Source organism: Hyalangium gracile, assembly GCF_020103725.1.
GTDB classification, from domain to species: Bacteria; Myxococcota; Myxococcia; order Myxococcales; family Myxococcaceae; genus Hyalangium; species Hyalangium gracile.
The window spans coordinates 171,794-287,136 of record NZ_JAHXBG010000003.1; the positions used below are offsets into that span (position 1 = coordinate 171,794).

90 protein-coding genes (2 of these 90 running past the window's edge) are annotated in these 115,343 nt (G+C 70.5%); 48 read left to right on the top strand and 42 right to left on the bottom strand.

Annotated features, from left to right (window positions below):
* The 4 genes in view from gatA to KY572_RS07430 are tightly spaced (at most 16 nt apart) and all read right to left on the bottom strand, a layout consistent with a single transcriptional unit that may run on beyond the window.
* Positions 1 to 1,057, bottom strand: the 5' portion of a protein-coding gene (gatA, locus tag KY572_RS07415; RefSeq protein WP_224241717.1) for an Asp-tRNA(Asn)/Glu-tRNA(Gln) amidotransferase subunit GatA. It extends 404 nt beyond the left edge of the window; only the first 1,057 of its 1,461 coding nucleotides appear in the window; the start codon lies at positions 1,055 to 1,057; the stop codon falls past the left edge of the window.
* Positions 1,058 to 1,061: 4 nt separating this feature from the next.
* Positions 1,062 to 1,349: an Asp-tRNA(Asn)/Glu-tRNA(Gln) amidotransferase subunit GatC gene (gene gatC / locus KY572_RS07420; RefSeq protein WP_224241719.1), complete on the bottom strand. Its 288-nt coding sequence runs from the start codon at positions 1,347 to 1,349 to the stop codon at positions 1,062 to 1,064.
* A gap of 16 nt (positions 1,350 to 1,365) precedes the next feature.
* Entirely contained in the window at positions 1,366 to 1,692 is a 327-nt protein-coding gene (locus KY572_RS07425) for a TFIIB-type zinc ribbon-containing protein (protein ID WP_224241721.1), read from the bottom strand.
* A gap of 11 nt (positions 1,693 to 1,703) precedes the next feature.
* A complete protein-coding gene (locus KY572_RS07430) occupies positions 1,704 to 3,197 on the bottom strand; it encodes a zinc-ribbon domain-containing protein (protein WP_224241722.1) in 1,494 nt (497 codons plus the stop codon).
* A 175-nt stretch (positions 3,198 to 3,372) separates the two neighbouring features.
* Here KY572_RS07430 and KY572_RS07435 point away from each other — a divergent pair, with 175 nt between their 5' ends.
* The 3 genes from KY572_RS07435 to KY572_RS07445 all read left to right on the top strand — a co-directional run bounded on the left by KY572_RS07435 (position 3,373) and on the right by KY572_RS07445 (position 8,222).
* Positions 3,373 to 6,528 (top strand): FtsK/SpoIIIE family DNA translocase, encoded by a 3,156-nt coding sequence (locus KY572_RS07435; protein WP_224241725.1) that lies wholly within the window; start codon positions 3,373 to 3,375, stop codon positions 6,526 to 6,528.
* A 104-nt stretch (positions 6,529 to 6,632) separates the two neighbouring features.
* Complete coding sequence (locus tag KY572_RS07440; protein WP_224241727.1) at positions 6,633 to 6,914, top strand: antibiotic biosynthesis monooxygenase family protein; 282 nt, start codon at positions 6,633 to 6,635, stop codon at positions 6,912 to 6,914.
* Between the two features lie 48 nt (positions 6,915 to 6,962).
* The gene (locus tag KY572_RS07445) at positions 6,963 to 8,222 is read left to right on the top strand and encodes a THUMP domain-containing class I SAM-dependent RNA methyltransferase (protein WP_224241728.1); all 1,260 of its coding nucleotides are present in this window, start codon (positions 6,963 to 6,965) and stop codon (positions 8,220 to 8,222) included.
* Here the strand turns inward: KY572_RS07445 and plsY are convergent.
* Positions 8,139 to 8,717 carry a glycerol-3-phosphate 1-O-acyltransferase PlsY gene (plsY, locus tag KY572_RS07450; protein WP_224241730.1) on the bottom strand — a complete coding sequence of 193 codons (579 nt, stop codon included), beginning with the start codon at positions 8,715 to 8,717 and terminating at the stop codon, positions 8,139 to 8,141. The genes KY572_RS07445 and plsY overlap by 84 nt on opposite strands.
* A 7-nt stretch (positions 8,718 to 8,724) precedes the next feature.
* Positions 8,725 to 9,156, bottom strand: coding sequence for a DUF2752 domain-containing protein (locus KY572_RS07455; RefSeq protein WP_224241732.1), 432 nt, complete (start codon positions 9,154 to 9,156; stop codon positions 8,725 to 8,727).
* Between the two features lie 114 nt (positions 9,157 to 9,270).
* Between KY572_RS07455 and KY572_RS07460 the strand changes: the two genes are divergently transcribed.
* The 3 genes from KY572_RS07460 to KY572_RS07470 all read left to right on the top strand — a co-directional run bounded on the left by KY572_RS07460 (position 9,271) and on the right by KY572_RS07470 (position 11,075).
* On the top strand, positions 9,271 to 9,834 hold the full coding sequence (locus tag KY572_RS07460; protein WP_224241733.1) for a DUF4920 domain-containing protein: 564 nt from the start codon (positions 9,271 to 9,273) through the stop codon (positions 9,832 to 9,834).
* A 3-nt stretch (positions 9,835 to 9,837) separates the two neighbouring features.
* Positions 9,838 to 10,434 (top strand): hypothetical protein, encoded by a 597-nt coding sequence (locus KY572_RS07465; protein ID WP_224241735.1) that lies wholly within the window; start codon positions 9,838 to 9,840, stop codon positions 10,432 to 10,434.
* A 251-nt stretch (positions 10,435 to 10,685) separates the two neighbouring features.
* Entirely contained in the window at positions 10,686 to 11,075 is a 390-nt protein-coding gene (locus KY572_RS07470; protein WP_224241737.1) for a hypothetical protein, read from the top strand.
* Between the two features lie 141 nt (positions 11,076 to 11,216).
* Here KY572_RS07470 and KY572_RS07475 read toward each other — a convergent pair whose 3' ends face one another.
* From KY572_RS07475 to KY572_RS07490, 4 genes are all read right to left on the bottom strand, one after another.
* Positions 11,217 to 12,125 carry a hypothetical protein gene (locus KY572_RS07475; protein WP_224241739.1) on the bottom strand — a complete coding sequence of 303 codons (909 nt, stop codon included), beginning with the start codon at positions 12,123 to 12,125 and terminating at the stop codon, positions 11,217 to 11,219.
* Between the two features lie 110 nt (positions 12,126 to 12,235).
* Entirely contained in the window at positions 12,236 to 13,807 is a 1,572-nt protein-coding gene (locus tag KY572_RS07480; RefSeq protein WP_224241741.1) for a radical SAM protein, read from the bottom strand.
* A 102-nt stretch (positions 13,808 to 13,909) separates the two neighbouring features.
* A complete protein-coding gene (locus KY572_RS07485; protein WP_224241743.1) occupies positions 13,910 to 14,671 on the bottom strand; it encodes a hypothetical protein in 762 nt (253 codons plus the stop codon).
* A gap of 24 nt (positions 14,672 to 14,695) precedes the next feature.
* Complete coding sequence (locus tag KY572_RS07490) at positions 14,696 to 17,959, bottom strand: TonB-dependent receptor (protein WP_224241745.1); 3,264 nt, start codon at positions 17,957 to 17,959, stop codon at positions 14,696 to 14,698.
* A 234-nt stretch (positions 17,960 to 18,193) separates the two neighbouring features.
* Here KY572_RS07490 and KY572_RS07495 point away from each other — a divergent pair, with 234 nt between their 5' ends.
* The 6 genes from KY572_RS07495 (at position 18,194) to KY572_RS07520 (ending at position 23,176) form a co-directional block, all read left to right on the top strand.
* Positions 18,194 to 18,922 (top strand): energy transducer TonB, encoded by a 729-nt coding sequence (locus KY572_RS07495; protein ID WP_224241748.1) that lies wholly within the window; start codon positions 18,194 to 18,196, stop codon positions 18,920 to 18,922.
* A gap of 74 nt (positions 18,923 to 18,996) precedes the next feature.
* Complete coding sequence (locus KY572_RS07500) at positions 18,997 to 19,692, top strand: MotA/TolQ/ExbB proton channel family protein (RefSeq protein ID WP_224241750.1); 696 nt, start codon at positions 18,997 to 18,999, stop codon at positions 19,690 to 19,692.
* A gap of 126 nt (positions 19,693 to 19,818) precedes the next feature.
* Positions 19,819 to 20,232: an ExbD/TolR family protein gene (locus KY572_RS07505; RefSeq protein WP_224241751.1), complete on the top strand. Its 414-nt coding sequence runs from the start codon at positions 19,819 to 19,821 to the stop codon at positions 20,230 to 20,232.
* Between the two features lie 2 nt (positions 20,233 to 20,234).
* Positions 20,235 to 20,735 carry a biopolymer transporter ExbD gene (locus KY572_RS07510; protein WP_224241753.1) on the top strand — a complete coding sequence of 167 codons (501 nt, stop codon included), beginning with the start codon at positions 20,235 to 20,237 and terminating at the stop codon, positions 20,733 to 20,735.
* A 44-nt stretch (positions 20,736 to 20,779) separates the two neighbouring features.
* Positions 20,780 to 21,400, top strand: a complete 621-nt coding sequence (locus KY572_RS07515) for a DUF2378 family protein (RefSeq protein ID WP_224241755.1) — start codon at positions 20,780 to 20,782, stop codon at positions 21,398 to 21,400.
* Between the two features lie 150 nt (positions 21,401 to 21,550).
* Complete coding sequence (locus KY572_RS07520) at positions 21,551 to 23,176, top strand: YifB family Mg chelatase-like AAA ATPase (protein ID WP_224241756.1); 1,626 nt, start codon at positions 21,551 to 21,553, stop codon at positions 23,174 to 23,176.
* Positions 23,177 to 23,189: 13 nt separating this feature from the next.
* Here KY572_RS07520 and KY572_RS07525 read toward each other — a convergent pair whose 3' ends face one another.
* The gene (locus tag KY572_RS07525; protein WP_407659913.1) at positions 23,190 to 24,482 is read right to left on the bottom strand and encodes an NAD(P)/FAD-dependent oxidoreductase; all 1,293 of its coding nucleotides are present in this window, start codon (positions 24,480 to 24,482) and stop codon (positions 23,190 to 23,192) included.
* Positions 24,483 to 24,702: 220 nt separating this feature from the next.
* Here KY572_RS07525 and KY572_RS07530 point away from each other — a divergent pair, with 220 nt between their 5' ends.
* From KY572_RS07530 to recA, 3 genes are all read left to right on the top strand, one after another.
* Positions 24,703 to 25,506: a lysophospholipid acyltransferase family protein gene (locus tag KY572_RS07530; protein WP_224241760.1), complete on the top strand. Its 804-nt coding sequence runs from the start codon at positions 24,703 to 24,705 to the stop codon at positions 25,504 to 25,506.
* Positions 25,507 to 25,634: 128 nt separating this feature from the next.
* Complete coding sequence (locus KY572_RS07535) at positions 25,635 to 26,552, top strand: hypothetical protein (RefSeq protein ID WP_224241762.1); 918 nt, start codon at positions 25,635 to 25,637, stop codon at positions 26,550 to 26,552.
* 205 nt (positions 26,553 to 26,757) lie between these two features.
* Entirely contained in the window at positions 26,758 to 27,792 is a 1,035-nt protein-coding gene (gene recA / locus KY572_RS07540) for a recombinase RecA (protein WP_224241764.1), read from the top strand.
* On the opposite strand, the gene KY572_RS07545 is transcribed toward recA, so the two are convergent.
* The 4 genes from KY572_RS07545 to pssA all read right to left on the bottom strand — a co-directional run bounded on the left by KY572_RS07545 (position 27,789) and on the right by pssA (position 32,079).
* Positions 27,789 to 28,292 carry a DUF1285 domain-containing protein gene (locus tag KY572_RS07545; RefSeq protein WP_224241765.1) on the bottom strand — a complete coding sequence of 168 codons (504 nt, stop codon included), beginning with the start codon at positions 28,290 to 28,292 and terminating at the stop codon, positions 27,789 to 27,791. The two genes, recA and KY572_RS07545, sit on opposite strands and share 4 nt — an antisense overlap.
* 54 nt (positions 28,293 to 28,346) lie before the next feature.
* Entirely contained in the window at positions 28,347 to 29,864 is a 1,518-nt protein-coding gene (locus KY572_RS07550) for a hypothetical protein (RefSeq protein WP_224241767.1), read from the bottom strand.
* Positions 29,861 to 31,126: a CinA family nicotinamide mononucleotide deamidase-related protein gene (locus KY572_RS07555; RefSeq protein ID WP_224241769.1), complete on the bottom strand. Its 1,266-nt coding sequence runs from the start codon at positions 31,124 to 31,126 to the stop codon at positions 29,861 to 29,863. The genes KY572_RS07550 and KY572_RS07555 overlap by 4 nt, the downstream gene beginning before the upstream one ends.
* Positions 31,127 to 31,233: 107 nt before the next feature.
* Positions 31,234 to 32,079 carry a CDP-diacylglycerol--serine O-phosphatidyltransferase gene (gene pssA / locus KY572_RS07560; RefSeq protein WP_224241771.1) on the bottom strand — a complete coding sequence of 282 codons (846 nt, stop codon included), beginning with the start codon at positions 32,077 to 32,079 and terminating at the stop codon, positions 31,234 to 31,236.
* Positions 32,080 to 32,169: 90 nt separating this feature from the next.
* Here pssA and KY572_RS07565 point away from each other — a divergent pair, with 90 nt between their 5' ends.
* Positions 32,170 to 33,306: an alpha/beta fold hydrolase gene (locus tag KY572_RS07565; RefSeq protein WP_224241773.1), complete on the top strand. Its 1,137-nt coding sequence runs from the start codon at positions 32,170 to 32,172 to the stop codon at positions 33,304 to 33,306.
* Between the two features lie 24 nt (positions 33,307 to 33,330).
* Here KY572_RS07565 and KY572_RS47065 read toward each other — a convergent pair whose 3' ends face one another.
* A complete protein-coding gene (locus KY572_RS47065) occupies positions 33,331 to 34,797 on the bottom strand; it encodes a DUF1565 domain-containing protein (RefSeq protein WP_263451470.1) in 1,467 nt (488 codons plus the stop codon).
* A gap of 316 nt (positions 34,798 to 35,113) precedes the next feature.
* Here KY572_RS47065 and KY572_RS07575 point away from each other — a divergent pair, with 316 nt between their 5' ends.
* Positions 35,114 to 35,383, top strand: coding sequence for an HU family DNA-binding protein (locus tag KY572_RS07575; protein WP_224241774.1), 270 nt, complete (start codon positions 35,114 to 35,116; stop codon positions 35,381 to 35,383).
* Positions 35,384 to 35,431: 48 nt separating this feature from the next.
* Here KY572_RS07575 and KY572_RS07580 read toward each other — a convergent pair whose 3' ends face one another.
* Positions 35,432 to 36,469 carry a M23 family metallopeptidase gene (locus KY572_RS07580; RefSeq protein ID WP_224241775.1) on the bottom strand — a complete coding sequence of 346 codons (1,038 nt, stop codon included), beginning with the start codon at positions 36,467 to 36,469 and terminating at the stop codon, positions 35,432 to 35,434.
* Positions 36,470 to 36,501: 32 nt separating this feature from the next.
* Positions 36,502 to 37,527 (bottom strand): low-specificity L-threonine aldolase, encoded by a 1,026-nt coding sequence (ltaE, locus tag KY572_RS07585; RefSeq protein WP_224241776.1) that lies wholly within the window; start codon positions 37,525 to 37,527, stop codon positions 36,502 to 36,504.
* 54 nt (positions 37,528 to 37,581) lie between these two features.
* Here ltaE and nth point away from each other — a divergent pair, with 54 nt between their 5' ends.
* On the top strand, positions 37,582 to 38,295 hold the full coding sequence (gene nth, locus KY572_RS07590) for an endonuclease III (RefSeq protein ID WP_224241777.1): 714 nt from the start codon (positions 37,582 to 37,584) through the stop codon (positions 38,293 to 38,295).
* Here nth and def read toward each other — a convergent pair.
* Together def and KY572_RS07600 are read right to left on the bottom strand one after the other, a co-directional pair.
* Complete coding sequence (gene def, locus KY572_RS07595; protein ID WP_224241778.1) at positions 38,258 to 38,782, bottom strand: peptide deformylase; 525 nt, start codon at positions 38,780 to 38,782, stop codon at positions 38,258 to 38,260. The genes nth and def overlap by 38 nt on opposite strands.
* Positions 38,783 to 38,838: 56 nt before the next feature.
* A complete protein-coding gene (locus KY572_RS07600; RefSeq protein WP_224241779.1) occupies positions 38,839 to 39,300 on the bottom strand; it encodes an inorganic diphosphatase in 462 nt (153 codons plus the stop codon).
* 111 nt (positions 39,301 to 39,411) lie between these two features.
* Between KY572_RS07600 and KY572_RS07605 the strand changes: the two genes are divergently transcribed.
* The gene (locus KY572_RS07605) at positions 39,412 to 41,028 is read left to right on the top strand and encodes a methyl-accepting chemotaxis protein (RefSeq protein WP_224241780.1); all 1,617 of its coding nucleotides are present in this window, start codon (positions 39,412 to 39,414) and stop codon (positions 41,026 to 41,028) included.
* A 23-nt stretch (positions 41,029 to 41,051) separates the two neighbouring features.
* Here KY572_RS07605 and KY572_RS47070 read toward each other — a convergent pair whose 3' ends face one another.
* Both KY572_RS47070 and priA read right to left on the bottom strand, forming a co-directional pair.
* A complete protein-coding gene (locus tag KY572_RS47070) occupies positions 41,052 to 46,772 on the bottom strand; it encodes a hypothetical protein (RefSeq protein ID WP_263451471.1) in 5,721 nt (1,906 codons plus the stop codon).
* Between the two features lie 15 nt (positions 46,773 to 46,787).
* Positions 46,788 to 49,070, bottom strand: a complete 2,283-nt coding sequence (gene priA, locus KY572_RS07615) for a replication restart helicase PriA (RefSeq protein ID WP_224242127.1) — start codon at positions 49,068 to 49,070, stop codon at positions 46,788 to 46,790.
* A 328-nt stretch (positions 49,071 to 49,398) separates the two neighbouring features.
* On the opposite strand from priA, the gene soxR reads away from it, so the two are divergent.
* The 11 genes from soxR (at position 49,399) to KY572_RS07670 (ending at position 64,984) form a co-directional block, all read left to right on the top strand.
* Complete coding sequence (gene soxR, locus KY572_RS07620) at positions 49,399 to 49,851, top strand: redox-sensitive transcriptional activator SoxR (protein ID WP_224241782.1); 453 nt, start codon at positions 49,399 to 49,401, stop codon at positions 49,849 to 49,851.
* A gap of 62 nt (positions 49,852 to 49,913) precedes the next feature.
* Positions 49,914 to 50,651 (top strand): TVP38/TMEM64 family protein, encoded by a 738-nt coding sequence (locus tag KY572_RS07625; protein ID WP_224241784.1) that lies wholly within the window; start codon positions 49,914 to 49,916, stop codon positions 50,649 to 50,651.
* On the top strand, positions 50,648 to 52,162 hold the full coding sequence (locus KY572_RS07630; RefSeq protein WP_224241786.1) for a mercuric reductase: 1,515 nt from the start codon (positions 50,648 to 50,650) through the stop codon (positions 52,160 to 52,162). Before KY572_RS07625 ends, KY572_RS07630 begins: the two co-directional genes overlap by 4 nt.
* A gap of 3 nt (positions 52,163 to 52,165) precedes the next feature.
* Positions 52,166 to 52,822, top strand: a complete 657-nt coding sequence (locus tag KY572_RS07635; RefSeq protein WP_224241788.1) for a TIGR04282 family arsenosugar biosynthesis glycosyltransferase — start codon at positions 52,166 to 52,168, stop codon at positions 52,820 to 52,822.
* Positions 52,819 to 53,502 (top strand): TIGR04283 family arsenosugar biosynthesis glycosyltransferase, encoded by a 684-nt coding sequence (locus KY572_RS07640; RefSeq protein WP_224241789.1) that lies wholly within the window; start codon positions 52,819 to 52,821, stop codon positions 53,500 to 53,502. Before KY572_RS07635 ends, KY572_RS07640 begins: the two co-directional genes overlap by 4 nt.
* Positions 53,503 to 54,290: 788 nt before the next feature.
* A complete protein-coding gene (locus KY572_RS07645) occupies positions 54,291 to 54,938 on the top strand; it encodes an SDR family NAD(P)-dependent oxidoreductase (protein ID WP_317987825.1) in 648 nt (215 codons plus the stop codon).
* Between the two features lie 64 nt (positions 54,939 to 55,002).
* Entirely contained in the window at positions 55,003 to 55,389 is a 387-nt protein-coding gene (locus KY572_RS07650) for a hypothetical protein (RefSeq protein WP_224241791.1), read from the top strand.
* Between the two features lie 96 nt (positions 55,390 to 55,485).
* The gene (locus KY572_RS07655; RefSeq protein WP_224241793.1) at positions 55,486 to 57,336 is read left to right on the top strand and encodes a sigma 54-interacting transcriptional regulator; all 1,851 of its coding nucleotides are present in this window, start codon (positions 55,486 to 55,488) and stop codon (positions 57,334 to 57,336) included.
* Positions 57,333 to 61,214 carry an nSTAND1 domain-containing NTPase gene (locus KY572_RS07660; protein WP_407659906.1) on the top strand — a complete coding sequence of 1,294 codons (3,882 nt, stop codon included), beginning with the start codon at positions 57,333 to 57,335 and terminating at the stop codon, positions 61,212 to 61,214. Before KY572_RS07655 ends, KY572_RS07660 begins: the two co-directional genes overlap by 4 nt.
* A gap of 207 nt (positions 61,215 to 61,421) precedes the next feature.
* Positions 61,422 to 62,873: an ADYC domain-containing protein gene (locus KY572_RS07665; RefSeq protein ID WP_224241795.1), complete on the top strand. Its 1,452-nt coding sequence runs from the start codon at positions 61,422 to 61,424 to the stop codon at positions 62,871 to 62,873.
* A 173-nt stretch (positions 62,874 to 63,046) separates the two neighbouring features.
* On the top strand, positions 63,047 to 64,984 hold the full coding sequence (locus tag KY572_RS07670) for a hypothetical protein (RefSeq protein WP_224241797.1): 1,938 nt from the start codon (positions 63,047 to 63,049) through the stop codon (positions 64,982 to 64,984).
* A 44-nt stretch (positions 64,985 to 65,028) separates the two neighbouring features.
* On the opposite strand, the gene KY572_RS07675 is transcribed toward KY572_RS07670, so the two are convergent.
* On the bottom strand, positions 65,029 to 66,327 hold the full coding sequence (locus KY572_RS07675) for a hypothetical protein (protein WP_224241799.1): 1,299 nt from the start codon (positions 66,325 to 66,327) through the stop codon (positions 65,029 to 65,031).
* Positions 66,328 to 66,588: 261 nt separating this feature from the next.
* Between KY572_RS07675 and agmC the strand changes: the two genes are divergently transcribed.
* Entirely contained in the window at positions 66,589 to 68,592 is a 2,004-nt protein-coding gene (agmC, locus tag KY572_RS07680) for an adventurous gliding motility protein AgmC (protein WP_224241800.1), read from the top strand.
* 104 nt (positions 68,593 to 68,696) lie between these two features.
* Here agmC and KY572_RS07685 read toward each other — a convergent pair whose 3' ends face one another.
* From KY572_RS07685 to galU, 4 genes are all read right to left on the bottom strand, one after another.
* Positions 68,697 to 71,189, bottom strand: a complete 2,493-nt coding sequence (locus KY572_RS07685) for an HD domain-containing protein (RefSeq protein WP_224241803.1) — start codon at positions 71,187 to 71,189, stop codon at positions 68,697 to 68,699.
* Positions 71,190 to 71,229: 40 nt separating this feature from the next.
* Positions 71,230 to 71,952 carry a lysozyme gene (locus tag KY572_RS07690; protein WP_224241805.1) on the bottom strand — a complete coding sequence of 241 codons (723 nt, stop codon included), beginning with the start codon at positions 71,950 to 71,952 and terminating at the stop codon, positions 71,230 to 71,232.
* Between the two features lie 205 nt (positions 71,953 to 72,157).
* Positions 72,158 to 72,916, bottom strand: coding sequence for a hypothetical protein (locus KY572_RS07695; protein WP_224241807.1), 759 nt, complete (start codon positions 72,914 to 72,916; stop codon positions 72,158 to 72,160).
* Positions 72,913 to 73,815: a UTP--glucose-1-phosphate uridylyltransferase GalU gene (gene galU / locus KY572_RS07700; protein WP_224241810.1), complete on the bottom strand. Its 903-nt coding sequence runs from the start codon at positions 73,813 to 73,815 to the stop codon at positions 72,913 to 72,915. The genes KY572_RS07695 and galU overlap by 4 nt, the downstream gene beginning before the upstream one ends.
* A gap of 60 nt (positions 73,816 to 73,875) precedes the next feature.
* Here galU and KY572_RS07705 point away from each other — a divergent pair, with 60 nt between their 5' ends.
* On the top strand, positions 73,876 to 74,724 hold the full coding sequence (locus KY572_RS07705) for a PorV/PorQ family protein (protein ID WP_224241811.1): 849 nt from the start codon (positions 73,876 to 73,878) through the stop codon (positions 74,722 to 74,724).
* A 10-nt stretch (positions 74,725 to 74,734) separates the two neighbouring features.
* Here KY572_RS07705 and KY572_RS07710 read toward each other — a convergent pair whose 3' ends face one another.
* On the bottom strand, positions 74,735 to 79,390 hold the full coding sequence (locus tag KY572_RS07710; protein WP_407659907.1) for a hypothetical protein: 4,656 nt from the start codon (positions 79,388 to 79,390) through the stop codon (positions 74,735 to 74,737).
* 21 nt (positions 79,391 to 79,411) lie between these two features.
* Here KY572_RS07710 and KY572_RS07715 point away from each other — a divergent pair, with 21 nt between their 5' ends.
* Entirely contained in the window at positions 79,412 to 80,425 is a 1,014-nt protein-coding gene (locus KY572_RS07715) for a glycosyltransferase (protein WP_224241815.1), read from the top strand.
* Here the strand turns inward: KY572_RS07715 and KY572_RS07720 are convergent.
* Positions 80,376 to 81,350, bottom strand: coding sequence for an RluA family pseudouridine synthase (locus KY572_RS07720; protein ID WP_224241817.1), 975 nt, complete (start codon positions 81,348 to 81,350; stop codon positions 80,376 to 80,378). The two genes, KY572_RS07715 and KY572_RS07720, sit on opposite strands and share 50 nt — an antisense overlap.
* Positions 81,351 to 81,425: 75 nt before the next feature.
* Here KY572_RS07720 and KY572_RS07725 point away from each other — a divergent pair, with 75 nt between their 5' ends.
* Positions 81,426 to 82,946, top strand: a complete 1,521-nt coding sequence (locus KY572_RS07725) for a peptidase M3 (RefSeq protein WP_224241819.1) — start codon at positions 81,426 to 81,428, stop codon at positions 82,944 to 82,946.
* 14 nt (positions 82,947 to 82,960) lie between these two features.
* Here KY572_RS07725 and KY572_RS07730 read toward each other — a convergent pair whose 3' ends face one another.
* From KY572_RS07730 to KY572_RS07740, 3 genes are all read right to left on the bottom strand, one after another.
* Positions 82,961 to 83,302 carry a hypothetical protein gene (locus KY572_RS07730; protein ID WP_224241821.1) on the bottom strand — a complete coding sequence of 114 codons (342 nt, stop codon included), beginning with the start codon at positions 83,300 to 83,302 and terminating at the stop codon, positions 82,961 to 82,963.
* A gap of 149 nt (positions 83,303 to 83,451) precedes the next feature.
* On the bottom strand, positions 83,452 to 83,982 hold the full coding sequence (locus KY572_RS07735; protein WP_224241823.1) for a hypothetical protein: 531 nt from the start codon (positions 83,980 to 83,982) through the stop codon (positions 83,452 to 83,454).
* A 164-nt stretch (positions 83,983 to 84,146) separates the two neighbouring features.
* A complete protein-coding gene (locus KY572_RS07740; RefSeq protein WP_224241825.1) occupies positions 84,147 to 85,169 on the bottom strand; it encodes a hypothetical protein in 1,023 nt (340 codons plus the stop codon).
* A gap of 101 nt (positions 85,170 to 85,270) precedes the next feature.
* Here KY572_RS07740 and KY572_RS07745 point away from each other — a divergent pair, with 101 nt between their 5' ends.
* The gene (locus KY572_RS07745) at positions 85,271 to 86,107 is read left to right on the top strand and encodes a DUF2058 family protein (protein ID WP_224241827.1); all 837 of its coding nucleotides are present in this window, start codon (positions 85,271 to 85,273) and stop codon (positions 86,105 to 86,107) included.
* 753 nt (positions 86,108 to 86,860) lie between these two features.
* Here KY572_RS07745 and KY572_RS07750 read toward each other — a convergent pair.
* Positions 86,861 to 88,042: an acyl-CoA dehydrogenase family protein gene (locus KY572_RS07750; protein WP_224241829.1), complete on the bottom strand. Its 1,182-nt coding sequence runs from the start codon at positions 88,040 to 88,042 to the stop codon at positions 86,861 to 86,863.
* 99 nt (positions 88,043 to 88,141) lie between these two features.
* Between KY572_RS07750 and KY572_RS07755 the strand changes: the two genes are divergently transcribed.
* The 3 genes from KY572_RS07755 to KY572_RS07765 all read left to right on the top strand — a co-directional run bounded on the left by KY572_RS07755 (position 88,142) and on the right by KY572_RS07765 (position 91,504).
* A complete protein-coding gene (locus KY572_RS07755; protein WP_224241831.1) occupies positions 88,142 to 88,906 on the top strand; it encodes an SDR family NAD(P)-dependent oxidoreductase in 765 nt (254 codons plus the stop codon).
* Between the two features lie 121 nt (positions 88,907 to 89,027).
* Complete coding sequence (locus KY572_RS07760) at positions 89,028 to 90,800, top strand: outer membrane protein assembly factor BamB family protein (protein WP_224241833.1); 1,773 nt, start codon at positions 89,028 to 89,030, stop codon at positions 90,798 to 90,800.
* Between the two features lie 110 nt (positions 90,801 to 90,910).
* Positions 90,911 to 91,504, top strand: coding sequence for a beta-sandwich domain-containing protein (locus KY572_RS07765; protein WP_224241835.1), 594 nt, complete (start codon positions 90,911 to 90,913; stop codon positions 91,502 to 91,504).
* Between the two features lie 22 nt (positions 91,505 to 91,526).
* Here the strand turns inward: KY572_RS07765 and KY572_RS07770 are convergent, their stop codons facing one another.
* Entirely contained in the window at positions 91,527 to 93,359 is a 1,833-nt protein-coding gene (locus tag KY572_RS07770) for a methyl-accepting chemotaxis protein (protein ID WP_224241836.1), read from the bottom strand.
* 274 nt (positions 93,360 to 93,633) lie between these two features.
* Here KY572_RS07770 and KY572_RS07775 point away from each other — a divergent pair, with 274 nt between their 5' ends.
* Entirely contained in the window at positions 93,634 to 96,972 is a 3,339-nt protein-coding gene (locus KY572_RS07775; RefSeq protein WP_224241839.1) for a hypothetical protein, read from the top strand.
* 272 nt (positions 96,973 to 97,244) lie between these two features.
* Here the strand turns inward: KY572_RS07775 and KY572_RS07780 are convergent, their stop codons facing one another.
* Positions 97,245 to 97,760: a hypothetical protein gene (locus tag KY572_RS07780; protein ID WP_224241841.1), complete on the bottom strand. Its 516-nt coding sequence runs from the start codon at positions 97,758 to 97,760 to the stop codon at positions 97,245 to 97,247.
* A gap of 973 nt (positions 97,761 to 98,733) precedes the next feature.
* Positions 98,734 to 99,519 carry an alpha/beta fold hydrolase gene (locus KY572_RS07785; protein WP_224241842.1) on the bottom strand — a complete coding sequence of 262 codons (786 nt, stop codon included), beginning with the start codon at positions 99,517 to 99,519 and terminating at the stop codon, positions 98,734 to 98,736.
* Positions 99,520 to 99,675: 156 nt separating this feature from the next.
* Between KY572_RS07785 and KY572_RS07790 the strand changes: the two genes are divergently transcribed.
* Positions 99,676 to 100,167, top strand: coding sequence for a helix-turn-helix transcriptional regulator (locus KY572_RS07790; protein WP_224241845.1), 492 nt, complete (start codon positions 99,676 to 99,678; stop codon positions 100,165 to 100,167).
* A 9-nt stretch (positions 100,168 to 100,176) separates the two neighbouring features.
* On the opposite strand, the gene KY572_RS07795 is transcribed toward KY572_RS07790, so the two are convergent.
* Positions 100,177 to 101,271 carry a cyclase family protein gene (locus KY572_RS07795; protein WP_224241847.1) on the bottom strand — a complete coding sequence of 365 codons (1,095 nt, stop codon included), beginning with the start codon at positions 101,269 to 101,271 and terminating at the stop codon, positions 100,177 to 100,179.
* 141 nt (positions 101,272 to 101,412) lie between these two features.
* Here KY572_RS07795 and KY572_RS07800 point away from each other — a divergent pair, with 141 nt between their 5' ends.
* Positions 101,413 to 103,488, top strand: coding sequence for a S46 family peptidase (locus KY572_RS07800; RefSeq protein ID WP_224241848.1), 2,076 nt, complete (start codon positions 101,413 to 101,415; stop codon positions 103,486 to 103,488).
* Positions 103,489 to 103,580: 92 nt separating this feature from the next.
* On the top strand, positions 103,581 to 104,255 hold the full coding sequence (lepB, locus tag KY572_RS07805) for a signal peptidase I (protein WP_224241849.1): 675 nt from the start codon (positions 103,581 to 103,583) through the stop codon (positions 104,253 to 104,255).
* Positions 104,256 to 104,257: 2 nt separating this feature from the next.
* Here lepB and KY572_RS07810 read toward each other — a convergent pair whose 3' ends face one another.
* Positions 104,258 to 105,343 (bottom strand): CPBP family intramembrane glutamic endopeptidase, encoded by a 1,086-nt coding sequence (locus KY572_RS07810; protein ID WP_224241850.1) that lies wholly within the window; start codon positions 105,341 to 105,343, stop codon positions 104,258 to 104,260.
* 244 nt (positions 105,344 to 105,587) lie between these two features.
* Between KY572_RS07810 and KY572_RS07815 the strand changes: the two genes are divergently transcribed.
* The 3 genes from KY572_RS07815 (at position 105,588) to KY572_RS07825 (ending at position 107,927) form a co-directional block, all read left to right on the top strand.
* Entirely contained in the window at positions 105,588 to 107,081 is a 1,494-nt protein-coding gene (locus KY572_RS07815; protein WP_224241851.1) for a LysM peptidoglycan-binding domain-containing protein, read from the top strand.
* Between the two features lie 79 nt (positions 107,082 to 107,160).
* Complete coding sequence (locus KY572_RS07820; RefSeq protein WP_224241852.1) at positions 107,161 to 107,487, top strand: tellurite resistance TerB family protein; 327 nt, start codon at positions 107,161 to 107,163, stop codon at positions 107,485 to 107,487.
* Between the two features lie 41 nt (positions 107,488 to 107,528).
* Positions 107,529 to 107,927 carry a helix-turn-helix transcriptional regulator gene (locus tag KY572_RS07825; protein ID WP_224241853.1) on the top strand — a complete coding sequence of 133 codons (399 nt, stop codon included), beginning with the start codon at positions 107,529 to 107,531 and terminating at the stop codon, positions 107,925 to 107,927.
* Here the strand turns inward: KY572_RS07825 and KY572_RS07830 are convergent.
* The gene (locus KY572_RS07830) at positions 107,869 to 108,636 is read right to left on the bottom strand and encodes a PP2C family protein-serine/threonine phosphatase (protein ID WP_224241854.1); all 768 of its coding nucleotides are present in this window, start codon (positions 108,634 to 108,636) and stop codon (positions 107,869 to 107,871) included. The genes KY572_RS07825 and KY572_RS07830 overlap by 59 nt on opposite strands.
* Positions 108,637 to 108,894: 258 nt before the next feature.
* Here KY572_RS07830 and KY572_RS07835 point away from each other — a divergent pair, with 258 nt between their 5' ends.
* Both KY572_RS07835 and KY572_RS07840 read left to right on the top strand, forming a co-directional pair.
* Positions 108,895 to 110,082 carry a hypothetical protein gene (locus KY572_RS07835; protein WP_224241855.1) on the top strand — a complete coding sequence of 396 codons (1,188 nt, stop codon included), beginning with the start codon at positions 108,895 to 108,897 and terminating at the stop codon, positions 110,080 to 110,082.
* On the top strand, positions 110,082 to 111,716 hold the full coding sequence (locus tag KY572_RS07840; protein WP_224241857.1) for a hypothetical protein: 1,635 nt from the start codon (positions 110,082 to 110,084) through the stop codon (positions 111,714 to 111,716). Before KY572_RS07835 ends, KY572_RS07840 begins: the two co-directional genes overlap by 1 nt.
* Positions 111,717 to 111,732: 16 nt before the next feature.
* Here the strand turns inward: KY572_RS07840 and KY572_RS07845 are convergent, their stop codons facing one another.
* Positions 111,733 to 113,013, bottom strand: coding sequence for a choice-of-anchor X domain-containing protein (locus KY572_RS07845; RefSeq protein ID WP_224241860.1), 1,281 nt, complete (start codon positions 113,011 to 113,013; stop codon positions 111,733 to 111,735).
* 9 nt (positions 113,014 to 113,022) lie between these two features.
* A complete protein-coding gene (locus KY572_RS07850) occupies positions 113,023 to 113,907 on the bottom strand; it encodes a hypothetical protein (RefSeq protein ID WP_224241862.1) in 885 nt (294 codons plus the stop codon).
* Positions 113,908 to 114,149: 242 nt separating this feature from the next.
* Between KY572_RS07850 and KY572_RS07855 the strand changes: the two genes are divergently transcribed.
* Positions 114,150 to 114,608, top strand: a complete 459-nt coding sequence (locus KY572_RS07855; protein WP_224241864.1) for an SRPBCC family protein — start codon at positions 114,150 to 114,152, stop codon at positions 114,606 to 114,608.
* 124 nt (positions 114,609 to 114,732) lie between these two features.
* Here KY572_RS07855 and KY572_RS07860 read toward each other — a convergent pair whose 3' ends face one another.
* Positions 114,733 to 115,343: the 3' portion of an aminotransferase class I/II-fold pyridoxal phosphate-dependent enzyme gene (locus KY572_RS07860; protein ID WP_224241866.1), read on the bottom strand. It continues 511 nt past the right edge of the window; the window shows 611 of its 1,122 coding nt (coding positions 512–1,122); the start codon falls outside the window, past its right edge; it ends in the stop codon at positions 114,733 to 114,735.

Here is a 115,343-nt window from a genome sequence, read left to right on the forward strand (position 1 = left end):
CGCCGAAGCCGCGGTCCCGCGTCTGGCCGTACATCTCCTTCAGGCCCCGGGCGTCCTTGGCGCGCTGGCCGTAGCGCACGCCGTCGTAGCGGGCCAGGTTGCTGGAGGCCTCCGCCGGCGCCAGCAGGTAGTAGGTGGCCAGGGCGTACTTCGTGTGCGGCAGCGACACGTCCACCAGCGTCGCGCCCAGGCGCTCGTAGGCCTTCATGGCCTCGCGCACCGTGGCCTCCACCTCCGGGTCCATGCCCTCGATGAAGTACTCGCGCGGCACGCCCAGCTTCAGGCCTCGCACGCCGCCCTCGAGATCCTCCCGGTAGTCCGGCGCCTCGACAGCGGCGGAGGTGGAGTCGAGCGGATCGTGCCGGGCGATGAGCTGGAGCAGCGCCGCCGTGTCCGCCACCGTGCGCGTCAGCGGCCCCACCTGGTCCAGGGACGAGGCGTAGGAGATGACGCCGTAGCGCGACACCCGGCCGTAGGTGGGCTTGAGCCCCACCAGGTTGGTGAACGCCGCCGGCTGGCGGATGGAGCCGCCCGTGTCCGTGCCCAGCGCGCCGAACACCTCTCGCGCCGCTACCGCCGCGGAGGAGCCTCCCGAGGAGCCGCCCGGCGTCCGGTCCAGCGCCCACGGGTTGTGCGTGGGACCGAAGGCGCTGCCCTCGTTGGACGAGCCCATGGCGAACTCGTCCATGTTCAGCTTGCCCAGAATGGGCATCCCCGCCTGCTTGAGCAGGCTCACCACCGTCGCGTCATAGGGCGGGATGAAGCCCTGGAGGATCCTCGAGGCGCAGGTCGTCTCCACGCCCTCGGTGAGGAAGATGTCCTTGAGCCCGATGGGCACTCCGTCCAGCGGGCTGGCCGGGTTGCCGGCCTTGCGGCGCGCGTCGCTCGCCTCGGCGGCGGCCAGCGCGCCCTTCTCGTCCAGGCGCAGGAAGGCCTTCACCTTCCCGTCCACCTGGGCAGTGCGAGCCAGGCTGGCCCGCGTCGCCTCCACGGAGGAGACCTCTCGCGCGGCCAGCTTCGCCGCCAGCTCCAGCATCGACAGCTCGGTCAGCTCCATGGCGTCACTCGATGATCTTGGGAACCGCGAAGCTGGTGCCGATCTTCGACGGGGCGTTGGCCAGCCCCTTCTCCGGCGGCAGCGAGGGCCGCGTCACGTCCTCGCGCAGCAGCGAGGACGCGAGCGTGGCATGCGAGGTGGGCTCCACGCCGCTCACGTCGAGCTCCTGGAGCTGGGCCACCGCGTCGAGCACCGCGGAGAGCTGCGTGGCGTAGCGCTGCTCCTCCTCGGGCGTCAGCGACAGCCGGGCCAGGGTGGCCACATGACGGACCTGCTCGGTCGTGAGCTTCATCCGGAGCCCTCCGTGCCTACTTGCGCTTGAACAGGTTGAGGACGGCGCCCATCACCTTGCCGCCGCCCTCGGGGCCCTGCGAGACGATCTGGTCCAGCTCGCCCGCGTCCAGCCACACGCCGTGGCAGTTGAAGCAGGTGTCGAGCTCCACCTTGCCCCTGGTCAGCGTCTGCAGGTCCATGCCGCACTTGGGGCACTTCATGTGGTGCAGCTGCTTGAGCTCCTCGCGACGCTGGGCGGCCATCTCCTCGGCCTGCTGGAGGGCGAGCTTGCGCTTCTTCTCGATCTCCTCGCGGGCGAAGTACTCCTCCTCGGTGGACGACGGCTTGTCGAAATCGGCCATGTGGGTCTCCTTCACTCCTTCAAACGCTGGATGGCGCTACGAGCTACCGCTGCCTCGGGTCCGTTCGGCAGGATCTCAAGGTACCGCTCGTAATAGCGGATTGCCTCCGCCTTCTTTCCCTGGGAGCGGTAGGTCTCCGCAAGCCCTATGATGGCTTCCCCGTAATTAGGACTGATCTTGAGTGCCTGTTTGAACTCGGCCTCGGCCTGCCGCGGGCTCCCCGTGTCCAGAAGTGCCAGTCCCCGCCCCGTGTAGGGCTCCGGACGGTCCGGCTCGAGCTCCGCCGCCTCCGCATAGGCGTCCAGGGCGTTTTCGGGGCGGTCCCGCTCCCGGAGGCGGTCTCCCTGGGCCATGAAGTAGTCGAAGTCCCGGACCGGAGCCGGCCGTTTCCCCCCGGGTGCACCGCCGTCCGTGCCTACACCGGCGTCCGCCAGGGTCCCGGCATCCGCGTCTACCCCTGCATCAGGGGCCGTTCCGGCGTCCAGCGCCGTTCCGGCATCCAGGTCGGGGCCCGCATCTCCTACAGCGCCTCCGTCCCCGCCGTCCGGCACCTCCGTTGCGAGTGCACCCCCGTCCTCCGGGGGAGTGTCCGTGCCCCCGGCATCGGCCCGCAGCTGGGCCTCGGCGGCGGCCTGTGCGGCCAGGAGCTGTGCCTGGCGCTCCTTCTCCCGCCGCTCCGCTTCGAGCCGGGCCGCCTCCGCGCGCCGGGCCTCCTCCTCGGGCCGAGGCATCACCACGAGGTAGTAGTACCCGCCTGCCCCCAGTCCGAGCAGCAGCAGGAGGACCATCAGGACGGTGGGCCACCGGCTCCCCCTGGGCGGTGGAGGTGGAGGCTCCGATGGAGGCGTGGGGCGCTGAGGGGAGGCAGGCGGCGTACCCGGAGGGCCCCCCGGCGGAGGCGCCGCGCCGGGAAGCAACCCGAGATTGACCTGGGCCTGCAGCACCGCGGCCTTCTGCGCCTCGTCCACCAGTTGGAAGAAGGTCGCCAGCTCCGCGATGTCTCCCAGCCGCTTCCAGGTGTCCCCCGTGACAGAGATCTCGTCATCGCGCACGACCTTGCGCTCGACGATCCACTTCTGGAGCGTGGTCAGGTCCTTGAGGGTGAAGACGTTGCCGCTGGCCTGACGGACCCGCCACTCGCGCCCGCCTGGTGCCCCCGTGGCGGGCGGCAGAGCGGGAGCCGGAGCAGGCGGAGAAGCAGGCGCGGGAGGTTCCGGCGGTGGCGCGGCGGTGGCCACCGGCGGCGGCATGTCGATGGGCGGCGACAGCGAGCGCAGCCCCGGCGGGGGTGAGGCCGGTGGAGTGGCCGGGGGCTCGGCTCCCGGGACCATCAAGGGTGTCTGCGGCACCTGGCTCTTGTTCACCGGCACCGTGACGACCAGGGCCTTCTTCTTCACCACGAAGACGTGGTGGCACTGAGTGCACTGGACGGTGACTCCGGTCTCCGAGATCCGGGAGTCGTCAAGCTCGTATTGCGTCTTGCAGCGCTCGCAGCGAACGTCCATGAACCCCGCCTACCCTCATCAGTCTGATCACCATACTGGCTCCACACCGGTAGGACCTCAAATTGACGCCTTCGCTCACTCGGCGGAGTGGTCGGAAAATTGACCGGACCCCCTCCCTCCCTACACTCGCCCGGGCAGTCGCTACAGCCTGCTACGGGGATCAAGAGGAACGGTCATGACGGCCAGGAAGGCGAGGGCGGAGAAGACGGTCCTGTCACGGCAGGACATCGCCACGCGCCGCAAGGCGCTGGCGGAGAAGAAGCTACAGACGGGTGGCACCGGACGGAGGGCCCTGGTGGGGGTCTTCATCCTGGCCGCCTCTCTCATCTCCCTGCTGTCGGTGGCCACCTTCGACGCACGGGATCGAGTCGGGCCCGGGTTCCGCAACAGCGTGGGGCCCATGGGCCACCTCATCGCCGAGTCCCTGCGCGGACTCATTGGCGTGTGTGCCTACCTCATTCCCACCTGCGGGCTCTATGCGGCCGTGATCATCTTCGTGGGCAACCGCGATCGCCGCCGCCTGCCGCAGATCGTCGCGCTGATGCTGCTGACGCTGAGTGCGGCCGTGCTTGCACAGCTCGTGTTCGGCGGCGATCCCGGCTGGGCCCACCAGCCCGGAGGCGCCCTGGGCGCGGGGCTCGCGGGGCTGCTCCAGGGCATGTTCTCCACGGTGGGGACCGTCATCCTCGTGACGGCGGTGTCCATCGCCGCGCTCATCGTCGGCACCCAGTACACGTTCCTCAAGCTGTGCTCGATGGCATGGGCCGCCTTGTCCGTGCTCGGCCACCGGCTGCAGGAGTCCGCCGTCGCCTTCTGGGAGGCCCAGAAGGAGGCGTACAAGCAGCGCCAGGAGCGGCTCGAGCAGGAGAAGCAGGAGGAGGCCGCCTTCCTCGCCCAGCTCGAGGCGGATGAGGAGGAGCTGGAGGAGGCCGAGCGCGACGCCGCGGAGGCCGAGGCCGCCGAGGCGGAGGCCATGGCCGAGGAGGCCGTGCGACTGGCTCGGGAGCAGGAGAAGGAGCAGCTCCAGGCCGCGAAGCTGGCCGCGAAGCTGGCCAAGGAGACCGCGCGCGAGACCCGCCTCAAGGAGAAGGAGAAGCCGGCTCTGCCCGCTCCCGCGGCGGTGTCCTCTCCCGCCCTGCCCGCCACCACCCTGGCCGAGAAGCGCCCGGCTCCGGGAGCCGATCCCGCCTGGGCCTCCTTCCTCGCGCCGACGCCCGCCGTGCCTGCCGCCGCCGCCACCGCGAACCCGGAGGTGCCGTCCGAGGCTCCGCGCAAGCGCGAGCGCAAGACGCCGAACATCGTCACCGCGCCGGCCGCGCCCAACTCCGTGCCGCCCGTGCCCGCTGCCTCGCTCGCCGCTCCGGTGGCCGCGGAGCCCGCGCCCGCCGCTGCTCCGAGCATGCCTCCGGCTCCGGCCGTGGCCGCGGCGGCTCCTGCTACTCACGCCGCGGGACCGTCCGCCATGGTCCCCGCGCCTCCCTCCGCGCTGGCGCGCATGCCGCTCATCGTGGAGCCCAAGGCGCCGCCCAAGCCCACCGCTCCGAAGAAGAACACCGAGCAGTTCGAGTTCGTCGGAGGCCGCAAGAGCTTCTCGCTGCCGCCGCTGGACGTGCTCGAGTGCGACAAGAAGGAGCGCTCCGAGCTGGACAAGGACGCCTTCCTCGTCACCGCCGAGAAGCTGCGCGCCAAGCTGGCCGACTTCGGCATCGTGGGCGAGGTGGTGGAGATCCGCCCCGGCCCCGTCGTCACCATGTACGAGTTCCTCCCGGGCCCCGGCATCAAGGTGAGCAAGATCGCCGCGCTCCAGGATGACCTGGCCATGGCGATGGAGGCCATGCGCGTGCGCATCGTCGCCCCCATCCCCGGCAAGGGCGTGGTCGGCATCGAGGTGCCCAACAAGGACCGCGAGACGGTCTTCCTCAAGGAGATCGCCGAGCAGGACGCCTTCCAGAAGGGCGCCAGCCGCCTCACCATGTGCGTGGGCAAGGACATCGAGGGCATGCCGTACGTGCTCGACCTGGCCAAGGCGCCGCACCTGCTCATCGCCGGCACCACCGGCTCGGGTAAGTCGGTGGCGGTCAACTCGATGATCATGAGCATCCTCCTGAAGTCCACGCCGGAGGAGGTCCGCTTCATCATGGTGGACCCGAAGATGCTCGAGCTGTCCGTCTACGAGGGCATCCCCCACCTGCTGCTGCCGGTGGTGACCGACCCGAAGAAGGCCGCGCTCGCGCTGCGCTGGGCCGTGGAGGAGATGGAGCGCCGCTACCAGATGCTCTCCGAGGCTGGCGTGCGCAACATCGCCGGCTTCAACAAGCTGGTGGAGAGCTCCGCCACCGAGGTGAAGGCCACCGTCGAGAAGCCCGCCGCGGAGAAGAAGTCCGGCAAGGCCAAGAAGGTGCTCGTGGTGGACGTGGCCCAGGACGAGGCCACGCCCGCTGCCGCTACCGCCTCCTCCAACGACGGTCCCGGCGTCGCCGCGCCGAAGGACGACATGGAGGACATGCGCGAGGCCGTGGAGTCCGAGCCCGAGCCCACCGAGGTGAAGGCCGAGGCCGCCGACGCCGACGCCGAGGAGTCCGAGGCACAGGAGGCCGAGGGCGACGAGGAGGCTGTCGCCGCCGAGGCCGCCGAGCCGGAGAAGAAGGAGCTCAAGAAGCTGCCCTACATCGTGGTCATCATCGACGAGCTGGCGGACCTGATGATGGTCGCCAGCCGCGAGGTGGAGACGTACGTGGCGCGCCTGGCCCAGATGGCCCGCGCCGCCGGCATCCACCTGATGGTCGCCACGCAGCGTCCCTCCACGGACGTCGTCACCGGCGTCATCAAGGCCAACTTCCCCACGCGCATCAGCTTCATGCTGCGCTCGAAGCCGGACTCGATGACGATCCTCGGGACGGTGGGCGCCGAGGCCCTGCTCGGCATGGGCGACATGCTCATCATGCCGCCCACGAGCGCCCACCTGCAGCGCGTGCACGGCGCGTTCGTCTCCGAGACGGAGATCAAGCGCGCGGTGGACCACCTCAAGGCCCAGGGCAAGCCCGTCTTCGACGAGTCCATCCTCAAGCCGCGCGACGAGGAGGTGGAGGGCGGCGGCGAGGACGACGAGCTGTCCGACGAGCTGTACGACCAGGCCCTGGCCACCGTGAGCGAGATGCGCGCGGTGTCCATCTCCATGCTCCAGCGCAAGATGCGCATCGGCTACAACCGCGCCGCCCGCATGATCGAGCGCATGGAGCGCGACGGCGTGGTGGGCCCGGCCGACGGCGCCAAGCCTCGCGAGGTGCTCATCCGCGCGGTAGGCGACATGCCGGGCGCTGGAGCGATGTAGTCGCCGGGCCGGCGGGCTTCCCACTGCCGCCGCCCGGTCTCATCTTCACCTTCGGGCGTCCCGGACAGGTCGATTCCGGGGCGCCCTTCTCATTTCGAGGCGTCATGATCGTCGCCATCTCGCGCTTCCGCCCCCCCACCGAGCAGGCGGAGCAGCTGGTTGCCCGCTTCCAGGACCGCTCGCGGCTCGTGGACCGCCACGAGGGCTTCCTTGGCCTGGAAGTGCTGCGCTCCTTCGAGCGCCAGCCGGAGTTCCTGCTGGTGACGCGCTGGAGGGACCGGGACGCCCTGCGCGCCTACCTCCAGTCCCCGGACTTCCAGGTGGCCAAGGCAGCCAGCGTCGCGGATGACTCCACCTTCGCGATGTATGAGGTGGTGGGCCAATGAGCCTCTTCGTCGTTCCCAAGCGCTTCCAGGTCCATTAAGGGCGGAACCATGGCTGAACGCATCTCGCTCTTTGCCACCACCGCTCGCGGCACCGAGGACCTCCTGGCCGAGGAGCTCAAGGAGCTCGGCACCAAGCGCATCCGCCAGGACCGGGGCGGCGTGCGCTTCATGGCCACGCTCGATGAGGCCCTCCGGGTGTGCCTGTGGTCTCGCATCGCCATGCGCGTGCTCTACCCGCTCGGCGAGTTCGAGGCCCATGGCGCCGAGGGCCTCTACGAGGCCGCCGCCAGCGTGCCGTGGGAGGAGCACCTCACGCCGGACCACACCTTCGCGGTGGAGGCGACGCTGCGCGACAGCGAGCACAGCCACTCGGGCTTCGTGGCCCTCAAGGTGAAGGACGCCCTCGTGGACCGGATGCGCGGCACCCTGGGCGCCCGTCCGGACGTGAACACGCGCAACCCGGACGTGAGCGTGGTGGCCCACCTGGCGCGCGAGAAGCTCTCACTCTCGCTGGACCTGTGCGGCGAGCCCCTGCACCGCCGTGGCTACCGCGTGCGCCCGACTCCCGCGCCCCTGAAGGAGACACTGGCCGCCGCCCTGCTCCGTGCCGCTCGCTACACGGGCGAGGAGGCGCTCGTGGACCCGATGTGCGGCTCCGGCACGCTGCTCATCGAGGGAGGCCTCATCGCCCGCCGCCGGGCTCCGGGCATCGCCCGCTCCTTCGCGGTGGAGCGCTGGCCGCACCTGGGCGAGCGCGCCAAGGAGCTGCTCGCGGACCTGCGCGCGGATGCCCGCCGGCATGAGCGCAAGGTGCTCGTGCCGCTGCGCGGCTTCGACAAGGACGCGGAGGCGATGGAGGCCGCTCGCCGGAACGTGAGCGCGGCCAGGCTCTCGGAGGAGATCCAGATCGCCGAGGGCGATGCCACCAGGCCCTTCCCCATCCCCGAGGGCGGAGGACTGCTCATCACCAACCCTCCCTATGGCGAGCGCATCGGCACGGGCGGCCAGAAGGGGATGAAGGCCTTCTACTTCAAGCTTGGGGAGAATCTGCAGGAGCTGGACGGGTGGCGTGTCTACGTGCTCGCCGGCAACCCGGGCTTCGAGAGCGCCTTCCACGCCCGTCCCTCCAGCCGCCGCGACGTGTGGAACGGCCCCATCCCCTGCACCCTGCTGGGCTACCGCTTCGGTGCGCCTCCGTTGGCCTCGGCCACGAAGGGGGCGGGCTCAGAGGCGTCGCTCGGTGCGGCGCAGCAGGCGCGAGATGTTGCTCCGGTGCGTCCAGAGCATGAAGGCGAAGAGGAGCCCTGAGAGGACGGCGTACTCCAGCGCTCGGGCGGTGAAGGCCGCGGTGCCCACCGCCACCACGCCCGCCATCAACGAGCCGAGCGAGCTCACACGCGTCGCCACCAGCACGACGCCATAGACGGCAGCGCCGGCGAGCGCGGCCTGCGGCACCAGGACGAGGAGCACCCCGAGCGCGGTGGCCACGCCCTTGCCCCCACGGAACTTCAGCCACACCGGGAAGCAGTGCCCCAGGAACGCGGCCAGCCCCACGGCCACGTGCACCCGAGGACTGTCCGGAATCATCCGCAGCGCCAGCACCACGGGCAGGGCGCCCTTGAGCGCGTCCAGCACCAGCACCAGCACTCCGAGCTTCTTGCCCGCCACCCGTGCCACGTTGGTGGCGCCGATGTTGCCGCTGCCCTCGGCCCTGACGTCCACCCCGCGCGCCCAGCGCGTCACCAGCACCCCGAAGGGGATGGAGCCCGCCAGGTAGCCAAGCAGGACGAGGGCCGCGACCACGGAGGCCTCACAGGAGCAGTTCGGGGAAGCGCGTCTTCACGATGACATAGGCGTAGTTGACGGCGACGAGGACCGTCAGGCCGATGCGTACCCAGCGCCACTCGCGCGGCGTCAGCTCGAGCTGGGGGATGGGCATCGCGAAGACCATGTGCAGCACCGCCACCACCGTCAGGAAGGCGAAGAGCAGCGCGGCCACGGTGCCCAGCGGGTTGGCGTCCCAGGCGCCCACGATGTTGAAGTGGGATACCCGATCGGCCACCCGGGTCAGCCCGCAGCCGAGGCAGGGCCAGCCCGTCGTCTCTCGCAGCATGCAGCCCCAGAAGGGGATGATCCTCGCCACGGGGATGTACCGGGCGATGAGCAGCCCGACGAGCCCCGTGAGGCCGAGGTAGTCCACGAGGCCAGGTTTGCGATTGGGTGCGGGAAGGTGGAACTTCACGGGAGCCAGCCTAACGCATGCATGTGCGTGTGCGTGAGTGGACGAGTGGACGAGTGGACTGTAGGTGTCGCCGCCTTGCCCGCGCAAAGACTTTTGCGCTATGCGCCAGAGGCTATGAAGACGATCCGCTCTGCCCTGCTGACCCTGGTCGCCGTTCCCCTGGTGGCGCTCGCTGGCGAGTCCACCCCTCCCGCCAAGACGCAGCCTGCCCAGGCCGCGGAGAAGAAGTCCGAGGCGGACTGCCACCACCCTCCCCAGCCGCAGGCCGCGGCGCCGCAGGGCGGCTGGACGCTGACGCGCGGTGAGGCGCTCAAGGGAGCCCCCGCCGTGAAGCTCGCGGACCTGCTGGCCAAGCCACAGCCGCACGCCGGCAAGACGGTCCAGCTCGAGGGCCAGGTACGCAAGGCCTGCGAGCGCAAGGGCTGCTGGATGGAGCTGGCCACCGCCAAGGACGCCAAGGGCCCTGGCGTGCGCGTGACGTTCAAGGACTACGGCTTCTTCGTGCCGCTGGACTCGGCCGGCTCGATGGCGCGGGTGGAGGGCGTGGTGCAGGTGGCCGAGCTGAGCGATGACCGCGCCAAGCACTACGAGAGCGAGGGCGCCATCGTTCCCCGCGGCGCCGATGGCAAGCCGCGCGAGGTGCAGCTCGTGGCCACCGGCGTGGAGCTGCGCCGCTAGGCAATGCCGCGCAGCTACAGCATGAGAGGCGTGCAGGGCGCGGCCGATCGGGCCGTGCAGCACGCCCGCACCTGGATGCTGGAGACAGCGCCCGGCTCGCGCATTCATGACGTGCAGCTGGACCCGCGCTTCCAGCACCGGGGCGTGGACCTGCTGTGGGAGCTGCCCACGGGCGAGGTCCGCGGCATCGAAGTCAAGGGCGACCGGCAGACGCACCGGCGCTACTGGTTCGAGCTGGTGTCCAACGTGGAGAAGGACACCCCGGGCTGCTTCCTCTACAGCGGCGCGGACCTGATGGTGTACGTGTTCCTCTCGCGCTCCGAGCTGCACGTCCTGCCGCTGAAGGACGTGCGCGAGTGGTTCCTGCCGCGCGCGAAGGCCTACGCCCTCAAGCACACATCCACGAAGACGGGCGCCATCCGCTACACCACGGTGGGAGCGGTGGTGCCCTGCCACGACGTGCTCGACGCGGTGCCGAGCGTCCTCTGGGTGCCGCTCAAGCGCGCTGCCAGCAAGGACGCGGAGGCAGAGGAGACGTCCTCCAGCTCAGAGCCTTCCAACGCCTCCTCTCTGACGCCCACGGGGACCGACTCCGAGTAACCCTTCCTGGCGAGAATCAACTCTCGACAGGAAGGGCGTGCCTACCGAACCGTTGGTGCGAGAGATTCCCATCCCCGGAGTACGCAAGGCTTCCTCTGCCCGGGCCTGTCGCCCACGTGCAGGTGCATTTCGCTTAAGCGAAAGCGAGCCATTCGCATCAGGGATATGTCGCTCCCACTTTTGAAGTCGGGGATGGGCAGGCACCCGGCACAGCACTCAGCCGACCGCCCAATATAAGTGAGGACGAAGCAATGGACCGAACGCAAATAGTGACCAACTTCAACGCACTGTACCTTGGAGACTCACTGCTCCAACAAGTGGAGTTGAAGATTGGTGACGCTGAGTGCCGACTGAAGTTCAACTCGGGCAAGGTGCTTGAAGCTGAAGGCGCTAGCATCTTTGAACCGAAGGAGATGTTCGCTCCAGCAGTACTCCGGCTTCAGGGGATACGCTCGATCACATGCGAAGGTGGTCGATACCAGCTCAACTCCACCGTCGTGGACTTTGGGGCAGTCATCAGCAAAGAGCACGAGTATATCGACTTCTACTTCGAGCTCAGCGGAGGAACGAATCCAGATGCCTTCCTTGTGAAATTGAAGTTTGAGGCCATGTCCTTCGACTTCGGCCCTGAACAAGGATGATCGCGACTTGTCCCTCTTTGCGAGCGATGGGCGCGCCGATAAGAGCTCCTAACAAAATTCCGGCTTGGGGTGGCTCACCCTTTGGAGAACCTACCCAGCCCATATTTTGTTAGGGGCCTTAATCAAAGATGCCACATCTCGTCAGCGGCGGTGCCGGTGCCCCGGGTGCATGTGGTCATGCATCTGGTTGAGGCGGGCCATGTCCGGCGCCAGCTCCTGCAGCGACGCGCGGTCTCCCGTGGCCTTGTAGACGTGCTCCAGCCGGGCGCAGAGATCGATCGCCAGGTGGATGTCTCCGTCCTTCTCCGCCTGCATCATCATCGGGCGGGCGCGCGTGACGACCTGCGGCCAGGCCCCCAGGTGGATCAACCCGTCCACGGCGAGCAGGCGCGACAGCGAGCTGCGCGTCGTATCGGCGCACACCGTCTCCAGGTCCGTCAGGGCCGCATCCCGCTCGCCCTTGGAGGAGCGGACGATGGCGGTGGCGATGCCCTTGCGGTCCGGCAGGAGGAACTCCTCGAACTCGGCGAACGCGTCCGCCTGCGGGACGTGCCCAGCCTTGGCGAGCGCCTCGGCCATCGAGTCGAACATCTCGGCCACCTTCTCGTCGAAGCCGCCCAGCGCGCGCTCGACGAAGGCCAGCAGGGGCTGCCCCTTGTCATCCATGGGCATGCGCTGACGGATGGACTTCATGCGCTCGAAGGCGGCGTCCACCGCGGCGTCCTTCTTGCCCTGAAGCAGGGACGCCAGCGAGCTCATCAGCTGGGCCAGGGCCTCGGAGAACTCGTGCGGCGCGAGGCGCTCGGGCACCCAGCGGCGCCACAGCTCCTCGGCGGCGGCCCAGGGGAAGGGCTTGAACGGGCCGGTGCCCTTCCACTTCTTCCCCCACTCCAGGCCGATGTCCTGAGGCCAGGAGGACTCGGCGAGCTTCTTGAAGTCCGCCTCGGCCACCGGGACGCCGTAGTGCCCCAGGGTGCCGATGATGGCATCCGTCGAATAGCCCTCGAGTCCCTTGCTCTGCCACGCCTTGTCCACGCGCTCCGTGCTCACCGGTTCTCCTCGTTCGTCGCGCCAGTCCAAGGCGCCAGCGGCCTTCTAGCAGAGCGCGACGGAGCACGGCGCAAGACGTTCACCGTCCCGGCGCCCATGTGTGCACCCTCTTACGAGGGGCGGGCCGTGGAGGCGCGGGAGGCGGCCTCCGCAAGGGCAGGCGCCACCGCCGGCACGGTGGGCCAGACGGTGGGGTTGCGCCGGCCGTCCTCGACCCGCCGGGCCAGGTAGGGCACGCAGCCCCGAGCCTCGAAGGCCTTCTTGAAGGCCGCGAAGCTGGCGCCCGCCTTCCACGCATCCATCGTGGCCAGGCCGGCCTCCGGGCCACACTGGGCGAGCATGTACTCCACCCACGCCCACCGAGCGGAGGTGGGCCGCACCTCGGCGCGCCCCTTGAGCCCGCGCCGCAGCCGCTCCAGCTTCGCCTCCACCTCGCGGATGCCCGCGAAGGGCGCCCCGTCCAGTGGCGTGTTGCGCTTGGCCGCGAACGGAGCCACGCCCAGCGCCACGGGGATGATGCGCGACAGCTCCGTGGTGAAGCGGATGAGCTCGTCGATGTCGGCGTCCTCCTCGTACGGCAGGCCGACGACGTTGTAGACCTTGAGCTGCTTCATCCCCGCCGTGCGAGCGAAGTTCGCCGCCCGGACGATCTGCTCCTCCGAGTGCTTGCGGTCCACCAGGTCCCTCATGCGCTGCGAGGCGCCATCCGCGGCCACCGTGAGGTTCGTCGCGCCCCCCCGGCGCAGGGTGTCCACCAGCTCCTGGGTGAGCCGGTCCGCGCGCAGCGAGGACACCCCTACCTCCCGGCCGGCATCCACCAGGGTCCGGAGCAGCTCGACGATGCGCGGGTGGTCCGTCACCGCGGCCCCCACCAGCCCCACGCGCCGGGCATTCTCGGGGATGAGCGACAGCACCCGCTCGGGAGGCACCGTCCGCATACCACCGTTGGTGGTGCGCCGCATGACGCAGTAGTGGCAGCCGCGAGAGCACCCACGCTCCGGCTCGATGAGGAACATGGAGCGCAGCTCCGTGTTCGGCGTGATGATCTGCGAGCGAGCAGGCAGGCGCGCGTCCTGCGCCTTGGCCACGAAGTAGCGAGCCCCTCCCCGCCCGGGCACCCGGAAGCCGGGCGTGCGCGCCAGGAACGCCAGCAGTTCCTCCCGCTCCATGGCGGCGGCGGCGTCCACCAGGGTGTGGATGAGCTCCTCCGCCTCGCCCTGGACGAGCACGTCCACGAAGGGCTCCAGCGGATCCGGGTTGGAGAAGGTCAGCGGCCCACCGGCCACGATGAGCGGATGGCGCTCGCTCCGCTCCTCCCTCAGCAGCGGAAGGCCGGCCAGGTCCAGCATCGTGAAGAAGCCGGTCAGCTCCAGCTCATAGGCCACGGAGAAGGCCAGCATGGGGAAGCCCGAGACTGGAGCCTCGGACTCATAGGTGAACAGCTGCGTCCGGGTACGGCGGTACGCCTCGACGTCATCGGGAAGGAAGACGCGCTCGGCGGAGGCGCCCGGGTGGAGGTGGAGCTCCCGGTAGATGGTCTGGTAGCCGAGCGAGCTCATCCCCACGTGGTAGGGGCTCGGGTAGCAGAGGGCCACTCGGTAGGGCGCCTCCTTGTAGAGCGTGCCCTCCTCCTGCGCGATTCGCGCGCGTACACCTTCGATGAGTGAGTAACGGCCCTCCATGCGCCTCCAACGCGAGTCCAATCCTCTCTAAACACCGCGGCCCCGGGCAGCCACTCCCAGGGGGGAGGGCACCGGGGCCGCGGAGACTGCTCTCAGGTGCGACTATTCCTGGTCGTCCTTGAAGGACGGGATCGCCTTCTCGGGGATGCAGGAGCCCATGTACAGGGGCTCGCCAGTCACCTGGTCACGCGAGGTGTTGACGCGGAAGCCCATGTCGCAGGTGACGGCGAAGTCCGGGTTGATGCCCGAGCCCTCGCCACACCGGTCGGACTGCTTCGGAGCGTCGGCGTTGCAGCCGCGAGCCGGCCACATGGCGCGAACGTTGAACTTCGCCGTGCAACCATCGCGGGTGTAGGTCAGGTCCGCGCTGAGCTGGGTGCCCGGCGCGGATGGAGCGGCGAACACCTTCACGTTGTCGAACTGGTACGTGATGGCCGTCGCAGCCTCGCTGGCGTTCGCCGCGGCATTCACCGTGGCCGCGGAGAACTCCCGAGCGCCGCAGAAGTCCTGCGGATCCGGCTCCTCGTCCAGCTTGCCCACCGCCGTCTGCATGTACGGGTCGCCCGGATCACGCGAGGCGCGGGAGTACAGGCCCTGCGGACGCAGGGTCAGCACCGCCGAGTTCTCCTTCTCCGGGTCCGTGAACTTGAAGACGCCCAGGTTCTCGCCCTTGAGGGCGTTGATCTTGGTCTCGCAGCCCGGGGCGATGACTTCGCCTTCCTTCAGGTCGTACTTCACCACCCAGTTGTACGAGCTGGCATCCTGAACGATGCAGCCTGCATCCGGCTGGTCGAAGTTGCAGCCCGTCAGCAGCGCACCGGAGCCCACCATGGCCACGGCGACAGAAACGATGTTCTTGATCATGATTCTCTGGATTCCTGTCGTTGCCTAGAAGGTGTACCGGATGCCGAAGCGGAACTGCCGCGGCGCCTGGTACTGGTTCGGCTGCTTGAAGTTCGGGTTGATCTGATCCTCGGACAGGTAGTTCGGATTGGCGGCATCCGCCTCCTTGTCACCCGTGTTCAGGACCACCTGGCCCGGCAGGTCGCTCGGCTTGCCACCCTCGAGCGGGTAGATGGACTCGAACGTGTAGGACTCGTCCACGCGGGTCGCCGTCTGGAAGTTGAACAGGTTGAACACGTCCAGGGTAAACGACACCACCTGATCCTTGCCGATGCGGTAGTTCACGCCGATGTTGGAGTCGATCGTGTTGACCCACGGCGTGCGGCCGCCAGAGCCACGCTGGAGGACGAACGCCTCGTCCTGGCCGTAGTCCGGGTGCGCGCCGTAGTAGTTGATCGGCGTGCCGGAGTTGCCGCGGTAGGACATACCGATGCTGGTCGACAGCGCGTTGGTGATGTTGACCTCCTTGGCGCCGAACAGCTTGACCGAGTGCGTGCGGTCGAAGGGCAGCAGACCGCTGCGGTTGGGCAGCAGCTCGATCAGGTCGAAGTCCGAGAGGATGTTCGGGTCGAGCTGGTTGGTCTCCGGACGGAACAGACCGGGGTAGTTACCGTACAGGCGCGACCAGGTGTAGTTGGCCTGGGCCAGCCAGCCGTCGGAGAAGGTGCGGTTCAGGTACAGGGTGACGGCGTCGTAGTTACGCACCGGCTTCGGGAAGTCCTCGGCGAAGCCCTGGTTCGGGTTGCCCAGGAAGTAGGTGTTGCCACCGTCGCGGCTCATGTCCTCGATGACCGCGCCCATGTTGCGGTGCGTGTAGTTGGCGCCGAAGCGGGTGTTGGCCAGCACCTCGTACTCGCCGCCCACCACGTACTCGGCGGAGGACTGCGGCTTGAGGTTCGGGTCCACCGGCTCGCTCTCCACCTTGCCACCGCCGAACAGGCGGCTCGGGTTGGAGCTGTTCTCGCTGCGCTTGGCCAGGTAGGCCACGTCGGCGCAGCCCGTGCGCTGACCCTCGAGCGTGGAAGGATCGCAGCCGTTGGTCCCCTCCTCGTTGTCCGGGGCCACGCGCACCGCGGTGTAGCGGCGCTCGGGCGGGAAGGCGCGGTCCAGCATGTTGAGCGGAACCTGCTCGTAGTACCGGGCGTAGTTGACGAAGAACTTCATGCGGCCGTTGGCCAGCGGGTCCACGATGGCGCCCACGCGCGGCGACAGCTGGTTGCCCAGCACGAGCGCCAGCTGGCCGTCACCGCCGTACATCGCCTGCACGTCGTAGCGCACGCCCGCGTTCACCGTCAGGCGGTTCGCGATGGACCAGCTGTCCTGGAGGAAGCCGCCCACCGTGGTGCTCTTGGAGGTGGAAGCCTGGAAGGGCTGCACCACCGCGGAGTCCGGACCCGTCTGGTAGCCGTAGCGGCGGAAGTCCGTCCAGCCCGCCGTGTCCTCGACGAACTGGGTGTTGGTGCGCGGGTCGATGCGGCCCAGGATGTTGGCCTCCTGGAACGCCACGCCGCCGCTGTAGGACTTGCGCTGGGCGTAGGAGAGGAACTCGGTGTCCACGCCGGCCTTGAGCACGTGGGTGCCCAGGGCGTTGAGCAGGTAGGTCGCCTTGGCGTTGATCTGGTAGCGGTCCAGCTTGCCGTCCGTCAGCAGGCCAGGGCCGCCGACCGAGTAGTTGTTCACCGCGCAGGGCAGCGCCGTGGCGGTGATCGGGTTGCCGTCCTCATCCTCGGAGGGATAGGAGATGGGATCGCACAGCGTGCCCGCCCCCGGCACGTCCTCGAAGTCCGTGATCGAGCGGGTGAAGACGTAGGTCGCGCGGGCCAGACCCGACAGGCCGTCGCCGTCGATGTCGCCCAGCTCGCTGCCGTCGGCCGCCAGCGTGGAGGCCACCTGGTGGAAGTAGCCCGCGTTCACGTCCACGAGGACCTTCTTGTCCGCGAAGGCGCCGGCGTACTTCAGGCCCACCGCGGTGGTGCTGGCCAGCGTCTCGGTGGTGCCGAAGGCGCCAGGACGCGCCACGCGAGCGCCCGGGAGGCCGCCGCTGCGCGGGTCGATGGCCAGCTTGCCGGTGCCGCCCGTGCTGGACGGGGTGCCGGTGATGGACAGCGACACGTTGTGATCCTGGTTGATGAGGTAGGTCAGCTTGCCCATGTACTGGAAGCTGCGCGAGTCAGCGAAGTACTGACGGTCCGCCTCGGGGATGCGGGTCACCTGCGCGCGGCCCTGCGCGTCGCGGATCACCTCGCCGTTGGACGGGTCGATCTGCAGCGCGTTGATCTGGCGGGTGTGGGTGTAGCGGGTGAAGGAGGGAGCGAAGCCGGCGAAGAACCACAGCTTGTCCTGGAGGATGGGACCACCCAGGGTGGCGCCGAGGTCGCCCAGGTTCTTCAGCTCGTTGTTGGCCGAGATGACCGAGCCCTCGTCGATGACGATCTTCCGGTTGCCCTCGAAGGTGCCCGGGGTGAGGTTGGCGAACACGGAGCCGTGGAACTCGTTGGAGCCCGAGCGGGTCACCGCGTTGATCACGCCGCCGGTGGAGCGGCCGAACTCCGGCAGGTAGCCGCCGGTCACGATGTTCACGTCCTGCACGAACTCGATGGAGAGCGGGCTGGCGTTGATGCCGAAGGCCGGGTCGTTGGTGGACAGGCCGTCCACCACGTAGCCGTTCTCAGGAGAGGTCGCGCCGTTGATGGACACGCCGTACTGATCGTTCTGGGCGCCAGGCGCCAGCTCGGCCAGGGACTCGAAGGAGCGGGCCGCGCCGCCCTTGCCGCCGGGGCGGTTCACGGCGATACGGCGGATGAACTCCTGATCCACGTTCACGCCCGTGGTGGTGGAGCCCACGTCGATGGTCGGCGGGGTGCCGGCCACCTCGATGACCTCGGTAAAGGCCTCGGGGAGCAGCTCGACGTTGACGCGGATGGTGCGGTTGAGGCGCAGCTGGATGGCCGAGCGGGCGAACGGCTTGTAGCCCTCGGACTCGAAGCGCAGGGTGTAGTCACCCGGCGGCAGCTGAGGAATACGGTACTGGCCAGACTTGTCAGTCACCACCGTCTGCTCACCCTGCAGGTTGGGCGAGGTCGCGGTGACGACGACGTTCTCTATCGGCGCCTTGTTCGCGGCAGGGTCGGCGTTGACGACCGTACCGATGATGACGCTGCTAGAGCCTTGAGCCATAGCCGCCGACCCGAAAAGCAGGCCTGCGACCAACAAAACTCCGGTTTCCCGGAGCACACGGGTTAACCTCATGCCGAACCCCTCCAAGGTGGGCGGATGCAACCAAAAATGGCCCCGGAAAATATCTGAGGTCAGCAACTTGTCAATAGACGGTTGCTTTTTGGCAACCAGTGGGGCATTGCGCGGTTTCGTCCGTCGGCTCCCGGACGCCCGGCTTGAACGCGGACTGCGTTTCTGTATTGTGGCTCGCCTCCTGATCGGCGCGGCTGAATAGGACGCCCACTGGTGTAGAGGAGTAAATCGCGCATGTTTGACTCTGTCCTTGACCGCGGAGCGGTTCCCAAGGCCCGGTTTGGTACCGGGGCAGTGATCTCCGTGCTCCTGCACGTCGGGCTCCTGGGGCTGGCGCTGTACATCTCCATGCGCCCTCCTCCCATGGAGGAGAAGGAAGTGGAGGTCACCTTCAAGGCGGCCATGGCTCCTCCGCCGCCCCCGCCTCCTCCGCCTCCTCCGCCGGCCAAGCCGAAGACCGAGGCCAAGAAGCCCAAGAAGCCGGATGCGATGATCCCGCCCAAGGAGATCCCGCAGACCAAGCCCCCCGAGAAGGAGCCCGAGCCCGAGCCCGAGCCGTCCGAGTCGGACGTGGAGAGCGACGAGGGTGGCGTCGAGGGCGGCGTGGTCGGTGGCGTGGTGGGCGGAGTGCTCGGCGGCGTGCTTGGTGGTCAGGTGGGCAGCACCGGTACGGACGTGCTCCCGTTCGGCGCGGGAATGACGCGCCCGGAGAAGCTGTCTGGTCCCATTCCTCAGTACACGCGCGAGGCGCTCGAGGCCCACGTCCAGGGTCTGATGATCGTCAAGTGCGTCATCACCATCGAAGGCAAGGTCGAGAAGTGCCGCATCATCAAGCCGCTGCCCCACATGGAACAGGCGGTGCTGGACGCCCTGTACGCGGCACGCTACAAGCCGGTCACCTTCCAAGGCCGGGCGGTCCAGGTCGACTACACCTTCAACATCAAGCTGAGCCTTCCGCGCTAGCAAGCGGGCGGCCCGTCGCCTAGTCGTGAACAGCCGTTACCCCCACGCGCTCTTGGAGGAGCGCTCTCATCGCCATGCACAACCAGTTCTCGCTGATTGAAATCTGGAACGCCACGGGTCTGTTCGCCCGCATGATCATCTTCACCCTGGCTGCCATGTCGGTCGCCTCGCTGGTCGTCATGGCGGAGCGCATGGTGGTGTTCCGCAAGACGCGGTCGGACTCGCGCACGTTCGCGTCGAAGATGGGCGCCATCCTCGCCAAGGGTGATCTGGGCACCGCGGCCAACACGAACCTGGGCAAGGACGTGGGCCACCTCGGACGGGTCATCAACGCGGGACTGACGGCGTACCGGATCAGCCAAAACAACAAGGAAGTGGCCGTGGAGTCCGTGGCGCGCGCCCTGGAGCGCCAGGCGCAGCGTGAGGTGCAGAGCATGAAGCGCGGCCTGGGCGTGCTGGCCACGGTGGGCTCGACGGCGCCGTTCGTCGGGCTGCTCGGCACGACGATGGGCATCATCACCGCCTTCCAGCTCATGGCCGAGTCCGGCTCGGGCGGTCTGGGCACCATCTCCGCCGGTATCGCCGAGGCGCTCATCACCACGGCGTTCGGTCTGCTGGTGGCCATCCCCGCGGTGATGGCCTACAACTTCCTGCAGGGCTGGGTGGACGCTCGCTCGGTGGACATCTCCGAGTCGTCCAACGAGTTCCTGGACGTGGTGGCCCGTCAGCTGACGGGTGGCGCGTCCCACTCCCAGCAGCAGTCGGCCTAAAGGAAGGCGCCCTCACGGGCCCTCCTCCTGGCTCGCCCCAGCGTCCGTGGAGCCTCCGCGCGGGAGGCTCCCGCCTTTGGCGGGCCTTCTCCCCCTAGCCGCCGCTCAAGAAGCCCCAGGTGCATCATGGGAATGTCAGCAGGCCCCAGTAAGGGGATCAAGAACGAGATCAACGTCACGCCCCTGGTGGACGTGGTGCTGGTGCTCCTCATCATCTTCATGGTGATCACGCCCATGCTCCAGCGTGGCAAGTCGGTCACGCTGCCCAAGGCGACGAACATCGAGAAGGACAAGGCGGAAGCCGATCCGCTGATCCTCTCGGTGACTCCGGACAAGAAGATGTTCCTGGAGAACGACGAGTACGACGCCACCGGCATGGAGAAGAAGCTCCGTGAGGAGCTCGAGACCAACCCGGGCAAGCGCATCCTGCTCAAGGGCGACAGCTCTCTGCAGGTCAGCGACGTGCGCAAGGTGATGGACATTGCCCGCAAGGCGAAGGCCAAGAGCATCGCGCTGGGCGTCGAGGAGCTGAAGGAATAGCCATGGCCGGACACAAGAAGCGGCAGTGGGTCAAGCCGATGAGCGCGCCCAACTCGGACATCAACGTCACGCCGTTGGTGGACGTGGTGCTCGTGCTGCTCATCATCTTCATGACGATCACCCCGCTGCTCGAGAAGGACATCGAGGTCCGGGTGCCGGAGACCGAGGTCCAGGAGCAGAACGAGCCGCCTCCGGACGATCAGCTCGTGGTGCAGCTGGACGAGCAGGGCAACCTGAAGATCAACGCCGAGTCGATGCCCTCCCAGGAGGAGTACGTCAACCGCCTGAAGAAGATGCTCGCCGCCAAGGCGAGGGACGAGCGGGTCGTCTTCTTCGTGGCGAATGACAAGACGAACTACGGCAAGCTCATTGGCGCGCTGGACGGCGCCAAGTCGGCCGGAGCCCGCGTGCTGGGCATGGCCACCGAGGATCTGCCGCAGGGTGCGGTGGTTCCGGGCGCCGATGGGAGCATCCCCGCTCCTCCTCCGCCTCCGGCCCCGTAGCGCCGTTCCCATCCAGGGGCTCGTCGGGTACATTGCGCCACCTCATGGCCGACGAGCTCCTGGTGTTCGAGCAGACGATCGAAGCGCTGTTCGTGCGCGCGCTCGGAGGCCGGCTGACGCCCGAGTGCAGAGCGCGCCTGCGCGACGCGGGTCTGGACGTCGACCAGAAGATCAAGCCCGCCTACTCCTTCCAGTCCTGGATGACGTTCCTGCGCATCGCGGCGGAGGAGCTGTACCCGAAGACGCCCCTGCCCGAGGCCACCTTCAAGCTCGGTGAGGCGTACGTGGAAGGCTTCCGGCAGACGATGCTGGGGCGGGCGGTCATGTCGCTGCTGCGCGTGCTGGGCCCTCGGCGGACCATCGCTCGGGCGACGCAGAACTTCCGGGCCGGCAACAACTACACGGAGACGCGCATCACGGAGCTGGGCCCCAGCCAGTTCGACGTGTGGATGAACGAGGTGGGAGACTTCCCCGAGTTCACCGCCGGCATCATCCATGCCGGGGTGCGCATGTCCGGCGCGCGGGAGCTGCGAGTGGAGCCGCACGGCTACGACGGCCACGCCTGCACCTACCGCATCACCTGGAAGGAAGCCGCCACGGGTGTCGAGGCCGGCACGGACACCAAGGCCCCCAGGCGCTCCGGGACACACCGAGCGGTGAAGTAGCGCCCCTGCTCGAAGTCCCCTCCCCTGCTCGAATCTCGCGCCGTGGACGGAGCATCCCGCTCTCGGGACGGTCCGGGTCCGTTCTCCCCTCGGAAGAGGACCTGGTACGTCCATTGCTATCGCTCCCAGGACACAACCTGGAGGGTGAGAATGCTGGCGAGGGTGCGGTCGGGGGCGTTGATGGGAATCGACGCGGTGGTGGTGGAGTGCGAGGTGGATATGGCCCTCGGGCTGCCCTACTTCAACGTCGTGGGGCTGCCGGATGGAGCGGTGCGCGAGTCCAAGGTGCGCGTCGTCTCGGCGCTGAAGAACACGGGCTTCGATCTGCCGCAGAAGCGCATCACGGTGAACCTGGCGCCTGCGGACATCCGCAAGGAGGGAGCGGCCTTCGAGCTGCCCATTGCGCTGGGGGTGCTGGCCGCGGCGCGGCTGATGGAGGAGGAGCCGCTGGGCCGCTACCTCTTCGGTGGGGAGCTGTCGCTGGACGGGTGGATCAAGCCCATCAAGGGCGTCCTGCCGCTGGCCGTGGCCGCGAGGAACGGCGGCTTCCAGGGGGTGATGGTCCCCACGGCGAACGCGGCCGAGGCGGCGCTGGTCGAGGGCATCCAGGTGTTCCCCGTGAGCCACCTGCGCGAGGCTGTCGAGCACCTCACCGGCGTCCAGCTCCTGGAACCCTACATTCGCGAGGGTAGCCCGACCGTGCCCGTCAGGGGCCCGCCGCCGCTCGACATGGCGGATGTCCGGGGACAGCCCGAGATCAAGCTGGCGCTGGAGCTGGCGGCCGCGGGAGGCCACAACGTCCTGATGTGCGGGCCTCCGGGCTCGGGCAAGACGATGCTCGCCCGGCGGCTGCCCGGCATCCTGCCCGCGATGACGTTCACCGAGGCGCTGGAGGTGACGAAGATCTACTCGGTGCTCGGGCTGCTGGGGGAGGACCAGTCGCTGATGCGCGAGCGACCCTTCCGGGCGCCGCATCACACCATCTCGGATGCGGGCCTCGTGGGGGGTGGGCCGACGACGCGGCCCGGGGAGCTCTCCATGGCGCACCACGGGGTGCTCTTCCTCGACGAGCTGCCGGAGTTCCGGAAGAACGTCATGGAGGTGCTGCGCCAACCCTTGGAAGAGGGCCTCATCCACCTGGCTCGGGCCAGCCAGAACGTCACCTATCCATGCCGGGTGATGCTGGTGGCGGCGATGAACCCCTGCCCGTGCGGCTACTTCAACGTGCCCGGACACAAGTGCGGCTGCCTGGAGCACCGCATCTTCGACTACCACGCCAGGGTGAGCGGGCCGCTGCTCGACCGGATCGACATCACGCTGCAGACGCGGCCCGTGGAGTACCGCCACATCTCCGACCGGGACAGCTCCGAGCTGCCGAGCGCGTACTACCGCGACCGAGTGGAGGCCGCGCGCGAGCGACAGCGGGCCCGCTTCCGAGACGAGCCTGGCGTGCATTGCAACGCCCAGATGCCGCCCCGGTTGATGAGAAAGCACTGCGCGCTGAGCGCCAAGGCCGAGAAGATGCTGGAGCGCGCCGTGGTGCACCACGGGCTCTCCGCCCGGGCTCACGACCGCATCCTCAAGCTGGCCCTCACCCGCGCGGACCTGGAAGGGCACGCACGCATCGAGGACTCGGACGTAGCGCTCGCCATCGACTGCCGCATCCTCGACCGTCGGGGCTGGCTCTACGCCAACACCCAGGGCACGGGGAGCCCGCGGAGCTACCAGAGCTGGCTGCCCCCTGACGCCCGCTCCCGTCACCCCGAGGAGCCTTGAGTGCGACCTGGCGTCAGGGCGCCGCAGGGCCAGGCGCAGCCTGTGTCGTAGCGGCCTGCTGAGGCCCACCGAGACGCGCCCCCGCCGGGGACAGCGCGGCCTGGGCCGGCACCGGGTGCCGCAGGGGAACCCCGCCCGTGATGATGCGGGCCGAGCGCCGGAAGGCCACGTACGAGTAGGCCCAGTTCACGAGCACCGCCACCTTGCTGCGGAAGCCGATGAGGAAGAGGATGTGAACGAAGAGCCAGGCCAGCCACGCGATGTAGCCGGACATCCGGAAGCGCTCCAGGGCGATGCCCACCGCCGAGCCCCGGCCAATCACCGAGAACATGCCGCGATCCCAGTAGCTGAAGGGCTCCATCGGCTTGCCCTGAAGCTGCTTAAGGATGTTGTTCGCCGCGTGCTTGCCCTCCTGCATCGCGGCGGGCGCCACGCCCGGTACGGGCTGGCCGTTCTCCTTGAACAGCGCAAGGTCTCCGATGACGAAGACGTCCTTGCGACCGGGGAGGTTGAGCTCCGGCGTCACCTCCACGCGGCCGGCTCGGTCGAGCGGCGCACCGAGCGAGCGGGCCAGCGGAGAGGCCGCCACGCCCGCGGCCCACACCTTCGTGTGCGCGCGGATGTGCTCGTCCCCGATGTAGACGCCGGTCTCGTCGATCCGCGTGACGCGAACACCCGTGCGGACCTCCACCCCGAGCCGCTCCAGCGAGCGACGCGCGTTGAGAGACAGCTTCTCCGGGTAGGTGGGCAGCACGTGGGCGGCCCCCTCGATCAGCAGGATGCGCGCCTGGCTGGGGTCGATGTTCTGGAAGTCCCGCACCAGGGCGTGACGGCTGATCTCCGAGAGCGCTCCCGCCATCTCCACGCCGGTGGCGCCACCTCCCACGATGACGAAGGTCAGCAGCTCGCGGCGACGGGCCGGGTCCGGCTCGCGCTCGGCCAGCTCGAAGGCGAGCAGCACCTGCCGGCGAATCTCCACCGCGTCCTCGACAGTCTTCAACCCCGGTGCGTAGCGGGACCACTCGTCGTGGCCGAAGTAGGAGTGGGTGGCGCCGGTGGCGACGATGAGGAAGTCGTAGCTCAGCTCTCCGTCCGCGAGCAGCACGCGCTTGCCCTGCACGTCGACGCCCGTGGCCTCCGCGAGCAGCACGGAGATGCCATACCGGCCGACGATGCCCCGCAGCGGCGAGGCGATGTCGCTCGGGCTGAGCGTCGCGGTGGCCACCTGGTAGAGCAGCGGCTGGAAGAGGTGGTGGTTGTGACGATCCACGATCGTCACTCGGACCGGCGAGCGCTTCAGCCGCATCGCCGCATAGAGGCCGCCAAAGCCTCCGCCAAGGATGACCACGTGGGGACGGGTATCGGCGCTTGCACTCACGGCTGGAGACCCTCCTGCCTTCCCAACTCAAGTTAACGGCGTCTGTACCCCACCGCACGGCCCTGGGCCGTCGAAGCGCCCCTGCTCTTTCTCGGCGTGATAAGGGGCTCTGCCGGAAAAGCGCCGCAGTGCCAAGAGTCATCCGCCGATGAAGATCTTCTATCCCCTGCTCAACGTGCTCCAGTTGATCTTCCTGGCGACGTGGGGCGCCTTCTGGATCACCCTCGCGGGGCTCATGATGTTGGTGACACTCAACGGCAACGTGCCGCTGATGATGGCCCGGCGCTTCTGGGCTCCCATGCACTGGCGCATCAACGGCTCGCGGATGTTCGTGGAGCCGCTGCCGGACCTCGACTGGAGCAAGCCCTACATCTTCCTGATGAACCACCAGTCGGCGATGGACATCCCCTGTGCGTTCGCGGCGCTGCCGGTGAACCTCCGGTTCATCGCCAAGCACGTCCTCAAGTACGTGCCCTTCCTCGGCTGGTACATGGCCATGACGGGGATGATCTTCGTCAACCGCTCCAACCACCGCGAGGCCGTCAAGAGCCTGGCACGCGCTGGCGAGCACATCCGCTCGGGCAAGTCGGTCCTCGCCTTCCCCGAGGGGACGCGCTCCCGGGACGGGCTCATCCAGCCCTTCAAGAAGGGCCCCTTCGTGATTGCCATCGAGGCCCAGGTCCCCATCGTCCCGGTGGCCATCGAGGGCTCCCTGCAGACCCTGCCTCGAGGCTGGATCTGGCTGCGCAGGCACGACATCCGCGTGAAGGTGGGCCAGCCCATCGAGACGAAGGGGCTCAGGAACTCGGACCGCGACGCCCTGCTGCGCAAGGTGCGTGACACCATCATCCAGCTTCACCGCGAGATTGGTGGCCAGGGTGGTGTGCCCGAACCCATCGCCGAGCGTGGGCAGGAGGGGCGCGCCCAGGCGCCCTCGCCTTCCGCCGACTGAGGCCCTGGAGGCCTGTAAAGGGGAGTGAATGAAACGAAGAGTCCCACGTCCTATCCATAGGTCGTGAGGGCTCGGCCCAGGCCGTGGCCCGCATCTTCAAGCGTTTGCGGTGTTCAACGGAGGATGTCATGGCTCCTCGATGGCTGGCCTGTGTGGTGGTCGGATTGGCGACCCAGGCCGTTTATGCGCAGACCGCGCCTGTCGCTGCATCCGAGTACGAGGACGACTACGAGGTGGACTCATCGCCCATAGCGCCCTACGCCCCACCAGCCCTGCCCGATGAGCGGCCCACGCCCCGGCCCTTCGCCGGCGCCGTGTGGACCTCGGGCCACTGGTACTGGGACGGCGACGAGTGGCGCTACAAGCCGGGAGCCTGGATCGCCCCCATGTCCGGCTACCGGTTCATCAACGGCTATTGGCGCCAGGACCCGGACGGCTGGCGCTGGGTGTCGAGCGGCTGGGCGCAGGCCGGCTCCACCGAGGTGGAGATTCCCATCGATGTGGTCAACCAGGAGGTCACCGCCGCGCAGGCACCTCCTCCCGTCCAGACGGAGGCCATGCCTCCCGCGCCCTCGACGAACGTCACGTGGGCCCCTGGCTACTGGTACTGGTCCGGCTCGGACTGGGTCTGGATCGAGGGGAGCTGGGTGGAGCCTCCCCGGCCGGGCCTGGTCTTCGTCTCGCCGCGGTGGCACTTCCGGGGCGGCTCCTGGGTCTTCGTTGGTGGTGGCTGGGCCGTTCGTGGCTCGACGCACATCGTCGTCCCCGTCTATCGCCACGCGGGCATCCGGGTGAGCTGGGGCCACCCCAACCACTTCACGTACTCCTGGCGCCGCTACCCGATGGTGCATCGCTACTACCACTACGGCCACGGCGGCCGGCGGCACTACGACTCCGGCGGATACCGCTACGACTCCGGCAGGTACCGCTACGACTCCGACAGATACCGCCACCGCGAGCGGGGGCACCGGGATCCTCCCCCGGGGAACCACCACCCCGCTACGCCGGCCCGTGAGCATCGCGGCGGCGGTCGGCATCACCACTAGCCTCACCTCGCTGGCAGTCCGCGCGCACCGGCCCCCCCATCCACGGTGGTGGACGGTGCGTGCGCGACCTCGGACGCCTGGCTCGTCGCCTCCCGAGGGAGCGCGCACGGCACACGCATTGCTCATGGCTCCACGCGATGCGCTCGGCGGCATTCCGCTCCGGGCGCAGCACTCATGTCCCGTGAAGGGCGGCGTTGGAGAAGCAATGAACAAGGTGACGGAGAAGTTGAAGGCGGTGGCGGCGGCGGTGGCGGCGATCGAGAAGCAGTTCGGCAAGGGCGCGGTGATGCCCCTGGGTGGCGAGGCGCAGGAGCAGAAGGTGGCTGTCATCCCGTCGGGCTCGGTGAGCCTGGATCGGGCGCTCGGCGTGGGGGGCTATCCGCGCGGGCGCGTGGTGGAGATCTTCGGCAACGAGTCCTCCGGCAAGACGACCCTCACGCTCCACGCCATCGCCCAGGTGCAGGCGGCGGGTGGCGTGGCGGCCTTCATCGACGCGGAGCATGCGCTGGATGTCCACTACGCGCGCAAGCTGGGCGTGCGTGTGGAGGAGCTGCTCGTGTCGCAGCCGGACACCGGTGAGCAGGCGCTGGAGATCACCGAGCAGCTCGTGCGCTCGGGAGCCGTGGACCTGATCGTCGTGGACTCGGTGGCGGCGCTGGTGCCCAGGGCCGAGATCGAGGGCGAGATGGGCGACGCGCACATGGGCGTCCAGGCTCGGCTGATGAGCCAGGCGCTGCGCAAGCTCACTGGCGCGGTGAGCCGCTCGGGCGCGTGCATCATCTTCATCAACCAGATCCGCATGAAGATCGGGGTGATGTTCGGCAACCCGGAGACGACCACGGGTGGCAACGCGCTGAAGTTCTACTCCTCGATGCGCCTGGAGATCCGGCGCACGGGCAACCTCAAGGATGGCGAGAGCGTCATCGGCACCCGCGCCCGGGTGAAGGTGGTGAAGAACAAGCTGGCCCCGCCCTTCCAGGAGGCGGAGTTCGACCTGGTCTACGGAGTGGGCATCCACCGCGCGGGCGAGGTGCTGGACCTGGGCGTGCAGGCCGGCCTCATCGAGAAGTCCGGCAGCCACTTCAGCCTGCGCGGCGAGCGGATCGGCCAGGGCCGTGAGCGGGCCGCCGAGTGGCTGCGCGAGCACCCCGAGGCCCTGGAGGGTCTGGCCACCGAGCTGGTCGGCACGGTCGCGCCGGTTCCGGCGGCGCAGCCTGAGCCGATGGAGGCGACGGCCTAGGTCGACGGCTGCTCGAGCGACACGGGCAGCGCCAGCCGGCGCTGTCCGGCACGGAGGAAGAGGTGGCCTCCCTCCCCTTCCTCCACCAGTTCCCCCAGCTGGTACTGGGCATCCCGGGAGAAGCGCGCCTTGGCCCGGCCGCGCTTCACCCGGCAGGAGAAGACGCCGTCCGGCTCCAAGGACAGCGAGGATGGCTCGAGCGCCTCAGCGGTGCGGTCGCTCAAGCGGATGGACACTCGCTCGTCCGGAGTGACGTCCACCGTGCGGACCTCGTAGGCGGCGTCCTCCACCTGGATGAAGCACCAGTCCTGGCCGATGCGGAGCTGGTAGCGCCCGTCGTCGTCGAGCACCAGGGAGGTGTTGAAGAGCTCGATGATCTTCGGGTGCTCGATGGGCTCGTCGTCGTGCCACCAGCGCAGGGCCTTGTCGAGGCGGATGCCGCTGTCCTCGCGCGTGTGCCAGCGCTTGCCGATGGGGGGCTGACCGGGGGGCGGTTGCATGACGCTCCTTATCTGCGCTCCCGACCGGGCGGACGCAAGCCGACCTGTGGCCAGCTACCAGTTCCGGACGTACTCGGTGTAGCCGCGGAAGGCCACGGCGCCCCAGAAGTTCACCAGCACGCCGAGCACCACGGCCGCCATCACCAGGCGGTGGCGCAGCGCCCAGCCACCGATGGCGAAGAGCAGCAGCAGGTAGGGCGTGTAGTCCAGGCTGAACCGGAAGCCGAACTGCATGTAGCCGGTGTTCTGGTAGAAGAGCCCCGGCAGCGCGCACACCGCCACCGTGAGCCACAGCGGCCAGTGCAGCCGCGGGCGCGTCTTCGGGAAGACGAGGAAGACGAGCAGCGGCAGCGTCAGCAGTAGCGTCAGCCCATGCGGGTCGTAGCCCAGCTCGAGCGGGCGCAGGGAGATGCGCGGCAGCTTGAGGAAGGCCGCCTCCAGGTTGCGCTGGAGGTAGGCCAGGTCGAACAGCCCGTAGCGGTCGATGTCGATGTTGACGCGGTTGTTGTAGAGGTAGGCGTGGCCGAACTCGCCCGGCTTGCCGAAGCGGTAGAGGTTGTACGCGGCGGCGAGGCCCGCGAGCGGCGCGGCCCCCAGCGCGAAGAGCCCCAGCTTGCGCGCCGCGGGCTTCCAGTGGCTCGCCAGTCCGCGAAGCTGCGCGAGCCGGTCCGGCCCGGGGCACAGCGCCTCCAGCACGAAGAAGAGGCCCGCGAAGAGCAGCGGCGTACGCGTGAGCGTGGCCATGGAATAGAACAGGCCGGCGAGCACGGGACGGTGCGCTCGGACGGCATTGCGCGCATAGAGGCACGTGAGCGCCACGCCCATCACCTCCGCGCTGAACCACACCTCGCCGCGGATCGCGCAGTAGAAGAACAGCGTGCCGAACGCGAGGATGAGCGCGAGCGCGATGTTCTCGTTCCGGCTCCTCTCCACCTCCCCGTCCTTCGAGAGGAAGCGCAGGAGTGAGTAGAAGAGCGCCACCGCCAGCGCTCCGACAATCACTCCGAACGAGGTGTCGTTGAACTGGTAGCCGTGCAGCGCCACGAAGGGCAGCATCAACACGGCCGGGAACGACGGGAAGCTCACGTACCAGCGATCGGTCGGCAGGGGCCGCCCCTCGCAGCGGACCTTCTCTCCGCCGACGACTCGCACGCAGGCCCAGTCCTCCAGGTTGGGAAGCACCTCCGGATCCACGTCCAGCCGCCCCTCCAGCCAGGCCTGCGCCTGGTAGATGAAGTGCGGGGCCGCGCTCTGGCGCAGGAACCGCTGGGAGCTGAAGCTCGCCAGCACCGCGAAGCTCACCAGGAAGAGCACCACCTCCACGCGGTACGCGGAGAACCAGAGGCGCGCGGCCGCCCATGCCCCCTCTCCCGGCGACACCGAGGCGGGCCCGCCCTGCTCGGCCTGTCGATCCGAAGCCGGCGCCGACGCCGGAGAGGTCCGCTCCGCCGAAGGAGTAACCCCTGAGGAAGCCGGGGACGCCACGGGCTCCACGGGCGATGGGGCTGAAACAGGTGCCGGGGCTCCCTCGGAGGCGGAGCCCTTCTTGGGGCGCTTGGACTTGCGACTCATCGAACGGAGGTCCCCGTGAGGAGATGCTGACGCAGCATCTCGAGCGCGGAAGAAGCAGCGAAGAGGCGAACGCGATCTCTATCTCCCGCGAAGGAGAAACGCTCGCAGCGGGTGGGGTGTCCCTCCGCCGCGAAGCCACAGTAGACGGTGCCGACCGGATCCTCGGGCGTTCCACCGGTAGGCCCCGCGTAGCCCGTCACGGACAGGCTGTAGGTCGTCCCACAGGCGGCACGGATGCCGTCGGCCATCGCGATGGCCGTCTCCGGCGACACGGCCGTGTGGCGGACCAGCACCTCGGAGGGCACTGCCAGCCAGGCCATCTTCATCTTCTCCGAGTAGGACGCCACGCCCCCGATGAAGAAGTTGCTCGAGCCCGGCACCGCCGTGAGCTGCTGGGCGATGAGGCCTCCGGTGCAGCTCTCCGCCGTGGAGAGCGTGGCCTTCGCCTCCGTCAGCATCCTCGCCACCACCGGGGCGTACTCCTCGTCATCCGCCCCGAAGAAGGTCGTGCCGAGCACCTTCCGGGAAGCAGCCTCCGCCGCGGCAAGCGCCGCGTCGGCCTCGGCCTGCGTGGAGGCCGTCGCCATCAGCTTGAGGTGGTTCTCCGGCGCATGGGTGCGGAAGCCGAACACCACCTGGGGGTGCTGGGGCACCAGCGGGGCCACTCTCGCATCCAGCTGCGACTCCGGGAGCCCCACCGTCTTCAGCAGCCGGAAGGCGCGGTACACGCGCTCGGAGTCGGTCTCCAGCGCGGCGCGGATGCGCGGCAGCACCTCTCCCTCCGCCAGGGCCCTGTACTCGCGGGGCACGCCCGGAACGAAGAAGAGCCGGCAACGCCCCAGCCGGAAGATGACCAGCGGCGCCGAGCCCGCGGGGTTGCGCACCACCTCGGCCCCCTGGGGCACCCGCGCCATGCGCAGCGCCCCCGGGTTGAGGGGGATGCTGCGCTTCGCATAGCGCTCGCGGATCCACTCGAGCGCCCGCGGATCCTCCACCACGGGGACGCCCGCCGCCGCCGCCGCGCACTCGAGCGTGAAGTCGTCCATCGTGGGCCCCAGCCCCCCGGAGACGAGCGCCACGTCCGCTCGGGAGGCCACCTCCAGGAGCGCCTGGGTGATGTCCGGGCGGACGTCCCCCACGAGCAAGACGCGCTCCACCTTCACACCCAGCTCGAAGAGCCGAGCCTCGAACCAGGGGCTGTTTGTGTCCGTAATGAGTCCGGTGACGAGCTCGTCACCGGTGCACAGGAGCTCGACGCGCATGGGCGGAGCATCCTAGCGGCACTACCCTGCCCCGGCACGCACCGCGAAGCAGGACCGCCCCCGGGAGCCTCCGGGCGCGGCGAAACGGCTGGACGGCAGGGCCCTGCTCAGGAGCCCGCGGCCTCCTCGGCCTCTTCCTCGTCCTCCTCTTCCTCGTCCTCCTCGTCGAGGACAGCCGCGGCCGCAACCACGCCGGCGCCCACCTTGCGCGCCACCAGCCGGTTGCGCACCAGGAACGCGGACTCGATGAGCCCCATGGCCAGGTACGCGGAGGAGTACGCCACCAGCACGTAGGCCGGGCGCAGCTGGATGCCGATGGCCAGGCCGCTCAGCACCACCACCATGAAGATGAGCGCGGACTTCCTCGACAGCCGCAGATCCTTGAAGGTGCGGTAGCGCACCGTGGACACCATCAGCAGCGCCAGCAGCCCCACCACCGCCGCGATCGGCCCCTGCACCGACTCGCTCGGCGGAGCCCCGAGGATCGCGTGGTGGGCGATGATCATCGACACCAGCACGCCGGCGGCCAGCGGGATGGGCAGCCCGACGAAGAAGTTGCCGCCACCGCCGTGCGGGTTGCGCATGGCCAGCACGTTGAAGCGCGCCAGCCGCAGCGCGCCGCACGCCGCGAAGGCGAAGGAGATGAACAGCCCCAGGAAGCCCAGGGGAGCCAGCGCCCACTTGTACACCAGCAGGGCAGGCGCCGCGCCGAAGGACACCACGTCCGCCAGGCTGTCGAGCTGCATGCCGAAGTCGCTCTGCGTCTTCGTCAGCCGCGCCACCCGGCCGTCGAAGCCGTCGAAGAACATGGCGAAGAGGATCGCCAGCGCGGCCTGATAGAGATGGACGGGCGTAGCCTCACCGGCGCACAGCGTGATGGCGTAGAAGCCACAGAAGATCGAGGTGACCGTGAAGAGATTGGGCAGCACGAACATCAGTTTCCGCAGCTTCATCGGTGGCCTCTCTCTCCTGGAGTCCGTTAGCGCTTGCACGGCGGGGTGAACGGACCATAGCAAGGTTTTATTGCGTCCACGGAGGGTTGGATGGATCTGGGAAAGTGGGTGCTCTGGGGGCTGCTGCTCTTCCTGGCCGTCGTCCTCGGAAATGTCGTCTGGGTGCTGGGGGTTCGCCGCCTCTACCGTCCCCGTACAGCCCCACCACAACTGCTCAAGGCCCGCTGCCAGGATGGGTGGGAGATTGCCGTTCATGCGCGCCGGGCGCCGAAGCGGCGCTTCGAGGAGCCCGTACTGCTGTGCCATGGACTGGCCGCCAATCGCTTCACCTTCGACTTCGCGCCCCCGTACTCCGTGGCGCACTACCTGGCCGAGGCCGGCTTCGACTGCTTCAGCGTCGAGTGGCGCGGCACGGGGCACTCGCGCAATCCGCCTCCGGGCCGGCGGTACACGGACTTCACCATCGATGATCACGTCCTCCAGGACGCGCCCGCCATGATGGAGCTGGCGCTGAAGGAGACCGGCGCGAAGCGGGCCTTCTGGCTGGGACATTCGATGGGTGGGCTCGTCGGCTATGCCGCGGCACAGGGTCCACTCGGACACCAGCTGGCGGGCCTGATGGTGCTGGGCTCTCCCGTCTTCTTCAAGTCCGAGCCGCTGCTGCGCTCGCTGCTGGGGCTGGGGGTGCACGCCGCGTGGCCCGCGCGCCTGCGGCAGGAGTGGATGAGCGCCACGCTGGCGCCCTTCCTCGGCTACGTGAACCTGCCGCTGTCGGATCTGCTCGTGAACCCCCAGCACATGCCTCCGCAGATCCAGCGGCAGGTGTTCGCGACCATGCTGTCCTCGATGAGCCGCAAGGTGCTCCTCCAGTTCCGCGACTGGATCGAGAACGACACGTTCCGCTCCTATGACGGCAGGGTGGACTGGCGCGCGGGCCTGTCCAGCCTCACGCTGCCCGTGCTGGTGATGGGCGGCAGCAGCGACCGGCTCGCCTCCGCGGAGAATCTGCGCAAGCAGTACGAGCTGCTCACCACCTCCGACCGCACGCTCCACGTCTTCGGCCGCGACCGCGGGGACAAGATGGACTACGGCCACGGGGACCTGATGTTCGGCACCGGGGCTCCCATCGAGGTGTACCCGCTCATCCGTGCGTGGCTGGAGGCTCGCGCCACGCCACTGCCCGCTGCCGTGGAGCAGCCCCTGGTCTCTCCCACGCTGCCGGCCTGAGTCCTCGGCCCGTCGTCGCAGCCGTCACTTCGCAGGCGCTCCGGCCTCCGCTGGAGCACGGGGAGCCTGCTCGACACACGACGCCGTGAGCCCTCGGCGGTCATCCGACTTCAGGCGCTCCAGGTGGATCCGCGTCGAGCCCTCGCACTCGGCCCAGAGCAGCCCCTCCGCCAGACCGCTCGCGGTGAGCTCGTCCGCCCAGATGTCACCGTCCCGAAGCACCGCCAGCGCCACGCCCTTCGTACCCCGCACCTCGAGCCCCGTGGCCTTCACCCGCCCCAGGCTCTCCACCGAGAGCCCCGCCTGCTGGCACCCGATCAGCGTCACGTTGCGCAGCGTGACCTCGGCGGCCTGGGCCGCCAGCACTCCCGCGCCGCTCGCCTCGCGCACCTCCACGCCCTCGATGTCCGCCACCACGCCGCGCAGGTGCAGGCCATCCCCCGTGAAGCCCTCCTTCGAGCGCACCTTGCCGATGCTCCCGTTGCGCGCCCGCAGCCGTCCCTTCGTGGCCGCGATGCCATAGGCGTCCACATCGTCCATCCGGAAGTCCTGCACCTCGAAGTCCGAGTCCACCAGTTGCAGCGCCCCGAAGCTCCCGCTCTCGCGCACGCGCAGGCCCACGAGCTGCCCCGTGGACCGGGTGAGGCCCAGTCCGGCTCGCTCCGCCTTCACCGAGGTGAACCCCCGGACCTGCAGCTTCGCGCCGTTGCTGGCCAGCCCGTACTCGTGGCCCGTCACCTGCGCCTCCTCGAGCTCCAGCGCCCCGTCCCGAACCAGCAGCCCCGGGCCCCGGCCCCCCTCCACCTTCACCCGCTTCATCTGGACACGCCCGCCCTCCTGGTCCAGCGCCATCACCGCGCCCTGGAAGGACACGCCCTCCAGCACCGCCTCGGCGCCGCCCTGCACGTGCACCCCTCGGCGCCATGGCCCCAGGAACGTGCTCTCCCTCACGTCCGCGCGGGCCGCCTCCTCCAGCGAGACGCCCACCGTCTCCGAGAGGCTCGCCTCGAAGCGGACGCCCCTGGCCACCAGCTGGCCGCCGATCAGCCGGACCGCCCCCTTTCGCTGTCCGCTGAAGGCCACCCCCTCGAGCCTCAGCGTCCCCGTCACCTCCACGCCCCACCCCCCACCCTGGAGCGACAGGCGCTCGAGCGAGGCCCCGGCCTCCAGCCAGAGCACCTGCTCTCGGCCCTCCGCGTACAGCACCGTGCTGTCCCCCTCCCCCACCAGGCGGGTGCCCGCCGCGACCTGGAAGGGCCCGGCGTACATCCCCCGAGCGATGTGCACGGTGGGTGCGGGACGCACCGCCAGCCCCTCCGCCAGGGTCCGGAAGGGCCGCTCCCGCGAGCCGTCCCCGGACTGGGGCCGTGCCCCATCCACCCACACCTCGCCCGCGCGGGGAGCGGGCGTCGACGGGACGACAGGTGGGTTGGTGGGCGCCCGACAGGCGGCGATCAGCGGCAACGCGAAGAGGAGGAGGCGCGGGCTCATGTGGCCCCCACTCTAGCCCCGCCTCACCCGTGCCGCTGGATCAGCGCGAGCCCGTAAGTGATCGAATCGACAGAGAAAAGCCTGCTCAACCGATCACAATCCCTCTCAATGAATCTCATGGGAGTCACGTGACGGTGTATCGGATTTCCCGATCATTTCCTCTCTACGCCAGCTGTCTCAGTCGTCAATAAATCCGAGGCGGGGACCATTTTCAGGTGAGGGGGGCGGGTCTATCATTGACAGGGAAAAGAGCGATTTGTTACCAACCGCAACCAGGTTGTGGTTCCAAGCCAGACAACCCTAGACGGAGGGGCGAATGACCAAGGCAGAGCTCGTGGAGGTGGTGGCAGCGCAGTCCAAGCTGACCAAGAAGTCAGCCGCGGAGATCATCGACATCGTCTTCAGCAACATCGGCAAGGCGGTGAAGAAGGACGCGCGCTTCAGCTACCCCGGCTTCGGGACCTGGTCGGTCCGCTCCCGCAAGGCGCGGAAGATCCGCAACCCCCAGACCAACGAGATGATGAAGCTGAAGGCCTCGAAGACCATCGGCTTCCGTCCCGCCAAGGAGCTGAAGAACTCGCTGTAGTCCCGAAGCCAGATGGAGCGCCCGCGAGAGCTGGCGCGCTCCTCGGCCTCACCTCAGGGGCGTCGTCCGGGAAGGGCGGCGCCCTTGCCGTTTCTCGGAGACGGACGTGTCCTCCAGGGACACCTCGCCGATCTCCACCGTGCTGCCGCGGTCCAGCTCGTCGAGCGGATCCCTCGGGCGGCCGTCCCGCCACACCTCGAAGTGCAGGTGCACCCCGGTGGCCATGCCGGTGTCTCCGGCCAGCCCCACCAGGTCGCCCCGCTCGAGGATCTGCCCCGGCTCCACCGTCACGCGCGCCAGGTGGCTGTAGCGCGTGGTGATGCGCGAGGCGTGCTGGATCTCCACCTGGTAGCCATAGCCGCCGTTCCACCCGGCGGTGAGCACCACGCCCGGGGCCGCGGCCAGCACCGCCTGGCCCCGCTTGGCGGCGAGATCCACGCCCAGGTGCTCCTTCATCTCTCCCAGGATGGGGTGGGCCCGCTCGCCGAAGCCGCTCGTCACCGAGACGGGGAAGATGGGCCAGGTGAAGCGCGGCGGCGCATCCACCGTCTTCACCATCAGCCGGCGCACCTCCGCCATGCGGACGGAGAGCTCGCTCACCCGCGTCATCACCGTCTCGGCCAGCGACTCGGGGATGTCTCCGTAGGAGCGCGCGTCCTCCTCCAGCTCCGCCTCGAGCGTCACCCGGGCGCGGACGATGTCCATGGAGGACGTCTTCTCCGCCGGACGCTGGAGGAAGGTGTCCAGCGCGTCCGTCACGCTCCCCCAGTTCTCCTCCTGCTCGGAGGGCATGGGGCTGCCCCGCCTCACGTGCCGGCGGTACTCCCGGGCCTTGTTCACGAACGAGGCGAGCGCGGCCTGCAGCTCCGGCGAGGTGCGCGCCGTGGGCAGCTCCTTGCCCGGCGCCTTCAGCTCTCGCGCCTTGCCGCGCGCCCGAGCCCTCGGTACGGGCGCGGGAGCGGGCGGGGCCTCCGGCTCCGTGGGACGCGGGCCGAACGCCTCCTCGAAGCTGAGCTTGTCGTCCGCGCGCGGAGTGACGCACGCGGACACCAGCGCAATCAAGGAGAGGGCAATGAGACGGGCCAAGGCCCCGGGAGCCTACCACGCCCTGCCGGCCGTCAAGATTCGAGGGCCCGGCGGATCCGGCTGAGCGCCTCGTCGATGTCGGCGGCCGAGATGTCCAGGTGGCACACCAGGCGGGCGGTGTGGGCGCCCGTGGCATTCAGGAGAACCCCGAGCGAGGCCAGCCGGGACACCATTTCACTGGCCGGGCGGGTGAACTCCACGAGGAGGATGTTGGTCTCCACCTGGGAGGGCTCCACCTTCACCCCGGAGAGCTCGGCGAGCCCCGCCGCCAGCCGGCGCGTGTGGGCGTGGTCCTCGGCCAGCCGCTCCACGTGGTGCTCCAGCGCGTAGAGCGCCGCGGCGGCCAGCAGGCCCGCCTGACGCATGCCGCCACCCAGCCGCTTCCGCAGCCGCCGCGCCTCGCGGATCAGCGCCGCCGAGCCCACCAGCGCCGAGCCCACCGGCGCGCCCAGCCCCTTGGAGAAGCACACGGAGGTGGTGTCCGCCAGCTTCGCCCAGGCGGAGGCCGGGGTGCCCGTGGCCACCTCGGCGTTGAAGAGGCGCGCCCCGTCCAGGTGCACGGCGAGCCCCGCCTTGCGAGCCACCTCCACCACCGCCCGGAAGCGCTCCAGCGGCCACACCGTGCCGCCCCCCTTGTTGTGGGTGTTCTCCAGCGAGAGCAGCCGCGAGCGCGGAGCGTGGATGTTCTCCCCGCGCACCGCCTCCGCCACCTGCGCCGGCGTCAGCAGCCCGCGCTCGCCGGGCAGCATCAGCGGCTGGATGCCCCAGAGCGCCGACACCGCGCCGCCCTCGTACTGGACGATGTGGCTGCCCGCCTCGGTGATCACCTCGTCGGCCGGGCGGCAGTGCAGGCCCATGGCGAGCTGGTTGGACTGCGTGCCCGAGGGGACGAACAGGGCGGCCTCCAGCCCCAGCCGCTCGGCGACCCGCTGCTCGAGCCGGTTCACCGTGGGGTCCTCCCCGTACACGTCGTCCCCCACCTCGGCCTCGGCCATGGCGCGGCGCATGGCGGGGGTGGGCTTCGTCACGGTGTCCGAGCGGAAGTCGATGGGCTTCATGGCTTTTCCTACCTACCTGCTGGGTGGGTTCCCTCTTCTACGACGAGGGCGGTTATGTCATACAACGAAGGCGTGGGACGCGAGACTCTCGAGGCGAAGCGGCGGCGGGCGGGACTGGTGCTGGAGCGGCTGGAGGCCGAGATGCCAGAGGTGCGGATCGAGCTCGACTATCGTAGCCCCCTGGAGCTGCTGGTGGCCGTCATCCTCTCCGCGCAGTGCACGGACAAGCGGGTGAACATGGTGACGCCGGCCCTGTTCCAGCGCTTCCCGGATGCCCAGGCCTATGCCTCCGTGAAACCCGAGGCGGTGGAGCCCTTCATCCAGACGTGCGGCCTGTACCGCGCCAAGGCGAAGAACATCGTCGCGGCGGCCAAGGCCCTGGTGGCCCAGCACGGCGGCCAGGTGCCCACCTCCCGAGAGGCGCTGGAGCAGCTTCCGGGCGTGGGGCGCAAGACGGCGGGCGTGGTGTGCATCCACCTGGGCGGCGATGCGGCCTTCCCCGTGGACACCCACGTGAAGCGGCTCGCGGGCCGGCTGGACTTCTCCCGGCAGCAGCACCCGGACAAGATCGAGAAGGAACTCCAGGCCGTGGTGGCTCCGGAGCGGTGGTTCCAGGGCCACCAGCTCCTGGTATGGCACGGGCGCCGGACGTGCTTCGCCCGCTCGCCCGCCTGCGCGCGCTGCGTGGTGGCGGACCTGTGCCCCAAGCGCGGCGTGCGCGTGAAGCCGACTACGATGCCGACGGACGCTCCTCGCGCTCGGACTTGAGGCGCTTCATCCGCTTGCGGATGAGCTCGCGCTTGAGCGTGGAGACGTGGTCCACGAACACCGTGCCGTTCAGGTGGTCCGTCTCGTGCTGCACCGCGATGGCCAGCAGCCCGTCACACTCGAGCGTCTGCTCCTTGCCCTCGGCGTCGAGGAACTTCACCGTGACGATGGCCGCGCGGTCCACGTCCTCGGCCTCGCCGGGGATGGAGAGGCAGCCCTCCGTGTAGGTGAGCTCGCCCTCCATGGCGATGATCTCCGGGTTGATCATCGCCAGGGGCTTGGACTCCGGCTGCCGGGGGGTGGTGTCCAGGACGATGATGCGCTGCAGGATGCCGACCTGCGGAGCCGCGAGGCCCACGCCGTCAGCGGCATACATCGTCTCGAACATGTCCTTCACCAAGGCGCGGACGGAGTCGTCCACCTTGGCCACGGGCTTTGCCTTCTGCTTCAGGATGGGATCGGGCCAGATCAGGATCTCGCGAACCATAGGGGTCTCTCTTAACCCTCCTGACGCGTGCGGGCAACCCGGCAAGGGCCCGGGCGTTACCCGTTCCGCAGCCCTCCGTCCGGGCCGACGAGCCACCCCCGGAAGCGGGTGTCGGGCACCTGACCGCGCACCCGGTGGAGCACCCGCTTGAAGCGGGCGTACACCCGGAAGAAGCGCTCCACCCCTACCCTCTCCTGCTCCCCCAGCGGCCGGGTGCTGCAGATGACCTTGGGGTCTCCCCGACCCGCGTCGATGAAGTCCACCACCCCCACGACGGGTACGTGCAGCCGCTCTCCCTGTCGCAGGCGCGGGCCGAGCACCACCACATCCAGCGGGTCCCCGTCGTCCGAGGCGAAGCCTGGAATGCACCCGTAGTTGTAGGGACACGGCACCGGAGAGATGAAGTCGATGCTCCCGTCCGCCCGCCGCTTCACGAAGGAGCCGCGAGGGCACTCGATGAGGACCTCGGGCTCCGCGGGGAGGCCGGCAAACGAGGAGAGCGATGGTCCGGGTGGCATGACACTCCTGTCCAAGAGGGAACCGCGCTCGACGCAGACGTCAGTATCACCAGCGTGTCAGACTCTGAACAGGCTCGAGCACCGGCTCCAGTCTGTCCTTGGGGGGACTCCATGCTGGCACGGCTCCGCGTTGGCAACAGATTGATGTTCCTGGCGGGCACGCTGGTGGCCCTGCTCACCGCGCTGGGCGTGCAGGGCCTTTGGAACCTGGAGCTGACCCAGCAGGGGTTCGCGACCGTCTACAAGGATCGCGTGGTCCCCCTGCGAGACCTGAAGGTCATCTCGGACATGTACGGGCTGGGCATCGCGGAGGCCGCGCACAAGGTCCGCAGCGGACACATGAGCTGGGTGCAAGGCCGGATGCAGGTGGAGGAGGCGCGACGGGTCATCGACCAGCGGTGGCGGAGCTATCTGGGCACGCGGATGGTGAGCGAGGAGACGCTCCTCATCGAGAGGCTCCGCCCGATGATGCGCGCCGCGGACACGGCCGTGGGGCGGCTGCTGGACATCCTGGCCCGAGAGGATGCCACCCAGCTGACGAGCTTCATCCACCAGGAGCTCTATCCGGCCATCGACCCGGTCACGTCCCTGCTGAGCGAGCTGGAGGAGCTCCAGCTGCGCGTCACGGGGCAGGAGTATGCGGAGGCGGTCGTTCGCTACGAGCGGACCGGCGCCGAGGCCATCCTGCTCATCGCCGCGGGGGCGCTGCTGGGAGCAGCGCTGAGCTTCTTCATCGGCAGGAGCATCACCCGTCCCCTGGACGACGCGGTCGGTCTGGCCGAGCGGATCGCCGCGGGAGATCTGACCGGGCGCCTGCCCAGCACGAGCCCCGACGAGACGGGGCGGCTGCTGCGCGCGATGAACGAGATGTCCGCGCGGCTGTCCACCATGATCGGCGAGGTGCTGGAGGGGGCCCGCTCCCTCTCGGTGGTGTCCCAGCAGGTGTCCTCCACGGCCCAGACCATGGCGCAGGGCACCCAGGAGCAGGCCGCCGCGACGGAGGAGACCTCCTCCACGATCGAGCTGCTCAATGCCTCCATCCTGACCAATGCCGCACAGAGCCAGCAGGTGGCTCGACTGGCGGCGACGAGCGCTCGCGAGGCCGAGGAGGGAGGCGCCACGGTGCAGGCGACCGTCGAGGCCATGCGGACCATCACCAGCCGGATCGCCATCATCGAGGAGATCGCCTACCGCACCCACCTGCTCTCGCTCAACGCGGCCATCGAGTCGTCACGGGCCGGAGAGCAGGGCCGAGGCTTCTCGGTGGTGGCCTCGGAGGTGCGCAGGCTGGCCGAGAGCAGCCGGCAGGCGGCGCGGGAGATCCGTGGCGTGGCCGCCTCGAGCATCCAGCTGGCCGAGCGCTCCGGGAAGGTGCTCCAGGCGCTGGTGCCCGCCATCCTTCGGACGACCGAGCTGGTGCAAGGCGTGGCGACCGCCTCGCAGGAGCAGCGCGAGGGAATGGCGCAGATCCACGGCGCCATCCTGCAGGTCAACGAGGTGACCCAGCGCAGCGCCTCCACGGCGGAGGAGCTGGCCTCCACGGCGGAGGAGCTGGCCTCCCAGGCCGAGTCCTTCACGCAGTCCATGTCCGTCTTCCATGTGTCCACGTCGGGCGAGGGGCGGCCTGGAGGCCCTCGATGGCAGGACGGGGCCTCGCTCCCACGCCGTACGCAGCCAGGCGTCGTCCGGCCCCGGGGGAAGCACCCGGCGCCCCACCTCGGTCGCTGAGCGGAGCCCCGCGGGAGGCTTCCTCAGTCCAGCAGGTTGCGGGCGTACTCCGCGCGGAGCTTGTCGTCGGCGAGCGCTCGCGCCGCCTCCGCCAGCACGTCGCGGATCTGCTGGGCGCGATACTGGAGCGAGGCGTCCGGGTGGCCCGCGAACCTCAGTGGGTGGAACTCCGTGGAGAGCCGCTCGAAGGCGCGCTTCACCTCCTCGCCTCCCGCCGTGCGCGCCAGGCCCAGCACCGTGAAGTAGTCCGCCTCCTGGATCTCCTCGAACTTGGCCTCGAGCCGGCGGATGTCCAGCTCGGGCGGCAGCTCGCCAGCGGGCTCCGTCGCGGGCCGCAGCGCCACCAGCCCCAGCGCCCTGGCCACCGCGAACGTCTTGAGCACCGTCTCCTGCGGCAGCCCCGCGGCGAGCAGCAGCTCCTCCAGCGTCCGCTCTCCGTCCACCCTGGCCAGCAGCTGGAGCTCTCGCGCCGAGAGGCCGAAGCCCTCGGGCTGGAGCCCCGCGGCCCCACGCGCCACGACGGCGCGCAGCCCGCCCACCTGCGTCACGAAGGACTCCACGGAGAGGGAGTTGCGCAGCGCCTCGGCCAGCAGGTGCAGCGGCGGGCGCGTGGCGGCCGCGAGCGCCACCTCGTGCGGCGGTGACTCATCCGCCACGCGGTAGAGCGAGGACGGCTCGGTGAAGGCGTCGAGGAAGACCTGCTCCGTGTAGCGCTGCACGAGCGGCACGGCCTCGGCCTCGCGCAGGTAGCCCCTGCCTCGCAGCGCCTCGAGCAGGGCGCCCGTGGAGGTGGCTCGCACCAGGCGCAGCTCGTGCTCCTGGCGCGCGTTGATGAGGCCGTCCCGGCGTGCACGATCGACGAGGCTCTCTCCCGGCGCCGACGAGAGCGCGCCCACGAGGCTGCCTCTTCGCAGCCAGAGGATGCGCAGGGCGTCGGTCGCCTTGAGCTCCAGGCGCACCTCGGCGTGCGCCTCGCAGAGCCGGAGGAGCAGCTGCGCGAGCCCCTCCTGCGTCACGCTGCCGCCCCGAGGCACCACCACCCGAGGCTGTCCCGGCGCGTCGATCTGAAGGACGGCGGACTGCATGCGAGCGGCCAGCTCCTCGGCTTCCGCGCGGGCCTTCGCGCCGGCCTCGAGCTCGCGGCGCGCGGCTTCCTCGGCCTCGCGGCGTGTGCGCTCGGCGGCGGCGAGACGCTCCGCGACCTCGGCCTCCGCGCGCGCCTTCTCCGCGTTCAGCTGCTCGAGCTGCCGAGACAGGCGCTCGCGCTCCTCGCGCTCGCGAGCCAGCTCCGCCTCCAGCTTCGCGAGCTGCTCCTGGAGCTGCTTCTGGCGACCGACGGCCTCTTCGGCCTCACGGAGGCCCGCCTCCTCGAGCTGCCGCGCCTGGGCCTTCCAGTGGGCGAGCTCCTCGGAGGCGCGGGTGGCCTCGGACTCCGCCTCGGCCTGGAGGCGTTCCAGCTCATCCTGGGCCTGGGACTCGGCCGCGGCGCGCGTCTGGAGCTCGGACTGGAGCCGAGCCTCCGCGGCCAGGCGCTTCTCCCGCTCCTGCCGGGCGCGCGCCTCGAAGTCTCCGCGTGCCTTCTGCGCGGCCGCGAGGCGTGCCTCCAGCTCCTCGCGAGCCTGGGCTTCGACGCCTGCCCGCTCCTCCGCGCCGGCCTGGGCCTGCGCCAGCGCCTGGAGCCGCTCCTCGGCCTCGGCGCGAGCACGCGCTGCGTCCTCCGCACGGGCCTCCGCGGCGGCTCGGGCTCGTCGCTCCTCCTCCGCTCGCACCTCGGCGGCGGCCTGCGCCTCACGCGCTTCCTTCGCGCTCGCCTCCGCGGCGGCATGGACCTGACGCGCTTCCTCCGCTCGCGCCTCGGCCGCAGCCTGGGCCTGACGCGCCTCTTCGGCATGTCCCTCCGCGGCGGCGCGGCTCTGGCGCTCTTGCTCCGCACGGGCCTCCGCGGCGGCGCGCGCCTGACGCTCCTCCTCGATATGCGTTTGCGTCGCGGACCGGTCCTGCTGCACTCCCTCCGCGCGAGCCTCCGCAGCGGCCCGGGCCTGACGTTCCTCCTCGAGACGGGCTTCCGCCTCGGCCCGCGCCTGACGCTCCTCCTCCGCTCGCGCCTCCGCGACGGCCTGGGCCTTCTGCGCTGCTTCCGCGCGCGCCTGGGCCTCGGCCCTGCGTCGCGACTCCGCCTCCGCCCGCGCCTCCGCTTCCTCGCGCGCGTGCGCCTCGGCCTCGATCCGAGCCTCGGCCTCGGCGCGCCCCACGGCTGCCGCCTTGCACCGGGCCTCCAGCTCGGTCCGAGCCAGGGAGTCCGCCTCGGCCTGGGCTTCCGCCTCCGCTCGCGCCAGGGCCTCCGTGTCGGCCCGCGCCTCCGCCTCGGCGCTCCGCTGGGCCTCCACCGCCGCGCGTTCCTCGGCCTGCTGACGGGCCTGAGCTTCCGCCTCGGCTCTTGCCTCCGCCTCGGCCTGCGCCTGCTTCGCCGCCTCGGCCCTCGCCTCCGCTTCAACCCGGGCCTGTCTCTCGGCCTCGGCCCGCTCCTCCGCCTCCTGGCGTGCCTGCTTCTCGGCCTCGGCCCGCGCCTCCGCCTCCTGGCGTGCCCGACCTTCGGCCTCGGCTCGCTCCTCCGCCTCGCTCCGCGCCTGCTGAGCGGCGTTCACGCGCGCTTCGGTCGCGGCCCGGGCCTTCGCCTCACGCTGCAGCCGGCTCTCGATCTCCGCCCGCTTCTGCTGCTCCTCGCTCGCGCGAGCCTCCGCCTTGGTCCGGGCGAGCGCCTCCGCGTCCGCGCGCACCTGCGCGTCGAAGCGCGCCAGCTCCTCCTCGCTGACCCGAGCCTCGATCTCGGCTCGGGCCCGCGTCGCCCGGGACTCCGCCTCGGTCTGCGCCTGGGTCGCCGCCTCGGCCCTCGCCTCCGCCTCGGCACGGCCCTGGGACTCCACCTCGGCGCGAGACTCCGCGTCGGCCTGCGCCTGAGCGGCGATCTCGGCCTGCGCCTCCGCCTCCCGGCGCTTCCGGGACTCTTCCTGGACGCGCGCCTCCAGCTCGGCCTTCAGGCGGCTCTGCTCGGCCGTCTCCTTCTGGAGCGCCTCCAGCTGCGTGCGAAGGCGGCTCTGCTCGGCCACTTCCTTCTGGAGCGTCTCCAGCTCGACCTTCAGGCGGCTCTGCTCGGCCACTTCCTTCTGGAGCGCCTCCAGCTCGGCCTTCAGGCGGCTCTGCTCGGCCGCCTCCTTCTGGAGCGCCTCCAGCTGCGTGCGAAGGCGGCCCAGCTCCTGGTCCTGCGCCTGGAACTGAGACTCCTTCGCGCGCGCCGCCTCGGCCTCGGACTCCATGGCCTTGCGGCGCTTCTCCTCCTCCGCGCGCGCCTTGGCGATCGTCGCCTCGCGCCCGCGGAACTCCATCACCCAGCGCTCCGCCTCCGCGCGGAGACGGGCCTCGTGATCGCGCTCCTTGGTCAGCGTCGCGACCCGGGCCTTCAGCTCCTGGGCTTCCTGCTCCGCCTTCTGGCGCAGCTCCTCCTCCGCCCGCCGCAGCGCCTCCTCCTGCGCGCGTGCCTCCTCCACCTCCGCCCGCAGGGCGGCCTCCCGCTCGAACTCGGCCTTCAGCGACTCCAGGCGGTTGCGCTCCACCTCGGCCTCGTGCTCGGCCTGCAGCCGGAGGACCGCCTCCATCTCCAGCTCGGCCCGGGCCGCCCTCATCAGCTCGCGGGACTCGGGATCCTCCGGCTTCGGTGCCTCCTCCTCCGAGGCCTCCGGCTCCTCCACCGGCGGAGCCGACACATCCTCCGCCACGGGCGGTGCCGCGATGTCCGGGGTGAACTCCTCGAGCCGCTGCGATGCCAGCTCCTCCGACACGGAGGGCTCGGCCGGCGCGCTTCCCGGCTCCACCCACTGCAGCGAGTGCGTCGCCTGCTCCTCGGGCTCCTTGGGCAGGGGGGTGCCGAACTGCACCCAGCGCGCCGTCCGCTCCATCCGCTCCTGCAGGCTGGAGTCCGCTCCCTCCGCGAACCGGGCCCAGCGCTGAGTCCGCTCCATCCGCTCCTGCGGCGTGAGGGGCGCATCCCCGAACTGGGCCCAGCGCTGCGTGCGCTCCATCCGCTCCTGCAGCGTCGGGGCCTGGGACTCCTGCGCCTCGCCCGCGGGCGCCGGCTCCGCTGGGGGCACGGCCTCGGGAGCCGCGGCGGCCGGCCCCTCGCTCTCTCCCCGCAGGGCGCGCAGCTCGGCCTCGGCCGCCGCCAGCGCCTTCGCCCTCTCTTCCTCCTCCGCCGCCGGAGGCCCCACGTCGAAGAAGCCCTCGTCTCCCAGCTGGGGCGACGCGGCCACGGGCGCAACCGGGGCCGCCTCGACGGCCGCTTCAGCCGCCGCCTCGGGAGAGGCCGCCGCGGACTGAACCTCCGCCGCCAGCGTCGCCCGCTCCCGCTCCAGCGCCGCCTCGATCTCGAGCTGGGCCAGGCGCTCGGCCTCCGCGCGCAGCTCCGCCTCCACGCTCCCGCCCGGCGCGCCCTGCTCCGAGCCGATCCCCGCCCACCCCTGCACCCGAGGCTTCTCCACCTCGGCCGGCGCCGCGTCATCCTCCGCCGAGAGCGAGAACGCCTCCTCCGCGGGCATCGTCACGAACGACTCCGCCGGCTCCTCACGCGGCGGGGGCGACTCCACAGCGGGGCGCTTCTCGAGCGCCTCGGGGGCGGCGGCCTCGGAGGGGAGCTCCTGCTTCCGGCGCCGCCGCTCGGCGGCCTCGCGGAACACGTCCTCCTCGATGCGCCGCAGCTCGTCCTCATCCACCTCGGCGGTGGGCGCGGCTACCGGGGCCGCCGGTTGCGGAGCGCTCTCCACGGCGGCCACCGCGGACACGGTCGGATCCTGGACGGTGATCTCCTCGGCCGAGGAGAAGTCCACGGCCCCGGCCGAGGACTCGAGCATGTCCGGCAGCGCGTCCGCCACGACGGGGGCTTCCCCCCTCAGGTCCACCGGATCCATGAGGACGGGATCCGCCGCCACGGCCAGCGCCTCCTGCTCGGAGACCGGCTCGCTGCCCACGAACGTGAAGGCGGACCCGGCGTGCGGTTCCGCCTGGGGAGCCGGAGCGGGCGCGGCCTGCGCTGCCAGCGTCGAGTCCAGCGAGGCCACCGCCTCGGCCTCCACCTGCTGGTGGGTCTGCTCGAAGGCCGCATCCATGGCCTCGGAGGCCTGCCGCGCCCCGAGCCCCTCCTGCTCGGCAGCCAGGGCCTGCGCGTCCGCCGGAGGCGCATCCCAGTCCACCTGCGGCGTGCCCCCCATGTCCCCGAAGAGGGCATTGGCCAGCGCGGGGTTGCTGCGCTCCGAGGGAGGAGGCACCTGCCACGGGTCCGCATCCACCGCCGCCTCGGTGTGCGGAACGGGGAGGGTGTGCGACTCCTGGACCCGCCAGTCCTCTCCCTGGGCGGGGCCGCGCACCAGCATGCTCACCGTCTCCAGGAAGCTGGGAGGATCCAGCGGCAGGGGCGCTACCGGCAGGCTGTAGCCCGCGACGGGCTCGCCCAGCAGCAGCAGGCGCGCCTTGTGCCCGTCCGGGTGCTGGAGCAGCTCCTCCAAGACCAGGCTGCCCCGCCCCGACTCCACGGCCGGAGCCAGGATGAGGAGCGAGGGCTGGTAGTGGCCGAAGGCGATGAGGGCGTCCGCGACGGAGGTAGCGAGGATGACCTCGTGCCCCTCGCGCGTGAGCAACCGGCGGACGGTGGCGATGGTAGCGATGTCGTCGTGGACGAGGAGGACCGGGGCGGCCATGTAAGCCGCCTGAGTCTACAGCATCGCACCCGGATCCACGTCGATCGTGACCTTCACCCCCGACGGAATGTCCTCCAGCTTCGCTTCCAGGCGGGCAAGCAAAGGGGCGAGGGCCGCATGGGAGGGCCCCTTCAGGAGGATCTGCCAGCGCGTCCGCCCTCGGAGGCGGGAGATGGGCGCCAGCGCCGGCCCCAGCAGGCGCACCCCGGCGGAGGGGGGTGGCATGCGTCGGGAGAGGAAGTCCCCGAGCATCCGGGCCACGCTGGCGGTCTGCTCCGGGTGCTCGCCCTCGAGCCGGATGGCCGCCATCCGGGTGAAGGGGGGATAGGCCAGGGCCTTGCGCCAGTCCAGTTCCTGCTGGGCGAAGCCCTCGAAGTCATGGGCGAGCACCTTCTTCACCGGCTCGGAGTCCGGGTTGTAGGTCTGCACCAGGACGCGGCCCGGATCCTTGCCCCGTCCGGCCCGCCCGGCCACCTGGGTGAGCAGGTGGAAGGTGCGCTCGGCGGCGCGGAAGTCCGGGATGGCCAGGGAGGTGTCCGCCATGACCACGCACACCAGGGTGACGCCCGGGAAGTCATGGCCCTTGGCCACCATCTGCGTGCCCACCAGGATGTCGATCTCCCGGCGGGCGAAGGCGGCCAGCAGCTCGGTGACGCGCTCGCCGCTGGTGGCCGCGTCCCGGTCCAGCCGGGCGACGCGGGCCTGCGGGAAGCGCTCGGCCACCTCGGCCTCCACGCGCTCGGTGCCGATGCCCAGCCGGAGCATGGGGCCGGTGCACTCGCGGCAGCGCTCGGGCACGGGGGTGGCCAGGCCGCAGTAGTGGCACATGACGCGCGAGGCGGCCCGGTGCAGCGTCAGGCACACGTCGCAGTCGTTGCACTTGAGCGTCAGCCCGCACACCTCGCACAGCAGGAAGGTGCTGTGACCGCGGCGGTTGAGGAAGAGGATGGTCTGCTGGCCCTTGTCCAGCGTCTCCCGCATGGCGTCCACCAGCGGCTGGGAGAGGATGGGCGCCTCCTCCGTGACGGGGCCGCCGTCGCGCGGGCGTTCAATCCGCAGGTCCACCAGCTCGATGCGCGGCATGGGCCGGTCATCGACGCGGTGCTTCATCTCCAGCAGCCGGTAGCGGCCGCGGTGCACGTTCTCCAGGGACTCCAGCGAGGGCGTGGCCGAGCCGAGCACCACCAGCGCTCCGGCCTGCTTGCCGCGCATGACGGCCATGTCGCGCGCGTTGTAGCGGAGCTTGTCCTCCTGCTTGAAGGAGGGATCATGCTCCTCGTCCACCACGACGAGGCCCAGGTTCTCCACGGGGGCCCAGATGGCCGAGCGCACGCCCACGGCGATGCGCACCGTGCCCTTGCGCAGCGCCTGCCAGTGGAAGAGCCGCTCGCGATCCTTCAGGCCCGAGTGCAGCACCGCCACGTCCCCGCCGAAGCGGCTGCGGAAGCGGCCCACCAGCTGCGGCGTGAGCGCGATCTCCGGCACGAGGATGAGGCTGCCCTTGCCCTGGGCGAGCGTGTGCTCCACCGCGCGCAGGTACACCTCCGTCTTGCCGCTGCCGGTGACGCCGTGCAGGAGCACCGTCTGGAAGCCGCCCATGTCGAGCGAGTACTGCAGGGCCTTCACGGCGACGTCCTGCTCGGGAGTGAGCACGTCCGGGCGGCCCTGGCCCAGGCCCTCGCGCACGCCCGGCTTGAGCACCTGCTCCTCGATGCGCACCATGCCGCGCGAGGCGAGCTTCTTCAGCGTCTCGCGGCCACCCGGGATGGAGTGGGCCACCTCTTCCACGGGCGCGCGGCCCCCCACGGCCAGCAGGTAGGCCAGGGCGGCGGACTGGGCGGGCGCGCGGCGCAGCTCGGCTGGCGTCTCCGTGACGAGCGCCACGGCGAACTGCTGCACATCCGGCCGGGCCTCCTTCTCGTCCTCGGCCTTGGAGAGTCCGGGCGGAAGGGCGCCGCGAATCACCTCACCGAGCGGGTAGCGGTAGTGCTCGGCGGCGAAGCGCAGCAGGGCGATGAGATCCGCCGGGAGGGAGGGAGACTCCTCGAGCACGCGCTGGATGGGCTTGAGCTTGATGCCCTCCTCGGCGGGCGAGGAGGCAGGCCCCAGGAAGAACCCCAGCGCGGTGCCTCGCCCGAAGGGCACGAGCACCCGCTGGCCCGGGGACAGGCGGCCCGAGAGAGTCTCCGGGACGACATAGGTGAACTCGCCCCGGACAGGACGGCCCACAGCGACGGAAGCAAGGGAGGCAGACGAGCTCACGGGGTCCACAGTAGCGGAGTGATCCGACACGACCATTTCCCGCCAGGTCATGCAACCTGGGGTGTGATCGGACGTACCACGCGGAGTGGACGGAAATGCCTGATTCTCGGGCTCCGGAGCCGCTGACTGATCCATGACAGTAGAACGCGCGAGACGGCCCTCGGCGTCCTGCCCGCCCTACCTGCCACGCGCTCTTCCCTCGGTGGACCTCATCCGATGAAGGCCAGGGCGGTGGGGCCGTCATGCAGCAGCGCCGTGGCCTCCCGCGCCTTCCTTTCTCGCGGCGACTCGAGCCGCGGCAGCCAGGGAACCTGCATCTTCAAGTTCACTTGAAGTCAAGCCCCTGAGGCGCCCATATTCGGACATGTTCGAGCCGCTCACGATTGGGGAGTTCGCTCGCCGCACCGGCGTCGCGACGTCCGCGCTTCGCTTCTACGAGGAGCGAGGCCTCATCCGCTCGGAGCGCACCGCGTCGGGCCACCGCCGCTTCTCGCGCCCGATGATCCGGCGCGTGGCGTTCATCGTCTTCGCCCAGCGCGTGGGGCTCAGCCTCGAGGAGATCGGCCAGGAGCTCTCCAAGCTGCCCGCCGACGAGGTGCCGAACCGGGCGGACTGGGCCAGACTCTCCCAGACGTGGAAGGCCCGGATCGACGAGCGGATCGCCGAGCTCGAGCGGCTCAAGAGCGGCCTGACGGAGTGCATCGGCTGCGGCTGTCTGTCGCTCGACCGCTGTCGGCTGGCCAACCCCGGAGACCGCGCCGCCGCCTACGGCCCCGGGCCCCTCTTCTGGAACAGCGGAAGAAGAGAGACGCGGTGAGCTTCCTCGGCTACGACTGCAAGTGAAGAGGCGGTAGGTTCCTCCAGAGACGTGGGGCCGGGATGAAGAGCCGACGTGTCGTGCTGTGGCTGTTGGGAATCGCGGCGATCGTGACCGCCGTCATCCTGCTGCCCGTCAATGCCTGGCTGCTGGCGCTCATCGAGCGCATCCGAGACATGGGCCTGGTGGGAGCGGCCGTCTTCGTCGTGGCGTACGTGGCGGCGACGGTGCTGGTGCTGCCCGGCTCCATCCTCACGCTGGGGGCGGGCTTCGCCTACGGGCCGGTGTACGGCACGCTGCTGGTGATGCTGTCGAGCAACCTGGGTGCCACGGCGGCCTTCCTGCTGGGGCGCACGGTGCTGCGCGAGCGAGTGGCGCGGCGCATCTCCGGGGACGCGCGCTTCAGCGCGGTGGACGCGGCCGTGGGAGCGCAGGGCCTGCGCGTGGTGCTGCTCCTGCGCCTGTCGCCGCTGTTCCCCTTCAACCTGTTGAACTACGCGCTCGGGCTCACGCGGGTGCGCCCGCGGGACTATGTGCTCGCCTCGATGGTGGGCATGTTCCCCGGCACGCTCCTCTATGTGTACCTGGGCTCGCTGGTGACGAGCGTCACCCAGCTCACCAGCGGCCAGCGCCCGGACAGCGGGCCGTGGGGCCGCGTCCTCTTCCTGGGCGGGCTGGTGGCCACCGTCGCCGTCACCGTCCTCATCACCCGGATTGCCCGGCGCGCCCTGGACTCGGCGCTGCGCCAGGCGGCACCGACTTCGACTCCCCCCTCCTCTTCCGACAAGGCCACGCCGTGAAGAAAGCCCTGCACCTGCTCGATGGAGATGCTCACGACGCCGCGCTCGCCGCGCGCGTCCACCCCCAGGAGTGGAAGAACCCCACGCCCGAGGGCCGCTACAACCTCGTCGTCCTCGGCGCGGGCACCGCCGGGCTGGTGGCCGCCGCGGGAGCCGCGGGCCTGGGCGCCAGGGTGGCCATCATCGAGCGGCGCCTCATGGGTGGCGACTGCCTCAACTATGGCTGCGTGCCCTCCAAGGCGCTGATCCGCTCGGCGCGGGTGGCCGCCACCGTGCGCGAGTCCCGGGCCTACGGCGTGGAGGCGGGGGAGCCCAAGGTGGACTTCGAGAAGGTGATGGAGCGAGTGCGCTCCCTGCGCGCGGGCATCGCGCAGCACGACTCGGCCGAGCGCTTCAAGGGGCTGGGCGTGGATGTGCACCTGGGCGAGGGCCGCTTCGTGGCCCCGGACGCGGTGGAGGTCGCCGGCCAGCGGCTCACCTTCTCCCGGGCCATCATCGCCACTGGAGGCAAGCCGGCGGTGCCCTCCATTCCGGGGCTGGAGGAGGCGGGCTACCTCACGAACGAGACGGTCTTCACCCTCACCTCGCTGCCGGCTCGGCTGGTGGTGCTGGGCGCAGGCCCCATCGGGTGCGAGCTGGCGCAGGCGCTCCGCCGGCTGGGGGCTCGGGTGGCGCTCATCGGCAAGGAGGAGCGCCTGCTGCCGCGTGAGGATCCGGAGGCTGGCGCCGTGCTGACGCAGCGCTTCGAGTCGGAGGGCATCACCCTGCACCTGGGCGCCCAGGTCACCCGCGTGGAGACGCACGGCGAGGTGAAGCGCGTCCACTTCGAGCGCGGCGGCGCGGTGGGCGTGGTGGAAGGAGAGGCGCTGCTGATTTCCACGGGCCGCTCGCCGGAGCTGGAGTCGTTGAACCTGGAGGCTGCGGGCGTGCGCGCCGGTCCGCACGGCGTGGAGGTGGATGATCGGCTGTGCACGTCGAACCCGCGCGTGTACGCGGCGGGGGACATCTGCTCGCGCTTCAAGTTCACGCACGCCGCGGATGCGCTGGCGCGGGTGGCGCTGCAGAACGCGCTGTTCCTGGGCCGGAAGAAGGCGAGCGCGCTGGTCATCCCGTGGTGCACGTACACGGATCCGGAGGTGGCCCACGTGGGCCTGAGCGCCCAGGAGGCCGCGGCCCGAGGGGACGAGGTGGTGACGCTGACGGTGCCGATGTCCTCCGTGGACCGAGCCATCCTGGAGAGTGAGACGGAGGGCTTCGGGCGCATCCACGTGGAGGCGAAGTCGGGGAAGCTGCTCGGAGGGACGATCGTCGGCTCGCACGCGGGAGAGAACATCGGCGAGCTGACGCTGGCGATGACGCAGGGGCTCACGGTGGGCTCGCTGTCGAGCACGGTGCTGCCCTACCCCACGCAGGGCGAGGTGCTGAAGAAGCTCGGGGATGCGTGGAACCGACGCCGCCTCACACCTCGGGCGAAGAACTTCCTGACGCGCTTCCTCACGTGGCGGCGGTGAGCCATGGCCGAGGTCGCGCTCTGTGTCTTCGCCAAGCCTCCTCGCGCGGGTGACTCCAAGACGCGCCTGGCGCCCGCCGTGGGCGCCGAGGGTGCCGCGAGCCTGGCTCGTGCGTTCCTCGCCGATACCTGGGCCACGGTGACGCGCCTGCCGTGGGCTCGGCCCGTGATCGCCTCCACCGGGCCCTGGCCCGAGGGGCTCCTGCCCGCTCCCATCGAGGTCTGGCAGCAGGGAGGCGGTGATCTGGGCGCTCGAATGGAGACCATCCTCCACCGAGGCATGCAGGTCTGCCCTGCCGTCATGGCGCTGGGGGCTGACAGCCCCGGACTTCCTCGCGCCTGTCTGGAAGCGGCTCACGCGGCGCTGGCGGATGCGGACGCCGTCTTCGGCCCGAGCGAGGATGGTGGTTTCTACCTGCTTGGCCTGCGCAGGCTGCCGGTGGGGGCACTGGCGAACCTCCCCTGGAGCCAGGCGGAGACGCTCGCGCGGACCGAGGAGCGACTGAAGTCGCTCGGGCTCACCGTGGCGCGCGTCGAGCCGTTCTTCGATGTGGATGTCCCGGCGGATCTCGAGCGGCTGGAGACAGAGCTGGGCGCGGGACGGCTTCAGGCTCCCGCCACGGCGGAGGCTCTCGCCACGCTTCGGAGGCCCGCGCGGTGATCTCCGTCATCCTCCCCGTGCTCAACGAGGAGCGACGCATCCGCCAGCGCTTGACGGAGCTGGCGGCGATGGACGGCATCGTCGAGGTGCGCGTCGTGGACGGAGGGAGCACGGATGCCACCGTGGAGCACGCCCGAGCCTTCCCGGGCGTCACCGTGCTCTCCGCGCCCCGAGGCCGCGCCTCGCAGATGAACGCGGGGGCCGAGGGCGCCCGTGGCAGCGTGCTCCTGTTCCTCCACGCGGACGTGGCACTGCCTCCGGAGGCTCCGCGCCACATCGCCATGGCATTGGAAGACCCTGGCGTGGTGGCGGGCGCCTTCAAGACCTGGACGGTGGATGACGTCGGGAGCGCGCGGCTCGGTCCGCTGCTGCATCTGGCGGACCTGCGCTCGCGCTATACGCGCCATCCCTACGGAGATCAGGCCCTCTTCGTCCGTGCCGAGGCCTTCCGTGCCGTGGGCGGCTTCCCGGCCCAGCCGCTGATGGAGGACCTGGAGCTCTCCCGACGGCTGTGGCGGATCGGCCGCATCCGCACGGTGGATGCGCGCGTCACCGTCTCGGGGCGAAGGTTCCTCGCGCGTCCGGTCTTCTACTTCCTCGCGGTGAACGGCTTTCCGCTGCTGTATCGGTTCGGAGTCTCGCCGCACACGCTGCTCCGCCTCTACCAGCACGTGCGGTGAGGCCCCCTGCCGGCAGCGCGGTCGATACACTGACAGCCAGATGCCCGAGATGAACCGTCACCCGATTGGAGTTCGCCGCGTCCTTGGCATGGGACTGGCGGCGCTGACCTGCGTCCTGACGGTCATGTGGCTCTCCAGCTACCACTTCTACACCTCGTTGGGGCTGGACAGGGACCAGGTCGACGGCCCTCTCGTGCGGTACACGTATCTACGTGTGCGGTGGCCCGGAGATGGCTCGTTCCTGCTGGGCGGAAGTTCTGTCGTCCAGCCGCCGTCGAACCGCCCGGTGGAACCGTTCGATCTGGGGGGCACATTCTTCCAGCCGCCCCGGAGACCCACGCCTCGCTCAGCCTGGAACCACTGGGGCTTTTGGTGGATCGACGAACCGAGGAACGAGGATGGCGCCGGCAATGGCTGGACCTTCTGGGTGGGCATCCCCAGTTGGATCGCTCCTCTCATGATGGGAATTGGCGCCACTCTCCTCCTCCGAAAGTCCCCTCGCTGAAACAGGCAGAGGGTCCGAGGCCACCCCCGCAGCCGGTGCGCCCTCCTGTCGGGCGCCCTCTGGCCGAACTGGTCTGCTTGTCATACCAGTTCGGTACCGGTTCGCGCACAGGGTGCCTCCCTTGCGGGGCAGTTGCCTTGGCACAGGAGCCTCTCTCAGGAGCGCAAGAACTTCTTCGGACCTACCGAGATTGGGAGAGCGGGACGCCGGGGCGGGCGGACCCGTTAGCGACGGGGGGACCCGCCCCGCAGCGAGGGACCCGCGACCTGTGGCCCCCTGATCCGTGGCCACCTCGATTCAGCACTTCACGCTCGCCCGGCTGCCCACCAGCACGACGGACGACGTGCCGTCCCGCAGCCGTGGCCAGGGCCAGGGACCGTCCGAAGTCGGCGTTGGAGGAGACTTCGCGCGCGAGACGAAGCTGGAGGACGAGTTCAACCTCATCAACCTCAACGTCACCTCCTCGGTCCACCTGGCCAAGCGCGTGGCTCGCGACATGGTCAAGCGCGGCAGCGGCCGGATCCTCTTCACCTCATCGATCGCGGCCGTCCTCCCCGCGCCGTTCGAGGCCGTCTACGGCGCGTCGAAGGCCTTCCTGCTGTCCTTCTCGGAAGCGCTCCGCAACGAGCTCGCCGACGCCGGCATCACCGTCACCGCGCTCATGCCCGGCCCCACCGAGACCAACTTCTTCCACCGCGCGGGCATGGACGACACCAAGGTGGGCCAGGACAAGAAGGACGACCCGGCCGAGGTGGCGCGCGAGGGCTTCGAGGCGCTCATGGCCGGCAAGGACAAGGTCGTCGCCGGCTCCATCAAGAACAAGCTGATGACCGCCGCCTCCAAGTTCACCTCCGATGAGGCGAGGGCCGCGATGCAGCGGCGCATGAGCGAGCCCGGCTCCGGCAAGGATCCGGAGCCCGAGCACAAGTAGCCACGCGCCCGTTCGCCTCTCACGAGCTGCTCCCGCGTCTACCGGGCGGGAGCGGCTCCGTGCCATGCTCCCACGCATGGGATTCCTGAAAGGATGGGGGCGGAATACACCCTACGGCGAGGAGCTGGCCAACCGCGTCGCGGACTTCGTCAGCAGGAACTACTGCATCGCCTACAGCCATCGGGATTACTGCGGAACGGGGTTCTTCTACCTCAACGGCCGCTTCGTCTACGACCACGTCACGGACGGCCGAGGAGACTTCGAGGGGATGAGCAAGCTGGAAGATGCGATCGCCCTCTTTCCGGATCGGGCCTCCTTCGTCGCGTGGCTCGCCCAGCAGAGCGATGAGTCCCTCTCCGGAAAGGAGAAGGGCGACCCCTGGTACACCGACAACCAGCGCATCACCCGGGCACGCCTGGAGCAGGTGCTCGCAACGAAGCGCGGTGGATAGTTACAGAGCGGGCAGACCCAAAAACATACGCTGCTGAAGGGGGTGGGTGCGCGTTGCCCCGCCCGCACGGGCGTGACATCGTTGGCGCCACTCGCGATGCCCTCCGCCCCGCCTCCCAGCGCCCGTGCCACGAGGCCTCTCGCCGCTGATCCTTCTCCCCAGGAAGGCGAGCGCGCATACCTGCTCGTCCTCGAAGGAGAGTCCTCGTTCCGCTTCCCCCTGCCCTCCTCCGGCATGGTGCTCATCGGCCGCGACGCCGAGGCCGACCTGAGCCTGCGGGACGACAGCGTCTCCCGGCGCCACGCCCGCCTCGTCCTCAAGGGCGGGGAGGTGCGCATCACCGACCTCGACAGCCAGAACGGCACGCTCGTCAACGGCCGGCGCGTCGAGGGCGCCCACCCCCTGGTCTCCGGGGACGTGGTGAAGCTGGGCGCCGTGGTCGCCGTGCTCCGCGCCGGCACCCGCCCCGCCTCCACCCGCCGCACCCTGGAGCCGGAGCTGCTGCTGGAGCGCCTGCGCGACGAGGTGGAGCGCTCGCTGCGCTACAACCGGCCGCTCGCGGTGCTCGCCCTGGTGCTCCCCGAGTCCGGCGCCCACCGCGAAGCCGTGGAGAAGGCCTGCGCCACCGAGCTCGGCGGCGCCGAGGCCGCCGGGTGGATGGATGACGCGCACCTGCTGGTCGTCCTGCCCGAGGTGTCCGGCGAGCCCGGCGAGGAGAACCTCGGTGAGCAGGTGGAGGCGCTCGCCATGGCCTGCCCCGGCGCCCGGCTGGGCTACGCCATGTGCCCGACCGATGGCTGCGACGCCGACACGCTCGTGGCCGCGGCCCGCGCCGCCGCCGATGACGCCACCCCGGGCCTGCTGCGCGCCGCCGCCGACAGCGCCTCCCGCCTGACGCTCGCCGAGCGCTCCATCCTCGTGGCCGACCCGGCCATGGTGCAGATCTACGCGCTCATCCGCCGGCTGGCGGCCAGCGATCTGCCCGTCCTCATCCACGGTGAGACGGGCGTAGGCAAGGAGAACGCCGCCTTCGCCGTGCACCACTGGTCGCGCCGCTCGGCCGGGCCCTTCGTCACGCTCAACTGCGCCGCCATCCCCGAGGGCCTCGTGGAGAGCGAGCTGTTCGGCCACGAGAAGGGCTCCTTCACCGGCGCCGCCGCCGCCAAGACGGGCATCCTCGAGAGCGCTCACGGCGGCACCGTCTTCCTCGATGAGGTGGGCGAGCTGCCCCTGCCCATCCAGGCCAAGCTGCTGCGCGTGCTGGAGACCAAGCGGATCACCCGCGTGGGCGACGTGCGCGAGCGCGCCATCGACATCCGCATCGTCGCCGCCACCCACCGCGACCTCGAGGCCGAGTCCCAGGCGGGCCGCTTCCGGCAGGACCTCTACTTCCGCCTCGGCGCCGCCACCGTGGTGCTGCCGCCCCTGCGCGAGCGTCCCCGCGAGGTGTCCCTCCTGGCGCGCGCCTTCCTCGCCCAGGCCTGCCAGGCGCTCGGCCGGCGCGAGCTCGTCATCGCCGCCGACACGCTGCGAGTGCTGTCCCGCTACCGCTGGCCCGGCAACGTGCGCGAGCTGCGCAACCTCATGGAGTACGCCGCCGCCGCCGTGGCCGGGGACGTGCTCGAGCCACACCACCTGCCTCCCCGCGTGACGGGTGCCCCCGCTCCGGCCTCCGCCGCCGAGCCCGAGGCCTCCCGCGCCGACGCCTCGCCCAACGCTCCGGCCGCAGGAGGCGCGACGACGCCCGCCCGGGGCTCGCCCCGCAAGCCGCTCTCCGAGGAGATTCGCGAGCTGGAGCGCCGGCGCATGGAAGAGGCGCTCCAGGAGGCCGATGGCGTGCAGGCCCGCGCCGCGGCGCTCATCGGCATGCCCATCCGCACGTTCAGCTTCAAGATGAAGCAGCTCGGGCTGTCGGCGAAGGGGGCCCGGGGGAACTCGGGCTCATGATGGAACGCGGCGGGGCTCCTCCACGCGAGTTCGAGGAGTACCGGCTGCTCCAGCCACTCGGGCGCGGCACCATGGGACAGGTGTACCTGGCCCACGACACGCTGCTGGACCGGCTGGTCGCGGTGAAGTTCGTCGTCACCTCCGGCGAGGCCCCGCTGGATGAGAGCACCCGGGCGCGCTTCTTCCAGGAGGCTCGCGCCATCGCCCGGCTCCAGCACCCCAACGTGGTGGCCATCCATCGCGTGGGCGAGGTGCGCCGCCAGCCCTATCTCGTCTCCGAGTTCATCCGCGGCTCGTCGCTGGACACGCTGGCCTCTCCCCTCGAGGGCCAGCGCGTCCTCCAGATCGGCATCGGCCTGGCTCGCGGGCTGGCCGCCGCCCATCGCTGTGGCGTCCTCCACCGCGACATCAAGCCCGCCAACGCCGTGCTCTCCGAGGATGGAGAGGTGAAGCTGCTCGACTTCGGGCTCGCGGAGCTGCTGGAGCGCAACGCCACCGAGGGGCTGGCTTCCCGCTACACCCCCGTCCGTGGCTCGCGCGTCCTCACGACGACCGTGAAGGAGACTCGCCCGGTCGCCGAGGCCCGGGAGACACGGCCGGTGAGCGCCACGCCCGCCGGAGCGCCGCGCGAGACACGCCCCCTCGCCGACCCTCGCAACGCGGGCAGCGATGGGGAGCCGGCACGCAACACCCCGCTCGAGGACGCGGGCGCCGCGGGCACTCCGCTCTACCTGGCTCCAGAGCTGTGGCGCGGTGAGCCCGCGAGCCGGGCCAGCGACATCTATGCGCTCGGGGTGCTCCTCTACGAGCTGGCCACCGGACACGCGCCCTACGAGGACGTCCCGCTCGAGGAGCTCGCCCGCGTGGTGCAGGAGCGTCGCCCCCGCCCCCTCGCCGAGCTCGCCCCGAGCCTGCCTCCCGGGCTCGCCACCGTGGTGGACCGCTGTCTCGCCGAGGAGCCTGCTCAGCGCTTCCAGTCCGGCGATGCGCTGCGAGAGGCCCTCGAGGCGCTCGTCGCGACCACTCGCGCCGGAGCCCTGCCCTCCGGCAACCCCTACCGCGGGCTGCGCTCCTTCGATGCCGACCACCGCCGCGTCTTCTTCGGCCGCGAGGCCGAGCAGCGCGAGCTGCTCGACCGGCTGCGCGCCGATCCCTTCGTCCTGGTGGCGGGAGACTCGGGCGTGGGCAAGTCCTCGCTGTGCCGCGCCGCCGTGCTCCCCACCGTGGCCGAGAGCGGGCTCGATTCCGGTGACGCCCCGTGGAAGGTGGCCAGCCTCACGCCCGGCCTGCACCCGCTGGAGGCGCTCGCCGAGGCGCTCGCGCCCATCCTGGGCCAGCCCGCCGAGGCCTTGCTGGAGCTGACACGCCCCGGCGCGGAGTCCGGGGCACTCGCGCGGCTGCTGCGCCAGCGCCCCACCGAGGCCCCTCGCATCCTGCTCTTCGTGGATCAGATGGAGGAGCTCGTCACCTTCTCTCCGCCCACGGAGGCGGCCCGGCTCGCCGAGGAGCTGGTCTTCATCGTCCGCCGGGCTCCGCGCACCCGCGTGCTGGCCACCGCGCGCAGCGACTGCCTCACCCGCCTCATGGCGCTGCCCGGCCTGGGCGACGAGCTGCCGCGTGCCCTGCACCTGCTGCGCGCCCTCTCCGCCCGAGGGCTGCGCGAGGCAATCGTCGCCCCCGCCCAGGCGCTCGGCGTGCGCTTCGAGTCCGAGGCCATGGTGGACTCGCTGGTGGCCGCCGCGGCCCGTGCGGATGGCGGACTGCCGCTGCTCCAGTTCACCCTGGCCGAGCTGTGGGACGCGCGGGACAAGGAGCGCCACCTCATCCCCGCCGCCGCGCTGGAGGCCATGGGCGGGCTTGCGGGCGCGCTGGCCCGGCACGCGGACGCGGTGGTGGCCCGGCTGCGGCCGGAGCAGCGCCCCCGGGCTCGAGAGCTGCTGCTGAAGCTCGTCACGCCCGAGGGGACACGCGCACGGCGCACCGCGTCCGAGCTGCTGTCGGGCCGGGACGACGCCACGGGGCGCGCGGTGCTGGAGGGGCTGGTGCATGGGCGGCTGCTGCTGGCCGGAGAGTCGGAGGGCGGAGAGGGCAGCTACGAGCTGGCCCACGAGAGCCTCCTCACGGGCTGGGACACGCTGCGCGGCTGGCTGGGGCACGACGAGCAGCGCCGCGCGGCCACCCACCGGCTGGAGCGCGCCGCCGCCGAGTGGGAGCGGCTGAACCGCCCCGCGGAGCTGCTCTACCGGGAGAAGCGGCTGGCCGAGGTCGCCACGGTGGGCGTGGAGCCGCCGGGCCCTCGCGAGGCCGCGTTCCTCGCCCGCTCCCGAAGCGCCGCTCGCCGTCGGCGGCTGAGGCGCTGGGCCCTGGCCGTGGCGGTACCCGTGGGCGTGCTGGCCGGCGTCGGCGGGGTGCGGCTGCAGGCGCGCGCGCAGCTGGAGTCCGTCATCGCGGCGCGGCTCTCCAACGTGCGCGCGCAGTGGACCAAGGCCCAGCGCCACGCGGAGAAGGCCGAGCAGCTTCGGCGGGAGGCCTTCCACCTCTTCGACACACCGGGCCGGAGCGAGGAGGCGGAGGACATATGGGCCCCCGCCAGGGAGGAGAGCCAGGCAGCGGACTCCGGCTACGCGCAAGCCACCCACGCGCTGGAGGCGGTGTGGGCCCTGGGGCCAAGCCACGAGGAGGTGCGCTCCCTGCTGGCGGATCTGCTCGCCGAGCGCATCGTCCTGGCCGAGCGCGAGTTCCGCCGCGAGCAGCGCCAGGACCTGATGTCGCGCCTGGCGGCCCATGACGCCTCGGGCGAGCGGCGACGGCGGCTGGACGCTCCGGCGCGGCTCTCGGTGAAGGCCGAGCCTCCAGGGGCGCGAGTGCTGCTGATGGCTGCCAAGGAGGGCGAGGCGGAGCGGACGCTGGGCGTGACACCGCTGGGCGAGGTGGAGCTGCCCGCCGGCTCGCACCTGCTCCGACTGGAGGCTCCTGACAGGGCCCCGGTGCGCGTGTCCCTGCTGCTGCGCCCAGGAACGCAGGAGGAGGTGTCGCTGGAGCTGCCCCGCCAGCAGTCCGTGCCCGAGGGCTTCGTCTATGTGCCGCCGGGCCGCTTCCTCCAGGGCAGCGATGACGAGAGACTGCGGGCCGATTACTTCAACACGGTGCCGCTGCACGAGGTGACGACGGGCGACTTCCTCATCGCCCGCCACGAGGTGACGTTCGCGGACTGGATCACCTTTCTCGAGGCGCTCCCCCCGGCCGAGCGAGCCCGCCGCCTGCCGGGCTCCCAGGAAGAGCGCGGAGACGTGATGCTGGAGCAGCGCAAAGGCCGCTGGCGCCTCACGCTGCGCCCCGTCTACTTCGCCTACACCGCGTGGGAGGGAGAGCCCATCCGCTACGAACAGCGCGACCGCCGGGCGGAGCAGGACTGGCGCCGCTTCCCGGTGACCGGCATCTCCTTCGAGGACGCCCAGGCCTATGCCACCTGGCTGGACACCACGGGCCGCGTCCCCGGCGCGCGCCTGTGCACGGATAGAGAGTGGGAGCGGGCCGCTCGCGGAGCGGACGGGCGACTGTTCCCCTCCGGCGACGAGCTCGGGCCAGACGACGCCAACATCGACGTGACGTACGGCAGGCAGGACCTGGCCTTCGGCCCGGACGAGGTGGGCAGCCATCCCCGCTCGCGCAGCCCGTTCGGCTTGGATGACATGGCCGGCAACGTGTGGGAGTGGACGCGCTCGGACGAGACGCTGGAGCAGCCCTTCATCCGAGGCGGGAGCTGGTTCCAGCTCAAGCTGGGCAGCCAGAGCGTCAACCGCGAGCCCATGGAGCCCAAGAAGCGCTACCCGCTCATCGGCCTGCGCCTGTGTGCCACCCCGGGTGCCAGAAGGTAGCTGGCACATGTGCCAGGAGCCGCTGGCACGTGCCACGCCCGCTGGCAAAAGCCGCTGCTCCGGCAGAACCTGCCGGCAAAGATTGCCAGAGCAGCCCGTCCAGAGGCACGAACGCACCTGAATTCCTCGTTTTAAGTAGACTTCCGGAGTCTTCAGGCATTGGCATGGTGGATGCTTTGGGAAACCCGCATGAACGAGGGTCCTGCCATGAAACTCCAGCGCCTGTTGCTCAGCTCCTTCTGCTGTGTAGCCATCCTGGCCGCCTGCGGCGGTCCTATCGAGCCCGGGGAAGAGGAGGTCCCCTCCCTGCGGACCTCTGAAGCGGCGGAGATGGCGGAGCAGGATCCGGGCTGGCCCACCCAGGGCACCCAGCTCCACGCCTCGAGCCTGACGAGCGCGTCCTTCCTCGAGGCCACGCTCAACGGGGTCCCCATCGAGAACCTGCACCTGGAGCAGGGCGAGCTCGTCGGCTCGCAGCCCTACACGCTCTCACGGACCACGCCCAGCATGCTGCCGTGCACGGCCGTCGCCTCGGGGCTCGCGCGCTCCTGCGGCTTCACCGCCATGGGCATCGGCACCTGCACGCCGGGCGAACCCGTGACCCTGGGCGGTGGCGCCTGCGGCCTGGGCTCGTGCACGGGAGATCCGGTGGTGCGCGTCTGCGCTGGCACCGCCACCTGCGAGCACACCAGCCCCTCGCGCCTGGTCTCGGGCGATGACGCCTGCATCAACTCGTGCCCGAGCGTTCAGTTCACCTGCCCCACCAGCGGCGTCTACAACGTGATGGCGGGGCCCTACCAGACGGGCACCAGCTGGAGCATGACCCTGGTGCCGGACACCGGCGCGCTGCCCGGCAAGCGCGTGCTGCGCGGCACCGCCCTACAGGGCGCGCTCCTCAAGGCGCAGGTGAATGGCGAGGCCACCGCGGTGCGCATCGAGGCCGTGGTCAACGCCGCGCAGGTGCCGGTCCCAGGCCTCAAGAGCTGGGACGCGACGGGCGAGACCTTCCTCTACCACCTGAAGACGATGACTTTTGGAGGCGCCGCCGCCGTGGACGTGTGCCAGCCCGGGGCTGGTGCGTCCAATACGACCGGGCATCTGGCCGTGCCGATCAGCGGCGTCTTCGACACCACGTACGGCAGGCGCAGCGACGAGGACCCGAGCCGCTTCACCTTCGGCTGCGACTCCGGCGTCATCGCCAAGTGCTACCGCTGGGGGTACAAGCCGTGGCTGGAGGGGCAGGACTCGCAGACGTCGATGAAGGACATGCATGAGGCCTGCACGCGCATGGCCCGGGCCGACTACTGCGGCAACGGCACCTCCTTCACCCTGGACGGCACCCCCATCCATCCGTGGGACGACCTGGACACCGCCATCCGTCCCCTTCCCGAGAACGCGAGCACTCCGCTCTTCGAGGCGGGCTGGTCCCCTCACGGCGCGGTCTGCCTGAGCAAGACGCGCTGGGAGCACCTCAAGCCCATGCCGGCCGGCTGTCCCCTGGTGTCGCCCACCGTGGGCGTGCCGTGCCCGCCGGGCCAGCGCACGGACACCACGGGCCAGCTGTGCGCCACCGTGTGCAACACCCCCGAGGAGGCCAAGGCGTACAACCACAACCTGCGCCTCTTCAACGAGTCCCAGTACAACGTCATCGATGAGTAGTTGGCGGTCCTGGTGCGGCACGGGCTCCTGGCTCCGTGCCCACCCTGTCCCGGAGGCGTGACGTCCGTCACGCCCCACCCCTCCCGCCGCGAGCCGCGGCACTTCCCTGATCACCCCTGAGCTGTCCCGAGAGGCCTGAGCGAGCGATCGCCCAGGGCCGTGGAGAACCTGTCATGCCCGCGAAGAACCCGATGAAGCCCTGGCTGCTGATGGGCTGTGTCCTGATGACCGGCTGTCTCGACGAGGTGCAGCTCGACGATTCCTCGCTGAGGGCCGCGGACGAGCAGCTCGTCGCAGTGCTCCAGCTGGCCACGAACGCCAACCTCCAGCTGCGCTGGACCAGCGACGGCCGGGCCGCCGCGGTCTTCCACCGAGACCGCTCGCCGCTGTTCGTGTTCGAGAACGATGATCCGCGAGGCCGGCTGATCAGCTGGGCGCGCTCCAACGCCCGGCTGCTCGGCTTCACGCCGCCGGACGGGAGCACTGGCGACACGCTGTTCAGCGAGCTGGAGTTCCAGCGGCGCATCGAGGCCATCGCCCCGGTGGCTCCGAGCCCGGGCCTGGTGGTCCACCGCTACGCGCAGCGCTACCGGGGCTACCGCGTGCTCGGCCCCGACGAGAGCGTGGCGGTCAGCAGCGACGGCTCCGGCGGGGTGCTCTCCATCGTCGGCACGTTCGTCGACAACCGCCGGGAGCTGGCCGGCCTGCGCAACCCCATCTCCCGCGAGGTCGCCGAGCGGACGGTGCTCGCCAGCGTGGGAGGCGACAGCGTGCTCGAGAAGCTCGAGCTGGTCGCCGTGCCCGAGCGAGGGACGATGGCCTGGGCCGCGGAGCTGAGCGGCTCCACCGGAGCGCTCCTGGTGCTGCTGGCGGCCGACACGGGCGCGCTGATCGAGCGCCGCGAGCTGGCCGCCGAGAGCGCCTTCGACCACGTGCCGGTGGCCCAGGTGCGAGGCACCGCGATGACCGACGATCCGATGACGACGGCGGAGGCGATCTACCCGTGGCTGCCCGGCTCGACCTGGACTGGCAGCTACAACCCGCTCACGGGCTGGAAGCTGCGCCTGGGGGATGACCGAGCGCTGGTCTACGATCTCCATCAGGAGAACAACCTGCTGCCCACCGTCCACCTGGCCAACCAGTTCCTGCCGGGGACCCAGGTGCCGGGCTCGTTCTTCACGGCCACGGCGGCGTCCGATGTCTTCCAGTTCAATACGCAGAACATGTACCAGAAGGCCCGGACGGCGCTGATGCACCTGGATGCCCTGCACCAGCCCTTCGGCTGGGACCACGCGCCGACGTCGCCCTTCGGCCTGTTCACGCCAGGGCCGCTCAACCTGGTGACCAACATCGACACGAGCCCCGAGGCCGGCGAGCTCGACATGTGCGACGGGGCGCTGGGCAGGTTCCAGCAGTGCCAGGTCCAGGGGGCCGCCATCCAGCCCGCCCATCCGGGAGTGACGACCTCCTGCATCTATGCCTGCGTGAGCCGCTCCGGCGTGCTCTTCCACGAGCTGGGGCACTACGTCGACCAGCATGCGACCCACGGGGTGATGGGCTCCTCGGTGCTGTCGGGCAAGTGCATGCCGGACACGACCGACGAGGCCATCCCGCTGCGGGAGACGCTGAGCGACGTGACGGCGCTCTACCTGGGGCGCAAGCTGTACACGGACCTGCCCTACGACTTCTCCACCACGAGCACCTCGTGCACCTTCGCGAGCCTCGGCCAGGGGAGCTCGCGGGTGCACGATCCGGGCTGCATCACCTCCGACGCGCAGATCGGCCAGTTCGACAACGATCGGCCGAGCACCAATCCCAACGGCGCCTGCGGCACCTCGGCGGGCTACAGGATGACGTCGGTCAACCAGGCGGTGTGGTCGTGGCTCAACGGGCGCCTCTGCTCCACCCAGGCGCCCTACGGCTGCACGCCGTTCCGCAGGAACCCGGACGACTTCATGAGCGGGATGATCTACGCCATGGGCCAGTCGAACGCGCAGAGCTACCAGACGTTCTTCGAGAACATCGAGACGTATATCTGGGTCCAGCGCGGCAGCGCGGCGGCGAACGTGTTCCACTCCATCATGGCGTCCCACGGCATCGTCGATCCGTAAGGAGGGCGGCGTAACCCCCGAGGCGCCGCCCCGCCGAGCGCCGCTCAGTCCGCCCCGGTGAGCTGACCATCGGGGCGGACGAGCGGCGGCGGCGCGACCCACAGCGCCGTGGGGTTCTCGTAGCCGACCTCGAAGGACTGGAGGATGGGCGGCCAGCGGTCCGAGAACAGCGCCCAGTTGTACTCGGTGGCCTTGGAGGTGAGGAGCTTTCCGTCCCGGTCGCGCTGGTCGCACGCGTAGTCGGTGAACTTCCACGCCACGGGGCCCATCTCCAGGCAGATGAGCGGAGTCAAGGCGCGCATCAGCTCGGAGCGAGGCACCTCGTCCGGGCGGGGCGTGGTCGGCGTGAAGGCGGGCTGCACCGCGGTGAACTGCTCCTGGTAGGCCAGGAAGTTGTTGGCGATGCCGATGAGCGCGTCTCGCACCCCGGCGCTGGGAGTCTGCCGGGCCTGCTCGAAGAGCGCGAAGGCCACGACGACCAGGCTCTCGGTGGACACGCTGGGCAGCAGGCGCGAGAACTCCGACGGGCGCGGCACGTCGTGGGCGTGCTGCAGCGCGAAGGCATAGGCGAGCTGGGCCTGATCGGGGCGGGAGCCGGGGCGGGAGAACTCCGCCAGCACGCGCGCGGCGGGGGCGGGGCCGACGGACTGCCTCCAGGAGAGGTACAGCTCTCCCGAGCCGCCGATGTCCGTGAAGATGGCGACGTTGCCGTGGTTGAGGCAGCGCTCCAGGGTGACGATGACGGCCTCGGCCTTGGCGAGCGGATCCCTGCCTGGCGCCTCGATGTAGAGCTTGGCGAAGCGCTGCGCGGTGGTCCAGAGGGTGCGCGGATCGCTCAGGGCCTCGAGGTTGAGCGCGCCCTGCATGGAGGCGAACGCGGCGGCCACGTCACGAGGCAGGCCGTACCAGGTCATCGCCTGCGAGAGGGCCTCGAGGGCGAGCCGCCGCGGCCCCCGGAGCCCGACGCGGTCCAGCGCCTGGGGGATGGAGGAGGAGGGCTCGCCCTGAGCGGCGTCGATGATGCGGTGGGCGACGGCCGCGCCGAGGATGCCCTTGCCGGCCTCCTGCGAGGCATGAGGGGCGAAGCCGAACCAGTTGGGCATGATGCGGCTGACGCCCCCCGGGCGGAAGGCCGGGTCGATGATCGCCTGCATGGCGTGGGCGAGGCGCAGGTAGCCCTGGGTGATGAGCCGGTTCTGCTCCAGGGGCGAGGCGTTGGGAGGCAGCGACGAGAAGAGCCCGGGCACCGCCGCGCGCAGCGTGTTGGACTCGGAGCTGGCGGCCTGCATCGCGCTGCCGGAGGTGGACTGCGGGGATGGGCTGGACAGTCGGCGGGGATCCACGCGGGCGCGCTCCTGAAGGGATCGGCGGGATGCCGTGCGCCCATTCTACAACGGGGCTCCGCGGGCTCCCTCCGGGTGGGGGAGCGAGAAGACCGATGGTGAACGGGCGGGATGCCAGATGTCGGCTCGCCGTCTCTCGGCTTGGGTGCACGGGGCTCCTGAGCGAGCCCGTCATGGGCTGTGTTGGGCTTCCCGTGTATGGGGCGGAGAGGACCTGCTCCCTCCTCGACCCATGCCGACCGGCTGGGGCAGCATGTCCGCATGCGGATTGTCCCCCTCCTGCTCGGACTGCTCCTGTCCGGGAGCGCCCTCGCCGAGCCGGACACCTTCTGGCTTGGCTCCGGGCGCAGCGGCTCCTTGCTCGTCAACACGCCCAACACGCTCGTCAACCACTACGCGCGGCTCACCGCCAGCGCGGCGGCCGGGACGCGGGAGCTGACGGTCTCCCCCTCCACCGACTTCGTCGCCGGAGAGCTGGTGCTGCTGCATCAGTCCACCGGCCTCACCCCCGCGCCTCCCTCGGGAGCCCAGGGACGGCTCAACCTCGAGACCTCCACCGTGGGCCAGTTCGAGTACGCACGCGTGGAGGCCGTCTCTCCCGGAGCGCTGCGACTGACCGCTCCGCTCATCAACAGCTACCCGCCAGGTGTGACGCAGGTGGTGAGCGTGCCCGAGTACACCGATGTCCAGGTACTCACCGGCGCCTCGCTGCAAGCACTCCCCTGGAATGGCAGCACGGGTGGCATCCTCGCCATGCTGGTCTCCGGCACCCTGAGCAATGACGGCCTCATCTCCGCGGACAGCGTGGGCTTTCGCGGCGGCCCCTACATCAACCAGGCCAACCTCAACGACTGCCCTCCTGACCCGGACCTCTCCCTGCCCCAGGGTGGCAGCATCAAGGGAGAAGGGCTGGTGCCCGAGCGCTTCGGCACGGCCTCCGGGCGGGGCAACCTGACCCTCGGTGGCGGCGGTGGCAGCTGTCACAATTCCGGAGGCGGGGGCGGAGGCCATGCAGGCCTCGGAGGCAGGGGTGCTTTCTCGGTCGACCCTGCTCAGAACGTGGGAGGCCTGGGCGGAGCGGCGGTGGACTACCTCCCCCACGAGCGTCTCCTGTTCGGAGGAGGGGGCGGCGCGGGCCACGGCAACAACGACCGCGGGACCAGCGGCGGTACGGGTGGAGGGCTGATCCTCATCCGGGCCGGCGCGGTGACGGGGACCGGACGCTTCAGCGCCAGGGGCATGGCCGTACCTCCGACGACTGGAACCGGAGATGACGGGGCAGGCGGGGGCGGCGCGGGCGGGGCCATCTCCCTGCGTGCCTTGGGAGAAGTGACGTGCGGCGGCGCGGAAGCCTCCGGCGGCTCGGGCGGAAACACCATCCATCCCACCATCGCCGTCGGTCCCGGCGGAGGGGGTAGCGGGGGCGTCATCTTCCTGCAGGGCGCATCCCTCGCCTGCCCCACGGTGGTGCTCGCCGGCGCACCCGGGCGCTCGCTGGCCACGGGCACCAGCCGCGGAGCAGGCCCGATCAGCCTCGATGGCGGCACCTCCTATGGCTCCGCGCAGCCCCTCTCCGCGCCCTTGCGGATGCCAGCCACGCCCACGCTGACGCAGCCGGCGGATGGGGCCCCCCTGGTGGAACAGCGCACCCGGCTCGAGGGCGTGGCCGAGCCCGATGTCCGAGTCCATCTCTACCTGGATGGCCAGCCCTACGCGGAGTTGGTGCCCGATGGCTCCAGCGGAACGTTCGCCTACACGCCCCCCTCCGACCTCCCGCTGGGCGCTCGCGAGCTGAGCGTCTCCGCCGAGTTCCTGGGCCTCCGCAGCCCGCTCTCCCCACCGAGCCGCTTCGAGGTCGTGATGCGGCCCGTCCTCGTGCTGCCCGCGGAGGATGCGCGGGTGGACCCCACGCCGCTGCTCGCGGGCACGAGCCTGAGCGGCGCCACCGTCAGCCTCGAGATAGACGATGTCGAGGTGGCCCGTCTGCCCTTGGATGCCGAGAGGCGCTTCCTCTACACGCTCCCGGCCACGCAGGCGCTCGCCCCCGGCAGACACAGCGCCACCGTCCGCTTCTGGGATGCCGCGGGCAACCCGGGCCTCGCCTCTCCTCCCACGAGCTTCGAGGTGCTATCGCCCTCGGAGCTCGATGTCGGCTGCGGGTGCGGAGCCTCTCCCGGCACGGGGCTGGGAGCCATGGCGGTACTGCTCGGCCTGTGGGTCCTGCGTCGGCGCCACGGCCCGCCCTTCCCTCGTCGGCGCCAGTAGGCCCGAGTCGGCGAACCGGTACCGAACTGGTATGACAAGCAGACCAGTTCGGACAGAGTGCGCCCGACAGGGCCGCCCGGACGCGGGGGGCCTGGGCGCTCACCTCAGTGGATGCGCAGCATCGACGGGCGCTGGAAGACCCACGTCCTGCGCTTGCGCCCGTCCGTCGGTGTCCACTCCTTCTCGGAGACCTGGACGCTCGCCATCACCTCGTGGACCGTCACGCCCCACGCCCGGGCGATGTACACCCCCAGCAGCGCGGGCAGGTGCACCAGCAGCCGGCCCGCCGCCGTGTGCCCCGCCTCGTGGCAGGGGATGACGAGCAGGTCCGGGAACTTGCGCACCGGGCGCTCCGAGCCGTCCACCAGCGTCACCTCGTCCCGCTCGCCGACGAACTCCTGGAGCATGGCCAGCGTGAGCGGCGTGCCGGCGCGGTACCCGATGGGCAGCCCTCCCGGCTCGCCTCCGCACGAGAGCACCGCCAGGCCGATGTCCAGCCGCTTGTGCAGCTCGTAGCCCTCGAAGTTGAGCTGGTAGCGCTCCCACAGCCGGGCCTGCTCCGTGGCCCACCGGGCGATGTCCTCGCGCACCGCCAGCGGCTCCGCGTCATCGCGCGTGGCCACGTCCGTGGAGCCCAGCAGCGCCCCGGTGAACTCGCGCGAGTAGCGCGCTCGCAGCCCGCCCGCGGTGATGACCGACAGGCCCGCCCACCGCTGCATCGCGCCCGAGGCGATGCAGATGCGCCCGATGCACTGCCCGCTCGCATCCAGCACCGGCCGCACCATGGGCGCCAGGAACTCCATCAGCGCCGTGTTCACCCCGCGCGCCGTGTTGCCGATGCGCCGCAGCAGCTTCGTCGCGTCCAGCGTCTTCCAGTCGTTGGCCTCGATGACCGTCACCGGCTGCCCGGGGCGCTCCTCCAGCTTCAGCGTCACGTCCAGCGTGGGGGCGATGCGCCCCAGCAGCTCGGAGAACGAGATGCGCTCCTCCGACTCGGACCAGTGGTCCCACTGATCGCTGCGGTCCAGGAGCATCTGCTCCCAGTCGCGCTCGCGCGACAGCCACACGCGCACCCGGGTGCCGCCCTCGGGGAGCAGCTCCTCTGGATCCGCCGGCCGCAGGATGGGGTGCGCGCCCAGCCCGTTGTCGAACTCCAGGACGTGCGTCTCCTCCTGCTGGAAGGGCCGCGACACCACCCGCAGCCGCTCGCCCCACATGAAGACGGAGAAGAAGCCGATGCCGAACCGCCCCGCCGGCGCGAACCCGCTGGAGGCCAGCCCCGGGTAGTCCCGCCGCATGTCCTCCGTCGTCCAGTAGCTCGTCCCGAAGTCCAGCAGGTGCCGCGTCATCACCCGGTCCGTCATCCCCAGGCCCGTGTCCGCCACCTCCAGCCAGCGGCCGTTGGTGTCCCGGCCCATCCTCACCGTGATGGAGCCCCAGTCGTCCTTCAGCCCCGCCAGCGCCCGCCGCGCCCGCACCGCATCCGCCGCGTTCTGGATGAGCTCGCGCAGCGGAACCGAAGGGTCCTTGCGGTAGAGCTGCGCCCCGCCGATCTGCGCGATGAGGCTGGGCACCTCGGAGACGTGCACGCGCGCGTCCACCGGCGTCCACCCCTGCGTCCTCACGTGGTTGGCCAGCCGCCCCGCATCCTCCGCGTCCACCACGCCGCGAGCCAGGAAGCGCGGCCGGCCGCTCGCCGACAGCAGCACGTCCACGTCGTGCAGATCCCGGTCGATCTTCCGCAGCGCCTCGAAGCACGCCCAGAACATCTCCGCCTCGCCCCGCGCGAAGGGCTCTCCGGCGGTATAGAGGAGGCGGTCATGCACCAGCGTGGGCCGGCTGAGCTTGCGGCGGCGCTCCTCGACGAGCACCGTGTCCGCGGCCCGCAGCGCGGCGGCCACCTTCAGCGCATCCACCGTCCAGTCCGGAGGCAGGGGCTGGGGCGCCTCGAGCCTGCGCGCCGCGAACGCCCGGCTCACCTCCGCCACATCCCAGCCGTGGCTGTATGCCAGCTCCCCGAGGATCTCCCCGAACTGCCCCTGGAGCGCCGCATCGTCGACGAGCCGCAGCTCCTCTCCGCCCGGGCCCTTGTAGGGCGCCAGCGCCAGCTTGCGCGCGTGCTTCACGGCGAGCACCTGGAGCGCCTCCTCCGTGGCCATCCGCACGTACTCCGGCGTGGGGCGCGCCATCTCCACCGGCGTGGGCGAGCGCTCCGTCTCCCGGCGGATGCACGTGGCCAGCGCCTCCTTCCACTCCTGCCTGGTGTGCAGCTCCGCCTCGCCGCCCGGCAGGCCCGCCAGCCCGTGGCCCAGATCGTAGAGGATCAACGCGCCGCCCAGCACGAAGGCCTCGGCGGCATTGAGCGGGTACTCGGGCCCGAGGATGAGATCGACCCGCTCCCAGAGCGCGCCAAAGCGGCTGCCGCCCTGCGGCTTCAGCGTGGGGTAGGCCGCCCGGAGCTGCTCGGCGATCTGCTGGGCGTGCCGCCAGGAGCACCGCAGCTGCTCGCGCAGGTGGGCCCGCGCCGCCTGGGCCGCGTCCCCCGCCCGATCCCCCAGTGTCCGCTTCCAGAGTTCCGTTCGCTCGTAATCGAACATGGGCCCCAGGATACGGGCCCGCAGCCACCGGGGGCTACTTTCAAGCCCGCCCTGTCAGCCGGGACGAAGCAGGAGCCCGGGGAAACCGGAAGGTGCCGCGAGCAGGGCGCGCCTCCACGGCCTCCACGGGGCTCCCCGGGCCCGCGAAGTGCGCGGCCAGCGCCTGGGCCCGCGCCCAGACGTCGTTGGAGTAGTCCTCGCCCGTGGTGCCGCGATCCATGTCCTTGATCGTCCGCACGTTGGAGACGCCCGAGTCGTACGCCACCAGCGCGCCCCGGAGCTGCTGCTCCGCCGGCCACCCCGGGTGCCGGGCCCTCACCACCTGGAGCAGCTGCCCGAGGACCTGCGCCGCCTGGTCGATGTGCTCGGCGCTGTAGGCGCCGCCACGGGGGCGGTGATAGCGGGAGTCGAGCTGCATCAGCCCGAAGCACTCCCCTCCCCCGCCCAGCCCGTTGCCGTCCAGCTGCGCGCCCGCGCGAGACTCGCGGCTGGCGATGGCGGCCAGCAGCGCCGGCGGCAGCCCATGCTTCAGCGCGGCGGCCTCGAAGGCGGACTGGTGCTGGAGCAGCCGGGGCAGGTCCGTCCGCGCCAGCTTGTGCGAGGCGCAGATGCCGGCGCACAGCCCGTCCTGGCGCGCGGTGGCCACCGAGGCCCCCGTGGGCAGGAACTTCCAGAGGAGCGCGTTCGCGTCCGAAGCCGTGGCGGCGGCCTCCCTCAGCCGGGACTCGCGGGTGTCGCTCGTGCGTGCCGTACGGTTCTGCATGGTGTGGTCCCTGGAAGCGCCCGTTACCGTCCGGCCAGAGGGGGGAGCTCTGCCTGCAATTGTCCAGGAGGCCGCAAAAAAGTTTCTGCGCACTGCGTCAAGAAGGGGGGAAGCCGCCTGTTTCCGCTGCCCTACCACGCCCGGGCCGCCGCGCCAGACCGAGGCCCGCGCGGCGATTAGCGGGGGTTTTGGACGGCATTTCTCCTCAAGGGGTGAAGAGCTTGTCGGCCAGGGCGGCGCGCGTGTCGGACTTGATGGCGGTGAAGCGCAGGGTGCGCTGGCCATCGCGCCACACCTCGATGCCGCGAGGCATCCACTCCCCGGTGGCCGGCGAGGTGTAGTCGATGAAGCGCACGTCCCACGCCGGGCCGGTCTTCTCCTTCCAGCGCACGCGCGCCGGGCGGAAGGCGTCCTTGTAGATCCAGAACTGGGGCTTGCTCTCGTCGGGCTCGCCGAGCACGTAGGCCACCTCGCCCCCGAAGCGCGCCAGCGAGGTGGTGCGCGTGGCGATGCCCAGGCTCTGCAGGTGCTGCTCCACGGCATCCCGCGTGTCCAGGTCGTGGTCCGAGGAGGCGCGCACCGCGAGGATGGGGCACAGCTGGCTGATGGCCGCGGACAGCACGGCCAGCTCGGTGCCCTCCACGCGCCGGCGCGCGCCGGCCTGCACCACCGCCACCTTGTTGCCGTCGGGCACGGACACCTCGAAGCGGCAGCGGCCCGGCGCCTTCAGGAGGATGGAGCCGTCGGCGACCAGCTCGGAGCGGTCCGTGGGCAGGTTCAGCGCCGCGGCGGCCTCCTTCACCGCGGGCCCCGAGAAGACGAACGAGCCGTCCACCCGCGCCGAGGACGGGTAGGTCTGATCCTGCCCACCCACCATGCGCCGCAGGATGGAGCCCCCAGGCAGCACATACGCTCCCGCGCCCAGCGCGGTGAGCACTCCCACCAGAACGACGAGTCGCTTCACGGCTTCTCCGCCTTGACGATCTCGCCCAGCCACTCGAGCAGCGGCCCGCGCAGCTCCGGCCGCTTCAGGGCATAGGCGATGTTGGCCTTGAGGTAGCCCACCTTGTCACCCGCGTCGTAGCGCAGGCCCTTGAAGCGGTAGCCCAGCAGCCCCTGCTGCTTCTGCAGCGTGGCCAGGCCGTCGGTGAGCTGGATCTCCCCGCCCACGCCCGGCGGCTGGTTCTCCAGGATGCCGAAGATGTCCGGCGGCAGCACGTAGCGGCCGATGACGGCCAGGTTGGACGGCGCGGTGCCGCGCTTGGGCTTCTCGACGATGCGGTCGATCTGGATGACGCCGTCGGCGATCTCCTTGCCGGCGGCGATGCCGTACAGGTGCGTCTCGCTGTCGGGCACCTCCATCAGCGCCACCACGCCCTGCTTGTACTGGTGGAACACGCGGGCCAGCTGCCGGATGCCCGGATCCTCGGAGTCGATCATGTCGTCTCCGAGCATGACGCCGAACGGCTCGTTGCCCACCAGGCCCCGGGCGCACAGCACGGCGTGGCCGAGCCCCAGCGGCTCCTTCTGCCGCACGCTGAGCACGGTCACCATGTCCGAGATGGCACGCAGCTTGCGGAACTCCTCCTCCTTGCCGCGGGCCTTGAGCGTGGCCTCCAGCTCCACGGCGAGATCGAAGTGGTCGATCATGGACTCCTTGCCGCGACCACTGATGAGGATGACGTCGGTGATGCCCGCGGAGACGGCCTCCTGGACGATGTACTGAAGCGTCGGCGTGTCGACGATGGGCAGCATCTCCTTGGGGATGGCCTTGGTCGCAGGGAGGAAGCGCGTGCCCAACCCCGCGGCGGGAATCACGCACTTGCGCAGCAGGGGCTCTGTCTTGGGTGTAGGAGCGGACATAGGGGTGCCCAATCTAGTGATGGCCCCCCGAGGCATCAAGGCGGATAGGATGCGCCCCCCATGCCTCACCGATTGATGCTCCTGCTGGCGCTGTGTCTGTCCACCACCGTCCACGCCCAGGCCGAAGTGGAGGACCTCAGAGACGTGATGAGCGCGCGCGCCTATGCCATGGGCGGAGCCTACCGGGCGCTCGGCATGGGCACGGAGGCCGTGCTGGGAAACCCCGCCGCCATCGCCATGTGGCAGATGTACCGCATCGAGATGCACGGCGCCTGGGACACCCACAACAAGGACGCCTTCGGCGGGGTGGCCCTCATGGACGCCAAGACGAGCCAGCTGGCCGCCGGGCTGGACTACCACATCCTCAGCCTGCGCAACGGCGAGGGCCGGGCCACGGCCCACTACAGCACGCTGGCCTTCGCCCTGCCCATCACCCCCGGCGTCATGGTGGGCACCTCGGTGCACTACCTGCGGATGAGCAGCCCCCGGCAGGCCAACTCCACCACCGTGTCCGCCGGCCTGCTGCTGCGCCTGTCCGACGGCATCAGCGCGGGCTTCTCCGCCCACAACCTCATCGACACGCAGAACGAGGAGCTGGGGCGCTACTACTCGGCCCACCTGGGCTTCATGACGGGGCTGCTCACCCTGGCCGGGGACGTACGCGCCGACTTCGAGTCACGCGAGGAGCGGATCTTCACCTACAGCGTCGGCGGCGAGTACATCCTCGGCCAGACGCTCCCCTTCCGCGTGGGGTACACCTATGACGGGTTCCAGAAGGCCTCGCAGCTGGGCGTGGGCCTGGGCTTCCTGACGGGCGAGGGCGGCGGCATCGACATCGGCTACCGGCACGACCTGGGCGGGGAGAAGGGCCGGCTGGTGGCCCTCACCATCAAGCTGCAGGTGGGCTGAGCGGCCCGCCTCAGGACGCGATGCGAAGCTGGAAGTAGCGCTCGGAGGCGGCGAAGCGCACCAGCTCCACCACCTCGCGCTCCAGGGCGCGCTTCATCTTCAGCGCCGCGAGCGCCGGCCCCACCGCGCCGCAGGCGATGAGCCCCGCGCGGTTGGAGGAGTCTCGCGCCGCGTCCGCCATGGCGGACACGTCGAACTCCCGCGTCGCGGGGCCGAAGAGCGCCGCGGCCCGCTCGAGCTGGCGGGTGGACAGCGTCTCTCGCACCACGCGGGCCTCGAGGCTGTGGGACTGCCCGTCCTTGAGCACCGTGGAGAGCAGCGCCAGGCCGCGCAGGACCTGGTCCTTCTTGAGGCTGCGCAGGGCGAGCAGGTCCGGCTCCAGGCAGATGAGCGCGCGGCCGGCGTAGAAGCGCAGCTCCGCGGCCGGCAGCACCTGGCGCACCGCCTGCCTGCCCACCAGCAGCCGCGGGGTGCTCGAGAAGACGAGCGAGAAGGGCGGGCCGTTGTCCTCGGAGAGCACCACCTCCGGCGGCTCGATGCCGAGCAGGCGCTGCGTCGTCTCGAGCGCCTCCTTGGCCACGGGCGCTCCGGGCCCGAGGCTCGAGCGCACCGGTTCGTTGGTGCCGGCGGCCCGGCCATGCACGGGGAAGAGCCGGCAGAGCGCCACCCCCACGCACGTGAGCAGCTCTCCCGCCGGAGAGCGGAGGATCGGGTGGCGCAGCCCCGAGCGATCGTCCAGGGAGAGCGGGCGGCGCGGAGGACGGATGTGGGTGCCCTCGCGCCCCTCGAGCGCGTCGGCGATCTCCCGCATCAGCACGGCGCGCTCGGCGTCCCCGCGGCCCTCGAAGTAGTCCGCGATCTGGAGGTAGAGCTCGGCGTCGAGCGGGTACTCGCGCACCTTCTTGAACACGGCGGGCTCGGCCGTGGGCCGCTCGGGCGGCGGGGCCTGCGGGGACTTGGGCGCGGGCGCTCCACGCGCGCGAGCCACCCGGCGCACGGGCTCCATCCTTCCGGGAGGCGCCTCCCAGGAGATGAACGACGTGTTCTGGACGGGGCCCGCGCTGTAGGCGGGGGCCTCATCGGTCTCCCGGGGCGAGACCTTGGAGAAGGCGGACTCCGGTGGCTCCTGACGCTTGGGCGAGCGCGGGCCTTGCGAGGCGCTCGGCTCCTGCGAGGAGGCCCCCACCGCGGGGCGGTTCCCGGTGCCCTTCGGCGTCGGCACGCTCCAGGCCGCTGGGGCCTGGGCCTGAGGCGGTGACTTCATCGCGCCCCGTCGCCCCGGAGCGGTGTCCTCGGAGGGGGGCTTGGAGCGTGCGGGCGGCGGCTCCGGCTCGGGAGGAGGCGGTGGTGGCGGCACGGCCTCCTGCGGGAGGGCGGGGCGCAGCTTCCGCATCCGCGCGGTGGGCTTCTCCGTGCTGACCTTCGGCGCGGGCGCCTTCTCCGGGGCGGCCTTCTCCAGCGCGGCCTTCGCCTCGGCGGGCGGCGGGGGCGGAGTCGCGGCGCTGCCCGGTGCGGGCTTGGAGTCCTTGGCGTCCTTGAGAGGACTGACGAGCTGCGCGGGGCGCTTCATCGACCAGGCCGACAGGAACGGACTGGTGTGGTCCGCCTCGTCCTCCTGCTCGTCCCCGAGGAGCGCGTCCAGCTCGCGGGAGGCGCTCAGCGCCGCGATGTCGACCTTCTTGCTCGTCCTCTTCTTGGGAGCGGCGGCGGGCGGTGGAGCCTTCTCGGACGGAGCGGCCGGCTGGGGGACCGTGACGGGCTCCGTCTTGAGCTCGGAGCCGGGCACCGACCCGGGAGGCACGAACCCCTCTGGCGCCTCGGTCGCCGTCGTCTCCTCGTCGGAGAAGGGCATCTTGTCGCCGGGGAACGTGACCGCGGAGAACTCGATGGTCGGCCGGGCGTGATCGGGGATGCTGGAAGCTGTCGCCCCTTCGTGGATGTCCGTCTTGGGCTCGTCTCCGATGGGGGGATGAGCCTGGCCCGAGGGGGTCAGCTCCAGGTTCCCAGGCGCCGGGATGAGGATCTGCGGCCGTGCGCCGGTGCCCTCGCGGCGAGGCGGAGGAGGAGGACTGCGCGGCGGCTCCGGAATCGGGGGCACGCTCTTGTCCTCGAGGGAGCGCCGCAGGTTGTCCGCGCGCCGGGAATACATCTCCGCGCGGGCCGAGTCCTTGAGCACGTTGTGGCAGAAGCTGGCCAGCCGCTGCCAGGTGCGCAGGCGCTCCGCCTCGTCCTCCATGGCGGAGGCGGCATTGTCCAGCGCCCAGGCCGCCTCGCCGATCTGTCCATGCTCGGTGAGGCGGTCGGCCAGCAGCAGCCAGGCGTCCTTGTGGCCGGGCTCGAAGCGCACGGCCTGCCGCAGCTCGGTGAGCGCGCCCTCCGCGTCCCCGGCGTCCTCGAGGGTGGCCACCAGCTCCATGCGGGCCAGCCGCGCCGAGGGGCCTCGGGGCTCGCGGGAGATCTGCTCGCGCAGGAGCTGGCTGAGCGCGCCGCGATCCTTCAGCTGCCGCGCCAGCTCCAGGAGCCGCTCGCGCGCGTGGGCCTCAGTGGGCTCCTCGGCGAGCACCTCCGCCCAGGCCCACTGCGCCAGCTTCGGCTCCTTCAGCGAGTCGTCGGCCACGGTGGCGAGCACCCGCAGCGCCTCGAGCCGATCCGGAGAGCGGCGAGGAGCGGCGGCGAGCGCGGCCCGCAGGCGGTTGGCCATGATGGTCCGCTCGGGGCCCGGCACGCAGCGAGCCAGGCCCGCGAGCACCAGGAGCATGCCGGGCGTGAGCGCCTCGGCCGTCTCGAAGTCGGCCTTGGCCTGGGTCTGCTCACCCGCCTCGAGCGCGCGCTCGGCGCGGGTGAGGTAGGCGGCGGCCCGGGCCTTGGGCGTGCGAGCGGTCTGCACCGCCTCGTCGAGGGCCCGGCGCACCAGGGTGGGATCTCCGCGCTGAGACAGGAGCCGTACCTGCTCCTTCAGGGCATCGCGATCGCCCGTGAGGGTGACGATCTCCCGGTAGATGCGCGCGGCGCCCGAGGGATCGCTCAGCTCGTCCTCCATCAGCTCCGCGAGCCGGGTGAGCGCCTCGGCGCGCAGCAGCGGCTCCTTCGCGCGATCAGCGCGGGACAGATAGAGCTGCGCCAGCTCGCGCCAGGACTTGCGGGCGATGAGCTGCGCCTCCAGGCGCTGCTCGGCCAGGGGATCCTCTTCTTCCTCCTCCCCTACCTCCTCTTCCTCGTCGACTGGGGGAGGCGGAGGCTCCTCGGACGCGGCCTCCTGCTCGGGGGGCTCCTCTGCTTCGGCCTGGGCGACAGGCGGCGCGGAGTGAGGGGCCTCCTCCTCGGGAAGCTCGAGCAGCTCGGTGAGCGGCGAGCCGTCACCCGCCCTCAGCTCATCGCCGCCCTTCTCTCCGTCCTCGGGAGCTGCAAGGGCCTCTCCGTCGTCGTCTTCTCGCGAGGGCTGCTGGGAGCTCTCGAGCGGCAGGGAGACCGCAGGCATCATGAGCTCGGTGGGACGCCCGGCGGCCCGGTCAGACTCGAGGCTGCGCGCGGCAGCAGGGGCCTCCGCCGGAGGGGCCGCGGGCGGGGGACTGGCTGGAGCCGAGACCTGGGGCGACGGAGCCGAGGCTCCAACCGGCTCCGGAGCGGGCGGAGGCGCGGCCGGAGCCGGAGCGGGCAGAGGCACGTTGACCCCAGGCTCCGAGACGCCGCTCAGGTTCTGCTCGGAGGATGCGGCAGCGAGCATGGCCTTGAGCAGGGGCAAGGACATCTCGACCGTCGCGGTGTTCCTGGGCGCTGGGATGTCGGCCGGAGCCTCCTGCGAGGAGGTGGCCTCGGAGGAAGTCGGGTCGATCCGCGGGGGGATGAGCTTCAGCTCCTCCAGCACCTGTCGCGCCTGGGCATCCCGGCCCAGCCGGGCCGCCGCGCTCATGCACACCGACGCCGCCGCGGTCAGCACCGCCTCGGATGCGCCCGACGCGTGGAGCACCCGGAGCCCATCCAGCCGCACGGTGAAGGCGCCCACGGCGTCCTCCATCTGCTCCAGGTAGTTGGCGGCCTGGCCGTAGCTCTCCGCCGCGCGCGCCAGGTTGCGCAGCTGCTCGGCCTGGATGCGAGCGCGCCAGCTCGCGGCCCGGGCGGCGCGGTAGTACTCCCCGCGATGGAAGGCCTCCTGCGCCTCGCGCTCCAGGGAGGCCACCAGCGCCTCCCACCGTCCGGTGCGCTCCAGCAGCGCCTGAAGCACCCGGCGAGAGGCATGATCATCGGGCACGGCGGCGAGCAGCGCCTCGAGGACCTCGATGGCCCGGGACAGCTGATCCACCTTGCGCAGCACCCGCGCGAGCTGCCGGCGCACGTCGCGGCGCGCCAGGCCCTCCACCTTGTCGACGGCGGAGGACAGCAGCGTGATGGCGGCGGCCTCGGTGCCGGCCCGGAGCGACACGGTGACGAGCGCCGAGGCGAGCCGCCGCGTCATGGGCAGGGAGCGGGTGGCGCGCACCAGCTCGCCGAAGGCCTTGGGGGCCTGGCGCTCGCTCAACAGACGGAAGGCCACCTGGAGGTGCTGCTCCACCCGGCTCTGCACCCGGCTGGCATCCGCTGGAGACAGGCCCTCCACGGCGAGCGTCTCCTGGCGGGCACCGGGCTCCCCGGTCTCGGTCTCGCTCTTGCCGTTTCTCACGCCACCCATCGCTGGGGCAGTCTACACACGATGCCCCCTCCGGTCGTCACTGTCCTCCTTCCCGCCCGCAACTCGGCGCCCACGGTCGCCCGAGCCGTGGAAAGCCTGCTCGTTGGCACGCTGAGTGACATCCGGGTCCTCGCGGTGGATGACGGCTCCACGGATGACACACGCGGCGTGCTCCAGGGGCTGGCGGCTCGGGACACCCGGGTGGAGGTGCTCGACGGCGGAGGCCGAGGGCTGGTGGCCGCGCTCCAGCTCGCGCTCTCCCAAGCCACATCCCCCTACGTGGCCCGCATGGACGCGGATGACGAGGCCCTGCCTCGCCGGCTGGAGGCCAGCGTGGCGGCCTTGGAGGCGGACTCCCACCTGGCGGGAGTGGGCACGGCCGTGGAGCTCTTCCGGGAGGACCAGCCGGTGAGCCCCTCGCTGCAAGCGTACGCGGCGTGGCTCAACGGGCTCACCACGGCCGAGGCCCTCTTCCGCGAGCGCTTCATCGAGAGTCCGCTGTGCCACCCCTCGGTGTGCCTGCGGCGAGAGGCGCTCCTGGCCAGCGGAGGATGGGAGCACGGCAACTTTCCCGAGGACTACGCGCTGTGGCTCAAGCTGCTACACGCCGGACATGGCCTGAGGAACCTGCCCGAGGTGCTGCTGCGCTGGCGGGACAGCTCGGGGCGGCTGACGCGGACGGACCCGCGGTACGACGTGCGGCGCTTCACGTGGGTGAAGGCGCGATACCTGGCGCTCGGTCCCCTGGCTGGCGGGCGGTCGTGCACGGTGTGGGGCGCGGGGCCCAGCGGGCTGACCCTCACCCGGTTCCTGCGAGAGGAGGGCGTGGCCGTGCAGCGCCTCGTCGACGTGCACCCGCGCAAGGTGGGCACCCGCATCGAGGGCATCCCCGTGGTGTCGCCGGAGCAGCTGGGGCCGCCCGCTGGAGAGCTCCTCCTCGTCTGCGTGGGCATCCGCTGGGCCCGAGAGGAGATCCGCGCGGACCTCACCGCCCGCGGCTGGGTGGAGGGCGTGGACTTCCTGTGCGCGGCGTGACGGGGGCAATGGGGCCCTCGGGCACGGGCACGCCGGCCTCGGTGAAGAAGCGCCGCAGGTCCTCGGGCACCGGAGCCTCGAGGCGCAGAGGCTCGCCGGTGCGCGGGTGTGCCAGCTCCAGCGCCTGCGCGTGCAGCAGGCAGCGCGGCGCGGGAATCCCCCCGGCCTGAGAGGCCCCTCCGTAGCGCGCATCTCCCAGGATGGGCCTGCCCAGCGCCGTGAGGTGCGCGCGCAGCTGGTGCGTGCGCCCGGTCCGAGGCAGCAGCTCCACCAGGCAGAACGCCTCGCCCGCGTACAGGGTCCGGAAGTCGGTGTACGCGGGCACTCCGTTGGCGGCATGGCTCGCGCGCCAGCGCCCGGGACGTGACGGGTCCCTCGACAGCGGGAGCTCCACCGTGCCCGACTCGGGGAGCCCCGGGCCGGTGGCCGCCACGTAGCGCTTGCGGGCATGGCCCTCGCGGAACTCCGCCGCCAGCGCCGTCGTCGCCTGGGGCGTCTTGCCGAAGACGGTGACGCCCGACGTCTCCCGGTCCAGCCGGTGCACGAGCCCCGCGGGCCGCCCCAGCTTCTGGCTCACCCGGTCCACCAGGCTCTCGCCGACGCGCCCTTCCGTGGGCTGCGCGGTGATGCCCGCGGGCTTGTCCACCGCGACGAGCTCCTCATCCTCGAACAGGATGCCGAGCGCCGGAGGCGGAGCCGGGGCCGCGAGCGAGCTGCGCCCCGCCTCCTCCAGCACCACCGCGACCACCTGCCCCGCGCGCAGGCGGGCATCGGCCTCCCGGCAGCGCCGCCCCGCGAGGTACACGGCGCCCGTCTCCACGAGGCCTCGGGCCACCTCCACGGTCATCCCGAGCTGGGCGGCCACGGCCTCCACCACGGAGAGCCCCACCAGCACGCCCTCGACCTGAAAGGTTCTGCGCTTCACGGGTGGCCCTCCGAGCGGCACTCCATGCCCTGCAAACCCTTCCATGTCGACCGCTTCCTGCATAGGGTGCCCGCCATGGACCGTCCCGTGCACTCCGTTCGCGCGAGGCTGGACGACTTCCTCGCCGAGCTGGCAACCCTGCACTACCGCCACGGCGCAGGACTCTCGACAGACCTGCCCGTCAGCGCGCTCCACGCCAGCTTCCCCGAGGTCTCCGACCCCGACACCTTCTCCGCCGCCACCGAGGCCCTGGAGAAGGCCCGAGCCAAGAATGATGTGCTCGCCGTGCGCCGCCTCCAGCTGCTGCGAGAGCTGGTCGCCGGCCAGGTGGAAGAGGCGCTCGCCGCGCGCGACGTCGAGGCCGTCGCGAAGCTCGAGGCCCAGGCCCGCCTGCCCGTGGATGACCAGACCCTCTCCTTCGGCGAGGTGCTGAGCCAGCTTCCCCAGGAGACGCAGCGAGGCCGCCGCGCCCTGCTGGAACGGGCCGTGGGCAACTTCCTGTGGGGCGAGCGCGGCCGCTATGGCGCACGGCGCGAGGCGGCGCTGCGGACCGCCGAGCGGCTGGGAGCCAGGAGCTACCCGCTGCTGCGAGACGACGTGTCCGGCATCGCCCACGACAAGCTCGTCGAGGCGGCGGAGGAGACGCTCCGGCGCACCGAGGACGCGTACCGCGACGTGCTCGGCTACGTGCTGCGCAAGCTGGAGCCCACCCTGCGCCCGCTGCCCGGCGGGGACGCGCGCCGGCATGATCTCCAGGCCGCGCTCCAGTCCCCGTGGATGGACAGCTTCTTCCGGCGCGAGGACTTGATGCCCGCCGTGACGCGCTGGCTGAACGAGTGGAACCTCCCGCCCGCCGCCAACGGCCGCATCCGCATCGATGACGAGCCGCGGTCCGGCAAGGCCCGTCGCCCCTTCGTCGCCGCGGTGCGCGTCCCGAGCGAGGTGCGCCTGGTGATCCACCTGGAGGGCGGCATGGACAGGCTCGGGGGGCTGCTCCACGAGTTCGGCCACGCTCAGCACCTGGCCCACATCTCGGAGACGGCGCCGGTGGAGCTGCGCCGGCTGGGAGATGCCTCGGTGACGGAGGCCTACGCCGCGCTCACCGAGCGGCTCCTGCTCTGCCCCGAGTGGCTCAAGCGCTACCTCCACCTGCCGAGCACTCCGGCGCGGGACACCGTGCGACTGGCGGCCTTCCAGGCCCTGGCGGTGATGCGGCGCCACTGCGCGAAGCTCTCCTACGAGCTGTCGCTCACCACGCGCGGCGCCTCGGAGGAGCGAGCCGAGGAGTACGTGGCGGGCCAGCGACGCGCGCTCTTCGTGGAGCCGCACCCGGGCTTCTTCCTGTTCGACGTGGATCCCCAGCTGTACTCGGCGCGCTACCTGCGCGCGTGGGCGCTGGAGACGCGCCTCACGGCCCGGTTGATGGAGCGCTTCAACGAGGACTTCTGGCGCAACCCCTCCGCCAGCGCCTGGCTGAAGGGGCTGTTCTCCCGCGGAGGTACGGACGACGCGGAGGCACTCTCCACGGAGGTGTCTGGCGCAGCCCTCTCCCTGCCCGAGGCGGGAGCCCGCCTCGTGGCCATACTCAATGGGTAGGAGCTGGCGGCCGGCTACTTCTTCTTGCGCAGCGCGCGGACGATCTTGTCCTTGGCGGGGTTGCCCGAGGACTCGGCGGCGCGAGCGGCGGCGACCTTGGGCTTGCTGCCCGACTTCGTCTGACCGGTGCGCTCACGCATGGCCTTCATCAGCTGCATCTCGATGACGAGCAGCTCGTCGGCCAGCTCCTCGTTGTTGCCCGCCGCACGGGGGAGCGGAGCCTTGGTGCTCGGAGCGCCAGCGCCGTGACGCATGCGCAGCACCTTCTCCTCCTCGGACGTCAGGGTGCGCGTCTTCTCCAGCGCCGCCTTGACCTCCTTCGTCGTCACCGTGCTACTACCAACCTTGCGCTCCATCTCCGCTCCCTTGAAATGGCGCCATCTGAACACCTGAGCATGTCAGACGCGTCTGGGCCGCAACCAGTGGGGATTCTAGAAGACGCAAGAGGTCGGTCAAATTTTCTTCCAACAGGGTGATCCCCGTCTGTAGCAGGCCAACGCTTGGCCTACATGCGGAAGCCCACCCCAACGAAGGCCGATCCCAGCTCCTGGCGCTCCCCGGACAGCGGGTCCCCCTGGGTGGAAAAGCTCTGATATCGCGCCTCGGTGGAGAGGAAAAATCCCTGGCCGAGCTCCACCCCCACCCCGCCGCTCAGCTCCGCTCCCACCAGCATGTTGGAGGAGGCCATGGCCTGGTAGGCCACCGACTGCAGGTGGGGGACCAGGAGGCTGGCGCCCAGGCCCACGAAGGGCCGGATGGTCGAGTCCCTCAGGGGGGTGAAGCGCACCGCCACGGGCGTGGCCGTGGTGAGGAACTGGCTGGAGGCCACATGCCCGCCCACCTCGGCCAGCGCGTCCGCATGCCGGTAGGACCAGCCCACCTCGGCGGCGTACCCCGCCACGCGACCCTTGGGGGTGCCCGTGAGCAGGAAGGCCCCCACGGGGGCCACGGTGAACCCCAGGCTCTGGCTGGAGGCCCAGGCCGGGGAAGTCACCAGACTTGGAATCAGCAGCACGAGCAGCACGAGGCGGCGCATGGCTCCTGGGCAGAGCAAGCCCAAGGCCAGTCAGCACCGCCCGGATTTCAAGGACTTACAGACGCTCACGGGCTTGCGCGGTCCGCGGCTCGGACACGCCGGTCACAGCAGGCAGCCGAGCCACCCTATCAGGTAGGGCCCGGCGGCGCGCACCTCTCCCTACACTACCCCTCGTCCTCCGGGTCCGTCTCGCCGGGAGTGCCCGCGTCGGCGCCCGTCTTGGCGCGCGGGATGCCGAAGCGGTCGAGGGCGTCGGCGATGCCCTCGGGCTTGTCGGCGTCGGGGAGGAACTTCTCGGGCGGCTGCAGCTGGGGGTCCTGGCCGATGCCGGTGAGGGCGGACTCCAGGGACATGCGCAGGTCGGCGGCCTCGGGCGTCTTGTCGGCGGGCACCGTGAGGTGGCCATCCAGGCGCGTCTTGAGGACGACGGAGGTGGCGGCGTCCACCAGCACCTCGCCGTCCAGGCTCTTGGGCACGCGGTGCTCGAAGAAGGCCAGGCGGCGCTGGGTCGTCTCATCGCGCCCGTTCTTGGGCTCGAGCAGCGCGGGCAGCTGCTTGGGGGCGGAGGCGTCCACCTTGTCGCCCAGCTTCACCTGGTAGCGCCACGCGGTGCGGCCCTCATAGGTGATGGTGCCCTGGGGCTCGAGCAGCATGCGGCCCTGGAAGAGCGCGTCCATGTCTCGCAGGGCGCCAGTGAGCTCCGCGCGGGTGCGCTCGGCCATGCCGCGGTCTCGCAGACGCTGGCGGAAGGTGCTGTAGCGGTTGCGGGCGTACACCTTTCCTCCCACCCGCATCACCTCGAGGCCCTGGTCCCGACTGTTGTCCAGCTGACCATGGAAGTCGCCGCTGACGCCGCCCGGGCCGGCGCGCAGGGTGCGCGTCTCGGACAGGCGCACCGGCGGGGCCTCCTTGGTGGTCCACTCGAAGTCCACCTTGGCCTTGTAGGTGTGGGGCCCCAGGCGCTCGGTGACTTCAGCGGCCTCCATGCCGAGGATGCGGCGGGCGACGCGGGGGTTGTCGGCCACGTCCTCCGGAGGGAGCTTCTCGGCGGCCGAGGCCACCACCTTGGGAGGATCCTCGGGCGAGAAGATGCGGGCCTTGGCCGCCTTGTCGACGGGATCCGAGGTACAGGCCGCGGCGGTGAGCGCCAGGGCGGCAATGAATGTGGACCTCACGAGACGGCTCACAGATCCTCCGACATAAGGGCAGCGCAAGTTATGTGGCGCATACAGAGGCGGCAAGCGCCCCTTGCGCTCGGCTGTGCAAGGGATAGAACCCCGAACTCATCATGCAGAACCTGCGCGACAAACTCCTGAAGGCAGGCCTCGTATCCGAGGACCAGGCCAAAAAGTCAGAGACGAGCGCTCCGGCCCCCCGCCGCTCGCCCCCTGCCCAGACACCGCGACAGGAGGCCAGCGCGCCTCGGAGGGACGACCGCCCGCCTCGGCGGGATGACCGTCCTCCTCGGAGGGATGACCGCCCGCCCCGGCGGGATGATCGTCCCCCACGCCGCGATGATCGTCCACCGCACCGCGAGGGAGGCGGTGGCGGTCGCCCGCAGCACGGCCGGCCTGCCGCCACCGCGGCCGAGCGACCGATCCCCAAGCTGCCGCCGCTGCCGGGCTCCAAGGAGTACCAGCGCATCGAGTCGAAGAAGCAGCTCGAGCTGGACCGGGCGCTGCGCGAGCTGGTGATGGGCGCGCAGGTGCCGAGCGAGCCGGGCGAGACGGCCTTCTACTTCATGACGCGCAAGGGGCGGTTGCGCCGGCTGGAGCTGAGCCAGGCGCAGGCCAAGCAGCTCGAGGACGGGGCGCTCGGGGTGGTGGAGCGGCCCGAGCCCGCGCAGATCGAGCACGCGCTGGTGCCGGCGGCGACGGCTGAGCAGATGTTCGCGCTCTCGAAGAAGGCGGTGCGGTTCCTCAATCGCAAGGAGAACCCCATCGGCTTCATGAGCGACGACGACGTGAAGACGCAGCAGGCGGCCGAGGCCGCGGGCACGGCGCCGGAGATTGCCGACGAGCCCGAGGCCGACGAGGGCGCTGCGGCGGGCACGACCGAGTCCGCCGCCCCCACCACCGAGGGTGGCACGCCCGAGGGTGGCGGCACCGAGCCTCAGGCGCAGTAGCCCCCGCTGCACCATGCACGTCGTCGTGTGGCGTGTCCCGTGAAGAGCGCACGGGGCACCACTACGCCGCGATAGCGCTGGGCGCATCAGCGTGAAGGGATTCGCTTCTAGCGAGCATCAGAAATCACCTCGGAGAAGCCACGGACAGGCGTCAGCGGTCGAGATGGGGAACGTCCCTATGGGGCTCACCTCGTCACCCGACGACACAACCCTCTTCTATGAGGAGAGAAAGCCTGCCATGCCCGTACGTCCCGAGAACTTCTATCCTGGACTCGTCCTCCACCTAGCTCCAGCGGTGATGCTGGAATCCCCGTTGACGGACGTTTCCAATGGAAGGGAGTCAGGCGTCCGCCACAGCCACTTCTTCATCCACCTGGGGCGCTCATCTGACGGGCGTGGTATCTGGGTACCCGCCTACACAAGCGCTGGTCCAGGTCGTATCCAGGTACCTACGTCCGAGAAAAACGGTCACCCGAAGTGGGCCGCCGGTACGACCTACTGCCACAAGACCCAGTACTGGCAGGTGTCGGATGAAGTCGTGGACCGTGCCCAGGTATACGACCTGAGTTCAGATGCCTGCCCCAACACGGTCTCCGAGTTCCAGGTCCGAGAGTTGCTGACGCTCTTCCGCCTTCTGGCCCCATCTCACGAGAAAAACCAGAGCACCGGAGCCCCTCTCTAGGACCGACCTCAAGAATCCGAACCATCGGGGCTGGTGCAAGAACGCAGCTTGCACCACCCCGGCTCGACTGCTCAGTTGAACGCGTCGATGCCGGTGATGGCCTTGCCCAGCACGAGCGTGTGCACCTCGTGGGTGCCTTCGTAGGTGAAGACGCTCTCCAGGTTGAGCATGTGGCGCACCGGCGGGTACGCGTCCGAGATGCCGTTGGCCCCGTAGATGCTCCGCGCCGAGCGGGCAATCTCCAGCGCCGCCTTCACGTTGTTGCGCTTGGCCAGGCTCACCATCACCGGCGTCACCTTGCCCTCGTCCTTGAGGCGCGCCAGGCGCAGGCCCAGCAGCTGCGCCTTGACGATCTCCTGGAGCATGTCCGCCAGCTTCTCCTGCGTGAGCTGGTAGCCGGCGATGGACTTGCCGTCGAACTGCGCTCGCGACAGCGCGTACTCGCGAGCACCCTCGAAGCACGCGATCGCCGCGCCCGTCACCGCGAAGGCGATGCCCAACCGCGCGTTGTTCAGGCAGGACAGCGGCCCCTTCAGCCCCGTCACCTTCGGCAGCACGTTGCGGTCCGGCACGCGCACGTCCTGGAAGGACAGCTCGCTCGTCACCGAGGCGCGCAGCGAGAACTTCCCGGGAATCTCCCGCGCCGTGAAGCCCGGCATCCCCTTCTCCACCAGGAAGCCGCGCACCGACTCGGCGCCGCCCTCCTCCGTCTTCGCCCACACCACCGCCACGTCGGCGATGGCGCCGTTCGTAATCCACGCCTTGGTGCCGTTGAGCACCCACGTGTCCCCGTCCTTGCGCGCCCGCGTCCGCATGCCGCCCGGGTTCGAGCCGAAGTCCGGCTCGGTGAGGCCGAAGCACCCGATGAGGCGGCCCTGCGCCATGCCCGGCAGGAAGCGCTGCTTCTGCTCCTCGCTGCCGTAGGCGTGGATGGGGAACATGCACAGCGAGCCCTGCACCGACGCGAACGAGCGCAGCCCCGAGTCCCCTCGCTCCAGCTCCTGCAGGATGAGGCCGTAGCTGACGGTGTTCATGCCCGCGCAGCCGTAGCCCTGGAGGTTGGCGCCCAGCACGCCCATCTCCGCCAGCCCGGGCACCAGGTGCGCGGGGAATGTGCCGTCGCGGAAGTGCTGGCCGATGATGGGCAGCACCTCCTTGTCCACGAAGCGGGCCACCGTGTCGCGGGCGGCCTTCTCCTCGTCCGTCAGCAGCTGGTCGATGAGGAGCAGGTCGGTGATCTCCGCGCGCGGCATGGCTCTTCCTCGGGGTGACAGGGGTGCGCGGCTTGTAATCCCCGCTCCCATGCCAGTCAAACCACCTGCCCCGCGCTTCCCCGGCTATCCTGCCGCGCCATGACGACTCCTACGAAGATGGCGGTGGTGACGGGCGCCAGCCGCGGCATCGGCCGCGCGGTGGCGCTGGGCTTCATCAAGGAGGGCTACACCGTGTGGGCCATGGCCCGCTCGGCGGAGGCCCTCGAGGGGCTGCGGCGCGAGGCCGGCGAGGCCCTGCGCCCCGTCACCCTGGACGTGACGGACGAGGCGGCGCTGGTGGCCGCGTGCCGCACCGTGCTCCAGGCCGGCACACCGCGCGTGCTGGTGAACAACGCGGGCATCTCCATCTCCGCGCCGCTGACGAAGACGCGCACCGAGGACATGGCCCGGCTCATGGCCATCAACGTCACGGCGCCCTACCTCTTCTGCCGCGAGCTCATCCCCGCGATGGCCACGGCCGGCGGCGGGCGCGTCATCAACATCGGCTCGGTCGCCTCGGTGCGCGGCGTGCCGTACACGTCCGCCTACTGCGCCTCGAAGCATGCGCTGCTGGGCATCACCCGCTCGCTCGCCGTGGAGTACGCGCGCAAGGGCGTGACGGTGAACCAAGTGAACCCGGGCTGGGTGGACACGGACATGCTCAGCCAGGCGGTGGGCACCATCAGCAAGACCACGGGCCGCTCGGAGCAGCAGGCGCGCGAGACGCTCGCCGCCATGAACGCCACGGGCCGCGTCATCCGCCCCGAGGAGGTCGCCGCGACGTGCCTCTTCCTGGCCTCGGACGCGGCCGAGGGCATCACCGGCGCGGCGATCCCGCTGGCCGGCGGCGACATCTCCGGCTGAGTCCGGTCGACTGCCGAGACGGCAACCTCGACCCGGGGACGTTGCGGCGGGAAGAATCGGTGCCCAGCCTCCCGCCTCAACTCGAGTCGGGAGGTTCCTCGTGAGGTGGTCGTGGAGTGTGGTGGCCGGACTCTGTGTGATCTCGGGCTGTGGAGTAGAGAACGATCCCGAGACAGCCTGGGCCGGCCTGAGGAGCGAGCCATCCGCTCGGGTGCCCGCCAACATCGTCGTGGAACCAGGCGCGGTGGTGTTCCCGCGCACCACCGTCGGCGTACCGGTGACAACCTCCGTGCGCCTCCGCAATGACGGGGAGAGCATCACGCAGGTCCTCCTGGGCATCCCGGAGCCCTTCACCGTCGCGCTCACGTCGCTGAACCTGCCTCCCGGCGCGGAGCAGGCGGTCGACTTGCGCCTGGAGCCCGCGCAACCCGGCACCGCGGGAGCCGTCCTCCTGGTACAGGCGGAGGGTCGCCGCATCGAGCTCACCGTGCGTGGCGAGGTGGATCCGGCGCCCACCGGCGGCTCCGAGGACGACTCGAGCGGGCAGCTCGCCACGTCCACCTGCTCCGGCCCGGATGGCACCGCCCGGCAGGCCTGGTCCTACGTGCCGCCGCAAGACCAGGCGCTCGAGTTCACCGGCGCGGTGGACGCGCAGGGCCACCTCTACGCGACGGAGTGCCCGCGCTTCTGGGACACGGCCGAGGACGGCCCCATCGAGCTGCGCACCTGCCACCTGCTCTCGCTCGATCGGGACGGACAAGTGCGCTACCGGCGGCCCCTGTCGGGCAGCGAGTACGTGCGCGTGGACCTCATCGACGGTGAACACCTCTATGGCACCTTCGAGCGGACCTCTCCCCGGGTGACTTCACTGGCCGCCGCCAATGGGAGCGTGCGCTGGTCCACGCCGCTCTTCCCGCTGATGGACGCGGGGTGCCGGTGGGCCTACGTCTCCGCGCCCGTGCTCGCGCGGCCCAACGTGGTCGTCGCCGTGTACGCCCTCGGCGAGAACGTCACGTGCAACGCGCTGGTGGCCCTGAACGCGGACACCGGAGCGCTGGCGTGGAAGGTGAGCGCGGACTCGCACTTCTCCCAGCCCATCGCAGACAGCCGAGGCAACCTCTATACGAGCCACTACGATCGGGCCCGGGACCGCTCGAAGCTGCTCTCGTACACGGCCGCCGGAGCCGTGCGCTGGCAGGCCGAGCGCACCGGCGAGCGCGCACCCGTGGCCGTCAATGGCGGCGCGCTCACGCTGTCGAGCGAGGAGCTCGCCGATCCGGACACCGGCGCCTTCCGGGCCACGCTGGCCATCGCCGACATCCCCCGGTGGAGCCCCGAGGGAGCGCTCCCCTTCGGCCCCTCCCCGTACGCCGACGTGGCGCTGGGCGCGCGGGGCCTGCTCGCCGTGCCCGAGGGGCGCTGCACCGGAGCCACCTGCCCCACCGCGCCGCACGTGAGCGAGCGCTTCTTCTACGGGCTGGACGCCACGAGCGGCACGCTGCGCTGGACCGTGCCCATCGGCGGGTTCCCGTCGGCGCCCCTGCTCACCGCGCGAGACTCGCTGCTGCTGGTGGACCGGCCCGTGCCGGAGGACTGCGAGTTCGGCTGCCAGGGAGATGACTCCTACTTCGATTCCTACCTGCACGAGTTCTCCCTCGATGGTCGGGAGCAGGTGGCGTGCAGGCTCCAGGGCCAGGCGCCCTTCATCACGCCTCCGGCGCTCCACCAGGGCCGGCTGTTCCTGGGCGCGTGGCTCAACTGGGACATCAGCAACGAAGCGACGCGCGTCCTCGGCCTGCACGCCTATGACTTGAGCTCACCCACGGAGCCCGCCGCCACGGGCTGGGTGACGGAGGGCGGTGGCAACACGCGACAGGGCCGACCGAGCCCCTAGTCCCGGGACGCTTCCCCCTGGCGTCCCAACAGCCGCCGGAGAATCCGGTTTCCGTCAGGCTTCCAATTCCTGCAGGCATTCCGTCTGCAACTCGTGCCACGCTGAATACCGTGAGTGACACGCGCCTCCAGAAGCTGGCCTCCGCCGTTTTCTTCTCCGCCTCCCTGGTGGGGCTGCCCGCGGTCGCGGGGACCGTGAAGGGCAAGGTCCCCGTGGCGGATGCCCAGGAGGCGGAGCGGACGGTCGTCTATATCGAGCACATCCCCGAGGCGAGCCACCCCACGGCCGCGCCCGCGACGGCGAAGGTCTCCCAGAAGGGCGCCCGCTTCTCTCCAGGGGTGATGCCGGTGGTGAAGGGCACCTCGGTGGACTTCACCAACGACGACTACGTCACCCACAACGTCTTCTCCAAGTCCAAGGTGAAGCCGTTCGACCTGGGGCTCTATCCCAAGGAGCAGGCCAAGGTGGTGACGTTCGACCAGCCGGGAACGGTGGAGATCTTCTGCTCCATCCACCCGCGGATGAACGGCGTCGTCCTGGTGCTCCAGAACCCGCACTTCACCAAGCCCTCGGCGGACGGCAGCTTCACGCTGCCCAACGTGCCCGCGGGCGAGTGGAAGCTCCGGGTGTACCGGCCCGGCCTGGACAAGGAGCCCGTCACCGTGAAGGTGCCGGCCAAGGGCACCGTCGAGACGAAGCTCTGACGTCCCCAGCCCGCCGCGCCGGCTACAGCTTGTAGCGGCGCACCAGGGAGGCCACCTCGCGCGAGGCTCCCGTGAGTCGGGACGCCGCCTCCTCGGTGGCCTGCAGGCGCGTGACGGTCTCCTGCGAGAGCGAGGACAGATCCTTCAGCGCGTCGAAGAGCTGGGCGATGCCCGCGTCCTGCCGGGCCACCGTCTCGGCGATCTCCCGGACGACGAGCCCGTTCTCGTGCACCAGGGCGGCCAGCGCGCGCAGGCTGTCGCCGGTGGCCTTCACCTGCGCCAGGCCGCCCTCCACCTCGCGCGCGCCGTTCTCGCTGGTCTCCACCGTGTTGGAGATGGCCACGCGGATGTCCTCGAGGATCTCCTGCACGCGCGCCGTGGCGCCCACGGACAGGTCCGCCAGCGAGCGGATCTCCCGCGCCACCACCGCGAAGCCCTTGCCGTGCTCGCCGCTGCGCGCCGCCTCGATGGCGGCGTTGAGCGCCAGCATGTTGGACTGGTCCGCCAGGTCCTTCACCGTCTGGGTGATGCCGCCGATCTGCGCCGTGCGCTGCTGGAGCTCCTGGCTGGTGTGGGCGATCTGATCCACCTGATCGCGGATGAAGGTGAGCCCGCCCACGCTGCTCTCGATGGCCCGCTCGCCGGCCCGGCCCAGCGAGTCCGCGCGCTCGGCGCCCTTGAGGACGGCCTGGGCGCGCTGGGCGGCGCTCTGCGAGCTGCGCTGCAGCTCCTGCGCCGTCACCTGCGTCTGGTAGAGCGCGGAGGCCTGGCGCGTGGCGGTGCGGTTCTGCGCCGCGGCGTCCGTGGAGAGCTGCCCCGCGGCGTGCTCCAATTCGGCGGCGGAGGCATCCAGCACGAGCAGCACCTCGCGCAGCTGGTCCATCATCCGTCCGAACGAGTTGGCCAGCTCGCCGATCTCGTCGCGCGAGTTCACCTCGAGGCTGCCGCGGAAGTCCCCCTCGGCCACCACGCGCGCGGCCGCGGCGGTGAGCTGTCGCAGCGGCCCCGTCACCCGCCGGACCAGAATGAAGGCCACGGCCCCGGCGACGAGCGCCCCCACGGCGCTGAGAGTGAGCAGGGAGAGCAGCGTCGCGCGGAAGCGGGCGAACTCCCCCTCCGCGCTGCGCGTGAGCACCATCCGCAGGCCGTCGCCCATGTCCAGCCGGATCGCCAGCAGCCGCGGGCCGTTCAGCTCGAGGAAGTCCTGCGAGGCGCTCGCGGTGGGCAGCGCCCGAAGCACCTCCTCGGGGCGGGCCGAGAGCACGCTGCTCGCGAGCACCGTCTGCCCCGTCAGCAGGACGGCCTGCACACCGCTCTGCTCACGCAGGCGCTTGAGCAGGACATCGCCCAGGCGGACGCCCAGGACGAGATAGCCCACGGTCCTGCCGTTGGCCTCCACGGCGTTGAAGACGCTCCAGTAGGGAGTGCCGTCCACCATCAGCAGCCCTCGCTCCTTGCGCGAGAGGAAGGTGGAGACATCCGCGGGCTGGGCCCCGGGCAGACTGCCCGCGCGGACCTTCCCGCTCGGATCCGTGAGCAGCAGCAGGTCCACATCCATCAGTGCGCGCTGCTCGTTGGCGACTCCCTGGAGCGTCTCCCCATCCACCCCTTCACTGGCGAGCAGGGCCCGCAGGGTAGGGCTGTTCACGACACCGTGAGCCACCACGGCGAGCACCCGCCCCTCCTGCTCCAGCAGGTGGCGCCAGCTGGTGATGTCCTGGTCCAGGCTGAGGGAGAGCCGCTCCTCGAGGCTCCTTCGGAGGGACACGGCCACGACCGCCACGCTCCCGAAGGACAGGACCATGACGACGAGCAGGAAGGCCGCGGTCACCCGGGCGGCGAGGCTGAGCTTCATACGCGGCAAAGGGGAGACAGAAAGGGCGGCAAGACAGAAGCCAGCCTAGTCCGAAAGGGTCAGGGCTTGCAGAGGCTGATGTGGCAGGAGTGATCAGAGGAGGGGACACGGCTCGTCGGCAACAGGCTCCGACCCTCCCGGCCCCTGCTCCCCTCCCCCCTGTACCAATGACCAGGGAGGCGCCTCCTCGGCCTGGGGAGGGGATTCCGATGGTTGGAGCCCCCTCTTTCCGTGGCGCTGATCTAGCCTCCCGGCACGACTGCCAGGAGGTGTCATGCAGGTCCCCCCACGCAAGGCGCTGCTCGAGCAACTGGACTCCCTGTCCCATGGAGCGCGCATGGCGCGGGTGGCCGCCCTGGGCGAGGAGGCCCGAGGGACGGCGGCGCTCACGCAGCTGATGGACGAGCTGCTCTCCGGTGAAGCATACGAGGCGAGCCTGGCCCTGCAGATGGCGCGGGCCGCGCGGGAAGAGGCTCCGCTGCTGCGAGCCCTCCACCACCCTTCGTTGATGATCCAGAAGCTGGCCGCGGCGCTGGCGGGCCCCTGCATCCAGGATGACGCCGCGCTGGAGCGCGTCCTGCCCGAGCTGGCCCCGGCCATCCGGCGGCGCGTGCTCAAGAGCGTGGCGCTGGCCGGCCGCGGCGCCCTGGCCGCCCGGCTGCTGCCGCAGATCCTCTCCCGGCACGGCGAGGAGGAGGCCGTCCTGCTCCTGCAGGCCGTGGATGAGGCGACGGTGCGGCGACTGCTGCCGGAGGTGGGCCATACGCTCAGGAGCTGGCGCACGCTCACCTGGCGCTACCCGGACGCGGTGCTCGAGTACTTCCAGGCCCGCTTCGCCGAGGCTCCCGAGCGGCAGCGCGACATGCTCTTCTACATCTATCACGCGCCGCTGGCGGAGCTGACCCACCTGCGCAGCGCCGCGGTGCTCGCCCTGGCGCGCGACTTCTCGCCGCTGGAGACGATGCCGTGGCCCCTGCTCGTGGGGAGCCGCAGGCTCACCCGCCGCCACCCCGAGCAGATCTTCGACCTGCTCACGCGGCCCTCGCTCCGAGGCTGGCTGAGGAACCAGGGCCTGCCGCGGGGCGTGCTGCTGGAGGCGGATGCCTTCACCTCCGAGCAGCAGCACGCGCTGGCCCGGCTCCTCGCGGAGATGCCCCAGCACCTGGGCGCCTTCCTGGCGGCGCTGCCGCCCTCGCGGCGCGCCGCCCTCTTCACCCACGCCTTCGAGGGCATCTCCGCGCGCGACCTGCCCGACTCGCTGCTCTCCGTGCTGCCCCACGCGCAGCGGGACACGGAGGCGGCGCGACGGCTCACGTTCCGGGAGATCCAGGAGAACCGCAACCGGCTGCTGGCCACCCACGCCCTGCGCCTCATCGAGCACGCGCGCGAGCCGCTGACCAAGGCCGCCTTCGCGGCGAAGGCGGAGGATCGCTCCCAGGCGCTCGTCTTCCTGGTGCGAGCCACGGGGCTGTCGCGGCGGGGGATGACGGAGACGCTGACCCACCTCATGCGGCTGCGCAACGAGCAGGACCCGGTGCGCATGGCGGTGCTCAGCGAGCTGGCCAACGTGCCGCTCGCCGCCTTCAGCGCCGAGCACATCCCCTCGCTCACGGAGCTGGTGACGTGCGTGGTGGAGGCGCGGGACTCCTCGTCGACGACACGCGCCGCGCTCCAGCAGCTGGCCTTCCGGCTGATGCAGGGCCACGCCACCGAGCCGGAGGGCCCGCTGTTCCAGTTCTCGCTGGACACGCTGAAGCGCCTGGCGGGACAACGCGGCACGCTCTCGCTGCCATCGCTCGAGAGGGATCTGCCGCGCGGCGCCGAGTTCCGCATCGTCTCCACGCTGCTGCCGATGATCCGCTCGGCCGCCGAGCGCGACAGCCACGCCCTCGCCATCACCCTGGCTCGAGCGCTCGGCAGGCGCGCGTGGCACGTGGACATGCTCCAGGCGATGCTCGAGCCGGCGACGGAGGCTTCGCCGGAGGGCGCGGCGCACATGGCCATCTCGCTGTGGCTCGCGCCCCCACGCACGCGCGACGTCCGGGTGCGCAAGCTGCTGGATCGGGACGAGACGACGGTGACCATCACCCCGGTCTTCCAGCACCTGCACCGGCGCCGCCAGGAGTGGCTGGATCCCTTCCTCCAGGGGCGGAGGCTGCGCGGGCGCTTCAAGACGGGCAAGGCGGGGTGGGTGCCGCCGGCTCGGGACGGCTTTCACCGCTGGCTGCCACGGCAGCAGGAGCAGCTGGTGAAGCTGCTGGTGCTGATTGCCCAGGACGGGCAGCGCAGCGCCTGGGAGCGGATGGCCGTGCTGCACGTGCTGCCTCGGATGCCGGTGGTGACGGTGGACACGCTGGCCCCGTTCCTCACCTCGAAGGACGTGCCCACGGTGGAGGCGGCGCTGGGGGCGCTGGCGTGGCTCGATCGGCCGGAGACGGCGCTGCCGCTGCTGCTGGAGCACCTCGAAGGGGACCGCGCCCGGGTGGCCATGTACGCGGTGCCGCGCGTGGCGCGCCTGGTGAGCGGGGAGACGCTGTCGAAGACGCTGGCGGCGCTGTTCGGGCGCGAGAAGCTGAAGGTGACGGTCCAGAAGGAGGCGGTGCGGCTGCTGGGGACCTACCGCTCCCCGCACAGCATGGCGCTGCTGCGCCAGCAGTGGGAGCGCCCGCAGCTCCACCGGGACGTGCGCATCGCGGTAGGCCATGCGGCGCGACGGCTGCTGGACACGCCGGAGGCGTGGGAGATGCTCGACGCCATGGCGCGCAGCCCGGATGCATACGTGGCCGCGAGCCTGCTGGATCAGCCCACCTTCGTGCTGCGTCCCGAGGTGCGCCCGCGCTATGCGACGCTGGTGCTCCAGGTGGCCCGCCATCCGGAGCTGTCCGTCCGCAAGCAGGCGTGGCTGGCGCTCACCGCCTGGTCTCCCGGCATGGAGGAGGAAGTGGCGCGGGCGGCGTCCGAGCGCGTCCTGGACCTCGCGGGAGGCGCCGAGTGGGGGGAGGCCGGCCGAGCGCTGGTCGAGTCCATCCGGGACGGCCTCGCGGTGGAGCAGGTCATCTCCACGGTGGCGGCGCTCGTCACCCAGCCCGTCACCGAGGCGCAGAACGCCACGCCGGAGCGGGATCTGCCGGCCCGCCAGCGGCTGAGCGGGCTGTGCCAGGCCCTGCTGAACCTGCCGCGCCCGGTGCGCCTGCGCCTGAGGAAGCGGCTGGGGGAGGTGGCGGGCGTCATCGCCACGGATGCCTCCCTCTGGCCGGAGAGCGCGGCGCTGCGGCTGGGAGTCATGGAGTGGAAGGATGCGGGCGTCGCCAGCCAAGCGATCCTCGAGCTGGCGGCGGAGTCGAGAGAGGAGCCCCTCTTCGCCCCGTCCCTGGCGGGCGCGGTGGCCTCGGCCGTGAGCCACCCGAGCGCCGAGTGGGAGCCGGAGACGCTGCTGGAGATCTCCGAGCGCGTGGCGGAAGGAGCGCCGCTCGTCTCCATGGCGCTGGTGCGAGTCGCTGGTGAGCGTCTGCACTGGCGAGAGGATGCGGCCCGGCGGCTCCGCGTGCTGCGCGAGCACTCCCGCCCGGCCATCCGCGCCGCGGCGCGAGCCATCGCCACCGCCGGGGAGTGAGCCCTCAGCGCCACCCCAAGAGTGAACAGCATGGGCAACTGCGTTCTCAGAAAACCCGGACGAGGCTCTGCCCCCGACCTCTTCGACCGGTTAGCTTCGCGTGAGGCTTCACTGAACGACGAGTAACTTTCTGTGTTCTCCCTTCGTGGAGCCACGACACGCGGCAGTAATGCCCTTGGGCCTCGGTGACGAAGCCTTTCTTCGCACCACGCTTCACCCAGCCCAACTTCTTGATCGCAGGCATGCACCTGTCTCCACCTACACCTACACACCTACAAATTGTGAGGATAGCGTGCGAGGACGCGTCCCTCCGGTGAAACTGCATACAGTTCCAGCCAGTCAATAGCGGCATTGAAGCTGGCATCCGCGCGTCCGCACCTATCCACACGGCGATTGATACGAACGATATACATCCCGTCACCTTCACCGACAATCACGTCCATGGCCTTGGGAGAGTATTCGCAACGCCCTGCGTGACCCTTGTCCTCCTTCATGATGCGCGCGAGCAGGTGCTGCATCGCTGCATGCGCGGCAATGACGGCGGGGCCGTCCAACGTCGCCAGTGTCCGCACCTCGGTTGGCCAGCGAATACCATCCACGATGAGCGGCTTACTCGCCACAGTCCCGGCATCTCGCTCCAAGGAACTGGCCGGAGTCGCCCCCATTCCCGCATCAACTGCTGATGAACTTGCGGAGGAAGCGCCGGTTCCGGCATCCGACTGAGCGGCAACGGTTCCTGCGCCCACAAGCAACGTGACGAGCAGGAACGAGCAATGAAGTCTCAGCATAGGGTCATTCCAAGAGAATCGCGACCTAGTACCAATCTGTCAGTTCTGGAGAGCATTCGGGCGGAAGGACATTGCCCGTAAGCATACTGGACGACTGAGGCTTGCAGATGGCCTGAAACTCCCAATGTCGCTTGTCCTCTCTCCACCTGAATACCTCACCCTGTGGATTCCATTTATAGAAGCGCGGTTCGTCGCCACGGCCTGTGGCAAGCCAATGCCAGGCGGGAATCAACAAGCCCTGGCCATCAAGCGCAGGCTGCCCACTGGGAGTTGCTGCATATCCCACGACGACCCAGATTCCTTCTGGCGATCTCATCGCGGGAAACCTTCTCAGGTCCGTACTGCTCGCGAAGAGGCCACAGGTGTGATTATGAGCATAACCGAATACAGGCAGGCCTCTCCCGAAGTCGGCGTCTTCCACACCGCCGAATGGCGGCTTGCACGCTCCTTGCTCCCTCACCAGTTTCCGGATGGGCCACGTCGCACGCCAATCCTGGGGAGTCCTGTAGACCGCGACACAATATTCAGATGCGTCAGGGCGCGGCTGGCCATTCCAGTCACAAGCGTCCGTTGCTCCCGGTAGGGTCATCAGGGCTTTGAGGGTGGCCAAAACCAGATCGTCTGGCACAGCGGCCTGATCCGAGAGGACGGTGGGCACGGCCGGCCATGGCCCAGGCCCCACAACCAGCTCCAACTCGGGCGCGTCCTCGAGTTTGGGTAATTCCGAGGTCACATAGAAGAGCCGAGAACCTGAGCACGCCGTGGCGACCGCGAGTACTGCCAACAAAAGCGGTCTCATCCGAAGCCGTATGGAGTTCATGCCCGTCGATACCAGCCTGGTCAGCTCGACTGTATGGTGCCCCATCGTATGAAAGCCGGTCCCGTATCGTCAAATCCTCCACCCTCTCGATGCAGCCCAAACATGACCCATGTCCGGCCACTGAATCGCCCCTCCCTTTCGCTCTCCGTCTACTCACGCGTGGGCGCGGAGGAACTCGAGCAGGTGCGGGTTGAGCAGCTCGGGGTGGGTGAGACAGACGGCGTGAGCGGCTTCGGGGATGAAGACACAGCCAGCGCTGCCTGGCAGCAGGTGGCTGAGCAGCTCGCCCTGTGACGGAGAGACGGTGGTGTCCTGCGCGCCGTGCACGACCAGCGCGGGGCACCGGATGTCCTTCAGCCGCTTGCTGATGTCATCCCGCTCGTAGAGACAGCGGATGGTGGCCAGCACGTGAGCGCCGGTGAGCACGCGCCAGCGATTGGTCCACGCAGTGAACCGGAAGGGATCTCCCAGGAAGGAGTTGGCGAGGATGTGGAGGATGGGCTCGATGGGCCCCTCGGAGGACCAGATCTTCGCGATGTCCCGATAGATGTCCTGCTGCTGCGCATCCTCCTGGGTGATGCGGGTGCTCATGAGCACCAGCCCCTTGACGCGCTCGGGGTAGCGCAGCGCCACGCGCAGCGCGCAGTGGCTGCCCAGGGACATGCCGCCCACCACGGCCCGCTCGATGCCGAGATGATCCAGCAGGCCGACGCAGTCGTCCGCCGAGTCCCAGAGGCTGAAGGGCTTGCCATCCCAGCGCGTGCGCCCCGTCCCCCGCGAGTCCCAGCGGATGACGCGGAACTCCGGAGCCAGTGCTCGCACCTGGGCCTCGAACATGCGGCTGTCCATGAGGAAGCCATGGCCCAGGATGATGGGACGGCCGGGGCCACCCGAGTCTTCGTAGAAGATGTCTTGTCCGTGAATCGCGGCGATTGGCATGGTGTCTGGAGATCCATGCCTGTCATCGACCGGACAGGGCATACCTCCCCAGGCGTACGACCGGGGCGTACGCCTCGAGTGGTACGGCTCGCTTCGACCCTGCTGCGTACCCTGCCGCTCACTTCAATGACTCGGACGACACACGAGGTGAGCGTAATGAAAGACAAGCGGGCGGCGAGGGTTGCCGCGAGATCCTCGACTCCTCCGCGGCGGACGCGCCGCGAGCGGGGCCACTCCCTTGCGACGGACAGGCAGTGGCAGGAGGAGCGACTCCGGAAGACGCTCGGCAGGGCCGCGCGGCTGGCGAGGATGCGCTCGGGGCTCACCCAGGCGGACGTCGCCGAGAGCATCGGCACGGTGACGGAGGTGTACGGGCGCATGGAGCGCGGCAAGCTGCTCCCCAGCGTGCCGACCCTGCTCCGGCTCTGCGTCGCGCTCCACAGCGGCCCCCATGAGCTGATGGGGTTCGTCCCCATGGGCCCCACGGACAAGGAGCGCCCCTGGGAGGAGCTCCAGGGCTCGGCGGGCCCGCCGAAGACCCCGGAGCTCCAGCGCCTCGTGCGCCGCCTGGGCCACCTCGACCGCTCGGAGATCCGGCTGCTGCTGGCGCTCGTGAGCTCGCTGGCGGCGCGGCGGGTGAAGAAGTGAGGCGAGCGCTCAGGGCGAGGCGGGCGCGCCGATGGCCACCGGGCGCACCTGGGAGACCGACACCCCCTTGAGGCGCAGCGGCAGAAGCATCGTGCAGGAGGTCCACACCTTGTTCGCCGCCAGCTCGGCCAGGTGCACGTTCTCCACGTGGTGGATGCCCGACTGCACCAGGTTCTCGTGGTGGATGGAGAAAGGCAGCCCCGGCGGCGTTCCCGGCGTCGGCGGCACCTTGCCCTCCATCTGCCCCTCCACCATGGGATCCAGGAACGGCGCATCCAGCCCCAGCGCCACGACGGCCTTCTGACCGATGTACTTCGCCGCGTCGTACGAGAGCCCCGGGCCCTGCTTGTAGTACCCCTTGCCGCCCTCCGGGTCCGCCCAGTTCTCCTCCCAGCCGGTGTAGATGTAGAGGACATCGCCCGGCTGCAGCCCGCGCCAGCCCAGCCCCTGCGCCTGGAGCATGCCCTCGATGTCCTTGGCGGTGATGAGCTGGCCGGCCTTCATGGGCTGGCCCTGGCCCAGGAAGCCGCGCGCATCCAGCAGCACCGCCTCGGTGATGATGGGCGGCACCTTCTCCATGCCGAACTTCAGCAGCGGCGAGTCCGGCGTCGGCTTGACGTCCTTCTGCGTGAAGCCGCCGTAGTACTGGACCGCATCCACCGGCAAGGGGCTCTGCGGGTTCCAGGGCTCGGGCAGGATGCCGAAGTGCCCGAAGCCGTCGAACTGGGTGCCCTGGTTGTTCGGGTCCCCTTCCCCGAGCACCTCGCCGTTCACCACCTGCCGGGTGTACGGCAGGGCCGCGGACGGCCGGTACTTGTAGTTCAGCGGCGTGGAGAAGGGAGACGACGGCATGGTGTTCGAGGACACCTGCGCCAGCTCGTACACCTTCGCGTTCGGCGCGTTCATGTGCCAGGCGCACCGCATCCACGTCCCGGGGCCCTGGGTGTTGGCCATGCCCCGCTCGTCTCCGGCCTGCCAGGGCGGCGCCGGCACCTGCGAGCGCGTGCGCTCCACCATCGCCTGCTCGGACTCACGCCCACCGCCCGTCGTCGCGCACGCCGCGGTCAGGCCCAGCCCCGCCACCATCATCAGTGACTTCCTCACGGTCTCCTCCTCGCCGGGGACTCACCCCCGAGCGCCCGTCTTCTAGGCGCTCCATGCCCCCCTCGCCATTTCCGGTGGGCAGTTGACGCGAGCGCCCTCTCGGGAAAGAACAGGCCCCTCCTCGCTCCCCTGGAAGGACGCATGTCCGTGTACCGTTTTTCGCTGCTCGTCCTTGTCCCTGGCCTGCTGCTGTCGCTCCCCGCTCGCGCGGAGGAGGGCATGTGGACCTACGACGCCTTCCCCTCGGAGGCCGTGAAGAAGGCCCACGGCTTCGCTCCGTCGCAGGCCTGGCTGGACGCGGTGCGGCTGGCCTCGGTCCGGCTCGCGGGTGGGTGCTCGGCCAGCTTCGTGTCTCCCAACGGCCTGGTGATGACCAACCACCACTGCATCCGCGGCTGCGTGGAGGACCTGTCCTCGCCCCAGAAGGACCTGCTGGCCACCGGCTTCTCCGCCGCCGAGCCCAAGGACGAGCTGCGCTGCCCCAAGGTGGAGGCCAACCAGCTGGTGGAGATGACGGACGTCACCGCGCGGATGAACACCGCGACGAAGGGGCTCACCGGGGCGGCCTTCAACACCGCGCTGAAGGCGGAGATGGCCAAGGCCGAGGCGGAGTGCGCCACCGGGCCGCAGGTGCGCTGCGACGTGGTGACGCTCTTCAACGGCGGCAAGTACCACCTCTACAAGTACCGCCGCTTCCAGGACGTGCGGCTGGCCTTCGCCCCGGAGTTCCCCATGGCCAGCTTCGGAGGCGATCCGGACAACTTCAACTTCCCCCGCTTCGGCTTCGACGTGGCCTTCCTGCGCGTGTGGGAGAACGGCCAGCCGGCCAGCAGCCCCCACTTCCTGCCCTGGGCGAAGCAGCCCGTGAAGGAGGGGGAGCTCGTCTTCGTCTCCGGCCACCCCGGCGGCACCGAGCGCAAGAGCTCCGTGGCCGAGCTGGAGTTCCAGCGGGACGTGGCGCTGCCCTACACCCTGCTCCACCTGTCCGAGCTGCGCGGCATGCTGCGCGAGTTCTCCCAGGGCTCGCCGGAGCGGCTGCGCGTCACCCGCTCGCACCTGCGCTCGGTGGAGAACGGCCTCAAGGCGCTGCGGGGCCGGCACCAGGCGCTGGCGGATCCGGCGCTGCTGGCGCAGAAGCGCAAGGACGAGGCGGAGCTGCGCGCCCGGGTGATGGCCAACGCGAAGCTGAAGGCCTCCACCGCGGGCGCATGGGAGGAGCTCTCTCGGGCGCTCGAGCTGTATCGCCCCATGCTGCCCGAGTACCGGATGAAGGAGATGGGGGACGCGTTCCAGTCCGAGCTCTTCACGCTCGCGCGCCACCTGGTGCGCGCCTCGGACGAGCTGCCCAAGCCCAACGCGGAGCGGCTGCGCGAGTACACGGAGGCCCAGCTCCCCTCGCTGCGCCAGCAGCTCCTGCGCGAGGCGCCCATCCCGCTGGAGCTGGAGGTGGCCACGCTGACGTACGGCCTCAACCGGCTGCGGGAGACGCTGGGCGCGGATGATCCCTTCGTGCAGACGGTGCTCGGCCGCGAGGCCCCGGCGGACCTGGCGCGCGCGCTGGTGACGGGCACGAAGCTGCACGACGTGAAGGTGCGGCAGGCGCTGCTCGAGGGCGGCAAGGCGGCGGTGGAGGCCTCGAAGGATCCGATGGTGCTGCTGGCGCGCAAGGTGGATGCGGAGGCGCGGGCGGCTCGCAAGCGCTACGAGGACACGGTGGAGGCCGTCCTCAAGCGCAACAGCGAGCGGCTGGCCCAGGCGCGCCTGGCGGTGTACGGCACCAGCGGCTACCCGGATGCCACCTTCACCCTGCGGCTCAACTACGGCGCGGTGAAGGGCTGGGAGGAGAATGGCCGCGCGGTGGTGCCGTTCACCACCTTTGGTGGCGCGTGGGCGAGGCACACCGGCAAGGACCCCTTCAAGCTGCCGGACACGTGGCTCGCGGCCCGGGGCAAGGTGCCGCCGGAGACGCCGCTGGACATGGCCACCACCAACGACATCATCGGCGGCAACTCCGGCTCGCCCATGGTGAACAAGGAGGGGCAGGTGGTGGGGCTCGTGTTCGACGGCAACCTGCACTCGCTCGGTGGCCGGTACGCCTACGTGCCGGCGACCAACCGCGCCGTGGCCGTCAGCGGGGCGGGGATCCTCGCCGGGCTCGAGCACGTCTACGGCGCCCGGCGCATCCTGGAGGAGCTGCGCGCCACCCAGGCTCGCTGACGCACTGCATCAGCGCGGAAGCCACCATCGATGGAAATAGCCGGCACGGGCCGACGTATAGGAACGTGTCCCGAGAAGCGGAGGAGGCAAGGATGGCACGTGCCAACCCGAAGCAGCCCTCGAAGCGGTGGCTGAAGTACCTGGGCGATCTCGCCTTCTTCGTCATCATCCTGGTGGGCCGTGGCAGCTTCGCGGACCACTACCATGTGCCCTCGGGCTCCATGGAGCCCACGCTCCAGGTGGGTGACCGCCTCGCGGTGGACAAGTCCGCCTACGGCCTGCGCCTCCCGCTCACCCACGTCTGGCTCACCGAGAAGGCTCCCCAGCGTGGAGACGTGGTGGTCTTCGACTCGCCGGTGGACGGCGCGGTGCTGGTCAAGCGCCTCGTCGGCCTGCCGGGGGACCGCATCGCCTTCGACGGCCAGAGCCTCATCCTCAATGGCCAGCGCGTGCCCCAGGGATTCACTCAGGAGGATGCGCGCATCGAATTCCTTCCGGGCGCGCCCCACCCGCTCCACCCCGAGCCCTACCAGGGGCCTCCGATGAGGGAGGTGGAGATCCCTTCGCGGCACTACCTGGTCCTGGGAGACCATCGGGGCAACTCGGCTGACAGCCGCAGCTGGGGCTTCGTCCCTCGCGAGAACCTGCTCGGCCGCGCGGTGGCCGTCTACTACAGCCCGCGCGAGGGGCTCTCTGGCGGTGAGCGCTGGTGGATTCCCCTGCGCGCGGACGAGAGCCAGGGCAGCGACCCTCGCCTCACGCGGTAGGCTCAACCCGCGAGGCTGCGCGCGAGCATCAGCAGCCCGAAGCTGTTGACGGTGGCGTGCAGGAGGATGGGGACTCGCAGCCCTCCACTGGTGAGCCGTGCCCAGCCCAGCATGAGCCCCAGGAAGAAGATCCACACGGCGAACACGCCATAGAAGAGGTGGAGTGACGCGAACAGGCCGGCGCTCAGGACCAGCGCCGCCACGCGTCCCATCCACCCGCCCAGCCACGGCAGCAGCACGCCTCGGAACAGCAGCTCCTCGCCCACGGGCGCGAGCAGGGCCGCCGGGACGACGAGCAACACCCAGCCCAGCGCCCCCATGGGTCCCTGCCGGGCCATCTCCATCAAGGGGTGCGCGTTCTTCTCGGGCGAGACCGCGAGGGCCTGCGAGAGCCAGGACAGCAACATCAACACGCGCATCCCCAGCGCGACGAACAGCCCCAGGCTCACGAAGTACGTGTGGAGCCAGCCACGCCCGGGCGCCTCGCTCCCAGGCGGGCCACGCCTCACGAGCCACCAGGCCGCAAGCAGGAGCAGCAGGGCCTGCGCCCACACGCCGAGCAACATGCCGCCTCGCGAGGGGCCGCCGAGCAGCGCCGAGAGCCCGCGCATCGTCACCAGGGCTCCGAGCCCCGCGATGACGAGCACCGCCAGTACCCCGAGCGGCCGCGGATCCGCGCCGCGCCTCCGTCCCACGGCCCAGAGCACGACCAGCACCACCATCACCAGGGCCGTGCCGATCCAGTCCTTGCGCGCTTCTCGCGGGAGCGCCCGCTCCTCCGACGTGACGGGCTCGAACAGCCCTCGGGGAGGAGACGCCAGCGAGGCGCTCTCCGCCGGCACGACCTGGCGCTCCCGACGCACGCCCTCGTGCTCCGTCCCTCGCTTCGCCATCACTCCCAGGTGCAAGGAGGCCACCGCCACCAGGGTGTCCAGCACGGCCAGGGCCAGCAGCCGCCGAGACCAGCGCCGGGCGGTGAGGCTCGCACCGCTCCCCCTCCCGAACAGGACGAGGCCCCAGACCACGGGCAGCCCGAAGACGGGGATGAAGCCCGCCACCAGCGCCCAGATGAAGAACTGGCGGCCCATGGCTTCCGGCCCGCCCTGCTCCGGCGACGGAGGCACCTGATCAGGAACCGGGGGTGACGGGGGGAGCTCGGCCACGAGCACATTGGGGCACACGCTCGGGCGACAGGCCAGAACTCCGCGTCCACGCAAGCACCGGGGATGGGCACCTCCCAGGCCTGCCTGCCTGCCTGCTCTGCCACTCAGTGACCATTTCCGAGGGACGTTCGCTTCAGGTTTGTCCGATTTCGGGTAATCCTTCGCCCGCGTGCGTTTACTGCCCTGTCTCCCGCTGCTGCTGTGCGCCGCCTGTGCCGCGCACGTTGCTCCCAACACCTCTGCCTCGGCTCGCGCCCAGCCTGCCGACGCGGTGACGGCGCCTGTCGCCTCGCCGTCCGCGACGACACCTGGCGCGTCCAGTCCCGCCGAGGCGAGCAGCCTCGCCCAGGCCGCGGTCGACAGCGCCGCCCAGGAGCAGGCCGCCCTCGTGGAGGACGGCGCGGAGGGCGCTGACGGCGAGGCCGATGACGACAGCGGCGCCGCCGTGGACGGGTTCGACTCGACCGAGGGCGACGAGGCCGAGTCGTCCACCGTCCCCGCCGGCACGCCCGAGGTGCAGTACACCGCCGACCTCCCCGACGAGGAACTCCAGCGGCTGTGGAAGGAGAACCCCGCCGCGCTGGGCTCGGTGTCCGTGGGCTTCGTGCACAGCGGCCGCATGGTGAACAGCGTGCGCTTCCCGTCCGGCGAGGACTGGATCGTCGTCTCGCCCGACAAGGCGTGGACCACCACCGAGACGGTCGACTACCTCACCCAGGTGATCCGCGAGCTGCGGACGCGCTACCCCCAGGCGCCCCTGCTGCGCGTGAACCAGCTCAGCGCCAAGGATGGCGGCTACCTCCGCCCCCACAAGAGCCACCAGAACGGCCGGGACGTGGACCTGGGCTTCTACTACCCCGGCGGCAATGCCGTCCGGGCCCGCGCTCGCGAGAAGTACATCGATCCCGCGATGAACTGGGCCCTCGTCCGGGCGCTCGTCACCCTCACCGACGTGCAGGTCATCCTCGTCGATCGCCGCGTCCAGAAGGTGCTCTACGACCATGCCCTCAAGAGCGGCGAGGACAAGGCGTGGCTCGACTCGCTGTTCCACGCGGGCGAGGGCTCGATCATCAAGCACGCGCGCGGCCACCGCGACCACTTCCACGTGCGCTTCTTCAACCCGCGCGCCCAGGAGCTGGGCCGCCGGATCGCCCCGCTGCTCGCGCTGCAGCCGGAGCACAACATCGCCATGCACCGGGTGCGCAAGGGCGACACGCTGGGCGCCATCGCCATGCGCTACAACTCCACGGTGAACGCGCTGCGCAACGCGAACCGGATCCGCGGCACGCTGCTGCGCATCGGCCAGGTGCTCTCGGTGCCGCTGCGCGGGCCCTGCACCCAGTGCCCCGTTCCGCCGCCCGTCGTGGTGCCGCCTCGGCGCCTGCCCGCCGTCGCGAAGGTGGACGCTCCGGCCGAGGTGAAGGCCTCGGTGCAGGCCAGGGCCGACGTGCAGCCCGCCGTGCAGCCCCAGGCCGAGGCTCCGGCCACGGTGCCGGCCAACGCCGTCGCGCCCGCCGCGGCGCAGGTCCCGGGGGACACGCAGCCCGCCGTCCATGTCGTCCCCGTGACGCCGCCTTCCGTTCCGGAGGAGACGCAGGCCCCGGCCGCCCTCCCCGTGCAGCAGGCGCCGCAGCCCACGGTGGTGAACACCCCGGGCGCCTGAGGCCCTCCTGGAGCGAGAGACGGCCCCGGGCGTCCGTCCCCCGGTATAGAGTCATCCCGCTCTTGCCCAGAGGCCATGGATGACGCTCTCTCCCGAGGACCGCTTCAACATCGAGGTCATCAAGCTGCTGCTCCAGATCGCCTGGAGTGACCGCCAGCTCAACCACGCCGAGCGGCTGGTGATCTTCGGCCTGGGTCGCAGCTGGAACGTGCCGGAGCCGGAGCTCCAGTCGCTGCTGGAGAAGCTCCGGGCCGGCGGGCCCCTGCCCGAGCCCGACATCGCGGTGCTGCGCACCCGTCCGGATGATGTGCTCGAGGCCGCCCGGGCCCTGGCCGTCTCCGACGGCTCCTTCGCGCAAGGGGAGAAGGAATTGCTCGAGCGCATCAAGGCCACGCTCGGCGCGTAGCCAGCCCGCGCAGCGAGGGCGCGCGACTTATATACATGGCCATGAGCCCTCGCACCGGAGCCGCTGTCGTCCAGGAGTCCACCTGGACCTTCCTGACGAACCACGCCCACGTGCTGCTGTGCCTCGCGATGGATCCCGAGGTGCGCATGCGTGAGGTGGCGGACAAGGTGGGCATCACCGAGCGCGCGGTGCAGAAGATCGTCGCGGATCTCGAGGAGAGCGGCTACCTGACGCGGGTGAGGGCCGGACGGCGCAACCGCTATCAGGTGCACCCTCACCTGCCCCTGCGGCACCCCATCGAGAGCCACCAGTGCGTGGACGCGCTGCTGGCCCTGGTGCTCGAGCCCGACGAGCTGGACGCCGTCTTCTCGGCGAGCGGAGCTAGATCAGCCCCTGCGCAGGCGACCAGGCCGCGGACACGCGCACCACCACGGCGGTGATGTTGTCGCGACCGCCCGCGTCGAAGGCGCCGGTGACCAGGGTGTTGCAGGCCTCGGTGAGGCTCGGCCGGGACAGGCCGGCGATGATGCCATCCGGCCCGAGCGGCTCGTACAGGCCGTCCGAGCACAGCAGGTAGACGTCCCCGGGGCGCAGCTCCAGCCGCTGCACGGTGGGCTCCGAGCGGTCGGTGCCCAGGGCGCGGGTGATGATGTGGCCGAAGGCGCTCTGGCCTCGCGGAGGCGGCGCGAGCCCGGCGGCGCGCAGCTCCTCGGTCACCGAGTGGTCCTTGGTGAGCGCCTCGAGCTCACCGCTGCGCAGCCGGTAGAGGCGGCTGTCGCCCACGTGGGCCACGGCGGCGCCCTTCTCGCCCACGGCGAGCGCGACGACGGTGGAGCCCATGTCCCGCAGGTACCCCACGCGCCGCGAGAGCAGCTCGCGCTGGGCGGTGGCGGTGCAGGCCACCAGCAGGTTCTCCTCGCGGCTGCGCTCGGGGTCGTGCTGGGGCCAGGGGGTCTCCGTGCCACGGAGCAGGCGCTCGCCCGACTCGGAGAAGGCGTCCACGACACAGCGGCTGGCCACCTCTCCGCCCGCCTGGCCTCCGAGGCCATCGGCGACGACGTACAGGCCGAGATCCGTCCGGATGCAGTAGGCGTCCTCGTTGTGGGCGCGTCTGCCGACGTGTGTCTGTCCCGCGCTCTCGATTCGCATACCGTCCTCCTCGTTCCCCCCGGGACAGCAAGCGGGGGACCACCTCCAAGCATGCGAAACGACTCGACGGCCGGGGGGCCACGCGCCCCAGCGTGGACGCTCCAAGAATAACAGGGCTGGGGACTCTATACCCCATGCCGACCGTGGGCCCCAGTTTCCCACTAGGAGAGCGAGGCCCGCGGCTCAAGGTAGCAACTTTCCTGGGTTCGGCATGAGAATGCGGATGCAGCCCGTCGTCCGTCCGCCCGAGGCAAACCCATGTCCTCCATCCGCCGTCTGCTCTCAGGGATCTCCTCCTCCGCGGTGTCGTGGGCGCGCTATGAGGTGACCGCGCCCATCCGCCACAAGCCCACCGCGCCGGTGGAGCCGGTGCGGCGTGGGTTCTCGGACCACAGTGACTTCCAGTCCGCCGAGGAGGCCGAGCGCTCCCTGCTGGACGCCCACGCCCCGAGCCTGGCCGGGCGTGCGCGAAGGAACCAGGACCCGCTGAGCGCCTACACGGGGAGGAGCGACTTCCAGGCCCGGCTGCCGCGCTACCAGCACCTGCTCGGGACGAACATCCCTCCCCCGCCCAAGCGCTACTGGGAGGCGGGGCGCACCCAATCTCCGGCCACTCCGGCGCAGCAGGCGGAGCAGGCTCCGGGCAGCGGCACCCGTCCGGGCCTCACCGCCACCGCTGATCTGGAGAAGGCCTTCGAGCTGGCCGGCGAGGAGGACTCGGTGCTGCTCTACTCGGGGCAGGACGGCGAGGGCGGCCGCTCGGTGGTGCAGCACGCGGACGGCAGCGTCACCGACCCGGAGGCTCCGGAGAAGCGCTTCACGGACGCCTCGGAGTGGGAGCGCGAGCACACGGACCTGTCTCGAGCCGCGACCCTGTCTCGCAACGATGTGGAGCTCGTGCTGGCGATGCCCGAGGGCGAAGCGCGGGATGAGATCCTCACCGAGCTGGCCAGCCAGGACGCCTCCTCCGAGCTGGATGAGGCTGGGACGACGGACGATGCCTTCATGCCGTCGCTGGATGATCTCCCGGTGGAAGGAGAGCCCGAGGCGGACGTCCCGGGCTCGGACGCCTTCATGCCGTCGCTGGATGATCTCCCCGGCGCGGGCGAGCCGATGGCGCAGCTGCTCCGGGCCACCGAGGACTCGGTGCCGCTCAGCGCCGAGGAGCTGGAGGCGCAGTTCGGTCCCGAGGGCACGCTGGCCGAGGGACGCAGCCCGCTGGACGTGGCCAGCCTGGTGGCGCGGCGAGGGACGCCGGAGATGCAGGCGCAGGTGGCCACCGCGTTCCATGAGCGGAGCCGGACGGGCGACGTTCCGGATGCCGCCGCCTGGTCTCGCGGCGCGGCGCTGGCGGCCTCGGCCAGTCCCCAGGCTTCGTACGCCTTCCTCCACCACGTGGGAGAGGCCCAGCTCGCGGACTTCGTGCGGTCCGTGATGCAGTCCTGATGGAGAGCTCATCCGACAAGCCCGTGCCTTCCGGGCCCTCGCTCATGGGCCTGCTGCTGCGCTCGGTGGCGGAGCTGCCGCGGGAGCCGTCCACGGACACCCTCGTCACCCAGGCCTTCGTCCAGGCCGATGCCCGCGCGCTCCAGACCCCGGAGTTCCGCGCGGGGCTGGTGGCCTGCCTCGCGACGCTGCGCTACCCGTCCGAGGGCGAGCCGCGTGAGCAGGACGCGGCGCAGTGGGAGCAGCTCCTCTCGGACACGATGGGCGAGCAGCTCCTGGGCAATCCTCAGCTGCCGCCCGAGCAGCGCCTGGCCAACCTCTCCTTCTTCCTGCTGCGGCGGGAGCTGCCCGTGCCGCTGCTCTGGCCGGCCGGGGGCAACCTCACCAGCGTGACGGCCCACGAGGCGCAGCTGGCGCTCCAGGCGTTTCCCCCGGAGCAGGTGGCTCCCGTGGCGCGCTTCCCCGAGGCACTGGTTCCCCATATCCCGGAGCTGGCGGCGCTCGCGCAGCCCGTGGATGCGCAGTCCATCGCCGGGCTCGTTCCCGAGGGGCTGCCGCCGGCTCGGGCCATGCGGATCCTGGGCTCACTGGCGGACGACGCCTTCGGGGCGGCGCTGGACGACTCCCCCGTGAAGGCCCAGCGGCAGGCCTTCGCCACGCTGGCGTCGGAGGGGATCCGGGCGCTCTCGAAGCGGCTCGAGACCGAGACGGAGCCACAGCAGGTGGCGCAACTCCTCGTGCTCGGGGGGCTCCAGCACCAGGCCTTCTGCCAGAACCTGGGGCCCTTCACGGAGGACGTGCTGGCTCGGCAGGAGCAGCCCCCGGGAACCGGCGACGCGGTGGGTGGCGTGGCGCGCGAGCTGCTGTCCACGAGCGTGCTCCAGCTCGGCATGGCGCTGGGAGGCCCGGTCGGGGTGAACGCGGCGAGGGTGATCCTGCGGAAGGTCTCCCGGACGGTGGATGGCCTCTGCGCGGGGGGGAAGCTGCCGCTGGGGGCGCTGGCCGGAGAGGTGCTCGGTATTCCGGGGCTCGGGCTGGCGCCGGATGCGATCGGCGAGGTGGTCGCGGCGCTGACGCAGCTCTACGCGGGGAGGCTCGGACAGCTCTCGGAGGAGGCATCCGCGCTGCTGGAAGATCTCCTGCCGCTCCTTTTCCGAGGTGAGGTGGAGGGGCTCGGAGCTGCCTGGACGGCCCTGCTCGGCACCCCAGAGTGGGTGGAGCAGTTCCAGGGCCTGGACTCGATCGACCGCGCGCAGGTGCTGAGCGTGCTGCTCGTGGGAGGCGCAGTGGGAGCCTTCGCGTGGGAGGAGATCGCGCCGACGCTTCAGGCTCGAGGACAGGCCCTCTTCGGTCACGTCCTGCCGGCGGAGACGCCACCTGAGGCGGTGCCGGCGCGCTATGCCTCCAGCGCGGCGTGGGCCGTGGCCGTGCTGGCCAATGACGACATCTACGGACAGGTCTGCTCGCAGAGCCTGTCGCCCGAGGAGGCGATGGCCCAGGCGCGTGAGTCCGGCTTGAGCCTGTTCGTGGGTGGCACGGAGCCGGGAGATCCCCTGCTCACCGCCGCGATGGTGCGCGCGCTGACGGTGGAAGAGCGCTTCGACGCGACGGAAGTCGACGACGAGGAAGCCTAGGGCGAGCGCGAAGCTCTCAGGGAGAACCCGGCCGCCCCGCGAGGGCATCCAGCTCCTGCTGGGCTTCCTTCACGTCCTCGGTGAACCGGTTGATGTAGCGGGAGCGCTCCTCGCTCTGCCACTCCTCGGCGGAGAAGACCGTCGTGGGGTACTCGCGCGTGGTGTGCACATAGCCCTGCAGCGTGTTCAGCAGCTCGCGGTCCGGATCTCCGCGCTCCTTGAGCAGGAAGCCCTCCACATCGCGCAGCTTCAACGGGAAGGTGGGCGCCTCGTCGAGGATGAGCTTGCCGAACACCACGAACTCCACCTCCTGCGCCCCCGCCGGGAGCTCCTCGTTGAAGGAGACGTAGGCGAAGGGCATTCCCGCCTCGTCATCCACGCGCCCCGCCACCACGTAGCGGCCGGCCGTGCGCACCTGGAGCCCCAGATAGAGGTGGAGCGAGCCATGCTCCACCGCCTCGCGTACCTTGCCAGTGAAGCGCGCCGGCGGCGCCGGCGTATAAAGGATGTCGAAGAAGGCGCTCCCCTCGGCACTGCCCGAGCGCACCTGGAACGAGACGCGCAGCGTGCCCGAGAACATCGGGAAGCCCTGCTTCGACGGCTGGAAGCTCGCGGTGGACGTTCCATCCCGGGCCAGCACATCTCCCTGGGTGCCATCGTCCACGAAGGACAGCGGAACCGCCGCCAGGGGCGCCTGGCCGCCCAGCGCATGCTCGGCCTCGTGCGCCGAGGCGTTCGTCACCTGGCAGGGCAGCGGCTGGCGGGAGACGTTCTCGCAGCCGACGTAGAAGTGCACCACCTCGTCCCCGGCGACGAAGACCTTCTCCTGCTTCAGCTTGAGCTGCACATCCGAGCTGTCGCGCTCGAGCGGCTGCGTGCGCTCCGGCGAGGCCAGCTGCTCCTGATCCGGATGCTCGCGGATGGGCCGGGACTCGGGCGGGTAGCGCGTGCCCGCGACGTACGACTCGAGCGAGAACTTCGCCCGCTCGAGCCGCTTCTCCCACAGCGCGCGCTTCGCCTCGCGCTCCTCTTCCTCTCGGGAACGAGACGGCGCCGCCGGAGCCGGCCCCTTGCCAGGAGCCACGGGAGCAGCGGCTACAACGGACTTGGCTGCTCCCGAGCCCGAGGACCGAGAGGGCGCCGGCGTGGACGAGGCACCTGCCGCCTCGTCCGGCCCGGGCTCCTCCGCCCCCCCGCCCCACCACAGCCCGCCGAGCATGAGCGGCACGAGCGCCAGCAGCCACAGCGCGCGACGTGAACGGGAGGCAGGAGCAGGAGCGGGGGAGTTCACAGCCATGGCGTGGGCCTACTTGGCGTACGTATCGATGTCCACGCGAACGGGGCCGACGATGCCACCCCAGTTGCCGTTGGCGTAGTGGTTGTAGGACTCACCGTCATCGCGCAGCTCCACCGTGTGGTAGCTCCACTTCGCGCGGCCATCGCTGCAGGCGTTGGTGCCCGTGTTCAGCGTGCCGCCGCAGAACCAGTCACCGGGGTTGCAGTAGGAGCCACCCGAGGTACCCGACACGCCACCGGTGGAGTGGTAGGAGACGGCCTCGTCATCCTGGCCGGGGAGGATGCCGGAGTACGCCGTGCCCTTGGAGCCGGCGAACATGTAGAACCACACCGAGCGCGTCGTGTTGTGGTTGTACATCGCGCGCGCCGTGGTGGTGACCAGATCGGAGACCAGCGGCTCGCTCATGGCCCAGTCACCGTGGTCGGCCAGCTCGCTGCCACCACCGGCGCCCGAGGCCACGTCCACCCAGCGGATGTTCCAGCCCGTCTGCGTGGTGCCGTCCGTGTTGCCGCACACGCCGCTGGAGTTGGGGGTGGCGTTCTTCTTGTAGCGCGCGGAGCCGCCGTAGAGCGACAGCGCGTAGCCGATCTGCAGGTTGCCCGCGCTGTGCACGGCGATGTAGCACCAGTTGTTGCCGGTGCAGAAGCAGTCCAGGGCGTCGCGGATCCGGTAGTTCTCGGTGCCGATGCGCTGGTCACCCCTCCAGTTGACGGCCTTCTTGTTCACGCCCGCGGCGGTAGTGCTCGGGCCCCAGTAGCGGAAGTCGCCATAGTTGCCGGGCTGCGTGCCGCCGCTGTTCCGGCCGTGGATCCACAGCGTGTAGTTGGTGGCGGATGCCTCTGGAGCGACGAGGACCGTGACTGCGACGAGGACTGCGCTGAACAGCGTCTTCATACGAGCGCCTCCGGCTCGGGGGGTTGGCGAGACAGTGCTCCTGCCTGGACGCGGCCCAGGCAACGGAGCGGGCGCACTCTACGTTTCCATCTCCTGAAAAATCGAGACACACGAAGATTGTGTTTGTCGAGAATTCTCTGGCTCGGCGCGTCATCGCGAATGAGCCTGGGCCGGCTCCGTCGTTACGCGGAGTTGAGCGGATGGGGTACTGACGGACCCTCTCGAATGAGTAGTGTCCGGGCATGAGCTCGACCCGCATCCGCCGCCACATGAAAGCCCCCCGGGAAGTCGTCTATCGCGCGCTCATCGATGCACGCGCGGTGGCGACATGGAAGGTGCCGCCCGGCATGAGCTGCCACGTGCATGAGTTCGACGCCCGCGAAGGGGGCCGGTTCCGCATCTCCCTCACGTACGACGCGCCCACCGACACCGGCAAGACGACCTCGCAGACCGACACGTACCACGGCCACTTCGCCAGGCTCGTCCCCAACGAGCAGGTGGTCGAGGTGCTCGAGTTCGAGACGGACAACCCCGCGATGCGCGGCGAGATGACGATCACCACGACGCTCTCCGATGTGGACGGAGGCACCGAGCTCCTCGCCGTGCACGACGGGTTGCCGAGTGGCCTGGCCCCCGAAGACAACGAGCTCGGCTGGCGGTTGTCACTCGACCAGCTCGCCGCGCTCGTCGAGGCGGGCTAGACGCCTCCGGTCCACCCTCCTGCCGGGCGCGGTCTCTGCGAACTGGTCTGCTTGTCATACCAGTTGGGGACAAGTCCGCGCCAAGGGCTCAGCCCTGGCCGGGCAGCTCCAACCAATGAGGATCTCAGCGGAACGTCGCCTCGCAGAAGCGCTCCAGCCGCGCGAGCGCCTCCGGCAACTGGGTCCTCCCGAGCCCCATGCGAAAGTGGTTGCCCGGAAACTCGTACACATCCCCCGGCAGCAGCAGCACGCCCTCGCGCTCCACGAGCTCCTGGCAGAAGGTGGCCACCGGCATGTCCCGCAGCAGGCGCGGGAAGGCCACGCTGCCCGCCCGAGGCCGCACCCAGCGGAACGTCTCCGCATGGCGCGCGAAGAAGGCATCCAGCCGCTTCAGGTTCTCCTCCAGGATGGCGCGGCTGCGCGCGAGCACCTGCTCCCGGGCCCGCAGGGCGATGAGCGCCAGCACCTCGCTCGGAGCGCTGTTGCAGATGGTGGTGTAGTCCTTGTAGGCCGCGCACCGACGCAGCAGCTCCGCGTCCCGGCACGCCAGCCAGCCCACCCGCAGCCCCGCCAGCCCGAAGGCCTTGGACATCACCCCCAGGCTCACGCCCCGCGCGGTTCGCTCCACCGCCGCCGGCAGCGTACGCGCCGGAGCCAGCTCCAGCAGGCGGTACACCTCGTCCGACAGCAGGTACACCCCGCGCTCCTCGGCCAGCGCGCACAATTCCTCGAACA

Coding starts and splice junctions, on each gene's coding strand:
- gatC (WP_224241719.1), bottom strand. CDS start 1,349: ATGAAGCTCACGACCGAGCAGGTCCGTCATGTGGCCACCCTGGCCCGG.
- KY572_RS07425 (WP_224241721.1), bottom strand. CDS start 1,692: ATGGCCGATTTCGACAAGCCGTCGTCCACCGAGGAGGAGTACTTCGCC.
- KY572_RS07430 (WP_224241722.1), bottom strand. CDS start 3,197: ATGGACGTTCGCTGCGAGCGCTGCAAGACGCAATACGAGCTTGACGAC.
- KY572_RS07435 (WP_224241725.1), top strand. CDS start 3,373: ATGACGGCCAGGAAGGCGAGGGCGGAGAAGACGGTCCTGTCACGGCAG.
- KY572_RS07440 (WP_224241727.1), top strand. CDS start 6,633: ATGATCGTCGCCATCTCGCGCTTCCGCCCCCCCACCGAGCAGGCGGAG.
- KY572_RS07445 (WP_224241728.1), top strand. CDS start 6,963: ATGGCTGAACGCATCTCGCTCTTTGCCACCACCGCTCGCGGCACCGAG.
- KY572_RS07460 (WP_224241733.1), top strand. CDS start 9,271: ATGAAGACGATCCGCTCTGCCCTGCTGACCCTGGTCGCCGTTCCCCTG.
- KY572_RS07465 (WP_224241735.1), top strand. CDS start 9,838: ATGCCGCGCAGCTACAGCATGAGAGGCGTGCAGGGCGCGGCCGATCGG.
- KY572_RS07470 (WP_224241737.1), top strand. CDS start 10,686: ATGGACCGAACGCAAATAGTGACCAACTTCAACGCACTGTACCTTGGA.
- KY572_RS07480 (WP_224241741.1), bottom strand. CDS start 13,807: ATGGAGGGCCGTTACTCACTCATCGAAGGTGTACGCGCGCGAATCGCG.
- KY572_RS07485 (WP_224241743.1), bottom strand. CDS start 14,671: ATGATCAAGAACATCGTTTCTGTCGCCGTGGCCATGGTGGGCTCCGGT.
- KY572_RS07490 (WP_224241745.1), bottom strand. CDS start 17,959: ATGAGGTTAACCCGTGTGCTCCGGGAAACCGGAGTTTTGTTGGTCGCA.
- KY572_RS07495 (WP_224241748.1), top strand. CDS start 18,194: ATGTTTGACTCTGTCCTTGACCGCGGAGCGGTTCCCAAGGCCCGGTTT.
- KY572_RS07500 (WP_224241750.1), top strand. CDS start 18,997: ATGCACAACCAGTTCTCGCTGATTGAAATCTGGAACGCCACGGGTCTG.
- KY572_RS07505 (WP_224241751.1), top strand. CDS start 19,819: ATGGGAATGTCAGCAGGCCCCAGTAAGGGGATCAAGAACGAGATCAAC.
- KY572_RS07510 (WP_224241753.1), top strand. CDS start 20,235: ATGGCCGGACACAAGAAGCGGCAGTGGGTCAAGCCGATGAGCGCGCCC.
- KY572_RS07515 (WP_224241755.1), top strand. CDS start 20,780: ATGGCCGACGAGCTCCTGGTGTTCGAGCAGACGATCGAAGCGCTGTTC.
- KY572_RS07520 (WP_224241756.1), top strand. CDS start 21,551: ATGCTGGCGAGGGTGCGGTCGGGGGCGTTGATGGGAATCGACGCGGTG.
- KY572_RS07525 (WP_407659913.1), bottom strand. CDS start 24,482: ATGCGGCTGAAGCGCTCGCCGGTCCGAGTGACGATCGTGGATCGTCAC.
- KY572_RS07530 (WP_224241760.1), top strand. CDS start 24,703: ATGAAGATCTTCTATCCCCTGCTCAACGTGCTCCAGTTGATCTTCCTG.
- KY572_RS07535 (WP_224241762.1), top strand. CDS start 25,635: ATGGCTCCTCGATGGCTGGCCTGTGTGGTGGTCGGATTGGCGACCCAG.
- recA (WP_224241764.1), top strand. CDS start 26,758: ATGAACAAGGTGACGGAGAAGTTGAAGGCGGTGGCGGCGGCGGTGGCG.
- KY572_RS07545 (WP_224241765.1), bottom strand. CDS start 28,292: ATGCAACCGCCCCCCGGTCAGCCCCCCATCGGCAAGCGCTGGCACACG.
- KY572_RS07550 (WP_224241767.1), bottom strand. CDS start 29,864: ATGAGTCGCAAGTCCAAGCGCCCCAAGAAGGGCTCCGCCTCCGAGGGA.
- KY572_RS07555 (WP_224241769.1), bottom strand. CDS start 31,126: ATGCGCGTCGAGCTCCTGTGCACCGGTGACGAGCTCGTCACCGGACTC.
- pssA (WP_224241771.1), bottom strand. CDS start 32,079: ATGAAGCTGCGGAAACTGATGTTCGTGCTGCCCAATCTCTTCACGGTC.
- KY572_RS07565 (WP_224241773.1), top strand. CDS start 32,170: ATGGATCTGGGAAAGTGGGTGCTCTGGGGGCTGCTGCTCTTCCTGGCC.
- KY572_RS47065 (WP_263451470.1), bottom strand. CDS start 34,797: ATGAGCCCGCGCCTCCTCCTCTTCGCGTTGCCGCTGATCGCCGCCTGT.
- KY572_RS07575 (WP_224241774.1), top strand. CDS start 35,114: ATGACCAAGGCAGAGCTCGTGGAGGTGGTGGCAGCGCAGTCCAAGCTG.
- ltaE (WP_224241776.1), bottom strand. CDS start 37,527: ATGAAGCCCATCGACTTCCGCTCGGACACCGTGACGAAGCCCACCCCC.
- nth (WP_224241777.1), top strand. CDS start 37,582: ATGTCATACAACGAAGGCGTGGGACGCGAGACTCTCGAGGCGAAGCGG.
- def (WP_224241778.1), bottom strand. CDS start 38,782: ATGGTTCGCGAGATCCTGATCTGGCCCGATCCCATCCTGAAGCAGAAG.
- KY572_RS07600 (WP_224241779.1), bottom strand. CDS start 39,300: ATGCCACCCGGACCATCGCTCTCCTCGTTTGCCGGCCTCCCCGCGGAG.
- KY572_RS07605 (WP_224241780.1), top strand. CDS start 39,412: ATGCTGGCACGGCTCCGCGTTGGCAACAGATTGATGTTCCTGGCGGGC.
- KY572_RS47070 (WP_263451471.1), bottom strand. CDS start 46,772: ATGGCCGCCCCGGTCCTCCTCGTCCACGACGACATCGCTACCATCGCC.
- priA (WP_224242127.1), bottom strand. CDS start 49,070: ATGGTCGTGTCGGATCACTCCGCTACTGTGGACCCCGTGAGCTCGTCT.
- soxR (WP_224241782.1), top strand. CDS start 49,399: ATGTTCGAGCCGCTCACGATTGGGGAGTTCGCTCGCCGCACCGGCGTC.
- KY572_RS07625 (WP_224241784.1), top strand. CDS start 49,914: ATGAAGAGCCGACGTGTCGTGCTGTGGCTGTTGGGAATCGCGGCGATC.
- KY572_RS07635 (WP_224241788.1), top strand. CDS start 52,166: ATGGCCGAGGTCGCGCTCTGTGTCTTCGCCAAGCCTCCTCGCGCGGGT.
- KY572_RS07650 (WP_224241791.1), top strand. CDS start 55,003: ATGCTCCCACGCATGGGATTCCTGAAAGGATGGGGGCGGAATACACCC.
- KY572_RS07655 (WP_224241793.1), top strand. CDS start 55,486: ATGCCCTCCGCCCCGCCTCCCAGCGCCCGTGCCACGAGGCCTCTCGCC.
- KY572_RS07660 (WP_407659906.1), top strand. CDS start 57,333: ATGATGGAACGCGGCGGGGCTCCTCCACGCGAGTTCGAGGAGTACCGG.
- KY572_RS07665 (WP_224241795.1), top strand. CDS start 61,422: ATGAAACTCCAGCGCCTGTTGCTCAGCTCCTTCTGCTGTGTAGCCATC.
- KY572_RS07670 (WP_224241797.1), top strand. CDS start 63,047: ATGCCCGCGAAGAACCCGATGAAGCCCTGGCTGCTGATGGGCTGTGTC.
- agmC (WP_224241800.1), top strand. CDS start 66,589: ATGCGGATTGTCCCCCTCCTGCTCGGACTGCTCCTGTCCGGGAGCGCC.
- KY572_RS07685 (WP_224241803.1), bottom strand. CDS start 71,189: ATGTTCGATTACGAGCGAACGGAACTCTGGAAGCGGACACTGGGGGAT.
- KY572_RS07690 (WP_224241805.1), bottom strand. CDS start 71,952: ATGCAGAACCGTACGGCACGCACGAGCGACACCCGCGAGTCCCGGCTG.
- galU (WP_224241810.1), bottom strand. CDS start 73,815: ATGTCCGCTCCTACACCCAAGACAGAGCCCCTGCTGCGCAAGTGCGTG.
- KY572_RS07705 (WP_224241811.1), top strand. CDS start 73,876: ATGCCTCACCGATTGATGCTCCTGCTGGCGCTGTGTCTGTCCACCACC.
- KY572_RS07710 (WP_407659907.1), bottom strand. CDS start 79,390: ATGGGTGGCGTGAGAAACGGCAAGAGCGAGACCGAGACCGGGGAGCCC.
- KY572_RS07715 (WP_224241815.1), top strand. CDS start 79,412: ATGCCCCCTCCGGTCGTCACTGTCCTCCTTCCCGCCCGCAACTCGGCG.
- KY572_RS07725 (WP_224241819.1), top strand. CDS start 81,426: ATGGACCGTCCCGTGCACTCCGTTCGCGCGAGGCTGGACGACTTCCTC.
- KY572_RS07730 (WP_224241821.1), bottom strand. CDS start 83,302: ATGGAGCGCAAGGTTGGTAGTAGCACGGTGACGACGAAGGAGGTCAAG.
- KY572_RS07735 (WP_224241823.1), bottom strand. CDS start 83,982: ATGCGCCGCCTCGTGCTGCTCGTGCTGCTGATTCCAAGTCTGGTGACT.
- KY572_RS07745 (WP_224241827.1), top strand. CDS start 85,271: ATGCAGAACCTGCGCGACAAACTCCTGAAGGCAGGCCTCGTATCCGAG.
- KY572_RS07750 (WP_224241829.1), bottom strand. CDS start 88,042: ATGCCGCGCGCGGAGATCACCGACCTGCTCCTCATCGACCAGCTGCTG.
- KY572_RS07755 (WP_224241831.1), top strand. CDS start 88,142: ATGACGACTCCTACGAAGATGGCGGTGGTGACGGGCGCCAGCCGCGGC.
- KY572_RS07770 (WP_224241836.1), bottom strand. CDS start 93,359: ATGAAGCTCAGCCTCGCCGCCCGGGTGACCGCGGCCTTCCTGCTCGTC.
- KY572_RS07775 (WP_224241839.1), top strand. CDS start 93,634: ATGCAGGTCCCCCCACGCAAGGCGCTGCTCGAGCAACTGGACTCCCTG.
- KY572_RS07780 (WP_224241841.1), bottom strand. CDS start 97,760: ATGCTGAGACTTCATTGCTCGTTCCTGCTCGTCACGTTGCTTGTGGGC.
- KY572_RS07785 (WP_224241842.1), bottom strand. CDS start 99,519: ATGCCAATCGCCGCGATTCACGGACAAGACATCTTCTACGAAGACTCG.
- KY572_RS07790 (WP_224241845.1), top strand. CDS start 99,676: ATGAAAGACAAGCGGGCGGCGAGGGTTGCCGCGAGATCCTCGACTCCT.
- KY572_RS07800 (WP_224241848.1), top strand. CDS start 101,413: ATGTCCGTGTACCGTTTTTCGCTGCTCGTCCTTGTCCCTGGCCTGCTG.
- lepB (WP_224241849.1), top strand. CDS start 103,581: ATGGCACGTGCCAACCCGAAGCAGCCCTCGAAGCGGTGGCTGAAGTAC.
- KY572_RS07810 (WP_224241850.1), bottom strand. CDS start 105,343: ATGGGCCGCCAGTTCTTCATCTGGGCGCTGGTGGCGGGCTTCATCCCC.
- KY572_RS07820 (WP_224241852.1), top strand. CDS start 107,161: ATGACGCTCTCTCCCGAGGACCGCTTCAACATCGAGGTCATCAAGCTG.
- KY572_RS07825 (WP_224241853.1), top strand. CDS start 107,529: ATGAGCCCTCGCACCGGAGCCGCTGTCGTCCAGGAGTCCACCTGGACC.
- KY572_RS07830 (WP_224241854.1), bottom strand. CDS start 108,636: ATGCGAATCGAGAGCGCGGGACAGACACACGTCGGCAGACGCGCCCAC.
- KY572_RS07835 (WP_224241855.1), top strand. CDS start 108,895: ATGTCCTCCATCCGCCGTCTGCTCTCAGGGATCTCCTCCTCCGCGGTG.
- KY572_RS07840 (WP_224241857.1), top strand. CDS start 110,082: ATGGAGAGCTCATCCGACAAGCCCGTGCCTTCCGGGCCCTCGCTCATG.
- KY572_RS07845 (WP_224241860.1), bottom strand. CDS start 113,013: ATGGCTGTGAACTCCCCCGCTCCTGCTCCTGCCTCCCGTTCACGTCGC.
- KY572_RS07850 (WP_224241862.1), bottom strand. CDS start 113,907: ATGAAGACGCTGTTCAGCGCAGTCCTCGTCGCAGTCACGGTCCTCGTC.
- KY572_RS07855 (WP_224241864.1), top strand. CDS start 114,150: ATGAGCTCGACCCGCATCCGCCGCCACATGAAAGCCCCCCGGGAAGTC.